Consider the following 110,686-nt stretch of genomic DNA (forward strand, 5'->3'; position numbering starts at 1 on the left):
GCCCTCGCGCAGGCCGGGCTGGTCGAGCGCGGCACCGCGCCGCTGTGGGACAGCTCCGCCTGGCTGGCGTCCGATTCGGCGCTGGGCGCGCTACTGCACGCACTGGTTGGCTACGACGCGCGGCCGTCGGCGATGCAGATCGGCTTCTATGTCGCCGTGCTGGCCAGCATCTACATCGGCACGCGCATGGTGATGCGCCAGCTGGGCGTCAGCCCGCCGCATCGCCGCGCCGGCCCGGCCTGACGGCGCGCCCGCCCAGCCCCCTCGCCGGCGCCCTGCGAGGTCGCCCGTCGCATCTCTTCTTCTTGCCACTCCCGAGGCCTTCCGATGCATAACGTCAAATATGGACGGGCGCTTGTCGCCCTTGCCCTGTCCTGCCTTGCCTACACCGTTCCGGCGGCAGCCGGACCTTCCGACTATGTCGTCACGCCTATCGTCGAGGAGGGCGAGCGCGAGATCGACTTCAAAGCCGGCACGCGCAAGTTGCGCGATGGCACCCGCGAGAGCGCCTGGTCGATCGGGCTCGGCTACGGCGCCACCAGTTGGTGGTTCACCGAGCTGTATGCGAAGTGGCACCACGAGCCGGGCGCGCCGAGTGCCTTCGACGCCTGGGAGTGGGAGAACAAGTTCCAGCTCACAGAGACCGGGAAGTACCCGGTCGACGTTGGCTTCCTGCTCGAGATCGAGCGACCGAAGGACCGCAGCGAAGGCTATGAATACAAATGGGGCCCGCTGCTGCAGTCGGAGTTCGGCCTGTGGCAGGCCAATCTCAATCTGTTGATCTAGAAGCACATCCGCATCGCGGAGCCGGAGAAGGCCGAGCTCGGCTACCAGTGGCAGCTGAAGTACCGTTGGACACCAGCTCTCGAGGCCGGTGTGCAGGGTTTCGGCAACATGGGCCCGTGGAATGACTGGGCGCCGTCGAGAGAGCAGTCGCACATCGCAGGACCGGCCCTGTTCGGCCGAGTCAAAGTCGGCGATCACCAGACGATCAAGTACAACGCTGGTGTGCTGTTCGGCATCAACCATGCGTCGCCGAAGCACACGCTGCGAGCGCAGGCGGAGTTTGAGTTCTGAGCCGATGACCAGCGGCGATTCGACAGACGCGGGCGACGTCATCGCCGCCTGAAAGGTACCGCTGCTCCTGGTGCGCTGAGACCGCCCGATATACTTGCCCCTCACCCGTCATTGGGGAGTAGCCGCCCTGCGCTCGCAGGGGTCCGCGTCAACACACTTGACCCTCATGGTCATGGCGCGGACAGCTTCAAGCCTGGCAAGACCTTTGACTGCACTGCCTCCGGATGGGCCGGGGATGCCGTGCAGTCTTCGTCTTCGCTGGCCCTTGGAGTTTTCATGGAAGCATTCCTCGTCTCGACCGGCGTCGTCGCCCTGGGTGAAATGGGCGACAAGACACAGCTGCTGGCCATCGTTCTGGCCGCAGCCTTTCGCAAGCCCATCCCCATCATCCTTGGAATCCTGGTTGCGACCCTCGTGAACCACGCGGCCGCCGGCGCCGTGGGCGGCTGGGTGGCCCAGGCCATGGGTCCGAACATCCTGCGCTGGGTGATCGGTGTGTCGTTCCTGGCCATGGCGGGCTGGATGCTGATCCCCGACAAGATCGACGACGACGCAGCGGGTGGCAAGCAGCGCTTCGGCGTGTTCGGCACGACGGTGGTCGCCTTCTTCCTGGCGGAGATGGGCGACAAGACGCAAATCGCCACCGTGGCCCTGGCCGCGCGCTACACCGACATCGTCCAGGTGGTGCTGGGCACGACCTTCGGCATGATGCTGGCCAACGTGCCGGCGGTCTTCCTGGGCGACAAGATCGCCAAGAAGGTGTCGATGAAACTGGTCCACGGCATCGCGGCCGTCATCTTCGCCATCCTCGGCGTGCTGACGCTCCTGAACGTCGGCAAGCTGTTCTGAAGGGCTGACCATGCACGCTGACGATCTTGCCAAGTGGCAGCACGACCACGTCTTTGATTCAGGAAACGCGGCTGGAGAACGCGGAACGCGCGTGGTGATGTGGATCACCGCTGCGATGATGGTCGTCGAGATCGCCGCGGGTTGGTTCTACAACTCGATGGCACTGCTGGCCGACGGCTTCCACATGAGCAGCCATGCCGTGGCGATCGGACTGAGTGCGTTCGCGTACTCGGCGGCGCGCAAGCACGCGAAGGACACCCGGTTCGCCTTTGGAACCTGGAAGATGGAGGTGCTCGGCGGGTTCGCGAGCGCCATCTTCCTACTGGTGGTCGTGGGCCTCATGGTGTACGGCTCGGTAGAGCGACTGATCACCCCCGAGCCGATCCACTACAAGGAGGCCATGCTCATCGCGGTGCTCGGCCTGGTGGTCAATCTCGTCTCGGCACGCATCCTGGACGCGGCGCATCACCACGACCACGGGCACGATCACCATGGTCATTCGCACGAAACGAGTCACCACCACGACCTGAACCTCAAGTCAGCCTACGTCCACGTCATCGCCGACGCGGCGACTTCCGTGGCGGCGATCGCGGCACTCGCCGGCGGTTGGTGGCTGGGTTGGTCATGGCTTGATCCGGTCATGGGCATCGTTGGCGCTTTGGTCGTCGCGCTGTGGGCCAAGGGGCTCATCGTTGAAACCAGCAAGGTGCTGCTGGACCGGGAGATGGACCATCCGGTGGTCGACGAGATCCGGGCGGTCATTGCCGAGCGCGGCGCCGAGAGTGAAACCCTCGTCGCCGACCTGCATGTCTGGCGAGTGGGCAGGGCGACCTACTCGTGCGCTCTCAGTCTCGTGACCCACGACGAGCGACTGGTGCCGAACCAGGTGCGGGAGTGGCTGTCGATTCACGAGGAGATCGTGCACTCGACCATCGAGGTTCAGATGTGCCATCGCAGTTAGTTGCGGCGGCAGGCAAGTGGCGACGGGCCTTTCTACGATGTCTTGGCCTTCGGTCCGCCGAGCGGTTCGCGACCTGCCGAAGCAGTTGCCCCGCCGCGAATATTCTGCGGTCGTCGTGCCGCAGGAGCACATGATCCCTCCTGTCGCCGGTCTGCAATCTGCTCATCGGGGTCAGCGAAGGTCAAGTTCGAGGGTAGACCTGTCGCTCACAGAGAAAAGCGCCGACGGCTTCTATGGGCCCGTTGCTGCCCTTCGTCGAGCACCGTTGTACGTCGGTAGTGCAGCGATGGACTAAACCGCTTTCTACAAGGACTTCCTCCATAGTCAATCAGCTTGTTGGCTGACTTCCTGATCAACGGCTGTTCTGCATTGGCTGTTGTTTGACTACTCGTCCGAGGCCGCGCGGCAAGTGAAGGTGCGGAGCGACAGAGAACAGACTGCACATCTACAAACGGCCTTGGTGCGCATCGCGGCGCGGGCCCAGATACGAACCGCTCAGCCGGACTCCATTCGCGGTACGGGGTTGGGCGCGATTGCCGCCCCGCACGGTTTACCGAGTTCGCCAGCTGCCGGTCTGACCTGTCAAATGCATCTTCGATTGCACGTCTTGGCTGGAAGAAGTAACCGTGTTGGACTTGTTGCGGAGTTGATCGGTTGTCGTGACCTACATTTTTCAGGCCACGCCGGCGGCGCAGATCGATGCGGGGTCTACGACCGCTTTCCCTTCCTGCTGCTTGGCGTGTGGCTTGATGCTGATGTGCTCGGAATTGAAGCCTTCTTCGCGGGTCATGACCGCCCACAGGATGCGCGCGTTCTTGTTGGCCATGGCCACGCAGGCCTTTTGCCAGCCCACGCGCACCGTCAGCTGAGCCAACCATCGCGAGATCGGGTCGTCGCGTTTGTCGGCGCTCATGACTGCGGCCTTGGCACCCTGGATCAGGAGCGTGCGTAGGTAGTCGTCGCCGCGCTTCGTGATGCGCCCAAGGCGGATCGTGCCGCCGCTGGAAGCCTGGCGTGGCACCACGCCCAGCCAAGCGCCGAACTGATGGCCACTCTTGAACTGGGTGAAGTCACCCACGCCGGCCGTCAGCGCTGACGCGCCGAGTTCGCCGATTCCGATGACCTTGGCCGCGCGCTTGGCTGCCGGGCTGGAACGCACGTGCAGCCCGACCTGTCGGTCGCACCAGCGCATGTGCTCGTCCAGCTCGCGCCAGTGCTCGAACGCGCGCTGTAGCACCAGGCGCGCCATCGTGCTGAGCTCGTTGCTCGCGTCTTCGATGATGTCGGTCAGTACGGCGCGCAAGACCTTGGGGCTTTTTCCGAACACCAGACCGAACTCGGTCAGGACACCGCGGATCTGGTTGATGCAGGCAGTGCGCTCTTCCTTCAGACCTTCGCGTACCCGGTGCAGGCTCATCACGCCCTGCTGCTCGCACGTCTTGATCGGCACGAAGCGCATGCTCGGTCGCGAGGCCGCCTCGCAGATCGCCGCAGCGTCGGTGGCGTCGTTCTTACCGCCTTTTCCTTCCATGCGGTAGGGGGTGACGAAGTGGGCCGCGATAAGCCGCGGCTCCAACCCCTGCGCGCGCAGCTTGCGAGCCCAGTAGTGCGCGCTCGAGCATGCCTCCATTGCCACTACGCAGCCCGTGGGCAATTGCGTGCACCAGGCGAAGAACTGCTCGCGCTTGATCGCCCGCGCTGCCACTCGCTGGCCCGATGCATCCACCGCGTGGACTTGAATCACTTGCTTGGCAAGGTCAACACCGACCCGCGTAATCCGTACTCCTGTAATCTCGTTCATGGGGTTCTCCTTTGCGGTTTCAGTTTGAGAGTCGCAACGCAATCATGGTGCTTCGACACCACTGCTGGAAGGTGGGAAGTCCCTTCGTATTCGCGGTAATCGCTCCGGCAGCATCGTGGTTATTCGTTCCGGCGCTGGTTCTGCCATGTTGACGGGTGAGGCAATCCGCCTCGCTCTTCGACAGGAGTTGAACCATGAACTCATTGACGCCCTCCGTCTCCCCGTTGCGCCAGCGCATGATCGACGACATGCGGATGCGCAAGTTCAACGGCAAGACCCAGATCCACTACATCCGCGCCGTTCGCAGGCTCGCCGCCTATCTCAAGCGATCGCCGGACACCGCCACCGCCGAGGACCTTCGGGCCTTCCAGCTGCACATGGTCGAGACCGGCACGGCACCGCCGACCATCAACTCCACGCTCAGTGGCCTGAAGTTCTTCTTCGATGTGACGCTGGGCCACGCCGAGCTGCTGGTCAAGGTGCAACCTGTGCACCAGCCACGCCCGCTGCCTGTGGTGCTGAGCTGCGACGAGGTCGCCCGTCTGATCGCAGCTGCACCGAACCCCAAGTACCAGGCGGCGCTGTCCGTGGCCTATGGGGCCGGGCTGCGCGCCAGCGAAGTCTGCGCGTTGAAGGTCACCGATATCGACAGTGAGCGCATGACGCTGCGTGTGGAGCAAGGCAAAGGCCGCAAGGACCGCTATGCCTTGCTCTCGCCCGTGCTGCTCGAGCGGCTGCGGGCATGGTGGCGGGTGGGTCACGCGCAAGGCAAGATCCTGCCCAATGGCTGGCTGTTTCCGGGGCTCAACCCCTTGGACTCGCTGTCCACCCGGCAGCTCAACCGCGCGATTCACCTGGCCGCCGACGCCGCCCAGATCGACAAGCGCGTGTCGATGCACACGCTGCGCCACAGCTTTGCAACGCACCTGCTGGAGCAGAAGGTCGATATCCGCGTGATCCAGGTGCTGCTGGGCCACAAGCGACTGGAGACCACCGCGCTGTACACGCACGTGGCCACCGAAGTGCTGCGCGCGGTGATCAGCCCACTGGAGACGCTGCCTTCGTCGTAAGCCTGCGGTCGTGGGGCGCGCAGCCCTGGAAGTCGCCGACATCTTCCGCATTCATGGACCCGCCTGGCGTCAGGCTCAGCGTGGCCACCTGAGCCTGGCCCAACTCAAGGTCATGTCGGCCATCGAGCAGTGCCGCAGCGCGGCATTGGGTGGGCATGTCTTGCGCTGCGAGGGGTGTGGCACCGACCAGATCGCCTACAACTCCTGCCGCAACCGGCACTGCCCCAAGTGCCAGGCCAGCGCGGCCCGGCGTTGGCTGCAGGCGCGCAACGCCGACCTGTTGCCGGTGGAGTACTTCCACGTGGTCTTCACGTTGCCAGCACCCATCGCCGAGATCGCGTACTGCAACAAGGCGGTGGTCTATGGCTTGCTGTTCGACATCGCCGCTGAGACTCTTTTGACCATCGGAGGTGATCCGAAGCACCTGGGCGCTCGACTGGGTGTGACGCTGGTGCTGCACACCTGGGGCTCGGCGCTCACACACCACCCGCACGTGCACGGCATCGTCCCCGGTGGCGGCTTGGCGAGCGACGGCGAACACTGGATCGCCTGCCGGCGCGGGTTCTTCCTGCCGGTGCGCGTGCTCTCCCGGTTGTTCCGCCGGCGTTTCCTCGAAGCGCTGCAACAGGCACACCGGGATGCCCGGCTGCAGTTCTTTGGTGAACACGCAACGCTGGCGGACGCTGCCGCGTTCGCCCGCTGGCTGGCACCGCTGCGCCAATGCGAGTGGGTGGTCTACGCCAAGCGCCCGTTCGCCGGACCCCAGGCGGTGCTGGCGTACCTGTCGCGCTACACGCACCGGGTGGCCATCTCCAACAGCCGACTCGTGGCACTTGATGAGCGCGGCGTGACCTTCCGGTGGAAGGACTACCGTGACAAGGGCCGAGTCCAAGGCAAGACACGCCACAAGACGATGACGCTCGATACCGGCGAGTTCATGCGCCGCTTTCTGTTGCACGTGCTGCCTGGTGGCTTCCACCGCATCCGCCACTACGGGCTGCTGGCCAACTGCAACCGAGCAGCCTGCCTGGCCCTCGCACGCCCGCTGCTGCAAGTGCCTCTGCAGGATCCACAGGTTCCGCCACCCTGCGACGATCCGCAGGACACCGTGCGCCCCACCTTCGTCTGCCCGCACTGCGGCCACGCGATGACCATCGTGCTGACCTTCACGCGCGGCGAGACGATCCGTGCGCCACCTCTTCAGGCGCCGCCATGAACGTTCCTCGCTGCCTCGGCAACTCATGTTTGTTGACGCTTCAAACGTCGGCACGGTCAGCTCGTGTTCGGCGCTCCACACGCTCACGTCCGCGCTCGCAAAAGGCCTCGTCGATGACGACGTTGCGCCTCCTTGCCCGTATGAGCCCGGTCGTTGGGAGGCAGCGCGCCATCCAAAAGCACCATCACCGCGCCACCGCACGCATGCAATCGCCATAGCGTGAGCGGGCACCGTCGCGTTCGCCGCGGTTTCCTCCCTCGAGGCTTGTTCAACACCCGCCCTTCATCCTGGCGCATCGTGGTGTGTGAGGCTCGCGGGCAGGTGTCGAACAAACCTAAACGTAAGCAGCCCCTGGAGTGACAACTGTCGGATGCCCACGCCCTTGCGCAGCCCGATGAAGCTGCTCATCTCCGTCGGGTACACTGGTTAGTAACTGCAGATCGCCGAGAACGCGACGATGCTGCCCTGCGGCGCGATCCCGGCCGGCGAGGCGTCGAACGGGGTAGTTGAACAGCCAGGCCTCGCCGGGCTGCAGCGTCTCCGCCTGGAGCGGGTCGCCGCGGTCGTCCATCAGCAGCGAGGGCGCGAAGCTGCGCGGCGTGCCAGCCACGGCCGGCAGCGTGCCGGCGGCGGCCCAGGCGCCGGCCATGCAGGGGGCGTTGTGCATCAGGTCGCGACGCTCGAGATCAGTCCGGACACCCGGTGGCACGGGAATGGACGGTACTTCAGCCATACTCTGGCCGCAACCTGCGCCCCGCCTTCCGGGTGGACCGTGATGCACGGGCCCGCTCGTTTGGGCCCCCATCAGGCTCGAAAGCGCCGCCCGCAGATCAGCCCGCGGCGCGCTTCCGAGCGAGACCCAGCCCCGCCAGGGCGATGCCCAACAGCGCAAGCGATCCCGGTTCGGGCACGCCGTTGACGACAACCTTCTCGAAGTCCATGAACGCCATGTAGTCTTGGGAGTCGCCGTACGCCTTGAAGACCGTGTAATTTGCGCTCCCCAGATAGTCGATGCTGGACGTATTCACGAACCAGGCCGATGTGGCGTTGCCATTGCCCGCATCCAGATAGGGGATCCACATCTCGCAAAAGCCGCCCCGGTCGCAGCTGTTGACCAGTTCGGGCCGGGTGTCGAAGTTGTAGGTGGTGCCGTCCACCACCACATTGTCGACGAGCACCTGGGCGAACACGGCATTCATCGCGACCATCGCGTCGGCCGACGTCGTGAAGTCGAACAGGCTTTGATCGCAGCCGGCAAACATCGACGCGCATGAGTTTCCGAACGTCACGCGGTACTGTTCGCTGTTGATGATCAAGCCGGTAGCACTTTGCAACTTGCCGTTCTGGATCTGGTACACGACATCGGCCTGGGCGGCACCGCCCAGTGCCAGCGCGCAGGACAAGCCAATCTTCAATAATGTCTTCGACACGGAGTGAACCTTTCCGGTAATGAATTGAATCTGAAGCCGATACCGGGCGAGCGACACTGCCACACTTGCGGCCCGTGCACGGTCACCTTGGATCAACAAAGCACAATTTGTGCCGATCCAAATAACATCAACAATAACAATGACTTAACAGGGATTTCTTCGGCGTGACTGACGATCTGTAAGAAAAGTCGACACATTTATTTACATCGCCGGGCCGCGTCGGGACCCGTTGTCCCGACGCGGCCGGTTCAGACGCCGCGGACCGAACGTCGCTTCACGGCCGTTGCCATGGCCCCGGCCTAGTACCAGCCCCGGAAGCGGTTGACCACGCGCACCACCAGCAGCATCACCGGCACCTCGATCTGCACGCCGACCACGGCGCCCGACGACAGGCCGAGCAGCAGCTCGACGATCGGCGCGAAGGCGAGCACCATGATCGTGTCGTTCAGCGCCACCTGGCTGGGCGTGAAGAGTGGATCCGCGTTCGTCGGCCGGCTCCAGAGGAAGACCATCGCCGTGCAGTGCGCGGCGGCCAGCAGGATCAGGCCGGCGACACGGCTGTCGAGTTGGTGCGCCAGCAGGTGGCGCACGAAGAGCCAGCCCAGCAGCGCCATCGAGATGGGCTTGACGGCCCAGTTGACGAACAGCTTGACCCCGATGCCGCGCCAGTGGCGGCGCACCCCATGAAGGTCGCCGAAGTCCACCTTTATCAGCACCGGGATGATCACCACTCAGATCAGCAGGTTGACCTGCGCGATCTCCATCTGCCCGAGCGCCTGTACGGGTCTCACGCGGCCGGCGCTCTCCGACGACGGGTGCAGCTCAACGCCGCCGGTCAGGTGGAGCTCAAGCTCAAGACGCCCTAGCGCGAAGGGACGACGCACCTGGTTATGAGCTCGCTGGGGTTCATGCAGCATGCAGCAGCTGGCCGCGCTGTTGCGGCGGCCGCGGCTGTACAGAGCCGCCCGACCCGAACGACTCCTGATGGCCGATTGCAGAAGTCTAGCCGGCCTCGCACCCGCCTGGCCAACCTACATCGCAACTGGGAGCCGCAGGATCGACGCCTAGCTGCATCAAATTGCGCGTGTCCAAGAGAGCCGATCCGGCTGTCCAGGTCCTAACGCTCCCGCTGTCCACAAGTAGCCGAACTGAGTGTCCAGCAGCGACCGAAATACGCAACTCACACCGCACAAAAGATGAAAGCGAGATTGCGCAGGCCTTGATCACCGTGATGCGGTCCTGCACGAACAGCGAGTCCGAACTGCACATATTGCCAACGGCCTGCGGCGTGAGCCACTTCAAGGCCAAGGGGCTCAAGCACGCCAGCGCGCTCTACAGTCCCCTGGGCATTGCCCTCTCACGCCGCCGGCGCACCATGCGGCTTAACTTCATTCAGCAGTGCCTGGAAGGCGCCATCCACACCGATGGCTCGCTCGATCCCAAAACCCTGCTCAAGCCCGAATTCACGGCCGTGATGATCACCCCCTACTGGCTGGGGGACTACTGCGTGAAGATCATCAACATGGATGAGGTGCTCAAGCGGTTTGACATCGTCCGCCTGCTGGAGCATGAGATCGCGCTGCAGCAAACACTGCCCCTGATCGAAGCGAAGGGCTACCGCGATGTGCACATTGCCCTCCCAGTGCTGCAAGGATCGGCCGCCGAGCTCAACCTGCATGTGGTGATCTCGTGCAATGACCGTGGTGAGTGGCTGACAACGATCCACAGCAACGGCCTGTGGCAGCAGCAGTTTCCCGGGACCAAGGCGGCGCAAGCTGCGGCGGCGTTCGCCCACCTGTGCTATGCCCGTGGCCACCAATGCGTCGTTGACGTTCGCACCGAAGTTCATCTCCAGGCTGTGTATGCCACCGCGATTGCGCGAACCTCTCCCACCAAGTTCGAGATTATCGAAACCTCAGGCAGAAACACGCTGAGCCCGATGGAAAGGGAACACACAGACCCAATGAGCGAGTTGTGCACCATGCTCAGCGCCCAGTACGACTCTCTCACGCTGCAGCGCTCCAACACCGACCCAGACGTGCACAAGGCCATGGTCGGGCTGTTCGAAACCCAGATGGTGGTCTACACCGGCGTCATGTGCTCACGGGTTGGCACGCAGTCGCAGCCGCCCAGCGACCCGGGCCTGCAGGTGTGGATGGAGCGACAGACACGCAGCCCCGGGAGCATCGAATTCTTCTGGCGCTGACCCAGTCTTGGTGATCGTTGACCGGAGAAATACGAACAGAACAGATGCCTCGGAGTGAGTAACTCAAACCAACGCATGGTTTTCGGTCATTTGGCTCGCACCGCTGGGGCTTTGTGGGACCTATCTTTGAATGCTTTCGTGCAGAAGGTCACGCCTCCCAAAAGGCATGCCGCCTGCAGGTTTCCATTTGAAGGCACAGTGGCATGACATCTCCTCACGGCAAGAACCTGCAGTCGCAACCGAACGTACCGGCCGATGAACTCACGGGTCAGATTGACAAGCGCACGCGCGCAGCGCGGATCGAAAGCGGTGGCTACGCTTCACCGGTTTTCGCGACAGCTTCTGAGTTCATTGAACAAAGCCTCTCGCGCCGCGCACATGTCGAGCCAAATGCGCGTTGGAATGCCCCAGGCAGCAGCCTTTTCCCAATGGCAATTCAGGGCTACTGCCTGCAGGCCACCCAGCACCTGCGCCCGCGCCACGCCACCGAACCTGACACCGGCACCCCCGGTCCACACTCACTTCGCCGTGAGATGATCATCTACGGCAACCTGCTCAGCCGACTGGCGCAACTACATGCCCAAGTGCCCGGCCGGCGCACGACTGAGCGACCAGCGCCAGTGATGGGTTTTCTGCTGGTGCCCACCTGGGTCAAAGAGTTCGAGATCCACCAGGTTGATCTGACGCGGGCGATGGACTGGACCGAGGGGCTGCACGACCTCATGTCCAGCTCACTGCGGCAGGTTGTCGAGATGCGCGCCAACTACTGTGGCCCGGCCAACCCATTTGTCGACACGGCCGCCGCTGTGCACCTCGCGTTCGTCGTGCCACACCACAACGGGCAGGGATTGGCCACCACGGTGGTGTGCAGTCTCAACGAAGGGGGCTTGAGCTCCTGCACCGTCGACGGCCAGCCGCTGGGCACGTTGCAAGCCGCGCAGATCGCGCTCAAGTTGAGCTGGATGCTCAGCACTCAAGCGCATGTGCCCTGTGACCCCGCCCGGCTGGAATGCTTCTTCGAAGCCGCGCGCAAGGGCGCAGACCACACAGGCAGCGGCCCAGCCAGCGGGCAGTTGGTCCGCACGCTCACCTACGCAGACCTTCGTCCGATGGCCAGCGACCCCTTCATGGAGATGGCGCTGCAGATACTCGACTTGCACGAGACAGAGGTCATCGCAAGGCTCGTGGCTCGCGAAAAAACGCTGGTCACGCGTCTGGCCAAAGAATCCGGCGTGCGCGCATGGGCGCTGGCCTACTTCCGCCGCCATGGTGTGGACCTCACTCACCTGGCGCGCGTGGCCCGCACCAAGCTAGCCGAAATCAACCCCTCCGCCGCTGGATGAGCACAGACCGCTTTGCAATCCTTGACCGGGGGGATGAGACGTCCACCGAGCAAGGCGAAGTGCATCAGCAACTCGTCTCAGCCCGCATGAGCAGCGCTCCGCGCGGCGATGCACCGCCCGTGTCCATCGGCATGGTGGTTCACCTTTGGCCCAAGCACTTGGGCGCCACAGCCAAGGCCTTGTGCGGGGGCTCCCCTCGGGGGGTGTTCAGCAGCTGGAGCGAGACAGACGACGCTACAGATTGCGCAGCTTGCATGCGCGTGCGTAGCGGTCTCGGCGAAGACATGGCACTGCCGGAGAACCTCACCAGAATGCGCGATCTCCCCTGAACCACAGGCTTGAGCGCTCCCCAGCAGCAGACCAACTGGCTTCGGGTCAGTGGGGCATTGAGCACAAGGACGGCATGCAACAGGGCTCCAACGCATGCGTTTGGGTGCGATGTCCAGGGCTCACCCGGGCGGGCGGGCCTTAGATTCAAAGGCGACATCCAGCACGGATGCCAGAAGCCAAGAAGTCCCACCCATCTGTCCTTCATGCAAGAGATCAACACGACCCTGTTGAGTGAGGTTTTCGAGTGGAGCGCCACGGTGGTGAGTCTGCTCGGCGCAGCCCTGCTGTGTGTGAACACGCGCATCTCGCCCTGGGGCTTCCTGATCTACCTCTTTGCCAACGGGCTGACGATTGTTTTCGCACTTCTCAATGGGCACCACGGCCTGATCGTGCAGCAGATCGGCTTCGCCATCACCAGCTTCGTCGGCGTCTACCGAACCGGGCTGCTCGCCCACCTGCTACGAGCGCCACATCTCGCGCCGCGCGCCGGCGCATCGTCCCTCTCGATCAGGACCAGCAAACGATGACTCCAACCTTCATGCACGTGGACGAAGGCAGTCACGCCATCTTGCTGACCTTCACGTCAGGCGAGCACCGAGCGTTCACCGGCTATCACGGTTGCTTCGTGGATGACGGGGCATTCGTGCTGATGCACGGCAACGATGTTCAGGAGATTTTTGCCGCCGGCGCATGGAAGCACGTTTGCAAGGTGCCGCTCTCCGAGCTGGCCTCTCCGTCCATCAAAAAGGCTGCTCCATGAAGCCCTCAACCCCATTCGCCCGATTTCTGGAACTGGACTCGTTCGCGAAGGCCATGACCACCGTGGTGCCGGCCGCCTACATCCTGGTGGCCACCGGCTACATGTCGCTGGCCGCGCTGAGCGGTGAGGACACGCCCGGACTGAGGGCGGTGACCACTGCCTGCCTGTGGACCCTCATCCCAGGTTCTGCCATGCTGAAGAAAGCGCTGGCGGGGTGGCGTGAAGCCTACCTGGTGCGCAAGGGTGCGGAAAAGTCACCCATCCCCGGCCTGAATCGCGAGCACTGGGCCCTGATCGAGCCCGCGGGCAGCACCAGCAATCTGGAGTTGGGCCAAGTGGTGCAGCGCCGCAACGCCACCTTTGAGGGCTTGCATGTGATCACCCATGGCGAGGCCAGTGAGTCCCGCCCCGGTTTGGCCACGCTGACCCGACAGGCTGGCACGGTCATCGGCGATGAGCAATTCATCATGGGCGAGCTTCTGCCGCGCACAGCAGGCTCCACCATTCGGGTGAGTTCGAGCCAGGCAAGCGTTTGGTTCATCGGCTTCACCACGCTGCAGGTCCTGTTCAACGAACACCCCGGCCTCGAGGCTGCGATGCGCAAGGCCCTTCTCCAGAACATGGGGCAGCGGCTCCACACGCAGTCCGAGCAGCTCGTTGCGCACCAGCCCAGCACGAGCACGCGCGCACTGGCACGCCTGCACTCGCTCTGATCACCACCCCGCCAAACGACGCAGGCCCAGAACCATGCATGCCCGTTCCCTTCACCCAGCGAACAATCGCCGGCGACCGAGAACTCCACCAGAACTGACCATCGCAGAGATTTACGAAGCCGCTCTGCGTGATGGCACGCAGGACCTGGATTGCGCAAACGACGAACCCCTGCAGGTGGGGGCACAAGTCGAAAGCATCAAATCGTTCGCAAAATCAGCGCCCGGGCGCACAGGGGGGCGAGCCACATTGGGTGCAGCTGCGCGGCTGACATTGCGCATCGAGCACATCCTGGTGCAAGACTTCCAAGCGCGCGGACGCGGCATGCACTCCAAGGTCGACAGCGTGCGCCCACCACTGCCCCGCAAACTGGCCGCCAACCTGCGCTACCTGGGCGCCGTGGTCAACACGGCCGTGGCAGAAAACGCCCTCGACCCGGCCAAGCTGCCCGACATACTGGATCGCACCACCAAGGCCGTCCACGAGCTGAGGCGCCTGGCCATCCGACGCAACCGATTCAAGTCCATCCGCCAACGCTTGCGCAGCGCGTTCGGTCGCATCGGCAAGCACCTCGCGTGGGACTGACGGCGCGGGAGGTGGCAACAACAGGAGAGGCCTGTGCCGCACAGCACAACTGACCCCGATCACGCGACAAAACCCCCTCGCTGAACGAACAATGGTCATCCCTCAGGAGTTGACCGATGATTCGCACAAGACCACAAGAAGAGAAGCCACATCCCATGAACAAGCCAGCTTTCGGTCAGACCCTTTCGCAAGGCATGTTGTTACATGACATGCGTCGCCTGCAGGATGTGCTGTTTCAAGGCTACGGCCTTCCGCCCGAGGGCGCCACGAGCGAGCAGACCAACGCCTGGTGGCAGCAGACCTATGAGCGGGCTCCGCTGGGCTGCAAGCAGTACTGGGAAATCCGTGAGTACCTGCAGCGCACCTACGTGGACGTGATGCAGCTGCGCATGTTCGGTGCACTCAGGAGCAACGACCGATTCGAGGATGCCCTGCTGAGCATGGCCACGCCTGAGGATCGCTGGGCATTCAGCAACATGGTCACCGACAGGGGCTGGCGCGATCAGATGCTTGCCGCATGTGTGGCCCACAACCCCGACCCGGGTGGCCTGGGGAATGCGCGAATCACCACGACCGAACGGCAGACGCATCACCTTTTGCGAAAGAACCCCAACGGCGCGCGGCAGGAACTGCAGGGGGTGTTGGCCATGTTCCGGGGCAGTGGCGACGCACAACTGGTGCAGGATCTCCACGACATGGCCAGCGAGTCGGAGGTGGGCTTCTACGAGTGCGAGTGGGGCTACATCCTCGACAGCCCCAACCACAAAGTCGTCTTGTGCAGCGCCCTGTCTCAGGCCGACAGCCCCAGCGTGCGCACGCGCATCTACAACGACTGGAAAACCTACGTGCATCCTCTCTCGGTCGCGCCATTCGAAAAGCGCCTTGGGCAGAGCCTGGGCGTGAACCTCACACCCTTTGAGTCCCGCACCCTGGTGCTGCAGGTGGAGTCTCAAGCGGAGATGAAGCACATGGACCTGTTCCACGAGTGGTTCACGAACGACTTCATCGGCCGGATGCTCCCGCGCATGTGCGCTCGCGTGCTCGATGCGGATTTCGAATACCCGCTTCAATGCTTCCCGGACAAGCCCTGACCACAGGCCCCCAGCAAAAAGGCCCGCATTTGCGGGCCTTTCTTCTTCACGCGGCGCCCGGGAGCCCCTACGTTGCCTCGAACTATTGAACGCTGAGGGCAGAGTGGTTCTGCACCACGCCGGAGAGGCCTTGTGCGATGCCCGAGGACACAGCACCAGTCAGCTGCCCCACCAGGCCCTTGCGCTCGCGGGGGCTGAAGTCCACCACCTTCAGATCGGGGTGAGCGGCAGCAACGCTCTCCAGCGTGCCGGTGGCGTCGACCAGCCCCAGTGCCAGCGCCTGCTCCCCGTTCCAGACCTCTCCGCTGGTGTAGGTGCCGATGTCACGCTTGAGTTTGTCGCCGCGGCGGTCCTTGACCAGTTGCGCGAACTGACCGCCCAGCGTGTCGACCAGTTCTTGCGCTTTGGCAGCAGCTTTGGCGCTGGGGGGCTCGTAGGGGTTCAGCAGGGTCTTGAGCTCGCCAGATGCAAAGCTCTTGGCGCGCACGTCCAGCTTGTCCAGCAGACCAGTCAACTGCCAGGACTGGATGACCGCACCGATGGAGCCCACCAACGAGTAGCGCCCGCTCACGATCTCATCGGCCGACAGCGCGACCATGTAGCCAGCTGAGGCACCGAGGTTGCCGATCACGGCCGTGATGGGCTTCTTGTAGGTGGCGCGGGCGTTGTCCACCGCCTGCATGATGCGCTCGGCCTCGACCGGCGCACCGCCCGGCGACTCAACATACAGCACGATGCGCTTCACGTTGGGATCCTTGGCCGCCTTGGTAATGGCCGCTCCAACAACCTCGCCAGATGCGAGCGCGCTGTCCGGCATGATCGCGCCGCGCACGTCGACAACAGCCATGGTGGGGCCGTCGGTCTTGCCAGCACCTGGACCCACCAGACCCTTGAAGAAGCTGTAGTAGCCCACCAAGCTTGCGCCCACCAGGAGACCAATGGACACGCGACGAAACCACACGTCGCGGCGCAAGGACTTTTCGCGGCGGCGGCTGTCGTCGACCAGTAGGCCAAGGATGTTGTGCAACACAGCGGTGGAGTCCTTCTCCTGATGGTTGTGGGCGCCGGTGCGGGTGAGCGTTTCGCTGTCTGGTGGTTGGATGTCGGTGGTGCTCATAGGGTGCTCTTGGATGCTGTGGTTTCAGGGTTCATCGGATGCATGCGGGCCGTCAAAGGGCCGCTTCAAACAATCGACTGCGCAAGCGGGACATTGGTGTCGGGAAACCCGCTCGCGCGCGTTGAAGGCTCGTGGGTCTGCGCTGCCCTCGCTGCCTCGACAAGGGGAGCGCGGTCATCGCATCGATCAGCGAGCAGACCGTGCTTGAAACTTGCGGAGCGCACGAAGCCGTCCTTCAGGGCAATGGCCAGCCGGTCGTTGCCTTTGCACAGCGCATCGAGAGTCGTGTATGGCCACTCCCAGACCTCGGCAACGTCTGCAGTGACCACCACATCACACGGCGAGGCGTTGAACATCTCTTCACCCAGCACCCAGGTGAGTTCGCCCCACAGCGCGCCCATGCGCCGCCGCAGAGGCAACTGGTCCTTGCGCTGCTCGCGCGCGGTACCGAACACCAGCATTTGCAGACTGTCGGTGGCTGCGCCGGTGGCCAACAGCACGTGGCCTTTGGGGAAGGTCTTCTTGGTGGCAGATTCGCTCAAAGCCGCCCAATCCCGGGAATGCATGCGCGGGAAGGCGCTGGCCTGGATGAGTCGTTCATGGGCCGGGATCGTGATTTCCAACGAGCGGTTGACCTCGCGCACGCTGTTGATCACGTTCTGAACCAGGAAAACGCCCATCCAGAGCAGCACCGGCCAGAGGTTCTGACCCTCGGCCATGTTCATGTGCACATAGGTGTTGTAGACCAGGCCCACGACCAAGCTGGCCACAGCGATCAGACGAAGGCGAATCAGGTTGCTTTGGGCATAGGCCAGAAAGGTGATGGCGAAGGACAGGTGACCGAGCAGGTAGAAGAAGTCCTGCTGAGGCAGCGTCAAGGCCGTCATGCACAGCAAAAACACGCCGGCCCCGGCGTACATCCCGTTGCGCATCGCAGGGGAGAGGGTGGAGAACGGGGCTTTCACTGCGCACCTCCGGTGGAGGATGGGCAAATGTGGGTGGTGATCGTCTCCTTCCAGTAGCGCCTCCAGGCACCGGCGGCAATCACCTCGTTCAGGCTTCCGTATGTGGAGATATTCAGCGCGCCATCCACAACGCAGCAGCTGGTAGCTCCTACCCGTGAGTCAGTACGGCCCTGGCCATCTTCAATGCGCAGGCGTTCCTTTTGCGAGTCGATCTGCAGAAATAGCGGTCGTTGATGCTGGTCCAAGAAAACCTCCAGATTGATGTACGCGTGCGCGTTCGCAGCAGCGAATGAAGCAGCAAAGGAATTTTCGAGGGCGCATGCAGCGATGCGCCTCGGCCAACAGGGGCAAAACCTGTCGATAGCGCCCAAAACCAGCCCGAGTGAGCGCGATCGGCCCGCACCAAGGGTCATCAGGGGCCGCAGGGCGATGGCACGCGTGAGATTTGTCGCACTGCACGCGCGACGGCGTAACCGGCTGTGCCCAGCGGCTGCACAAAAAACCAACTTTTGATGCGGGGTGTAGGGCGAATGGCTGCATCAACCGACCCAGATGGCCAGACAAAAACCGACACCCTGAAATCCAATACAGACAGCAACAAAGCGGCCCGCGGAGCGACTTGTTTTGAGAAACGCAATGTGGGCCGAACCCATCGCTTGAGTCGAGAAAAGTTGCTTTTGGGGGCTTGAATGTCCGCGCTTGTTCGGTAGCTTGTATTGGGCGGAACGCTGCAAAGCGCCAACCGCGTGTCCTGAAAACCCATCGATTGAAAACATGACCATCACCATGAACCACCGGCAAGCCCAGGAGCTTGTGGACTTCTTTGGCGGCGAGGAGGCCCATGTGACCCTGGCCGACCACGAGGGCGGGCTGCGCGCCTGGTGCACGGACTACCCGGAAGAGGGTGCCGTCGACCTCGGCAGTCTGGATGACGAACTCAAACCGGGGCAAGACACCAACCTGCGGGTCAGCACGGCGTCCGGCCCCGATGACCTCGAAGCGATGAACGACGACGCCGCGGTGCGCAGTTTCGCCCACGCCATGGCCGTGAAGCTTCAAGCCACCCGTGCCAAGGGCCGCAGCGGCTGGCGCGAGTGCTCGGGGGAAGACCTCAGCAGGATGCTTCGCGATCTGATCGAGCGCGGCGACCCGCTGGACGTGGCCAACCTTTGCATGTTCCTGTGGTCGCTGCGCAAACCCATCTCTCCGGTGACCCCTCAGGCCTCCGTTGCGGACAAGCCAGCGCCGCGCGCGGAAAAGCCCCAGCCCGCCGATGTCGCATCGCCCGGCCCCATGGAGCCCCTGACGGTGCAAGTCGCTCGCGTCGAGTCCCAAGGCATGACGCTCACCATTCCCGCGAACTGGATGACGCGCGCGGGGCTGGAGTATGACGAGGCGGCGAGCTACACGATCACCTTCAAGACCATGCCGGCCGCCGCGTTCGAGGCGATGGAGGAATTCGATGGCTTCTGAGCACACCCAGGTCAAAACCATCACCACCAGCTACGGCGCGGTGGTCGAACTGCACTTGATCGCAGGTGACGTCTACAGCTTCAACGAGTCCAACGGTGTCGTGATCGATCGGGGCTACGGCCCGCGCGTGCACCTGCAGACCGATGCCCTGGGAACACAGCCGAAGATGGGGGATTTTCTGAGTCTCATCTACAGCCTGCACCGAGACGGCTCCACGTTGGTCCTGTGCGCGGTGAACGCGAGCAACGGACTGGTGGGCTTTGACCGAGAAAGCGCCATCGCAACACTGCAGCATGGCGCAACGGTCGAGCACAGCCGCGTGGCCATCGGGTACACGGGCGCTGGCCTCTTGACCGGCTTGCTGGGCGTCATGCTGACTGGGCTGGCAGCCGCCCTGCATCCGCCCGCCGCACTTCCATTGGCCATCTGCATGGGACTCACCTGCGCTGCCAGCCTTACCTGGGGCTGGATCAAGCGCAAACGCGACGTGCAGGACGCAGCGCGCGACGAACTGCTGCCCCTTGTGCGCTCGATGATCGCGCGCGCTTGCCCGCGGCCCCACGTGGCCCCCTATGGCGCCACATGCGCCGGAAACTCGCCGTCCCACGCCTGAGCAGCCCAAGCCAGCCCCGAACCACCCTGAGACCACCACAATGACCAACAAGAAAACCAACACCGCCACCACCACAACCAACACCGTCGGCGAAACCGAACTGAGCGCCGCGCCTGCAGCAACTGACCCCACCGAGGGCATGAGCGAGGAACAAAAGCAGGCACTGGCCTTGTCGCAGATGCCCGGCGTGACGCTGGTTGCGGGCTCCATTGAAAAAGCTATGGCCGACTCCGGCGCGACCCCCAGCCCACTGTGGATGGTGCCGCGCCGTCACATCCGCGTGATCGAGGGATTCAATGTGCGCATTCAGAACGCAGCACTGCAAGCCCACATCGCAAGCCTTGCCGACAGCATGCTCAGCGAGGGCTTCAAGCTCGAACACCCACTCTCGGGCTACGTGGCCCGCGAGGGCGACGAATCGATCATCTACATCTCCGATGGGCACTGCCGCCTTCAAGGGTTCGACAAGGCCGTGGCCGAGGGCGCCGACCTTGACCGGCTGCCGGTCGTGGTCAACACACAGCAGCACGACATCGCAGAACTCTCGGTGGTGGTGGTGCGCAGCGCCACGAGCAAGCCTCTTGAGGCACTGGAGAAGGCGGCGCTGGTCAAGCGCCTGAAGCTCTACGGTTGGGACGAGAAACGCATTTCGGCGCGCTGCGGCTTCACCACCACCTACGTGCGCGACCTCCTGGCGCTGATCGAGGCCCCGGTGCAGGTGCGCGAGCTGGTCCAGGACAACAAGATCTCCGCGACCGCCGCGCTGCAGGCCATGGCCAAGCACGGCGAGAAGGCAGCCGAGAAGATCACCGAAGGGCTGCAGGCGGCGGAGGCCCGGGGCAAGACCCGCGTGACCTCCAAGTTCATGCAGGACCCCGGCGAGAAGATCATCGAGCGCTCGGGCACCGCGCTGTATGGCGTGGCGCAGGAAATCAAGGCCGACCCGGCGTTCGCCTCGTTGGAAGGCGGCCTGCGCAAGAAGCTCGAAGACCTGATCGCACAGATCGAGGACAAGCGCCAGCGTGCCCTGCAGCGCGCGAAAGACAAGGAAGATGCCACGGCCAAGGGGGCACAAACCCCAGCTGGGCAACGAAGAGGAACTGAGGGTGAGGGCGAGGGCGCCCAGGAGCAGGCGGGTGAGCCGCAAAGCGTCACGCCATCGGTGGCCACTGGCACAGAAACGGCGGACAACATGGTGGCGATTGAAGACGCGGACAAGCCAACCGACACTGGCGATCAGCCAACCGCAGAAAACACGTCAACAGAAGGTCGTGGTGCTTCCGATGACGATGGTGAACCAGACAGCGCGTGGGTCCGGGTGCGCGGCGATGAAGAGATCGTCGAGTCGCCCTTCTGAGCCGCGTCCAGGTTGCTGACTTTCGGCATCAATCGGATAGCATCTCTTCAATCAGAATCTCTTGCAAACGAGTCCCATGAACTACCTTCGCATCGCCATTACAGTTGCTCTATCCGCCTGCGTCCTTGTTTTCTTCCAGCGCTGGTACTTGACGGATTTCGATACGAGTTGGATCTCGGAGCCGTTTTTCAATTGGCCCTGGTGGGCGATGCTCATAGTGATTTCGCCGGTCATCACTGGCGTAGTTTCGAGCGTGGCAATGTGGGTCACGCGCGAGTCTCCCAGCCCATCGCTTGAAAAGTGATTACCAGCACATCGACCGCCTTGTTGGAGGTTGAGGCAGAAGATCAGATCCAGGTGTCTGAGGACGGTGGGACCGTCTGGATCCACGCGCTAGACGGGAGCACGGTGGGTCGGTTCTCCAAGAGATTCGGGGTCGATGTGCATCGCACGATGACAGCACAAATGTCGGGAGAGGAGCAGTGCCTGAGTTGCACCCACGAGCCCGCGTGCCCTGAAGACTGGCGAAGCTTTGTTGATCTCATGAAGCAGCATCATGACATCACGGTTCCACTCGATCTCATCAGTTTTCCTGCGGTGACATCGCCCATTTGACGAAGTGCTCGGGGTGGAGCCCGTTGTCATCGCATTGATGGCAGCCAGGAAAGGCGATCTGCCATCTAAGGCCCGCGGGTTTGACTCTGGTTGTTGAACCAAAGCCATCACGAACTGGTGTGGATGCGAGGTTCGGACCCCGCGCTAACAGTGGCCCGATTCGCTTGCCCACCTCCGCGTCCACCCTGAGAATCACAACCTGATTTCGCACCACCGCGAATCCGGCATGCCCGTTCAGACCTCACGGTCTGGGCGTGCATAGCATTCAACACCACCCCTGAGCCCGGGCAAGCATTTTCCCGATCAGGGGGAAGGCTTGTCCGGGCTTTGTCCTTTTAAAGGCAATACCCATGACAACCAGAGCCTTCATCCCCGCCTACTTCGAGTCACGCCTGCACCAGATGGTCCAGGTTCAAGAAGACCCGGCCTTCAACGCCCAGAACATGCGCAACCTGCAGGACCTCCTGCACAGCAAGTTCGACGCTCAGCCGGATTTCGCCGGCATCAACGGCCCCGAGAACGCCACACTGGTTCTGATCCGCTCGCCCCACCTGGCGGGCCATGTCGGTACCGAGGTGATGGAACTCGTGCAGTTGCCCCTGTACTTTCAGGAGGTGCGCAACTACACGCCTCTCAGCAGCCAAGCAATGGCACAGCGCCTGCAGTTCGCCCGCGAGAGCGGGTTCCTGCTCTTTGGGCGCGACGAGACGGTTGCCGTGATCCACGGCGCACCACTGGGGCACCTGTTCTGCGCCGCCTACGAGGTCAACACCGATGGCGTGCCGCGCGAACTGTCAGGCGTCTATGCCGACAGCATCAGCTACCACGCACGCCTGCGTCACATCGACAAACTCAATGTGACCGAGACGGAAAAGGCCATCTCCGAAACCCTGGGCACCATGTACTGGTGGTCTGGGCAACAACTGGCCTTCAACCCCGTGCAGATCGAGCGCATGCGCGCCACGATCGCCATGCTCGAGCAACACCGCAAGGTGGCGCCACCCGAGCGCACGGCCAGCGGCGCAGTGATCGAACGGTCGTTCATCGAGAACGGTTCGACAGCATCGCTCAACCCCATCCTGCGCGCAAACGCGGGCTGGAAGCGCTACAGCACGCCGCAAGATGCGTGGTACTACGGCACGTTTTTCAACGAAGACCTGATGCAGACCATCACCTACTGCGAGCAGGATGTGAGTCATGTCAAATGCGACAACCGGGAACAGTTCATGGCCGAACTCAAGGGCATGGCCACGTTCCACGGCAACTCTCGCATGCCCAGCGCCATGGGCTACGGCGAGGACGGCACCACAGCTTTCTTCGAGTCGCTCTACCTCATGAAGGGAGAGGCTCGCACCATGCGTTTCGACACCGGAAAGCCGGTGAAAGACGCAGACGGCAACTGGAACGCCCCGCTGTTTGCGGCCCTGAGCATTGAGCACCCTGCGGTGCTGGCGCTGACCAAAGATGCCTACAGCGTGCTGCCGGAGGGGACGGTGGAGATCGACCGCCTGAACCCCTTGGCGTTTGAGCTCAACCAGGCGCTGGCCAAGCTCACCGATCGCGGCTACCTGGTCAAGATCGCGCTGCACGATGGCACGGTCTACGAGACCGAGCTGGAGCTGCAGCCCGAGGAAGCCTGACGAGACAAGCGTGCGCCTTCACCGGGACGCCTAGAAACACAGACCAGCCCTTCGCCACAAGCGGAGGGCTTTTCTGCTTTCATGGCCCCGCGAAGCAAGCGAGTCCAGGGGTGTGCGAGTTTCGGGGCCATAACTCGCACACTATTTCTTTGGGGTTCCTGCTCCGGCAGGCATGTTGAGCAATAGGGTTGGGGCTTTTTTCGGATCAAGAGAGGTACCCTGCATGAACACGCTCGAAGAATTCCAACAATCGTTTGGCCCACTGATGGCCTCGCGAGACGTACAGCAGGTGCTGCGATTTCGCACGCCAGAAGGACTGCGGGCCGCGCGCAGCCATGGAAGGTTGAATCTTGAGATGTTCAGGGTCAAGGGTCGCCGGGGCGTTTTTGCTCGAACTCCCGACGTAGTTCGCCTCGTAGAGGGTTTAGTCGGCATCCAAGGGAATGCGGGCCATGTCGATCAAGTTGCAAAGGCACGCAGAGGCTGTATCGTGATGGGCATGAACACAGAACCCAAACCGACCCCTCCCACGTCGTCTGCACATTCCGCCGCCGGCGCGCCTGCGGATCTGACCGAGTTTGAAGCCGAGTTGCAGAAGTGGAACGACAACCCTGAAGACGTGTATCTGGAGAACGAGGTGCACGCGCACTTTGAGCGCGCCAACTACACCAGCTACCCGCCTGCCAGCAGGGATGGGCTGCACATGTTCAACCGGGTGATGGATTGGAAGGGAGCCGAGGAAGCTCAAGAATCGTCTGCCATAGGGGCGGTGATCGGCGGCGTGGCCGCTGCTGGCTTTGGGGCCGCCCTGCGCGCGCTGTCGCTTGCCCTCAATGTGAATGAGCACTCTATCGCTGAAGTGCTGGAGGATTACACCGAGGGTGGGGAGACACTTCCCATGGGCATGGACGAATTCGCTCGCCGGCTCACTGAGGCAGACGACAAGAGAAAGCACCGGGTCTTGTAGACCATTGCCCCACGTGACTCCATATCCCATTTCTTCGTCCACGCAGACGGCCACATGAACCTTCCCTCCGTCCCGGAGCACGCACCAACCATCGTCGTCGATTCGCGCGAGACCAACAGCCGCATCCCGACGCACCTGCGCGACCTCGGTGTGGACTTCGTCATGCAGGAGATGCCTGCGGGAGACTACCGCGTGGGGGCCTTCTTGATCGAGCGCAAGAGCATTGCCGACTTGGCCAACTCCATCCTGGACGCGCGCCTCTTCGCCCAGGCCGAAGCCATCGCTCTGGCCTCCGAGCGACCGGCGTTGCTGATCGAAGGAAATATCCAGGATTTGCCCAACGACATGCACCCCGACTCGCTGCCTGGCGCGCTCTCCGCGCTCTCGGTCTTTTGGGGGCTCTCGGTCTTCACCGCACCCAACCAGATGGGCACCGCCCGCCTGCTGGCGCGTCTGCACCACCACCAGGTCAACGGACTGGGCTACGAGGTCGCAACGCGTGTGGCCAAGCCCAGGGACAACCCCGACGGAGCACTGGCCCAATACCTCGTTTGTGGACTTCCAGGCGTGGGGCCCGAGGTGGCCAGAAAACTCATCGCTCACTTTGGAAGCGCCCGCGCGGTGTTTACCGCGTCCGCCGCTGAGCTCGTGCTGTGCAAGGGGATCGGGCCCAAGACGGCCGCTGCGATCGTCGCATCGCTCGACCAGAAGCCGACCAGCTTTCGCTCTACAAAAATCGGAACGCTGTAGCCAGCCCTGCGCTTTCACGTGACCTGCCGCCCACTCTTTGAGCCGGAAAGACCAAAACATGAACATCACAACGAAACGCGCGGCTGTGCTGGCCGCCTTCCTTGGGCTTGAGGTCATCGGTCTGGTGGCGTGGTCTGCCACGGCCAGTACGCTGGTGAATGTGATCGCCGGTGCTGCTCTGGGGCTCGTATGCATGATGGGGGGCTTCATCTTGCTGGTGGCCAGCCTCATCAAAATCAACACGCCGGCGTTTTCTGAGAGTTCAAACGGGTAGGGTGGCCACGGAAGGAAAGTACGCGCTGCTGCGCGGACCCGCGCGTTTCAAGGATCCAAGCAAAGGGAGCATTCGATGGCGAAGAACTGGGGTGTCGCAAGGTTCTACGGTGGAGGCTCGATGGAGTACCAGCTGGAGTCAGGGCGGTGGTTGACCGACGGCAAGCTCTTCGATGGAGCGCCGATCCGCCTGTACGAAACCATGGCCGAAGCCGACCAGGCCGCCGGGCAGTTGCCGCAGGACGGGCAACCTCATGGCGTGCAGTTCACGCTCGATGCCCAAGGCAGGGTGGCCACAGCCCGTAAAACGGCGCCCAAGACACTGAAGCCACGCGCACGCGGCTAGGAGCCCCCGCCGTGGCCGAGCAACCGTGGGTGGGCAATCTACTCAGATCGCACTGCCAGCCCACCTACGAATGGTTGCACGCAGACGTCGCTGCGCTTCTTGATCTATCGGCATCTGCGCAACCATGTCGATGGCTCTCTTTGGATCCACGTGCCCGAACTCGATGAGTGCGGTACAGAACTCGCGGTCCTTGTCGCGCCCCGCCACAGCCTTCGACAGGAACAGATCGACGACGTCCAGGCAGTACCCGACGCGGTCGTTTGTGTTGCTGTTTTGGACGCGGTGAACCCGCGTGATCCAGTCCCGCGGAAGGACCGCTGTCTCTGGTGCTACGCCTTGCGCGTAGTAGCCGTTGGTCTCGTGAAACTGTGATCCCTCACCAATGGCACCGTCAATCTCGTCGGCCTTCTGCGGCGCCTGGTACGGATAGATGTCGGCCTCGGCCGACGCCTTGAACACATCTTCGGGGTAGGGGATCGGGCCCAGGATCGACTGGCTTCCAATGATGATGAACTCGTACTCATTCGTCACGTCGCTGCTGGCCCGAATGATGTGCTCCAGGTCTTCACGGTTCATCGCACGTCCTCTTCCACTGCATCTCTGATCACCACGCCCTTTTTGAGCGCCCCGATCTGTGCAAGGACGCTCTTGCGTGTGTCCTCCGGCAAGAGGGTGACCAACGGTGAACTCTGGCGAAGCTCCTGCGCGCGCCGGCTGCGGCCAAGGATCTTGCGCCACTGCCGTTTGCTGAGGACTTCCTCCCATTCGGTCCAAAGACTGGTTGATCGAGAAGGCCCAGACCCCAGCCATCGCGCGAGGGTTGCCTGTGCCCTTGCCAGCTGCGCTGGATCCACTTTGACAAGATCAACGGCCGCCTGGTGAAGGGCCAAGCTCTGCAAATCCTGAATCTCATGGCGAGAGGTGTCCGCCGTGACAGTCACCTGAATGCTTGGCTTCTCGCGCCGGGACCTTGCGCCTGCCGTTCCTTGCGGCGCTGGGATCATGCTGTCGCCAGCCAGAAGTGCAAGTTCTCCAACCACCCCCAGAGCCGACATGACTCGGAGGTAGGAGCCCATGGAGGGCGCTGGATCGCCGTTTTCGATGGCTCTGAGCGTATTGCGCGCAATGCCTACCCGCGCCGCCATATCGATCGTGCCGATCCCCTGTGACTTGCGCAGCTGCCGAAGCCGGTCACCCAGCTGAAGCAGCAGCTGTCGCTCGAGCACAGCGGACATAGGGGCGTTGGTCATTTGGTCATTATAGTGACCAATAAAGAACGCGTGGTCAAGATAGCGACCAATTTGCCAGGGGCCTGTACACCGCTGAAGCGTCGAAATGCTGTGTCGATGAGGAAAACCCGCCCGCGAAGGGGACTGGCCGGATCGGTTTGACGGCATTGTCCGGCGCTTCTACTCTTCAGGGGCACTCTGGTCACCATGACCTTTGCGTCGGCCCCTGCCGACATTCACCCCACCGGGACGTCCTCACTCCCGGTTCGGGATGTGGGCGTTCCTCACCCTCCTTTGGAGAGAGAACATGACCACTTCCCAACTTGACATCAGCCCCGTCCCCCCCGGCGTGAGCATCAACCCCAAACAGCGCCTGTTCGTCATCAACCACGGTGATGGCGTCACCTGCATGGGCTTTGACCACTGCTTCGAGACGGCCACCCAGATCGCACGTGCCCTCAGAGTGCAGGGCCCGAGCGAGACCAAGCGCGGCACCATCGACTGCTACCAGCAGTACCTGTCACTCGTGGGCCAGTACGGCAAAAGCCCGGTTTCCAAAATGACCTGGTACCCCGATGGCACAGCCCCGAAAGTGCGCTCGGTTCTCGAAGCCGCGCGGGCCAGCTATACCGACTACCACGCCCAAGGCACTGTGCTTCGCCTGTTCTACGGCGATCCAGAAACTGGCCGCGACTGGGCCGAGCAAAACGATGTGATCGGCTTCATCGGTCGCAGCAGCGGCATGATGAAAGTGCCTCTGGTGCTGGAGCCTTTGCTCGACGAAGAACGCAACATCGTCTCAAGCGGCTTTGGCGGCTCGATCATGACCCGTTCCATTGTGCGCATCATCAACGTGACCAGCGGCTACGAGGTGTACCGCCACAAGAACTACGTCATGCCCGAGCTGCACGTTGAAGAGCGCGATTGCCCGGACGGTTATCGGTTCGTGGTCCAGCGTGTCGGCGAAGGCATCGTGGCCACGGCAAAAACGCGTGAAGAAGCTGAAAGCCACGTGGCCTTCCTGAAGGGCTACCGCTTGGTCAACGCCTACAAGACGGTGCGCGAGCACAACGAAGAGCTGCAGGTCGCCTGAGGCTCACAACAAAGCAGGGTGCACTCTCCACTGGTGCACCCTGTGTGGACATGAAAAAGGCCCTTATGCAGTTTGAGAACTGCATAAGGGCCTTTTTTTGTTTCACGATGACTCCAGCCCGGTAGTTCGCTGGACTGCGCCGTAGCTAGATACAGCAGGTTTATCAATAACTTACGCGCGTCCATCATATGCCGGTGCTTTCTGAAACTTGACCCGGTTTTCCCTCGCGCCGCTCCTATCTGGCTCCTGGAATCCGGGTTGTTCCGAGGAGTCATCATGGCAAAGATCAAGCTCACCAAGACCGCCGTGGAGTCGGCCCAACCCCAGGCCAAGGATGTTGAACTGCGGGATACCGTGGTGCCCGGCTTCCTGTGCAAGATTACCCCGACCGGCCGCCGGGTGTTCATGCTCCAGTACCGCACGAACTCCGGCCAGCCCCGCAAGCCCTCGCTGGGGCTGTACGGGGAGCTGACCGTCGAACAGGCACGAGTCAAGGCACAGGACTGGCTGGCCGAGGTTCGCCGGGGCGGCGACCCCGGCGGCGCCAAGGCCGAGGCGCGCAAGGCGCCCACGATGGCCGAGTTGTGCAAGAAGTTCATGGAGGACTACTCCAAGAAGCGCAACAAGCCCAGCACGCAGGACGGCTATCAGGGCGTCATAGACCGCAACATCATCCCGCTGCTGGGCCGCAAGAAGGTGCATGACGTGAAGCGGCCCGACATTGCCGGGCTGATGGAGAAACTGGCCTACAAGCCGACCGAGGCGAACAAGACCTTCGGCGTGCTGCGCAAGATGTTCAACCTGGCCGAAGTGTGGGGCTACCGCCCGGACGGCACGAACCCGTGCCGCCACGTCCCCATGTACCCGCCGGGCAAGGAAACCCGGCTCATCGTGGACGAGGAAATGGTGCGGATCTTCCGCCAGTTGGAGAAGCTGGAGGCGGAGGGGCTGGAGAACTACGTCATCCCGCTGGCGATCCGGCTGCAATTCGAGTTCGCCGCCCGGCGCTCCGAAATCTGCCCGCTCGAATGGAGCTGGCTGGACTTCGAGAACCGGCGCGTGGTGTGGCCCGACAGCAAGGTCGGCGGCATTTCCAAGCCCATGAGCGAGGAAGCCTATCGGCTGCTTTCGACGGCGCCGCGCCGGGAGGGCTGCCCCTACGTCCTGCCATCGCCGAACGACCCGGCCAAGCACCTGACCTTTGGCGAGCACTATGGCGGCTGGTGCCGGGTGCTCAAGGCCGCCGGCGTCCCGCACGTCGGCACGCACGGCATCCGCCATCGCTCGACGACCGACATTGCCAATTCGGGCGTGCCGACCAAAGTGGGCATGAAGCTGACGGGCCACAAGACCGTAGCGATGTTCATGCACTACGTCCACACCGAGGACAAGCCGGTGCGCGATGCGGCCGAACTGGTGGCCAGCCGGCGCCAGGCCATCACGGGCGCACGCCAGCTTGCGGAGGCGGCGGCATGAACACGCGCCGGTCATCCGCAGCATCGTCCACAGCGCCTTCGGCGCTGCTGGGCGACATTCGGGCACTGATCGAGGCGGCGCGCAAGCGCGCCGCCTCGACGGTGAATAGCGAGCTGACGATGCTCTATTGGCGCATCGGCCAGCGCATCCGCACGCAGGTCTTGGACGGGCGCCGGGGCGCTTATGGCAAGGAAGTCCTGCCCACCCTGGCGGCGCAGTTGGTGAAGGAGTACGGCGGCAGCTTTGCCGAGCAGAACCTGCGCCGCATGGTGCAGTTCGCGGCCACCTTCCCCGACGAGCAGATTCTCGTATCACTGATACGAGAATTGAGCTGGACGCACTTCATCGCCCTGATCCCGCTGAAAGACCCGCTCCAGCGGGACTACTACGCACAGATGGCGAGCACCGAACGCTGGAGCGTGCGGACGCTGCGCGAGCGCATCGACTCGATGTTGTACGAGCGCACGGCGCTGTCTCAAAAGCCGGGCGAGACGATCGCACAGGAGTTGGCGAAGATGCGCGATGCGCAGCGAATGTCGCCCGCCCTGGTCATGCGCGACCCCTACATCCTCGACTTCCTGGGGCTGCGGGACACTTGGCAAGAAGGCGACTTGGAGGCGGCGATCATCCGCGAAATGGAGTCGTTCTTGTTGGAGCTGGGCGCGGGTTTCAGCTTCGTGGCCCGGCAGAAGCGCATCCAGATCGACGGCGAGGATTTCCACCTCGACCTGCTGTTTTACAACCGCAAGCTGCGGCGGCTGGTGGCAGTGGAGTTGAAGGTCGGCGAGTTCAAGGCAGCTTTCAAGGGACAGATGGAGCTTTATCTTCGCTGGCTGGACAAGCACGAACGGGAGCCGGAGGAAGCCTCGCCGCTGGGGATCATCCTTTGCACCGGCAAGAAGCGCGAGCAGATCGAATTGCTGGAGTTGGACAAGTCGGGCATCCACGTCGCCGAGTACCTGACCGCCTTGCCGCCGAGGGGCGTGCTGGTGGAGCGGCTGCAACAAGCAACGCAACGGGCGCGGTTGCAGATCGAGCAGCGCAAGACCGACAACGAGTAGTCCTGTCTCAAGCAGTCGGGCGTCCCGGCGTGCCGCCGTCGCGCTGTCGTGCTGCGCATCGAGCCTCGCTGCGCGAGTCTCGCCCCTGTCGGGCTTCCATCACTGACGCCTCCGGCCCGGCTCGCTGATCCGCGCCTGCGCGCTTCGCTTGCCAAAAACCCGCGTGCGTGGGGTGGTGTGAGGGGGCGGTCTTGCTGTGTCCCTTCACCGTATCACGGCGTTCTCGCCGTGCAAGGGCTGCGCGCGCCTTGCGCGCTTGCGTCCTGGCGGCCGTCTGCGACCCCTGACTGCTGCGCTGCGCCGTGAGGGCGACGGTTCCGGGCAATTCCGCCCTTGCAACAGGAGAACTGTCATGAACGACAAATCACACGTTTCCCTCGAACAGCACGTTTGCCTGGTCTGCGGCACGGCGTTCGACACCGGCGCGATCCTGCTGGACAAGCGCCTGCGCGCGAGCATGGAGCGCCACACGGCGACCGGCTGGGGCCTGTGCCCCGAGCATCAGAAGCTGGCCGACGATGGCTTTGTCGCGCTGGTCGAATGCGATCCGCAGCGCAGCGGGTCGCAGGCTGGCGGGCGCATGAAGCCCGAGCAGGCATACCGGACCGGCCGGCTGGCCCATCTGCGGCGCACGGTGTTCGCGCAGGTGTTCAACGTGCCGATCGCGGACGAGCAGGCTTGCGTGTTCGTTGAGCCTGGCGTGATCGAGCAGTTGCAGTCGATGACAGCGCCGGCGGCGGGCTGATTGCGTCGTGCGGCCTTCGGTGCGTCGCTCCTTCGCGGGCGGCGCACATTTTCATATCCCCCCAGGGGGGATACAATTGCCACATGAACGCGACACACAAGCACTCAACCCATCCCGATCTCGTGAAGCGGCTGAAACGCGCCGATGGTCATCTTCGGCACGTCATAGGGATGATCGAAAGTGGCGAATCCTGTCTCGACATCGCCCGCCAGCTCGCGGCGGTGGAAAGCGCGGTGACGGCCGCAAAGCGCGTCCTGATCCACGACCACATCGACCATTGCCTGGCCCATGACGAAGACTCCGTTTTGACCGAAATGAAGGCACTGACCAAACTGCTCTGAGGCCCGCCGATGCTCTCCGTCCTGAAGAACCGTACCTATCGTCACCTGTTCGCCGCTCAGGTGATTGCGCTTGTCGGCACCGGCCTGATGACGGTGGCCCTTGGCCTGCTTGCCTACGATCTGGCCGGGGCGAATGCCGGCGCGGTACTCGGGACGGCACTCGCAATCAAGATGCTGGCCTATGTCGGAGTCGCCCCGGTCGCGCAGGCGTTCGCCGACCGGCTGCCGCGACGGTCGTTGCTCGTTGCCCTTGACCTAGTACGAGCATCCGTTGCGCTCTGCCTGCCCTTTGTCAGCGAAATCTGGCAAATCTATCTGCTGATCTTCGTCTTGCAGGCGGCGTCCGCAGGCTTCACGCCGACCTTTCAAGCCACTATCCCGGACATCCTTCCCGACGAAGACGAGTACACGAAAGCACTGTCGCTTTCCCGGCTGGCCTACGATTTGGAAAGCCTGATTTCCCCGATGCTGGCCGCCGCGCTACTGACGGTCATCAGCTTCCACAACCTGTTTGCCGGAACGGTTCTCGGCTTCCTCGTGTCAGCCGCGCTTGTGGTCAGCGTGAGGCTTCCCACAACCGTTCCCGGCCCGCGTCGTGGCATATGGGATCGCACTACGCGGGGCACGCGCATTTACCTCGCCACGCCGCGCCTTCGGGGTCTGCTGGCGATCAGCCTCGCGGTGGCAGCAGCGGGGTCAATGGTGATCGTGAACACGGTGGTCATCGTGAAGGCACGCTTCGGCCTGGGCGAATCCGAGGTAGCGTGGGCGCTGGCGGCCTTCGGAGGCGGGTCGATGGTTGCGGCCTTCGCGCTGCCTCGCCTGCTCGACAAGATTGCTGATCGGCCTGTCATGATTGCGGGAGCGACGATGCTGGTTGTGGGAACGGCAGCCGGGGCAATGATTCCGACATATGCCGTTCTGGTGGTGATCTGGTTGGTGGTCGGCTTCGGCTACAGCGTGGCGCAAACACCTTCCGGCCGGCTGTTGCGCCGCTCCGCTCACCCCGAGGATCGCCCCGCGGTCTTTGCCGCGCAATTCGCCCTCTCCCATGCGTGTTGGCTCATTTGCTATCCCTTGGCCGGTCGCTTCGGCGCTGCCTTTGGGCTGCAATCGACCTTCATCATCATGTCGCTGATTGGTCTTGTCGGAGTGGGACTGGCGCTGTGGCTCTGGCCCGCTAGTGATTCTTCCGACATCGCCCACGATCACCCTGATCTACCGCCAGATCATCCTCACTTGCGCGAACATGCAGACCGAGGCGGGCACCGTCATCCCATGATCGTTGACGATCTGCACCGGGACTGGGCGCGCATTTAAGAACTGCCCGCCTTTCACATCGCTGATGCCTCCGGCCCGGATTGCTATTCGGGCCTGCGCGCTTCGCTTGCCAAAAACCGCGTGCGTGGAGGTGCGAGGGAGGCGGTCTTGCTGTCCCCTTCATCGTGCCACGGCGTTCTCGCCGTCAAGGGCTGCGCGCCGATGGCGCTTGCGTTCTGGCGGCCGTCGTTGACCCCTGACTGCTTGCGCTGCGCCGTGCCCCGGAAGGGTCGGGCAATTCCGCCCGGCAACCTTTCAGGAGTTCACCATGAACAACGCACTCATCACTGACGAGCAGCGCATCGTGCTGCTGGCCAACGGCCGCGAATCCTTGGAGAACCCGGACTTCGATCCGGCACCCGTCGTCAAGCTGTTCACGCCGGATGCCGGCGCGACCTGGCTGCTGACCGAGATTGATCCCGATGACCACGACCACGCCTTTGGTCTTTGCGACCTGGGCCTGGGGATGCCGGAAATCGGCTGGGTCAGCCTGGGCGAGCTGGCGACCGTGCGCGGCAGGCTGGGCCTGCCGATCGAGCGCGACCTGTCTTTCCGCGCCGAGAAGCGGTTGAGCGCCTACGCGCGCGATGCCCGGTTGGTCGGGCGTGTCGTCGTCTGAACCAGCCCTTGGAGCGCCGCAAGGCGCTCCTTGCGCTTTCCCAACCTTCGCAGGAGATCAATGCCATGAGCAGCCATCACGACTACATCATCGAAATCACGGCGCAACACGATGCGCTCAAGCCGTTCGCGCCGGAGAACGGTCAGCCCTTGCGCTTCAAGATCGGCGACGCGGTGATCTACACCAACGAGTTTGGCGCGCAGTTCCGGCGCCGCGTCACCGGGTTCTACCAGCCTACCGAGCCTTCGGGGCTGTATGCGCGTGGCAGGCGCTACTACCTGAACTCGACTTCGCCTTGGATGCCGGTTGCGGAATCCAGCCTGCGTCCTGACGACTCGGCGTGATGCCTAAGTGCCCCTGACGGGGCGTTGCGCGCTGCGCTTGCCTCCAGGGGAAAGCCCTGCGGGCTATCCCCGCCGCGCGATGCTTGGCGCCCCTCAAAGACCGCCGAACCGGCTGCGCCGGATCGGCCAGACCACGGCAGTCGCTGTCGAACCTGTTTCCCGATGACTGGCGCATGAGCTTGTGCATCGAGCCTTGAAGGCTGTGCGTCCCCGGCCAAGAAACGTGGCCGGTCGCGCTGTCGTGCGCGTTGCGCATCGAGCCGCCTGCGGCGTCTCGCCCCTGATGGGCTTCCATCGTTCCCTCGCTCCGCTCGGCTGACGCCTCCGGCCCGGATTCCTAGATCCGGGCCTGCGCGCTTCGCTTGCCGTGCGGTCGGCGTGTTGAGGGGCCGTTGCCATGTCCAGCCGTCTCCCCTGACTTCATCACCTTCACCGCGACTGTAGCCCGCGCCCGTGTGCCGTCAAGGCGCGCAGGGCCGTGTCCTCGGCTGCGCCTGCGGGCCGCACCAACCCTGCGCTTGCCTCCTTGACGGCACCCGTTCGCGCGCTCCTGACCGTCGCGGGCGATGAACTCAGGAAAGACGGTGGCAACAGGGCCAACCGGGTTCCTCGTGCCGACCGCACCGAACAGCCGAAAGGCTGGGCTTCCGAATCTAGGAATCCGGTGTGCGGTGAACAGCAAACCCTTTTTTCTTTGTCAGGAGAAATGCCATGCAACTCGCATCCCGCTTCGCTTCCCGTTCCCCGGTGCTGCGTTCGGAACGTCCCTTGTCCGATGACCAAATCCGGGCCGTGGCCCCGTCCATCTTCGCGGACGCCCCGCACGAAAGCCGCTCGCAGCGGTACAGCTACATCCCCACCGCGACCGTGCTGCAAGAACTGCGCGGGGAAGGCTTCGAGCCTTTCATGGTGACGCAAACCCGCGTGCGCCACGACGACCGCCGCGACTACACGAAGCACATGATCCGGCTGCGCCACGCCAGCCAGATCAACGGCCGCGAGGCCAACGAAATCATCCTGCTGAACTCCCATGACGGCACTAGCAGCTATCAGATGCTGGCCGGGATGTTCCGCTTCGTTTGCAGCAATGGCCTTGTCTGCGGCGACACCGTGGCCAACGTGCGCGTTCCCCACAAGGGCGACGTAGCGGGGCACGTCATCGAAGGCGCTTACGAAGTCCTGCACGGCTTCGACCGGGCGCAGGAATCCCGCGATGCCATGCGCGCCATCACGCTCGACGCCGGGGAATCGGAAGTGTTCGCCCGCGCTGCGCTGGCATTGAAGTACGACGAGGACAAGCCCGCGCCCATCACGGAATCGCAAATCCTGATGCCGCGCCGCCACGACGACGACCGCCGCGACCTGTGGAGCGTGTTCAACCGCACGCAGGAGAACTTGACCAAAGGCGGCCTGTCCGCCCGCGCCGCGAATGGCCGCCGCCAGACCACCCGGCCCGTGCAGGGCATCGACCAAAGCGTGCGCCTCAATCGCGCCCTGTGGCTGCTGGCCGATGGCCTGCGCCAGTTGAAAGCCTGAATCCCCACGCGGCAGGGGCAGGCAGCAGCCCTTGCCGCTTCTCTCGCTGCTGCATCCCAACCGCAAGGAGTCATCACCATGAACGCCGTACTCAAAACCGAAGCCGTCGCCATCGAAGCCGCCGCCCCGCTGGAAATGGCCGACCCGTCCAAGAACCTGATTCTGGTTCCGCTCTCGCAGTTGCTGCCGCGCCGCTCCAAGCGCAACGCCCGCAAGATGCCGCGCCTGTCCATCCCCGAACTGGCCGCGAGCATTGCCCGCATCGGCTTGCTGCAAAACCTCATCGTCATCCTTTCCGCCGATGGCGAGACTTACGAGGTGGTGGCCGGCGATCGCCGCCTGACCGCCTTGAAGCTGCTGGCGAAGAAGAAGCGCATTCCCGCCGACTACGAAGTGCCGTGCCTGCTGGTGGCCGACGCTTCCGCCCGCACCGTCAGCCTTGCGGAGAACGTGCAGCGCGAGAACATGCACCCCGCCGACCAGTTCGCGGCCTTCGCCGCGCTGGTCAAGGAAGGACGCCCCATCGAGGACATTGCTGCCGACTTCGGCGTGTCCCCGCTGGTGGTGCAGCGCCGCTTGAAGCTGGCGAATGTCTCGCCGCGCCTCATGGCCGACTATCGCGCCAGTGGCGTGACGCTGGAACAGTTGATGGCCCTGACCATCACCGACGACCACGCCGCGCAGGAAGCCGCGTTCTATGGTGCGCCGGAATGGCAGCGCAGCCCGTCCAAGCTGCGCGAGCGCCTGACCGAGCGCGAAATCGACGCCGCGCACGCGCTGGTGCGCTTCGTCGGACTGAACACCTACCGGCAGGCAGGCGGCGGCATCCGCCGCGACCTGTTCGCGGAAGGCGATGCCGGAACCTACCTGACCGATACCGCAGTGCTGGAAACGCTGGTGCGCGACAAGCTGGCAACGCTGGCCGAGGACGTGCGCGCCGAGGGTTGGGCATGGGTGGAGGCCGTGCCGCATCTGGCCTACGAGGAACGGCAGGCGTTCCAGAACGCCCCGCGCCACCGCCGTGAGCCGACCAGCCGCGAGGCCCGCCGCATCGCCTCGCTGGAAAGCCGCCTCGAAAAGATCGACGCCGAGCTGGAAGAAGCCTGCGACGCCGAGGACGAGGCCAAGGCCGAGAAACTGGAACAGCGGCGCGATCAGGTGGTCGGCGAACTACAAGACGCGGAGGACGCCTTGCAAGGTTACGCTCCCGAGGTGCGCGAGGTGGCCGGTGCCATCGTCACCATCGACCGCAACGGCGAGGCCGTTATTCATCGCGGCCTGCTGCGCGAAGCCGAGGCCAAGGCGCTGCGCACGCTGGAAAAGCTGCGGCGCGGTTTCGGCAACACCGAAGGCGAAGCCGCCAACGACGAGCACGAGGACGCCGACGACGCACCCAAGGCCGCGAGCCTGTCCGATCGGCTGGCGCAGCGGTTGAGTGCCCACCGCACGGCGGCGCTGCAAATCGAAGTCGCGCGGCATCCGCACGTCGCGCTGGCCGCGCTGGTGCATGGCATGGTGCAGACTGTCTTGCAGCCCGACGCCTACGGCGATGGCCTGCCGCTCGGCGTGCGCCTCACGGTGCAAGACCGGCTGGAAGGCATGGCCCCGGACTGGCCGGAATCGCCCGCTGCCGTGGCGCTGCGCGAACTGCAACAGGTGGCAGGTGAAGCCTTGCCGGAGGACAGCGCCGAACTGTTCGCCGCGCTGCTGGCGAAGTCGCAAGATGAACTGGTGCGGCTGCTGGCCGTGTGCGTGGCTTCCACGGTGGACGTGGTGACGCCCCGCGCCACGGTGCAGCAACCCGGCGAGGAACTGGCGCAGGCCGTGGGCCTCGACATGGCCGCATGGTGGAAGCCGACCGCAGAAGGCTACTTCAAGCACGTTTCCAAGGCCGTGATTCTGGATGCCGTGGGCGAGTACGCACCCGAGCAGGCCAACCGGCTGGCGAAGTTGAAGAAGGCCGACATTGCCAGCGAAGCCGAGCGGCTGGCCGATGGCACGGGCTGGATGCCCGCCATCTTCGAGGCCGCAGGCCCGCAGGACGCCGCGCAAGAGGCAGGCCCGGAGCAGAACGCCCCGGAGGATGCCGAGGCAATAGCGGATGAACCCGCCGAGGCGCTGGCCGCTTGACCCGCGCCGAAGGCAAGCGCCCCGGCCTCGACCGGGGCGCTTCGCTGGAAGGAGAAGCCCCATGACCCGCACCACCATTAGCCGCCCGCGCATGGCGGCGATCTACGCCGCTGGCACGGTACGCGCCCGCCGTTGGAACGGCGATGGCGACGTGCGCGGCTACCGCCCGCCCTCGGGCTGGACGGCCTGCGCCGACCTCACCGACATTCACCCCATCACGGGCCGCGCCTTGCCGCGTGCCGTGTGGTGGCTCATCGAGACGAAGGAATAACCGCGATCAGCACCGCGCCCAGGCCGTTCCGTCCTGGGCACGGTGGACGCAAAAATCCGGGCGCGGCAGTGGCCGCGCCCGGTGTTCAAGGCCACCAGCCGAATCGGCACGCCGCCGCCCTCGCGGCAGCTCAGACGGCGGCGTTGACGTGACCGGGCTTCCCGCCCGGTAATGGCAGGCCCGTATGGGCCTGCAAGCCGTAGCGCCCGCCGTGCGCGGGAATCACCAGCGGTTTTCGGCTTGCCGCGTGCATACCTCGCAGCGTAGGGCCGCGCCCATTTCATCAGAGGCATGTCCGCGTTTCCTGCTTAGAAATCTGGAACGGCCTGGGCGTGTCGGCGCATAGCGCCGCCGGGCTTTCGGGCTACGCCCCGTGCCGTCTTTGCCGTCACGGCCATTCGGCTTCAATCCCTCACGCCTTCGCGCCTGCGGCGCTGCGCGCTTCGCTTGCCTCCAGGGGAAAGCCCTGCGAGCTATCCCCGCCGCGCGATGCTTGGCGCCCCTCGATGCTGCCGAACCGGCTGCGCCGGATCGGCCCGCCCAACGTCCCGCCGCGATGGACGGGACGCTGGCGAACACGCTGGCGCTTGCTGCGGCAGGTTGTGCAGGTGCGTGCCGTCCTCAACGCTGGCGGTTCCTGCCCATCACGTCACGAAGGACGGTTCACGGACAACCCGCCCGGTATCGCTATGGAGCTTCCACGCCACGCCTCAAGACCGGCGCCGCAAGGTATGGCGGGGGCGTTCTCGCCTGTCGTTGCGGGGTTGACCTGGCCCGCGTCAGCGGGCGAGCCGGAGAAGCCTTCGGGCGGGGATGCCGAGTCGGCCCCATCTCCTTTCGGAGCGGTTCGGCCCAAGGCGTCCTTGTCTCGTTGTGAATCCTGGCGGGGGCGCGGCTGCGCCTCGGGCTTCATGGCTGCAACCGTCCGGCGAAAACAATTTCCCCGCCGCTGCGCGGCTTCCTCGCGCAGCAAATTCTTTTCGCCTCCCGGCTCTCCACTGCGTTTCGACCGCAAGCGGTGCAGCCAGCCCGTCCCCCGCCGGCCGGATCACAACAAGGACGCGATGGGCGCGAACCTTGTTCAACCGAAAGGAGAAATCATCATGGCCAACATCGGCACCTTCACCGCAGACAAAGACGGCTTCACCGGCACGCTGCGCACCCTGACGCTCAACGTCAAGGTCAAGCTGGTTCCCAACGACAAGGGCAGCAGCGAGAACGCCCCCGACTTCCGCCTCCAGGCCGCCGGCCACGACATCGGCGCGGCGTGGAACAAGACCAGCGAGGCCGGGCGGGAATACAAGTCCGTGACCCTCGACGATCCTTCGTTCCCGGCTCCGGTCTATGCCCGCCTGATCGAAGGCGAGGACGGTACGCACGACCTGATCTGGTCGCGCAGCAAGCCCCAGGCGGCGTGACCGCCGCAGCGCCCCGCCCATCGCGGCGGGGCGCTGTGCTGCTGTTCGCAGCACATCACCACGTCACGCGCGCGGCTTCGCCGCGCCGCGCTCCTTCAGCACCGCCTCCAGCTCCCGGCGCACCTGCGCCAGCAGCTCGTCGGCCTTGTGCGTGCTGTCGCCCGCGTAGGCCAGCGTCAGCAGCGTGAGCGGGTGGATCTCCATCACCTCGCACAGCTCGGCCAGCTTATGCAGGGTCGGGCTTTTCAGGTCGCGTTCGAGGGTGCTCATATAGGTGCGGCTGGACACGTCAGAGAAGGCTTCCTGGCTCAAGCCACGCGCCTTCCTGACTGTCTTCAACGCCTTCGCCAATGAGTTCCCAGCCGCCACCTATGGTTTCCCTCGAAAAACCAAGATGACAGCCCATTGCGCCCTATAGGGCTACAATCTATAGTGTTCATTTGGTGTTCTACGTTTTCGTGCCTTTACGGAAATCCGCATTTGCTGGTTCCAGCAAAGCCACGCAAGCGCATCCGTGCTTGCACACGAAGGCGTAAATCCGGTTTGGCGGTTCTGCGCTTGGGCGTGAAACCGCATCCGTGCATCATTGGATTTGTGGGATTGCCAACCATGCCCCAGCCACTCGCCACCGTCCCGGAGCGCGCGCAACTGCTCGCCAACGGCGAGGCTCGTGCCGCTGGCCAGGCCATCGACCCGGTGCCCGTGGTGCGGCTGTTCACGCCGGACGCGCATGTGACCTGGCTGCTGGCCGCACTCGATCCCGCCGATGGCGACACCGCCTGGGGCCTCATCGACCTGGGAATCGGAATGCCGGCGCAAGGAACCGTCAAGCTGTCCGAGCTGGCTGGCATCGTCGGGCCGCATCAGCAGCCCGTGATGCGCGACCGCTACTTCCGGCCCACGCGCACGCTGTCGGAATACACCCGGCTGGCCGAGCGCGACGGGGCTATCCCGGACTGAACACAGCCTACTGTGACTTTTTCAGTCTGGTGTCATACCGGGCAGGTCTCAATCGAGATTCTTGCGGCGTAGCCGCGCCAGTCTGATCCAAACGGACATGATGCCTGACGCGGACTGCGGCAGGCTGGCCTGTACGGCGTCCCACGGGAGGGACGCTGCCGCCGCAGCATTGAGACGAATACCGCAACGCATCGGAGCCAGTCGGACTTGACAGCCCAACTATTCCCTTAACCCATTTCGTTCTGATGACACCGATGTAGCACGTAGTTCTTCCGTCGCGGCCAGTCCTGTTCGCAGGGAGGTTGCGTCATGGTCGATCGCAGCGCCGAGCACTGGTATCCGACTGCCGCGTATCTGTACGTGCTGCACTTGGACGACCTTGGGACGGCCTGGGAATATCTGCGCAGAAACCCCGATTACCGGCTCGACTGGCTGCGCCATCATCGCCGGCCGAAAGCCGCGCAGCAGGCGGCGCATCGCTGGGGCTTGCGCCTGCTGGAAGATCCGGCGTTGGATGCGCGCGACGCGCATCCAGCCTGGTTGCCCGGCCATGTGGCCGTGGTGCAGCTCTATCCCGACGCCGATCCGCCGCAGTATGCTCCCGCGTTCACGTTTTGGCGCATTGCCGGGCACAAGCAACTGCTCCATGACGGCAAAGGGCTGGCGCTGATGGCGCACAGCCCAGGTCATTGCCTGCGCTTCGCGCTGGCGCCCGGCCTGGAAGACGGGATGGCTGTCGCCTATGCCCGCCGCGGCGGCGCCGCCGCACCTGCGCGCAACCATGCGCTCGGCGCGGCCCTGGCTTCTGCGAAGCCCAGGCCGGCACCCGCCGCGCTGCTTGAGCTACACACCTTGCAGGCGCTCGACGCAACCCTAGCGGGTGCGTCCTTGCGCGAGGTGGCCGAAGGCTTGTTCGGCGGCGATGCCGCAGCCGATTGGTACAGCGACGGCGGCCTGCGCTCCAAGGTACGCCGCTTGATACGGCGCGGCGATGCGCTGATGCGCGGCGGCTATCGCCGCCTAGCACAGCTTCCGCCGCTTGAGAAGGGTCGTTTTGAGGACGACGCAAAACGGCCCTGAGCAGGACAGCTTGGTTTTCTGAGACTGCCTCCATCCGGTTGCGCTGTGTGGCCGGAGCTTTGAAAGCTATGGAGGTTCACACCATGCGTCCCGCTCCTTTGCGGCCTGCCGCCACTGTCTCGACCGCTGCCGCGCAGCCCCAACGCTATCTCACCAACGACGAAGCCGCCGAATACCTGCGCCTGTCGCCGCGCACGCTGGAAAAGCAGCGCGTGATCGGTGGTGGTCCGCGCTTTCGCAAGTTCGGCCGGCGCGTCATGTACGCCGTGGCCGACCTCGATGCCTGGGCCGCCGACCGCAGCTTCGAGACGACTTCCGATCCCGAGTACGCCGAGCACCACTCGGCCGACAGCCGTGCGCGCTGATCGGCGGCGCGCGGCAGGCCATCACCATGTCCAGCTCCGCGCTGCCGTTCCGGCAGCGGTCGTTGCAGGAGCGCGAACAGCTCGACCTGTTCCGCGCCTTGCCCGGCGACATGGCGCCGCGCGACAGCCAGGACTTGATGGCCTATCCGTTCTTCTCGCTCGGCAAGTCCAAGCGGGTCAAACCCATCGACTTCCGCGCGGGCAACGTGACGATCCGCGTAGAGGGCACGCAGGAGCACGGCATCGCCACGATTTGGGATGCGGACGTGCTGATATGGGCGGCCTCGCAGATCGTGGAAGCGAAGGACGCGGGCCTGCGCCCGTCGCGGCTGATGCGCGCGACGCCCTACGAGATCCTGCGCTTCATCGGGCGCGGCAAGTCGCTGCGCGACTACCAGCGCCTCAAGGCCGCGCTGGATCGCCTGCAATCGACCACGGTGGCCACGTCCATCCGCGAGACAACAGGCCGGCGCCTGCACCGCTTTTCGTGGATCAACGAATGGAAGGAACTGGCCGATGCCAGCGGCACGCCGCTGGGCATCGAGCTGATCCTGCCGGACTGGTTCTTTGCCGGCGTGCTCGACGCCGCGCTGGTGCTGACCATCGACCCGGCGTATTTCCGGCTCACCGGCGGCATCGAGCGGTGGCTGTACCGCCTGGTGCGCAAGCACGGCGGCAAGCAGGCATACGGCTGGCAGTTCGACTTTCGCTATCTGCACCAGAAGTCCGGCAGCACCGCGAAGCCCTACGACTTCGCCTGCGATCTGCGCGCGCTCGTCGCGCGGCAGTCGCTGCCCGGTTACGTCCTGGGCATCGAGCGGATGCCCGACAACGGCATGGAACTGCTGACGTTCCGGCCCGTGCCGCAGACGGCACGGGGATAACTCCGGGAAAGCCTGTGAATGGTGTCGTGCTATCAGGCGTGCGGGGTATCGTGCTATCAGGCGTGGGACTATCGTGCTATCAGGCGTGCCGATCGGCCGCAAACCCGCGCCAGCACTGGGTTTGCGCGTCCTCTAACTTCCCTAACTTAGTTTCTCTAACTTTTAGTAGGGAAACGCCGCTGCGGTGGACAACCACCCCGCGGCCACAAACGCAGCAGCAAAAGCCCGGCTTTCCAACACGGAGGGCCGCGCCATGATCGTCGCTCTGCTCAACCAGAAAGGCGGCGTGGGCAAGACCACGCTCGCCACGCACATCGCCGGCGAGCTGGCGATGCGCGGTCAGCACGTCGTCCTGCTGGACGCCGACCCGCAGGGTTCATCGCTGGACTGGACACAGCGCAGAAGCCAGCAAGGCTTGCCACGGCTGTTCAGCGCCGTGGGCCTTGCACGCGAAACGCTGCACCAAGAAGCGCCAGAACTCGCCAGGCGGGCCGATCACGTCGTCATCGACGGCCTGCCCAGGATCGCCGCCTTGGCGCGCTCCGCGCTGCTGGCGGCCGAGCGCGTGCTGATCCCCGTGCAGCCCAGCCCCTACGATCTGTGGGCCAGCGCCGAGATGGTGGCGCTGATCCGCGAGGCGCAAGTCTTTCGGCCCGCGCTGCGCGCGGCCTTCGTCATCAATCGGCGCGTCAGCACCACCATCATCGGGCGCGAAGCGCGCCAGGCGCTCGCCGACCAGCCACTTCCTGCGCTGCGCGCGGAAGTGCATCAGCGCATCGTGTTCGCCGACAGCGTAGCCGCTGGCCGGCTTGCACGCGAAACGGCGCCCGACAGCACCGCCGCCCGCGAAATGACCGCGCTGGTGGATGAACTGTTGCGGTGGCCGACATGACAGCGAAGCCGCCACCGAACAGCAAACGCACGGTCAAGCGCGTCGGCATCGGTGCGCGTCCGCCCGCGAATCCGCACGTCGAGGCGTGGATTCGCCAGGGCGACGCCGATGCGCTCAACAAGGGCGACCTCTACACCGCCCGCCTGACCCTCGACGTGACGCCCGCGCTACGCGCTCGCATCAAGATCGCCGCCTTCGGTCAAGGCGTGACGGTGGCCGATCTGCTGCGTGGCCTGTTGGAGCGCGAGTTTCCAGAGCAACGCAGGGAGAACACCCCATGACTGCATCCGCTTCGCCTGCCGCTGGTGCGGCCACGGCTGCGCTCGCAGCACCTTCCGGCCAGCCTGCCAGCGTACCGCTGACGCGCGTGGCGCTGGCCTATATCGAACCGCGCTTCAAGCTCTACCTGCGCTTTGGCGAACCCGCGCGCACGCTCCAGCTCGACCGCTGGAGGCGCTGCGCGGTGTTCCTGCCGGGCGCCATGTTCTGCCGCATCCGCTGGCAGGCCAACGACTACGGCACGATCCGCTGGCAGCTCATCGTCATGCAGGCTTGCACGCCGCTCGATGCGGCGCAGCGCATCCCCGGCGTGCAGCCGGGCGCACGCCTGCTGCTGCACGCCGAGGGAGAGAACCAAGTCCGCGCTGTGCTGGATCGCATCGACGCCATCGAGGCGCTGGGCATCGCACCTGTCGGTGCCTCGCCCGCGTACTGGCGCACGCTCGCCAACCGGCTCGCTGCGCGCTTGCCGCTGCCCGAATATACCGCCGAGCGGCACGCCGCCTGGCTGACCGGGAGGGCGTTGCCATGACGCTTCCATCCGCCGCTGCCGGTGCAACCGGCATTCCGCCGCATCCTCGCTCGCGCCTGCGCGCTCGCCTCGTGCTGGCGGGCCTGTCCGTCTGCGGCCTCGCTGCGCTCGCTTGGACGTTCCTCGTGCAGCCGCTGCCGCGCTTGATCTACAACCCATCCGACAGCGTGGCGGTTGGTTGGTATCGCGTCGATCCACTGGGCAACGGTACCGACTCGCTGCCACGTCCTTTGTCCGTGGACAGCATCGTCCTGACCGCGCTGCCGCCAGATGCCGCCGCGCTGGCTGCGCAGCGCGGCTACCTGCCGGCGCGTGTGCCGCTGCTCAAGCGCGTGGGCGCCGTCGCGCCGCAGGAGGTGTGCATCACTGGCCGCGTCGTCCGCATCGACGGCGTGCCTTCGGCCGCCGTGTTGCCGGCTGACCGCTGGGGCCGCCCGCTGCCATCCTGGCAGCAATGCCGTCACCTCGAACCCGGCGAACTGTTCCTGCTCAGTGCGACCAACCCGGCATCGTTCGACAGCAGGTATTTCGGGCCGGTCAGCGCATCCGCCGTGATCGGCGTCGCGCATCCGGTCTGGCTGGAGTCCCGTCCATGATGGCCGCCGACTTGCTGCACGTTGCCGTGCATCTTGTCGTGCCATCGGGCGTGTCGTTCTGTTGGTCGTCGCCGCGTCGTCGCGCGTGCAGTGCGGGTGCATTCGCACCGCACTTCGCGCTGCCTCGGGCACAGCCATCCCATGTGCAGGCGTCTTGCCTCGAACGCGCCCGGCCTGCGGCCGTGTCCGCGTTCGCCGGCGGGCTGGCTGCTCGCAGCACAGCGCCGCCGGGCCGCCGCTGCCCGGAGCGTCAGCGAGGGGCAAAGGCGGAAGGCAAGACAAAAGGACGCGGCACCGGGCCGCGTCGAAAGCCTGTCTGCACATGGGGGTGGCGCGGCACGCAGCGGCTTCGCCGCCGTGCCGCGTGGGGCGCGAAGCCCGCGCCAATCCAGGCATGTCCGCGTGCTTCGCACGACCGGACACGCTGGCGCTTGCAGGGAGCACAGCCATGACCGACCGCCGCGATGACGATTTCCGCATCCGCCCCAGCGCCCCGAAGAACCGGGGCCAGGGCTTCATCTCCAAGGTGCTCAAGCAGGCGGGCAAGGCCAGCAGCGGCAAGTCCTCGGTGCGCCGTCCCGCAGCCAGCGGCAGCGGCGCACGCGCTGGCCAGCGCCCCGGCTCGCGCCTGGGACGCGGCCACACGGCGGCGCGCTTCGCGGGCGCGAAGCTGACGCCCATGTCGCGGCGCGTGACCATCAAGACGCTGCTGGTCAACCAGCGCCAGGCCAGCCCGCAGTCGCTCGCCAAGCACCTGCGCTACATCGAGCGCGATGGCGTGGGCCGCGATGGCGAGCCGGGCCAAGCCTACGGGACGCAGACCGACGAAGCCGACCTCGATGCGTTCAAGGAACGCTGCGCCGACGATCGGCACCATTTTCGCTTCATCCTCTCGCCCGAGGATGGCGAGGAGCTGGAAGACCTGCGCACCTACACCCGGCACCTGATGGGCCGCATGGAGGCCGACCTGGGCACGCGCCTGGATTGGGTGGCGGTGGATCACTGGAACACCGATAACCCGCACACTCACCTGATCGTGCGCGGGCGTGACGACACCGGCAAAGACCTCATCATCGCCGGCGACTACATCGCGCACGGCTTTCGCCATCGCGCCGCCGAGCTGGCGACCGAATGGCTGGGGCCGCGCACCGAGTTGGAGATACAGCAGACCTTGCAGCGCGAGGTAGAGCAAGAGCGGTGGACGAGCTTGGATCGCACCCTGCAACGCGAGGCCGGCGAGGACGGCCGAGTGCAGATCGAACGCTTCAACGAACCGAAGCTGCAACGCCAACGCCTGCTATTGGTCGGCCGACTGCAACGCTTGCAGCGCATGGGCCTGGCCGACGAAATGCAGCCCGGAACCTGGGCCATTCATACAGATGCAGAGAAGACCTTGCGCGCCCTGGGCGAGCGCGGCGACATCATCCGCACGATGCAGCGGGCCATGCGCGGCGAGCTGCGCGAGCTGGCGGTGTTCGAGCCGAGCGACGATGGCCGTACCGTCATCGGCCGCGTGGCCGCGAAGGGGCTGGCCGACGAGCTGCGTGATCGGGGCTATCTGGTCATCGACGGGGTGGACGGCAAGGCCCACTACGTCGCGCTCAACGTCCGCGACGAGCTGGCGAACTACCAGACCGGCGCCGTGGTGGAGGTGAAGGGATCGGCCGACGTGCGCGCGGCCGACCGCAACATCGCTGCGCTGGCGAGCGATGGCCTGTACCGCACCGATCACCACCTCGCCATCGCGCAAGGTCAGGCCGTTCCCGGCCGAGATCCGCAGGAAGTCGTCGCGGCCCACGTCCGCCGGCTCGAAGCCCTGCGTCGGGCCGGCATCGTGGAGCGCGTGGCTGAGGGGCTATGGAAAGTGCCGGACAACCTGGCCGAGCGCGGTCGCCTGTACGACGCACAGCGCCTCGGCGGCGTGGCTGTGGAGCTGAAATCGCACCTGCCCATCGAGCGGCAGGCCCGCGTGATCGGCGCGACCTGGCTGGATCAGCAGTTGATCGGCGGCGGCAAGGGCCTGGGCGAGCTGGGCTTCGGCGGCGAAGCCCGACAGGCGCTGCAACAGCGCGCCGACTTCCTCGCCGAACAGGGATTGGCCGAGAAGCGCGGCCCGCGCGTGATCCTGGCGCGCAATCTGCTGGCGACTCTGCGCAATCGGGAACTGGCCCAGGCCGCAAAGGACATTGCCACGGAAACCGGGTTGGAGCATCGCCCCGTAGGCGACGGGCAGCGCGTGGCCGGCATCTACCGGCGCAACGTCATGCTCGCCAGCGGGCGCTACGCGATGCTCGATGACGGCAAGGGGTTCAGCCTGGTGCCGTGGAAGCCAGTGATCGAGCAACGGCTGGGGCAGCAGATTGCAGCGACTGTGCGCGGCGGCAGTGTTTCATGGGAGATCGGGCGACAACGAGGGCAATCCTTGAGCTGACAGTCGCATCCCTGCGGTAGACGAAGCACGCGCCGCCCACACTCACGTCTCGCTAGCCCTGCGTCGCTTCGAGGGTGATTTGCGCCCCTTCGGCGTACTCTCAGCATATTCCCGGCCAATCGCCTCCAGCCCTGCAAGAGCGAACTTGTGCAGGTGTGACGTCAGTTCTTGCCTTGGCATCCGTAGCACCTGCTGCGGGGGGCCTGGTAGTCCGCCGTTGCCTGCGACCAGCAGCATCAAGCAGGGAGCCGCAATGCTGATCATGCAGCGAAGCAATGCTGGGTCGCTTTCAGGAATGCCAGTGACCTCGCCGATGACGCGCCTGATGAAGGTGAACTTCGGTTCCAGATCCTCTTGGTATAGAACCTGAAGATTCGACGACGGCGCTAGCAACTCGCGTGCAAAGAGCCGTGCGTGCCAGCCGTCGTTTCCTATCGTGGCTTCGGTCAGTCTGTCGATGCACCATTTCAGCTTCTCACGCGCGGGCAGCGCGCCTTCGACGACTTGTTGCAGATCGTCGAAGCTGATGATCCGCCGGTGACCTTCGACAAGAACGGCCTGATAGAGGCCGCGGCGACTGCCAAAGTGATAGTTGATCGAAGCGAGGTCCACGCCGGCTTTCGCAGTGATGGCTTTGCTGGTGGTTTCAGCGTACCCGGTGGCCGCGAACAACGATCCTGCGGCTTCCATGATGCGGGTACGGGTCAGCTCGCCATCGGTACGGGGGCTGCGGCGCGGTTTGGTCATAGCTAGTTCTGTGATCGGGGTGGGCGGGCTGATTGTGCTTGAACTTAACGTTAAATTCAATTTAACTTTAGTGTATGCTCGCGCTCATACCAAGCGGGCGCAGGCCAGCGCGCCCTTACACGCCCCCTTTCGAGAGACACCATGTTTACGAAACGGCTGGTTCCACCCGACGGCAGCGCCATTGCCGACTTGGCCTTGGGTCGCCCTGGCGCTCCGGCGCGTGCTGGCCGTCGGCACCTCGCCTCACGCATGGCCGCTGTCGCCGCGTTGCTCGGATTGCTGTGCGTAGTGCCCAGTAGGGTGGCACAGGCGCAGTCGTGCCCTGACGGGAAGACACCTCTGTTGTCGTCCGGGACGATCAACCTGCGCATTGACAACGATCTGTTCGGAAGGCTGGGCCAGGATCAAGGCTACTCGAACGGCTTTTTGGTCAGTTGGGTATCGCCCAACCTGGTCGATTACTCCCATGATCCGTGTCTGCCATTCCTCGCCCGCCGGCTGAACCAACGCTTGGCCTGGCTACAGCCGGACGGGTTCGACGAGCAGAACATGACGATCGGGATCGGGCAGATGATGTATACCCCGACCGACAAGGTGCCTTCTCACCTCATCGAGGATGATCGTCCATTCGCCGGCGCGTTGATGCTGAGTTTTGGCTACAACGCCCGTCGCGGCGATTCTCTGCGTACTTCGCAAATCCGCGTTGGCGTCGTCGGGCCTGCTTCGCGGGCCGAGCAGGTGCAGAACTGGTGGCATGGTGTCATCGGCGTGGATCGCTTCAACGGCTGGGATCACCAGTTGCGTGATGAGCCAGTCGTGCAGTTGATCCATGAGCGCCGCAAGCGCGTAGCGCGGCACGTAGGCACAAGTGGCTGGGGTTGGGACTACACGCGCCACTGGGGCATGAGCCTGGGAAATTTTGCGACCTATGCCAATGCCGGCGGCGAGTTGCGCTTCGGCCTGCGCCTCCCGGATGATTTCGGCACCGCGCCGCTGCGGCCGGCTGGCGAGAACACCGCGCCGGTGAAGGTGGCCGCCGGCCAACCCTGGAACTGGCACTTGTTCGTGGCCGCAGACGCCCGCTGGGTACTGCACGACATCACACTCGACGGCAACACCTTCAAGTCCAGCCACAGCGTCGATAAGCGCCCGTTCGTGGCCGACCTCGGCTATGGCGCTGCGATCTACCGCGGCCACTGGCGATTCGCATTCGCGCGCTACTTCCGCACGCGCGAATTCCACGGCCAGAAGGAAACCCCGGTCTACGGCACGTTGACCATCGGCAGGCGATTCTGACCACGGATGGCGGGCGCCTGCGGATGTGCTTGCGCCTAAACATTAAATTGCATTTAATCTTAGAGTATGCTCACAGCCCGAGTTGCCACTAAGCCCACGGAACACCGTCCATGAAGAAGCCTCTCATCCTCCTTGCAGCCATCGCGGCAGTGGTTCTCGTAGCCTGGGCCTGGTGGCATTTCAGCCACCGTGATGGCGACGGCGCGCTGGTGCTGTACGGCAACGTGGACATTCGGCAGATTTCGCTGGCGTTCGACGGCAGCGGCCGGGTGGCGGAACTGCACGCCGAGGAAGGCGACCGCGTAACGTCGGGAACTGTGCTGGGTGTGCTGGATACCCGCACGCTGGCGTTGCAGGCCGAGCAAGCGCAAGCACAGATCGGCGTCCAGCAGCAGACGCTCCTGCGCCTGCGCAACGGCTCACGGCCGCAGGAGGTCGCGCAAGCCCGCAGCCGTGTGACCGCAGCACAGGCTGACGCCTCGCAAGCCGAACAAGACCTCAAGCGCCTGCAAGGCATTGCGGCCAATACCCAAGGGCGCGCCGTGAGCGCGCAGGATCTGGACCGCGCCCGAAGCCATCTACAGGTCGCGCAGGCGAAGGTCGCGGAGCAACGCGAAGCATTGCGCTTGACCGAACTTGGACCGCGTGCGGAAGACGTGGCGGGGGCGGAGGCACAGCTCAAGGCGGCGCAGGCGCAACTGGCCTTGTTGCAGCACCAGATCGCCCAGGGCGAACTCAAGGCGCCCGCCGACGCGATCGTGCGTTCGCGGCTTCTTGAGCCGGGCGACATGGCCACGCCCCAGCGGCCGGTTTTCGCCTTGGCGTTGACGCAGCCGAAGTGGGTTCGCGTCTATGTCGGCGAACCCGACCTGGGCCGGGTCAGGCCCGGCATGGAGGCCCGCGTCGTCACTGATGGCCGCCCCGGCCAGTCCATCACTGGCAAGGTCGGCTACATCTCATCGGTTGCCGAGTTCACGCCCAAGTCGGTCCAGACCGAGGAACTGCGCACCAGCCTGGTTTACGAGGTACGGGTGCTGGTCGATGACCCGCAGGACGTGCTGCGCCTTGGACAGCCGGCAACCGTTCACCTGACGACCGGCACCGCGCAATGAACGACAGCGACACAACGGTCATTGCCGAGGGCCTGCGCAAGACCTTCGAGGCGCCGGGCGGCGGCCCGTTGCTTGCGGTGAACGATGTGTCGATGACGATACGCGCGGGCGAGCTGACCGCCCTCGTCGGGCCGGACGGCGCAGGCAAGACAACCTTGCTGCGCATGATGGCCGGGCTGCTTAAGCCCGACGCCGGGCGCCTTGAGGTGCTGGGCATCGACGTGGCGGCCAATCCGCAGGCGGTGCAAGACCGCATCAGCTACATGCCACAGCGCTTCGGGCTGTACGAAGACCTGAGCGTGCAGGAAAACCTGGACTTGTACGCCGACCTGCACGGGGTGCCGCCTGCCGAGCGCAGCAGACGCTTCGCCCGGATGCTGGAGATGACCGACCTCGTGCGCTTCACCGCACGCCCGGCCGGCAAGCTGTCCGGCGGCATGAAACAGAAGCTGGGCCTGGCCTGCACGCTGGTGCGCTCACCCGATCTGCTGCTGCTCGACGAACCCAGCGTCGGTGTCGATCCGCTGTCGCGGCGCGACCTGTGGAAGATCGTGCAGCAATTGGTCGATGACGAGAACCTGAGCGTGATCGTCAGCACCGCGTACATGGACGAGGCCGAGCGATGCGCGCAGGTGTTCGTGATGAACGCGGGCCGGTTGCTGGACGAAGGCACGCCGGCCGCGTTGAGTGAGCGCGCTCGCGGCTTGACCTTCACCACGTCGCCTCCAGCGGGGATGCCTGCCCGCGATCTACAGGCGCGATTGATCGACGCCACCGAACTGATCGTCGATGCGGTTCCCCAGGGCGGCGCGGTTGACTTCATCCGCCAACCGCAGGCCACCACCGACGAGGTGAACAAGCTGCTTGGCGATGCCGGCTGCGAGCCACGCCCGGCGGAACTCGAAGACGCTTTCATGATGATGCTGCGCAAGCAGCAGCAGGACGAGGGCCAGGCGCCGGAACTGCGAGCAGCGTCGCACGCGCAGGTCATGAATGGCGATGCCGATGGGCCGGTGATCGTGGTCCGCGATCTGGTACGCAAGTTCGGCGACTTCACCGCCGTTGCCAGCACATCGTTCGAGGTGAGCCGCGGCGAGATATTCGGTTTGCTCGGCCCCAATGGCGCGGGCAAGACCACGACATTCCGCATGTTGTGCGGGTTGCTGCCAGCCACCAGCGGCCATCTGGAGGTCGCTGGACTCAACCTGCGCACGGCGCGCGCGCAGGCGCGTGGGCGCATCGGCTACGTGGCGCAGAAATTCGCGCTGTACGGCAACTTGACCGTGCGCGAGAACTTGGAGTTCTTCGGTGGCGCCTACGGGCTGCGCGGACAGGTGCTGCGCGAGCGCGTTAACGGCACTATCGAGGAATTCGGGCTGGAACCGATGGCGGTCAGCGGCCTGCTCCCCGGCGGCTACAAGCAACGCCTGGCAATGGCCGCTGGCCTGCTGCACCAGCCGGAAATCCTGTTCCTCGACGAACCGACCAGCGGCATCGACCCGCTGGCACGGCGTGCCTTCTGGCGGACGATCACCGCGCTGGCGCAGAGTGGCGTCACTGTCATCGTCACCACCCACTTCATGGAGGAAGCGGAATACTGCGACCGCATCGCTATCCAGGACGCCGGGAAGATGCTGGCACTGGGCACGCCGCAGGAGGTCCGCGAACAGGCCGGGGGCGACGGCAGCACTGACATGAACAGTGCGTTCATCGCCATCGTTGAACGCGGTCGCACCGAAAGCCAGCGCGCGATAGTGGGAGCCGCTGCATGAATACCTCGGGATTCATCAGGCGATTCTCCGCGCTGCTGCGCAAGGAAGTGCGCCAGATGCTGCGCGACAGGAGCACGCTGGCGGTCGGCCTGATGCTGCCGGCTGTGCTGATCCTGCTGTTCGGCTATGGCCTGTCATTCGACGTGAAAAACGCGCCGGTGGCCGTAGTGCTGGAGGACAGTTCGCCGTCCGCGCGCGAGGTGCTTGCCGGCCTGGAGGGATCGCCCTATCTGGCGCCCGTGTGGACGACCAATATGACGGAGGCCGAGCGCCGGATGCGCGACGGGGAAGTGCGCGCCATCGTGCGGGTTCCGGCGGACTTCTCGCGCAGACTAGCAGCGGGGCAAGCCCAGGTGCAGTTGCTGCTGAACGGTGTCGATTCCAACACGGCCGCTGCCGTTGACGGCTATGTCGGTGGAGCCATCGCAACCTGGGCGCAACAGAAGGCCGACCGCGCTGGCAGCAAATCCGGTGCCGGTGGCGTGGAGCTGGTGCAGCGCATGTGGTTCAACGAAGCCTCAACCAGCACCTGGTATCTGGTGCCGGGCTTGATTGCGCTGGTAATGACGCTGATCGGCGCCTTCCTGACTTCGCTGCTGATCGCGCGCGAGTGGGAACGCGGCACGCTGGAATCGCTGTTTGTCACGCCGGTACGGCCGCTGGAAATCGTGCTGGCCAAGCTCGCGCCCTACCTGTTGGTCGGTGCCATTGACCTGGCGCTGTGCCTGCTCGCGGCCAAGTTCCTGTTCCACGTGCCGATGCGCGGGTCGCTGTGGGTGATCGTGTTTGCCTCGCTCTTGTACCTGACGGTATCGCTGCTGCTGGGCCTGTTCATCTCCGGCAAGACGCGCAACCAGTTCCAGGCGAGTCAGGTAGCCCTGCTGGTCAGCTTCATGCCGGCATTGATGCTGTCGGGTTTCATCTTCGACTTGCGCAACGTGCCCGTGGTGGTTCAGGCGGTCAGCCAGCTACTACCGGCAACGCACTTCGTCGGGCTGATCAAAACGCTGTTTCTGGCCGGTGACAACTGGCCGATGATTCTGCGCGACTGCGCGATTCTGAGCCTTTACGCGCTCGTGCTGACCGGCGCCGTGCGCCGCACGTTGCGCAAGACGCTGGACTGACGCCATGCACGCATTTCTCACTCAACTGGCGTCGATCGGCTTCCTCTGCCGCAAGGAGTTTCTGGCGCTGTTCAAGGAGCGGTCCAGCCGGGCAATTCTGTTCGTACCCGTTCTGATGCAAGCCCTGCTGTACGGCTACGGCGCGACCTACGATCTCAGCTATGCACCCTATGCGGTGCTGGACCAGAGCCGGGGCGCGGCCTCGACCGAGTTGCTGGCGCGTGTGGATGGCACCGGCGTGTTCAAGCGCGAAGCCTCGCTGAATACGCCGCAGCAGATCGCTCAAGTCGTCGATCGGGGCCATGTGCTGCTGGTGCTGCACTTCCCCGCAGACTTCGACGCCCGGCTGGCTGGTGGTCAGCAAGCTCCGTTGCAGATGATCCTTGACGGCCGCAATTCCACGACCGCCGGGGCGGCGGCAGCCCAGGTCAGTGCCATCGTCGCCGCTTACAACCGATCGCGCACCGGCACGCCTGCGGTCAGCGTGGAGCGACGTGCTTGGTACAACCTCAACCTGGAGTCGCGCTGGAACTTGATGCCGGCACTGATTGCCGCGTTGAGCCTGATCCAGACTTTGCTGCTGTCGTCGCTGTCGGTCGCCCGCGAACGCGAGCAGGGCACCTTCGACCAGTTGCTGGTGACGCCGCTGACGCCCATGCAGATTCTGGTCGGCAAGGCCGTGCCGCCGATGCTCGTGGGCGTGGCGCAAGCGACCATCATTTTGCTGATCATCCGCTTCTGGTTCCAGATACCGATGAACGGCTCCCCGTGGCTGCTCTACCTGGGGCTGGTCGTTTTCACCTGTGCCACCGTGGGACTCGGCCTGTCGATTTCCGCGCTGTCGCTGAACATGCAGCAGGCCATGCTCTACACCTTCCTGCTGATCATGCCGATGATGCTGCTGTCGGGCTTGCTCACGCCGGTGAGCAACATGCCTGAACCCCTACAGATCGTCACCTATGCCAATCCGCTGCGCTTTGGCATGGACCTCGTGCGCCGCGTCTATCTCGAAGGCGCCGGGTTGCGCGAGGTCGCCTTCGACTTCGTTCCCATGCTGGTGATGGCAATCGTCACGCTGCCGCTGGCGGCCTGGCTGTTCCGCAACCGCCTCTCCTGATCCGGGGTATTGGCTATGTCCGACTTTCGCATTCTTCGTGGTCAACCGTCGCGCTTGGCGGTGTGCCTGCTCGCCCTCGCAATGGCTGGCTGCGCGGTGGGGCCGGATTTCGTCAAACCCACGCCGTCGGCCCCGGATGACTGGACAAGTTGGCGCAGCGCCGACGATGCGTTGCGTACCCCTGTCGGCAACGAGCAGGCGTTGCCGGCGGACTGGTGGCGGGCGTTCGGCGATCCGACGCTGGACCGCCTTGCGCAACGGGCTTTCGAGGCAAGCCCGGACTTGCAAACGGCCGCGCTGCACTTCGCCCAGGCGCGTGCGCAGCGCAGCACCGTCGAGGCTCAACGCGGGCCGCAGGTCAACGCCAACGGCGGCGCGATCCGCCAGCGCCAGAGTGAGTATGGCGCCAGCACACGCATGATCGACGCCATCGGCGGCGACCGATCGACGCTGGCACAAGTGCTGAGTGAGCCTTTCACGCTCTACCAGATCGGCTTCGACGCCTCCTGGGAGCTGGACCTGTGGGGCCGCGTGCGCCGCTCGATCGAGGCAGCCGACGCCGAAGTGTCCGGCCAGGCGGCGCTGCTGGATCTGGCCCGGTTGAGCCTCATCAGCGATGTGGTGCGCAACTACTTCGAGCTGCGCACCACACAGCGCCAGATCCGCCTGGCGCGCGAGGACATCGCCGCGCTGGAGGAGCGCGTGGGCCTGCTGGAAGCGCGCGTGCAGGGTGGCATCGTCGATCACCTGGACCTGGAGCGCCAGCGCGCCGAATTGGCGGCGGTGAAAGCGCAATTGCCGGGGCTGCTGGCGCAGGAAGGCGCCAGCGCCAACCAGATCGCGCTGCTCCTGGGCGAGCGGCCCGGTGCCTTGCGCAACGAGCTGGCTGCCGTCGCCGACGACGGCAGGACGGCGTTGCCGGACTTGGCGCTGGGGCTGCCGTCGGAAGTTGCCCTGCGCCGGCCCGACATTCGCGCCGCCGAGGCTCGCCTGCATCGGGCCACGGCCAGCATCGGCGTTGCGCAAGCCGAGCTGTACCCAAGCATCCGCCTGGGTGCGCGGTTCGGGTACGAGTCCTATCTGAGCGGCGAATTCTCAGCCTGGGGCAGCCGCACATGGTCGATAGGACCGACTCTGAGCCTGCCGCTGTTCGACCGTGGCCGCCGCAAGAGCGTGGTGCAGTTGCGCGAGCTGGAGCAGCAAGAAGCGGCAGTGAACTACCAGAGGACCGTGCTCAAAGCCTGGCAGGAGATCGACGACGCGCTCAGCGGATACACCGCAGAGCAGCAGCAGGAACGTGAACTGCAAGCCCGAATGCACAGCGCCGGCCAAGCCTACGAACTGGCCCAGGCACGCTACGACGGCGGCATGGCCGATTTCCTCTCCGTGCTCGACAGCCAGCGTAGCTATTTGCAGGCGCGCCGCGAATTGGCAGCGAGCGAAGGGCGCGTGGGCACCCGCTACGTGATGGTCAACAAGGCCATTGGCAATACACAACTATCGGAAGGCGGCGTGACGAAATGACGAGCTTCGTTAGCGCGTACTCCGAGCGCACAGATCAACTGTTGTTGGTTGTGGAATTGGTCTGCTCGCATGATCGGGAACACTGCGGCGATTCGTCCTACCGGATACGGGAGGGGTGAAATGGAACTTCGGCATCTGCGCTGTTTCCTGGCCGTGGCCGAAGAACTCCACTTCGCCCGCGCGGCGGAAAAGCTGCACATCGAACAATCGCCACTGTCGCGTGCGATCAAGGAGCTAGAAGAAGAACTTGGCGTTGTGCTGTTCGCCCGCACCACGCGCAGCACGCGACTGACCCGTGCTGGAAAGCTGTTCTTGGAACACGTGCGCCGCGTGTTCACAGTCTTGGAACAAGCACGCGATAGCGTGAAAGCGGCGGCCCACGGCTTCCACGGACAATTGCGCGTGGCGTTGTCGGACGGCATCACACCGTCGCGCTTACCGGCTTTACTGGCGCTATGCCGACAGGAAGAACCGGAAGTTGAACTCCGATTCTTCGAGGTGCCGCTGTCACAGCAGATCAAGGGGCTGCATGACGATCTGTACGACGTGGGGTTTGCGCAGTCCGATGAAGTGGGCGATGGCATCACCACCATGCCTGTCTGGAGAGACACGCTCATCGTGACGGTGCCAGCGCGACATCCGCTGCTGGCACACAAGCGCATCCCTTTGGAGGAACTGCTGCGCTATCCGCTGGTTCTATGCGATCCACAAGTGTGCGAAGGCCATGCCAAATTCGTCGATCGGGTGCTACGTCGGGCCGACATGGAGCCGCTGGTCGCAGAACGGGTCGCTACGTGTGATTTGATGATGGCCTTGGTATCGGCCGGTTTCGCACTTGGGTTTACGGGTGCCGCGCGCATTGCCGCGAACCCTGACTCCGGCGTAGTGGCCCGACCGCTGGCGTTGCGCGTGCCGCCGCTGACAACCTACCTGCTTTACCCCGCCGGCGAGCCGTCCGATGTGCTGGCGCGGTTCATTGAGCGCGTGCAGGCCATCGAGTCACCGGAACCCCCAAGGCCCAAGTCGGGCCGTCATTCCGATTCCCTGGAGGAACCTGAGCCATGAAAAAGATCATCCCGTTCTTACTGGCGGCCGCGTTGACTGCTTGCGGCCAGTCCGAAACGCCTCCGAAGGCCAACACGTCGGAAGCGAATATCCCGACGGTGGAAGAACTGGCGTCCAACCCCGAACGGTTGAAGGAACTGCGCCAGCAATGCAAGACGGATCGCCCCAAGCTAGGCGACGTGCTGTGCAACCGGGTGGCCGAAGCCACGCGCAAGCGATTCTATGGCGACGGCGAGACGCCCTACACGCCGCCGAAAGAATCGCCGAAGTTCTGACCGTTGGCGGCTCGCCGCCTCGCCTTCATATTTCTGTTCGACACGCCGCAATGCGCCTTCGCTTGCGGCATTTTTCTTTGGCCTGCCGCTGCATTCATTCTGTCTTTTTGCTCGACCTTTCTGCTTGAAACGGTCTTTGACCAGCACTGATCCGGCACCGATCCTGACGCTTGCGGCACGTCCCTGTGCCGCGCTTTCCATGAGGAACCAGCGCAGGAGAAAGCGGAGGCCAGGTCATGCAAGGGACGAACGTGCTGTTCGGTCAGATCGCCGTGGTATTCGGCATCGTGATCGCCGGTGTGTGGGGTGCCACACAATGGACAGCGGCGGCCCTTGGCTATCAAGTACGCCTTGGCTCGCCCTGGTTCGACTTTCTTGGCACGTCGATCTACCACCCGTGGAAGCTGTTTGAGTGGTGGTTCTTCTTCGGCGCCTATGCGCCGGAGGTCTTCGACACCGGCGGTGCCATTGCCGGCGCCAGCGGCATGGTCGCCGTGGTCGTTGCCATCGCCATGTCGGTCTGGCGCTCGCGCCAGGCACGCATGGTCACGACCTACGGCTCGGCGCGATGGGCGAATGCGCACGACATTCGCAAGGCCGGCCTCACACAGCCTGCCGGCGTGTTCCTCGGTCAGCACGATCACCAGTACCTACGTCATGAAGGACCGGAACACGTCCTGACCTTCGCGCCCACGCGCTCGGGTAAAGGCGTGGGCCTAGTCATTCCCACACTCTTGAGTTGGCCGGCATCCGCCGTCATCCATGACATCAAGGGCGAGAACTGGAGCATCACCGCCGGCTGGCGTTCGCGTTTCTCGCACTGCCTGCTGTTCAACCCGACCGATGCGAAGTCGGCAGCCTACAACCCACTGCTGGAGGTGCGGCGCGGCGCGCATGAAGTGCGCGACGTTCAGAACATCGCGGACATTCTGGTCGATCCCGAAGGCGCGCTGGAGAAGCGCAACCATTGGGAAAAGACTTCGCACGCGCTGCTGGTCGGGGCCATCCTGCATGTGCTCTACGCGGGCGAAGACAAGACGCTGCGCGGCGTTGCCAACTTCCTGTCCGATCCGGCCAGCCCTTTCGAGCTGACCTTGCACCGGATGATGACCACGCCCCACCTGGGCGATGGCCCGCATCCGGTAGTCGCATCGGCTGCGCGCGAAGTGCTCAACAAGTCGGATAACGAGCGCTCCGGCGTGTTGAGCACCGCCATGTCGTTCCTCGGCCTGTACCGCGATCCCACGGTGGCCGAAGTCACTTCGCGCTGCGACTGGCGCATTGCCGACCTGATCGCGGCCGAACATCCGGTGTCGCTGTATCTGGTGGTGCCGCCTTCGGACATTTCGCGGACGAAACCGCTGATTCGCCTGATCCTCAACCAGATCGGGCGGCGCCTAACCGAATCGCTTGATGGCTCCGACGGCATCGCGCGCCGCCACAAGCTGCTGCTGATGCTCGACGAGTTCCCGGCGCTGGGCAGGCTCGATTTTTTCGAGACGGCGCTGGCCTTCATGGCGGGCTACGGCATCCGCAGCTTCCTCATCGCGCAGTCGCTCAACCAGATCGACAAAGCCTACGGCCAGAACCATTCGATTCTGGATAACTGCCATGTGCGCGTGACGTTCGCCACGAACGACGAACGCACGGCGAAGCGCATTTCCGAGACGCTGGGCACGGCCACCGAGCTGCGCGCGCAGCGCAACTACGCGGGCCACCGGCTCGCGCCGTGGCTGGGCCACTTGATGGTGTCGCGCCAGGAGACGGCCCGGCCGCTGCTGACGCCGGGCGAAGTCATGCAGCTTCCGCCCGACGAGGCGGTGGTCATGGTGTCCAGCGTGGCGCCGATCAAGGCGAAGAAGCTGCGCTACTACGCGGACGCCAATTTCAAGCGCCGCGTGCTGCCGCCGCCTGCACTGGCGAACGGGCAGTACGCGGACGCGCCGCCGTCGCGCTCGGATGATTGGAGCGGCCTGGCTATTCCCGCCATGCCCGTCGCGCCTGCGTCCGATACCGCTGAGGGCTTCGCTGCCTCTGCCGATGACGGTGGCCCACGCCGTCAACCCGAACTCTCCGAAACCGTCGCCTACGCCCCCGAGCTGGCCGTGCCGGCTGCCGACCTCGCGCTGCTCGATGACGACGACGACCTGCCGCTTCCCCTTCCTCGCCAGCTTGACCCGGCCATGCAGCGCACGGCGCGGCTGGCTTCCCTCGACCCCAACGACGGAATCGAGCTATGAGCCACTACCGCCTCAACCTGTTCATCCAGCCGGAGCACGCCAAGCGCCTGGACGAGCTGGCCGCCAAGAAAGGCGTGTCCAAGTCGTCCATCGTCGCGGCGGCGCTCGCATCGTGGTTGTCGCCTGATGCCGCCGACCAGCGCGAGGCGGCCATCGCCAAGCGGCTTGATCGCCTGTCGCGGCAGGCGGAGCGCATGGAGCGCGACCAGAACATCGCCATCGAAACGCTGGCGCTGTTCATCCGCTACTACCTGACCGTGAGCACGCCCGTTCCCGAGGCGCACCAAGACGCGGCTCGCGCCCAGGGCAAAGCACGCTTCGAGCAGTTCGTGGAGCAGCTTGGGCGCCACCTGCTACGCGGACGCAGCCTGGTGCGCGACGTGGTGGAGGAACTGCACCCCGATCCGATGCGGATGGAGGACGCGGCGGCAGTCGCCCAAGCACAGGAGCGTGCGTCATGAGCGCCGTTCCGCAATCCATGACCGCCACGTCGCTCGACCGGCGCATCCAGATGTTGCGCACGGCGATGGGGCCGCTGATCGCCGCCGCGCTCGAAGACCCGGACGTGGTGGAAGTCATGCTGAATCCCGACCGCACCCTTTGGGTGGATCGGCTTTCATCGGGGCGTGCGCCGATGGGCGTGGAGCTGTCCGAAGCGGACGGCGAGCGAATCATCCGTCTTGTGGCGGCCCACGTCGGCGCGGAAGTGCATCGCGGCCAGCCGCTGCTGTCGGCCGAGCTGCCCGAGACCGGCGAACGCTTCGAGGGCATCTTGCCGCCCGCCGCGCCGGGGCCAGCCTTCGCGCTGCGTAAGCGCGCCATCGGCGTGATCCCGCTGGAGCGGTACGTCATCGACGGGATGATGACCAGCGCGCAGGCGGGCTTTCTGGTACGGGCCGTGCGCGAGCGGCAGAACATCCTGATCGCCGGTGCCACCAGCAGCGGCAAGACGACCTTGGCCAATGCTCTCCTGGCCGAGATCGCCGCCACGGGCGACCGCGTTCTCGTGCTCGAAGACACGGTGGAACTGCAATGCGCGGCCCGCGACCACGTTCCGCTGCGCACGCGCGCAGGCGTGGTGTCCATGACCGAGCTGGTGCGTTCATCCATGCGCCTGCGACCTGATCGCGTCGTCGTCGGCGAGGTGCGCGGCGCCGAAGCACTGGATCTCATCAAGGTGTGGGGAACGGGCCACCCCGGCGGCATCGCCACGATCCACGCCGGTTCCGCGCTCGGCGCGCTGCTGCGCTTGGAGCAACTGATTCTCGAAGTGGCCGTGAACCCGCCGCGTGCGCTGATCGCTGAGGCGGTCAACGTGGTGATCTACATCGCCGGGCGTGGGCGCAAGCGCCGCATCGAGAGCATCGCCCGCGTCGTCGGCTTCGACGGCGTGGGCTACCAACTGGCGGACGCGATGGATGCGCCATTTCCCGAGCTGCCATCGCAGTCCGACCTTTCTTCCCCGTCCCTCAACCACCCTGGAGAACTGCCATGACGCAGATGCACGTTCCTGCTTTCCGTATTTTCGTAGATCCGCTTCCTCACCTGACCGGCTTGGCACGGCTGCGCAGCCTGGCACGCCCTGCGGGGCAAGGACTGCTGCTGGCCGCGCTGCTGCTGTTCATGGCCGGAACCGCGCAGGCCGCCGGTTCCTCGATGCCGTGGGAAGGCCCGCTGCAATCCATCCTCGAATCCATCCAGGGGCCGGTGGCGCGCATCGTCGCGGTCATCATCATCATCGCCACGGGCCTCGCGCTCGCCTTCGGCGACACGTCGGGCGGCTTTCGCAAGCTGATCCAGATCGTCTTCGGCCTGACCATCGCCTTCGCGGCTTCGAGCTTCTTCCTGTCGTTCTTCAGCTTCTCCGGCGGGGCCGTCGTATGAGTGCCCCGGATGCCTTTGCGGCCGGGTTTGAAGTGCCGCTGCATCGCTCGCTGACCGAGCCGATCCTGCTGGGCGGTGCGCCGCGCACGGTGGCGATCGCCAACGGCACGCTGGCCGCCGCTGTCGGCCTGGGCCTGCAACTGTGGATTCCGGGCGTGGTGCTCTGGGTTGTCGGCCATTCGCTGGCGGTATGGGGCGCGCGCGTCGATCCGCAGTTCATGCAGGTCTTCGCCCGGCACATCAAGCACCGCCCGCTACTGGACGTGTGAGGGGAGGACGCCGCGATGCTGAACCTCGCCGAATACCGCCAGCGCCCGGCCTTGCTTGCCGACTGGCTGCCCTGGGCCGGGCTGGTCGCACCGGGCGTCGTCTTGAACAAGGACGGCAGTTTCCAGCGCACGGCCCGGTTTCGCGGGCCTGACCTCGACAGCGCGACGCAAGGCGAGCTAATCGCCACGTCGGCGCGGTTGAACAACGCGCTGCGTCGCATGGGATCGGGCTGGGCGCTGTTCATCGAGGCCGAGCGCCGCGCCGCCGCCGACTATCCGCGCTCGGAGTTTCCCGAGCCGCTTTCGTGGCTGGTGGAGGAAGAACGCCGGGCCGCCTTCGAGGAATCGGGCAATCACTTCGAGAGCGGCTATCACCTGACGCTGCTTTACCTGCCGCCGGAAGAATCCCGCGCCCGTGCAGCCAAGATGCTCTACGAGAACACGCCGACGACCGGCGTGGACTGGCGCGAGCGGCTGCAAGCCTTCGTCGCGGAAACGGATCGCGTCTTTGACCTGCTCGACGGCGTGATGCCGGAGATCGCCTGGCTCGATGACAGCCAGACGCTGACCTACCTGCACGCGACCATCTCGACGCGGCGCTATCGCGTGGGCGTGCCCGAAGTGCCGTTCCACATCGACGCGCTGCTGACCGACTCGCCGCTGGTCGGTGGCCTGGCGCCCATGCTGGGCAACCAGCACCTGCGCGTGGTGTCGGTGCGAGGTTTCCCGACCTCGACCTGGCCGGGGATTCTGGATGACCTCAACCGCCTTGGCTTTGCGTACCGCTGGAGCACGCGCTTTCTCTGCCTCGACAAAGCCGAGGCGGAGAAAGAACTTTCCCGCCTGCGCCGCCAGTGGTTCGCCAAGCGCAAGAACGTCATCGCGCTGCTGCGCGAAACGATCTTCCAGCAGGAAAGCCCGCTGGTCGATACCGACGCCAACAACAAGGCCGCCGATGCGGACGCTGCCTTGCAGGAGTTGGGCAGCGATCAAGTCGCCTTCGGCTACCTGACGGCGACCGTCACCGTCATGGACGAGGACGCCGCCGTGGCGGACGAGAAGCTGCGCATGGTGGAGCGCGTCATCCAGGGCCGGGGCTTCGTGACCATTCCCGAAGCGCTCAACGCCGTGGATGCGTGGCTGTCGTCCATTCCGGGCAACGCCTACGCCAACGTGCGCCAGCCCATCGTCTCGACGCTGAATCTTGCGCACCTGATGCCGGTGTCGGCGGTGTGGGCAGGGCCGGAGAAGAACTACCACCTCGACGGCCCGCCGCTGATCGTCACGCGCACCGAGGGCGCGACGCCGTTCCGGCTGGTGACGCACATCGGCGATGTGGGGCATACGCTGGTGGCTGGCCCGACCGGCATGGGCAAGTCGGTTCTGCTCGCCACGCTGGCGATGCAGTTCCGCCGCTATCGCGGTTCGCGCATCTTCGCCTTCGACATGGGCCGCTCGATGCGGGCCACGATCCTGGGCCTGGGCGGCGAGCACTACGACCTGGGCACGGATGGCGAAATCGCCTTCCAGCCACTGGCACGCATCGACCGCGAGGGCTACCGCACCTGGGCCGCCGAATGGATCGAAGGCCGCTTGCTGCACGAAGGCGTGGCGGTCGGCCCCGACGAGAAGGCGGCTATCTGGTCGGCGCTGGGAAGTCTCGCCGGGGCGCCGGTGGAGCAGCGCACGATGACGGGGCTTTCCGTGCTGTTGCAATCGAACACGCTGCGGCAGGCGCTGTCGCCTTATGTGCTCGGCGGTGCCCACGGCAAGCTGCTGGACGCCGACCACGACCGGCTGGGCACGGCCGACGTGCAGTGCTTCGAGATGGAGGAGCTGATGCACAGCAAGGCCGCCGTCATGGCCGTGCTGCATTACCTCTTTGCGCGTTTTGATGAACGCTTCGACGGGGCGCCCACGCTGCTGATCCTCGACGAAGCATGGCTGTTCCTCGATGACCCGGTGTTTGCCGCGCGTATCCGCCAGTGGCTCAAGACACTGCGCAAGAAGAACGTCAGCGTCATATTCGCCACGCAGAGCCTTGCCGACATCAAGGATTCGAGCATCGCACCCGCGATCATCGAAAGCTGCGCGAGTCGGATTTTCTTGCCCAACCCGCAGGCGACCGAGCCGCAGATTCGCACGATCTACGAGGGCTTCGGCCTCAACAGGCGGCAGATCGAAATCGTCGCCACCGCGCAGCCCAAGCGCGACTACTACTACCAATCCCGCCTCGGCAACCGCCTGTTCGACCTCGACCTGGGGCCGGCGGCGCTGGCCTTCGCGGGCGCTTCCACGCCGCAAGACCAGCGCGACATAGACCGCGTGCTGCTGGACGCCGGCGTGCCCGGTTTCGCGGGTGCCTGGCTTCGCCACCGCGGCCTCGATTGGGCGGCCGACCTGCTGCCCTCGTTCCCCGGCCTCGCGCCGGGTTCCCTCGCTGACCAACCCCTGGAGAACCTGCCATGAAAAAGCGTCTTATTGCCGCCGCCATCGCGGCCATGCTTTGCACCGCCACCGCCCATGCGCAATGGGTCGTGGTCGATCCCACGAACCTCGTGCAGAACACGCTGACCGCGATCCGCACGCTGGAGCAGATCAACAACCAAATCCAGCAGCTTCAGAACGAAGCGCAGATGCTGATGAACCAGGCGCGCAACCTCGCCAGCCTGCCGTCCAGCGTGGTGAACCAGTTGCGCGCCAATCTGGCGACCACCGAGCGGCTGATCGCCCAGGCCAGGGGCTTGGCCTACGACGTGACGAATCTGGATCGGGAGTTCGCGCGCCTGTATCCCGAGCAGTACGCCGCCACCGTCAGCGGCGACCAGATGTACCGCGACGCGCAGGAGCGTTGGCGGAACACGCTCAACGGCTTGCAGACCACCATGCAGATGCAGGCGCAGGTGTCGCAGAACCTGGGCGAAGACGAAAGCGTGCTGGCCGATCTTGTGGGCAAGAGCCAGTCGGCCGAAGGTGCGTTGCAGGCGATGCAGGCCATGAATCAATTGCTGGCCTTGCAGGCCAAGCAGTCGATCCAGTCGCAGCGACTCCAGATCACGCAAGACCGGGCGGCATCGCTGGAGCTGGCGCGGCAGGCGGCAGCCACGGAGCGCGCCCGCGAGGTGCGGCGGCGCTTCCTCGGCGACGGCACGCCGTACACGCCGCAGTCCGTGAACTTCTACGGCAACTGACGGGAGGCCGCCATGCGATGCGTCCTCGCCCTTGGTGTCGTGCTGCTGGCCGCTTGCGGCGAGCAGCCGGCCGACGACCTTGCCGATGCCTTGGCCGCCGATCCCGTGCGGCTGAAGGCATTGCGCGCGCAATGCGCGGCCGACCGGCAGGCCACGGGCGAGGACGCTTGCCGCGCCGCCGCCGAAGCCTTCCGGCGGCGTTTCTTCTCCGGCCAGGCCGGGCCGGATGAATACCAGACGCTGGCCGACCTGCCGCCGATCCCGCCGAGCTTCGAGGAGCCGGCCGATGGCATGGCGCCGGCCGATCCCGCCGAACCGGAGGACACGCCATGAATGACGTGACCATCATCGACCAGTTCCTCAACACCTTTGCCGCTTATATCGACTCGGGTTTCGGGCTGCTGCGGGGCGAAGTGGCGTTCCTCACGGCCACGCTGATCGTCATCGACATGACGATCGCCGGCCTGTATTGGGCCATGAGCCACGCCACCGGCCAGGGCGAGGACGTGATCGCCAAGCTGCTGCGCAAGGTGCTCTACGTCGGTGCCTTCGCCTACATCATCAATAACTTCAACTGGCTGGCCAGCATCGTGTTCCGCTCGTTTGCGGGATTGGGCATCACCGCCACCGGCTCGGCCATCACGATGGAGAACTTCTTGCAGCCGGGCCGGCTGGCGAAAACCGGCATCGACGCCGGGGCGCCGATTCTGGAGCAGATCGGCGAGATGGCGGGCTTTCCCGAAGTGTTCGTGAACCTCGACCCCATCGTGGTGATGTTCCTCGCGTGGCTGGTCGTGGTCTTGTGCTTCTTCGTGCTGGCGATCCAACTGTTCATCACGCTGATCGAGTTCAAGCTGACCACGCTCGCCGGATTCGTGCTGGTGCCATTCGCGCTCTGGAACAAGACCGCGTTCCTCGCCGAAAAGGTCTTGGGCAACGTGGTGGCCTCCGGCGTCAAGGTTCTGGTGCTGGCCGTGATCGTCGGTATCGGCTCGGGCTTGTTCGCTCAGTTCCAAGTCCATCCCGCCGAGCCGTCTATTGACCACGCGCTGGTCATCATGCTGGCCTCGCTCACCTTGCTGGCGCTCGGGATTTTCGGCCCTGGCATCGCCACGGGCCTCGTCTCCGGTGCGCCGCAGCTCGGCGCTGGCGCAATGGCCGGTGCTGCTGTCGGCGCTGCCGGCACGGCCGTCGCCATCGGCGCCGCCGCGACGGGCGTGGGTGGCGCCGTGGCTGCTGGTGCGCGCATGGCCCCGGCTGCCGCCAAGCTGGCCGGTAGCGGTGCGCGCGCCGCCACGTCGGCGGCCAGCAGTGCGAAGTCGGCGTTCCAGGCCGGTTCCGCCGCCGCTGGCGGCGGCGCAAAGGGCGCGATGGCGGGCCTGGGCAACGTCGCCAAGACCGGCGCGCAGGCAGCCGGGCGAGGTGCTGCATCCCGCGCTTCCGCTGCCGGGCAACGCATGGCCGCTCCCTTCCGCGCTGGCTGGAATGGCGCTGCTGCCGATGGCGGCGCGGGTGCGGCATCCGGTCAGGGTGCCGCAGGCGAGGCCGCATCCGGCGCCGCTACGGCGCAGACACAGGAACAGCCCGCTTGGGCCAAGCGCCTGCATCGCCGCCAGCAACTCACCCACGCCGCGACCACCACCGCCCACGCGCTGCGCGGTGGCGATGGCGGCGGCTCCGGCCAGGGGCCGAGCCTGCGCGATTCCGATTCATAAGGAGAACTGACCATGCGATTCAAGAAACCGCAGGTGCGCTACGCCGACACGCCGCAGCCTGCCACGCCGTACCAAGCTGCCGGCCAGGTGTGGGACAAGCGCATCGGCTCGCCGCGCGTCCAGGCGAAGAACTGGCGCCTGATGGCCTTCGGCTGCCTGACGCTTGCACTGCTGATGGCCGGCGGCTTGGTGTGGCGCTCGGCGCAATCCATCGTGACGCCCTACGTCGTGGAGGTGGACAACACGGGCCAGGTACGCGCCGTGGGCGAAGCCGCCACGCCATACCGGCCCAACGATGCGCAGACCGCGCACCACATCGCGCGCTTCGTGACGCTGGTGCGCTCGCTGTCCATCGACCCCATCGTCGTCCGCCAGAACTGGCTGGACGCCTACGACTACACGACCGACAAGGGCGCGGCCGTGCTCAACGACTACGCACGGGTCAACGACCCGTTCGCGCGCATCGGCAAGGAGTCGGTGACGGTGCAGATCACCAGCGTCGTGCGCGCCAGCGACACGTCTTTCAACGTGCGCTGGACGGAACGCCGCTACGTCAACGGCGCCGCGGCGGGCTTGGAGCGGTGGACGGCCGTGGTGTCCATCGTGCTCCAGCCGCCGCGCACCGAAGAACGCCTGCGCAAGAACCCCCTGGGCATCTACGTCAACGGCCTGTCGTGGAGCCGCGAACTGGATTCTTCCGAAGGAGCCAAGCCATGAATGATCTTTTCCGTAAATCCGCCTTGCCGGTGATCTTGCTTGCCCTGGCGGGCTGCGCCACGCAGGGCAAGCCACCGCCGACCATCTCGCTCGATGAGCCGGTGCAGGCCCAGCCGCTGCCCGAACCGCCCGCGCCGGTGGAGGTGGTGGCCGTGCCCGAGGTGCTGCCGATGCCGGCGCAGTTGAAGCCATTGCCCGAAGCCGAGGACGCCAAGCCCACGCCGGAGCCGGCCGACGAGACGGTGCGCGTCTCGCGCGCCAATGCCGAGGCCCGCGTCGCGCCCACGCGCGAGGGCTACGTCAACGCGATTCAGGTGTGGCCCTTCACCGATGGCGCGCTGTATCAGGTCTATGCGGCCGTGGGCCGCGTGACCGTCGTTTCGCTCCAGCCGGGCGAGGAACTGGTGACGGTGGCCGCCGGCGATACCGTGCGCTGGATCGTGGGCGACACGTCCAGCGGCAGCGGTGCCGATCTGCGCGTGAACGTGCTGGTCAAGCCGATTCGCTCGGGCCTCAAGACCAATCTCGTCATCACCACCAGCCGCAGGACGTACCTGCTGGAGCTGGCTTCGACGGAAAAGACGTGGATGGCATCGGTGTCCTGGGAGTACCCGCGCGACCGGATGCTGGCCTTGCAGCGCCAGGCACAGGCCGCTAGCGCCGCTGCGCCGGTGGACTCCGGCTTGTCGCTGGAGAACCTGCGCTTCCGCTACGCGATCAGCGGCAGCAATCCGCCGTGGAAGCCGTTGCGCGCCTTCGACGACGGGCAGAAGGTCTATATCCAGTTCCCCGCCGGCATCGCGCAAGGCGAGCTGCCGCCGCTTTTTGTCATCGGTGCGCAGGGCGATGGGCAACTGGTGAACTACCGCTTCCGCTCGCCGTACTACATCGTGGATCGGCTGTTCGGCGCGGCCGAACTGCGCTTGGGCGGTGACAAGGGCGACGTGGTGCGAATCGAGCGCACGGACGGCGTGGCGCGGAGGGACTGACCATGAGCCAGGACGACACCCCCGACCTCGACACGCCACAGGCGGGCAAGGTCGCGCCCGAGTCGGTGACGCTGCGCGCCCAGCCGCGTCCGGTCACGCGCCTGAACCGGCGCACGCTGGCCGTCCTTGTCGGCGGCCTGTCGGTCGCCGTGCTCGGGGCCACGATCTGGTCGCTGCAACCGCAGCGGCGCAGCGCAGGCGAACAGACCGAGCTATACAACGTCGATCGCGTCTCGAAGTCCGAAGGGCTGGACGGTCTGCCGGCCGACTACTCGAAGCTGCCGCCGAAGGTGCCCGAGCTGGGGCCGCCGCTGCCGGGCGACCTCGGCCCTGCCATCGTGAACTCGCAGCAGCCGGCCGTGGCCGCTTACGCGGCCCCCGGCCACGACCCCAACGATGCCTTGCGCAAAGAGGCGGAAGCCGCTGCGGCTTCGTCGGTGTTCTTCCGCTCGGGCGGCCAAGGCCAAGCCGCCGCGACCGTGGCGCAGGCGACACCGGGTGCGCCTGGTGGTGCAAGCGCGCTCGCGGCCTTCGACCCACTCGCGGCCGGGCCGGCATCGGTGGCGACGCAGCCTGCCGACCCGACCGCCGTACAGAACCGGCAAGACCAGAAAGAGGCGTTCCTGAAAGCCGGCTCTACGGAAACCCGCAATTCCGGCAATCTGGCGCTGCCGGCGTCGCCCTATCAGGTGATGGCCGGAACCGTGATCGCGGGCGCGCTGGTGACTGGCATGAAGTCGGACTTGCCGGGCGACGTGATCGCCACTGTCACGGAGCCGGTCTATGACACGGCCACGGGCAAGTTCCTGCTGATCCCGCAGGGCTCGCGCATCCTGGGCAAGTACAACAGCCAGGTCAGCTATGGGCAGAGCCGCGTGCAGATAGTGTGGAACCGGGTCATCCTGCCGGATACCTCATCGCTGACGCTCGACAACCTTGTGGGCACCGATTCAGCGGGCTACGCCGGCCTGGAGGACGACGTGGACTGGCATTGGAAGCGCATCGTCTCGGGCGCGGTGCTGACGACGCTGCTGGGCGTAGGCGCCGAGCTGGCCGCGCCGGAGAATCGCCAGGATGGCAACCGCATCGTGATCGCCGGGCGCGATAGCGCGCAAGACAGCATCAACCAGGTCGGCCAGGAGATCACCCGCCGCAACATGAACATCCAGCCGACACTGACGGCGCGGCCAGGGTTGCCGGTGCGGATCATCGTCAACCGGGATCTGGTGCTGCGGCCGTACCAGCCCCTGTTCTTTAACCGGGGAGCTTCGCAATGACCACGACCAAGAAGCTGCGGCTCGGGCCTCTGCCCAAGACCGAGAGTGTCAAGCTGACCTTCGCCTGCCCGGCAAGCCTGAAAGCCGACCTCGACCGCTACGCCTCGCTGCACGCGCAGGCGTATGGCGAGGCGGTCGATGCAGAGAAATTGATCCCGCACATGCTGGAGGCGTTCATGGCGGGGGATCGGGGATTCAGGAAGGGCACGGCGACCCGGAGCGCGCCATCGAAGCCGACATGATGGCGTCACATACCAACGGCATCCATCGAACGCGCAGCCACCGGCTGCGCGTTCTTCATTCTGGATGCCGCCAAGCCTCTTGGGCTATGATGACGCGACAGGCCCGCCGTTCCTCGGCAATCCAGCACGACACGGTGCGATGCGGCTTTCTCTCCCGACGCTCTTATGTGGCTCCTAGCCGACGAAGCCGCGGTTCTGCAAAGCGGCCCCGAAAAGAGCTAACCTACTGTCCCATATACGGTTTCAAGCCCTGCGTGATTTGCGCGAAAGACTTGACACCGGCACTTTTTTGTCTGTTGGCTCAGCACAGCAGGGCCGACGAAGCCTCAGCGATCAAGCCAGTTGCAGCGGCTAATTTCCCCGGGGAAACTTTCCCGACCTGTTGGTAAGCGTTAAATGGTTGCCTGCTTGAAGAACTCGTACTCGGGAATACCGCGCGACACCTTCAGCCAAAAATCCGAACGGGTCTCCTTCGTCAGCGCAGTGAGGGGCACGCCGGCGAAACGCCGGGCGGCAGCCTCCGGACTCAAACCGGCGGTGAAGCCCGCAACCCCTTGCGTGAAGTAGACGCTGCCCATCTGAACTGCAACATCCAGAATGTCACGGACTTCGCTGCCGCGAGGGTAGCGCGCGGCGCTGAGCAACGTCGAGTCGAAGATGTGGACATTGTCACCAACGCGAATGGCGGCCGAGAAGTAGGGCCAATTGGTCTCGGGGCCGTCTGCAGGCTTCTCCGTGCCATCGGCGCTGTCCGGCGATGTTGAGAAAACCGCGAACTTGAAATCGTCATGCTGGAGCAAAGCGATGGCTTGGGAACTAGCTTGGGTGGTGTTGCCTTCAAAACGGGCATAGTCAATGAAAAACATGGAAGCTCCTGAGATGGGTTGTGGAACGTTTAAACGATGAGACGACATGTGTAGCAACCTGCATCTCGCTCACGCCACACTGATAGATGCGGCGAACCAGAGTTATTCAACTCTGTGTTTATATACAGCTTAGCCTCTGACCGGGCGGCTGTCCAATCCTGACTTGAGCGCAGATGAAACTGACCCAGATGGCCTGACAGGTCCATGAAGCCCCCCTATCCTCGGAACCACTGAAGTCACCCTGCGTGACCTCTGGTGCTGTCCGCCGCCCCCACCGGGCACCCTGCGGGCGCATTGCACCCATCAACGACTGCAAAGTCACTTTTCACCTTCAGCCCTCGGGACTTCGCGCCCGTGGGGTGTGCGGTCCTGAACTCACTTTCAGGAACGACATATGAACGGCTCATTTATGGGTTTGCCCATCGGGCAGATCAACGCCCATCTCAGCGATGAGATGGTCATGCGCGTGGGTATCCCCCACCGGGGCGGCAAGCTCGCCTTCAACGCATGCACCAAGGAATATGCGGCAATGGTCTCGGCCAACGCCTTCTGGTCTCAGACCAAACAGGAATTCAGCTTCCCCGAGTACACCGACCTCAGCGAGCTCGACTTCGCCATGGACTCAGCCGGGTACGTGGCGATGCTCATGTTCAAGAAGAAGGGCAAGCAAGCTGGCATGGCCGGCATCTTCCCGTGGTCGATGTCGCAGTACGTTGAGTTCGCCACCTCTTGTGGGTCGTCCTGGTGGTCACAACCGGACCTCTGCGTCGAGCCCGAACTGGCGGGCAGCGAAGACGAAATCCAGTTCCGCATCAAGGCCACGGCCACGCTGCTGGAAGGCGCTCTGCAGACCCTCTATGCCTGGCAAAACGAGTTGGTGAAAACCTGCTCGGCCAGAACAATCGCCAACATGCTCAAACCACCGGTACCGGTGATTCAGGGCTGGGACGCTGCTCACTACGAGCAGAGCTTGGAACTGATGACACGTGTGTGGGAACGATGGGAGCCCTGGCTGGGCGCTCCCGCACTCATCGGGGTGGGCTCGGTATGCAGGCGCTCTCTCAAACACCCCACACACGGCCTGTACGCGGTCCTGGAGCGCTTGCGCCCGCTGATCCCTCAGACGTCACGCCTGCACCTGTTCGGGGTCAAAGGCGACTGCCTTGGAGAGATGGCGTCCAACAGCTGGATGGCATCTGCCGACAGCATGGCGTTTGACCTTGGCGCCCGCATCAAGGCGCACCAGCGCGGTCACTCTAACAGCATGGTTCATCGTTGCGCCGAGATGGATCGCTGGATGGGTGCCGCGCTCGCGCGGATCGCCACCGGCACTGACGCACGGATCGCCCGGCCGGTGACCATCTGAGGATTGCATCGACAGGAGAGGGGCTTGCCCCACGCCTGTCTGCCCCGTGGGGCACACCTAGAAAGAAGCGCACGCGTCGAAAGACCGTGCGCTATTTTGTTTGCGGCCACTGAAACGTCAGGCCTCTAGCTTGAGTTACATCGGCATGGTTGCCAGCTCGGCGCCTTCACTGCTCAAGCATCTCTTCAAGAATTGGCGCTGGCCCAACAGGGTCGGTCTCATCTGCGCGGTCGTCGTCATCGTCTCCCCCGTCGCCTGAGTAGTCTTGATCAAGTGGCAACAGGCACAAGCGCTCAAACATCGTCGTGTATTCATCGCTGTGCATTGGTGTTTGTTTGAACGGATAGCTGTACAGAGGCAGTGAAGGCTGGTGCTTGTGAGCATGCGAAAACACGGGCAGGGAACAAGCATTGGAGAAGTTCCAATCGCCACCGAAAAAAGCAGCTTGGAGGGCATCAACGTCCCGATACCAGACGACTTTTGAGACGTCGATGACCCCCTTCGCGCGAAGGAAGGCTGCAAAATCTCGGCCCCGCAAGCAGGCGAGTGCACAAAGGTCGGGATCGGATCTGCCATTCAGGTCGGGTTGCGTCCGTTGAGAAATGACCACCATGGCCTCGGGGGAAGACATGGCGGCAGACTCAAGTGCTGATAGCAGCGATACGCTCGAACTGGGGTGTTTCTTCCCCAGGTGCCACTCATACTGGAACTTGTCGAGGTGCTGAATGAACGAGTCGGCTGGATACCCTTCTTCCTCGAAGCCCGCAACCGACATGGCAAGAACGTCGTAGTCGTCTTCAATGTGGTAAAGGCTTGAAGGGCCTCGAAGGTAAATCGGAATGCGCGCGTTGATCTCAGGATGCACAGCGTAGTGCGGGTACCGGCCCAGGGGGCCCAAGATCACGCCAGGACAGACACGCACAGGCATGTCGACACCCGGGTACTTGGAATCGTGGGCCCACCACATTGCCTTCACATCTTCTTCGCTGAGTTCACCGCGCTCAAGGCGTTCCAAGGTGTCATTCCAGCGAAAGTACATGGGGATGCCTGACTCTGGGGCCAAGGTCGGATTGCCCGTCAGCCCCCACGCGCGCACCCACAGATCTGCTTCGAGTGGCGCAATGCCCAGACCCATGACAACGCCAGCCTGGTGGTAGTACCGACCGACACGAACGGGGAGTCCAGCCTGTTGGTCCGACAAGCTGGCTTCTCCGCTTGACCCACGATGGATGCATTCGTACCACGACGAATAGCCCAAGGCGCGAGCAGTGGCCTCCTGCGCGACAGAGAGTTTCAGATGTGGGAAGGCCTTGTAAAGCTGCTTGGCCTTGTGCCGCGGCAGGTTTTCAGACGAAAAAACAAAGGGGGAAATTGCCATGCGATTCTCCTGTGTTGCTCGTAGTGATGCTGGCTCTCACCGCGAGGAAGGATGAATCGTTGAGACTAGGATTGACTCAAGCTGTCCGGGTTCTTGTCGAGATTCTGCACGCCAGCGCAACGGCCCCTTGAGTCCGCAGCGACCCTTTGAGGCCGCTGGATTTATCGTAGCGACAAATTCCTAGAACTGCAAGATGGGGCGAATCCACGCCCCTTGATCGGCCTCAAGCAACCGATACGGGCTGAGCGAAGCGCCATGCCCTGGCCGGATTGGTTTGCACCAGGTGCGCGGCCTTCATATGATCGCGCTGACTCTGGCTTTTGCCTGTCGACTCGGCGTATGCAAAAACATCACGCTCAAGTCATTCAACTAAACCCTCGGGAACCACATTCCCTGAGGGGGTGTGGCTCCTTCGATCCATTCGGAGCATTCACACATGACAAACAAAAACGCAAAGCGCACTGGCATGGCCAGCAGCGTGGTCAGCTATCCCGACCGAGGCCCATGGGGCAACAGCAAGTGGAGAGGCAACGCCTCTGGCCATCTCTACCGCGAGCTGTTCGAACAGGTCAAACCCAAGGTGTTCGTCGATCCCATGGTGGGCGGCGGCACCAGCATCGAAGTGGCCCAAGAGATGGGGATCGAGGCGTACGGACTGGACCTGTTCGAGGGCTTCGACGCGGTCTCGGATGACATCCTCACGAAGGTGGGCAAGCACGCCGATCTGATCGTGTCACACGCCCCTTACTCGGGCATGATTAAGTATGCTGGGCCAGGTGGAATGTGGGGCGACAAGAACGACCCCGCTGACCTCAGCCAGTGCATTGACGATGCAGACTTCCACGAGAAGATGCAAATGGTCTTGCTCAATCAGCGTAGAGCAACACGACCCGGTGGCTACTACGGGACCCTCATCGGTGATTGGAGGCGGGGCGGAAAATACACCTGCTACATGGCCGAGATGTTGGCGCGCATGCCGTCAAACGAACTGGCTGCGGTCATCATCAAAACGCAGCACAACTGCGTGTCGGACTTCAAGTCCTACGGAGCAATGAAAATGCCCCGGATTCAACATGAGTATCTTTGCCTCTGGGAGAAGCGCTCCGTCTCAGCGGTCGTGCTTCTCTCCACGATCGTGAAGGAAGGACAGCAGCGCGTGAGTGGCACCTGGAAAAACATCGTGCGACTGGTGCTGCAAGCCCTTGGCGGTGTGGCACCTCTGGAAAAGCTGTACGCAGCCATCGCAGCGGCCGCACCCGAGCAGCTCAAAACCAACCAGCACTGGCGCGCCAAGGTTCGCCAGACACTGCAACTGCACGCAGACATCTTCCAGCGCAAGCAAGAGGGCGTCTGGGCTGTTGCCTGACAACGAAGATCCATTCAACCCACCGGGGCCACCTGCCCCAGTGGGGCAGGTGGCTCTGGCAACAGAGACACATCATGATCAAAACCAAAACGATCCAGGTCACCACGAACATCCTCGTCCCCATGCGGGTCGTGATGGACGTGGAAGTGCCCGACGACATCAAGAGCGAGGGCGTGACCCAGTTCGCCAAGTGGGTGCTCAACAACACCAACCTGGAAGACCTCGATGAGGTGCGGGAGCGCATCCTTGACGACGTGATCTACGAGACGGTGCCCCACAGCAAGCAGACTCGTCCGATCACCGCCTACATGGACGAAGACGACTTCCGACCGATCCCGGTCTACTCGGACTCGCTCAAGCAGGTGCACAGCACGGACTGGCCGCTGGGCAAGTCACTGGTCTACGAGGTCATCCTCGCGGGCCTGCACCCAACGCCGGCAGACACCTGGCTCTTCGAGATCCGAAACCCAAGTGGCGACATCCTTGCCCAGCGCATCGTGCATGGGCGCAAAGGCATGAACGACCTCTACGTGGACATCGTCGGCTATCGGCCTGACGAAGATGAGTTCCAGCCGGACATCCTCAAGTTGCGCGATGGCGTGCTGGAGATGTTCTACAGGTTCGTCACCAACGATCCCAACTGAAGACTGCGCGTCTGACACCCTCAATCCCCCGTGGCCACAAGCTTCGGGGGATTTTTTTGTCATCTGTTGTTGGGTCAACGCCCGGTAAGCGACCCATTGCCGCCCCCTCGAAGGGGATTTAGAGCGCTAGATTGGCATGTTGAGCCATTGACCCACGCCCTGCACCATAGGACCACACCATGTACCGCCAAATGGACTTCCGTCTGTTCGCACTCACGTTGAAGACTGTTTTTCCTGGTGCGCAACCCAATGGCACCAACGTGCGAAAACTGTTCTCGCGGTTGAACCAACAACACAACATTGGATTGCCACCTCGGTCCATCGGTCAACGCGACGTCAGCAAGCCTGAACAGTTGCGCATTGCCACATGGTTCTCTGAGGGCCGATCCTTGCGCCTTCTGGCCAGGGGCCCTGCCGCTTGCGCATTGCTCGCTCAGCACGCCACGGCTATCCAGGCTGCACTGAATGCTGAAGCAGGCTTTGAGTTGCCACTCACCGTTGAGCACGGCGATCACGGAGTGGAACCGGTACTGATTCCGCGCGCCTATGTCATTCCTCGCATGTTGATGGGCCACGCATCGCCCAACAGCACATGGGGTGCATTTGCCAATCAAGTGGACGCGGGCGCGAAGTGGATGGAGCTTGCGGGCGAACAAGTGGCGAAGAAAATTGCCGAGGGCATCGTCACACAATGCTTCGATCTGCTGGACGCTGGCGACACGGTCAAAGGGGAACATGCCAAGCTGGTGCAAGTGCACTGGGATCGAATCACGAACAAGCTAGATACGAAAGAACGCGGTGAGAAGCGACGTGCAGCGTGTGAAGAAATCCTGGAGGCGATGGACCTGCGCGTGACCGCCATTGCCAAGCACTCCACCTACCTGTCGTCTGGTCCGAAGGGCCTTTGTGTGATGCTTCGAGACATCCGCATCACCACTCCATCGATGTTCCTCGGCGAATGGATGGTGGGGCACGAGCGCGACGCTGGAATCGGGTCGATCCTAGAGGATGACCCTACCGCGTCCAACCGGAGCCACCAGCAATCCACGCGCAAGACCGCACGCGCGTCGGTTGGTTGAAAGCGAACATCTTGGGCACCGCTTTGAGTTCGGATGATCAGAGGCTGTTGGGTGAGGCTCGCAACATTCAGCAATACCTCGACGGTCTGGCGATACCGTCCCGGGGCGAGGATGGGGAGCCGTTGAGCTTGTTGGCGCGACTCAACGTGATGGCGGCGCGTGGCGTTCAGTCAAAGAAGGAACTGATCGATCCCCAAAACAGGTCTGCCATCGTGCTCGAAACGAGATTGAACGCAGCCGAGGCTCAGCTGGAAAGGCTGCGCGCGCGCACCATCAACGTTGAAGAGGTGATGCAACGCATTCCCACCGTGGCCAGGCTCTACTACACAGGCCTGGCGCCCCGACGCTACCGCCGTGCCAGCACGATGTCCGGACCGGGTGATCCGCTGGTGCACCGCAGTCATGTCGAGCGTGAGTTGCTCCGCATCTGGTCAGGATCGTAAGAAACTCGCACTGGCCCGATTCAGTGGCGCGATCGGCCGATCACCCAGACAATCTTCTTCACACGGCCATGCCATGTAGGCGTTGCGCGCAAGCGCCATCGCCCATTCCCTTCCGGTAACTCCTCCCTCCCTCTGCAGGTGGACCAACTCCGGCAGGGGTAGGTGCATCTGCGGACCCATCCTTTTCCCATAGGACTCCCCAATGCATCTTCTCCTGACACTTCCCATCACCCTGCGCAGCCTGGTCAAGCCCAAAAAGCTGGAATTCAATCCGGTGGTCATGAACGGTCCGCTGCCCAGCAAGAGCCCCGATCTCTGGCGCCGCTTCCTGAAGCCCGGCGGCAAGACCGTGGCGATTTCCGCGTCCGACAGCGCCAAGGTACGCGCCTACATGCAGGAACACAGCACCGAAGCCATCAGCGAGGATGGTTTGGTTGCTTTCACCCTGCAAGACGACGGCTTCCTGGTGGAATGCTTGCCCGACCAGCTGGTCGAAGCTGACGCCATGGCTCTGTAAGGGGCTGTGATGCAAAAAGCACGCAAAGCGATCTACCTGATGCTCCGCGAGCATGGTCTGGATTCACGCCGCGCCGGTCACAAGGCACGCCTGATCTGCACCGAACGCCTGTCCAAGCAAATCGGCGAGTTGTTTCACCACTCGACGCTCCTCGGCAGGGCCCGGTTTCTTGGCCTGCAGATGGAGGAATCGCTGGCCAAGGCCCGCAACAACCGCCGTGAAGCGCTCCGCTTCGCTCGCTATGCCCACGATGGCCTCACTCCACATCCCAGGCAGTTCCCGCAACTGCGCGAAGGGGTCGACGGGCGTCAGGTCGCCGCAGGGTTTGGCGATCTGGCGCGCAACTACGGCGCCTGGGCGCGCGTTCATCTGATGTTCGCCCACCGCTGCAGTCGCAACCTCAACGACCTGAAAAGCCGCAACGGCCTTCGCGTCATTCCTTGAACCAAGTGCAGAGGCCGCCTCCTTGAGAGGCGCTCTGCTCATCCATGAGATTCATTTCATGAACACCACAGTTACCACCCATCCCAACGCCCGCCGCCTGATCGTGGACTTCCAGCCCCAGGAGTGGATTCGCGACATGGCCATCCCTTGCGGGGCGGTCGAACGCGTTGACGCCACGGACTACCTGCACACGCTCAACCTGCTGGAAATCCACAGCCTGCGCGACCGCCCTGGCAGCAACGACGATTTCGTCGACGCTGTCGAGCGTGGCCACTACGGTCCTTTCGAGGTCCGCGCCACTGACGCAGTGCTTGAGTACTTCGGCGTCGAGATCCTGAGCGACATCACCCAGCAGATGTTGGACGATGCCAAGGCAGGCAAGCCGCTTTTCGTGGACTTCCCAGCCCTCGAAGAAGCCACCGCGCCACGGAAGGCAGCGGTCGAACTCCTCGATGCAGGCTACGCAGCTGGTGATCCCAGCTTGCAAGACTGGATCGTGATGTACGGGTTTGCCGACGGCGCGATGTACTTCAGCTGCAGGGCCGAAGACATCCACCACGCGATCGAACAGTGCTCGGATGCCAATCCTGACATGAAGATCTTCTCGGCCTTCGAGCTGCCCCAGGGCACTGGAGCCACCGAGAACCTCAACGAGTTGACCTCGGGGCCCATGTCCGGTGCGTCGCACTCCTTGCTGACGATGATCGATCTGATGAGCCTGAACTCACCGACGATGCATGCCGCCTGAGCGGTGTTGTCCTCTGGGACTCAAAGCAACTTTGCAAAGCCCGCGCGCCACATTGGTTCGCGGGCTTTTCTCATTGGTTTGTCGTGGTCTCGAAAATTGAGAAAATTGCCACAGACAGTGAGAATGCCTACGCGAGGAATGATTCCCAGTGCCCTCCAGCCCACTGGCGCCCCCCATGAAGGCCCAGTTCGCGCATGCTGCCACGGCACATCCATTCTCAGAACATCTGGCAAATTCTCACGGGCCTGACAAGATTCTCAACATGCGTGCCACCAACTCTCTGTGGCAACGCCCGCAAGAGTCGCAAGCGTGTCCAACGTCTTTCAAGCCGCGGGCGTCAGAAGGTGGGTAGGAGAGCAGACGACGATCTGGCGGGCGCCGCGCGTGAGTGCCACGTAGAGATGCTGCGCGTTCATGCTCTGGGGCTCCAGGACGACCACAACCTCAGCCTCCAGCCCCTTGAGCAGCAGGGTGCTGCCGACAGCGCGCCGCGACAGTGGCCTGCACAGCAAGCGCTGCCGTTCGCGCGCCTTCAAGGCCGCCGCATGCAGCGTGCAGGCACCGCCGGCAGCCGCCTGCAGGGCAGTAAGGCAACATCGAAGCACTTCGGGGCGGTAGATGTGCGCACCCGACTGGCGACTGAAAGCATGCAGTAGGCGAGCTGCCGCTTCCAAGCCGGGGGCATTGGCGAAGGCCACCGCCAGCGCTTCAATCGGTGTGGCCGGATTGCGGGGACGGCCCTCGCGCAGGATGCGCACACGGCCCAACAACGCCGCCGCGCCCACCCCGGTCATGATGGTCGCCGCAAACTCCACCAAGAGGACCAACGAATTGGGGCCAACAGGCTCGAAGGCCTTGGCGAACTGCACCAGCTCCACAAGGTCCACCCGCTCCACGACAGTGGCCCCGGGCGTCTGGCTGGTCAGCTGGTGCCGGCCACGGACGTTCAATGCGTCCCCAATGATCAGCACGCTGTCCTGGGCGTTGCGTCCCCGCGTTCTGGCCGCCTGTCTGCGCTGCTCATCAGCCGTGGCGGCCTGCAGCTGCACCCATTGAACCTCGGCAGGCGCGGCCAGCAAGTCAATGGGCTGGCCATCCTGAAGCAGCGCCCTCGCGCGAAGCAGCCATTGGCCGAGGTCTTCAGTACCGGCGCGCCTCCAACGCCATGGAGTCTGCAGTGATCCAACCGCAGGAAACTGGGTCTCGACATCAGTTGACCAATCCACCAGCCGGTTCGCCCCGAATCCAAAGATGGCCTGCATGGGGTCTCCGAGCACGCACGTGGGCAGGACCACGGCTGCCCAGGCCACGATGCGGTGTTGCACCGCATTGCAGTCCTGGTACTCGTCCACCAACAATCGCGCATAGGTCGCACGCAGCGCGTCGGTGATGTGGCCAGCTTGCAGCAGGGTCGCCGCGGCTTCTCGGATCGCCGGATAGTCCTGTGCAGCGTTGTTGAGTTCGAGCACGTGGGCGGGCAGACCACTGCGAAGCGGAAACTTGCCCACCAGCCGCATGGCAAAGCCGTCAATTGTCGAGAGTCGGTAAGCCGAACTGGGGATGGCAGCGCGTGTCAGGCGCGCGCGCAACGCAGCGACCCCCGCGTTGGTGTGTGTGAGGACCAGGATGGGCTTGGAGCCTTTGTGCGCGGCCAGCGTGTCCGCGATCAGTTGTGTCTTGCCGCAGCCCGCAGGCGCCGTCACCGAGCCGCGCGCCACCGCCAGGAGATCGAGTTCAGGCGGCATGCATCCAGGCCCACAGGCTGTTCAGAAGGGTGAGAAATCCAGCTTCGCTGGTCTGGGCGTGCGGTCCGACGATGGTGCGGCCGATGTGCTGGTAGGCGGACACGTTCTTGAACCAGCCGTTCCTGCTGACACGGGCAGCGCGGCCCAAAAGTTCGCGCGTCGGCACGAGGTAGGCGCCCATGGCGGCCCGTTCTGTTTCAATCGATTCCAGGGTTCGCTTTCCCTCGGACTTCGACTTGATGTGTTCTTCCACCACCTCGCGCCCCATGCGTTCGATGGCGTACATCACGAGGGTGTCCACAGCCGCGACTGGCAGGCTCATGAACAACTCGTCCTCCAGTGCGCGACCGGTGCGCCAGGTGAGGAGGTCGCCACCCGCAGCAGTCAGCTTTGCCACAAGTGCGGGCGACGGGGGCTTGTCCGCATCAATGAGCACCATCACACGGTAGCCCAGACCTCGCAGAACAAGCCCGCGCTCAAGACAGAGGTCCGCTGTGCTGCCGCCGGCGTTCACATAAGCGCCGCCAAGCGCAAAAAACGATGGGTGTTTGAGTTCGACACCGTACTGGTCCAGCCCACGGGCCAGGCCGACCTCGCTGGCTCCCTCGCAGACGAGAATGGACTTTGCGAGGAACGCCTCTGGATCGTTTCGAAGGGTGCTCTGGACATCAGCGGCGGTTCCCGCACTCAGGATCTCGTGCCGAGCGCCCTGTCCCCGGACGATGAACAATTGATGACCCGACAACTCGCGCAGTGCCACGGGTGAATGCGTGGTCATGAAGACCTGCAGCGGGATGACCGGATCTTTCGCGCCCAGAGAGTCCAGAAGGCGTTTGAGGCGATGGGGCTCCAGCCCGTATTCGACTTCATCGACCAAGGCGATGGTCGCTGCCTGCGCGGCTTGGCGCTGCAGCCCTGCCACGAGCAGCCGTGAAGAGCCAGTGCCCAGCGATCTCAGCGGTATGCCGGCCGCGTTGTGAAGCGCTATGGCACCGTCACCGATCGACACGACGTGCGCGTCCAGCAGGGCTTGAGCCTGGCCAACAGGAACGCCCAGATCAGCGGCGGTGTTCGTGACAACTCGCAGGGCATCGGCGAGTTGGGCGCCCGCCTGGTTGCCGAATCCAGTTCGAGCGTCGCGCGCAGCGCTGGCCAGCTCCGCCCCCAATTCAGGCCGCTCCTCTGTGAGGCGGTTGAGAACTGAAGAGCGACTCCAGGAGAGGTGCATGCTCGCGTAGCTGCCGATTCGTGCGGGTGCCAGTGATCCACGGTGCTTCCAGGAGAGCCCGCGCTCAATGCGTTGTTCGACGGCACGTTCAGAATACAAAAGCCATGTGGGCTCAAGATCTGATGCCACCTCCATCCGCAGAGTCAGCACCGTCTCGATGTCTGCGCGCGGCTCGGGCTCTATCTGCCCAGTTGCTGCGTCATACCCACGCAGGAAATCGCTGTAGGCGTCCAGGCTCAGAAGCTCGTCGGGCAAGCCCCCCAATGTCACCGCGATGACGATGGGAGCCGTGACGTTCAGGCCAAAGAAATCCGTGTCGGAGATCCCTGCGCTTCGCCTTGCACCCAGACACAGATCAATGGCGTCAAGGATGCTGGATTTGCCGCTGTCGCCGGGCCCGATCAAGCAGTTGATGCCGGCACTGGGTGCCCAGTCAAGCGTTTTGATCGAACGGAAATTCCGAATTTCTAACCGACGGATATAGGCCACATTTCCTCCCCAGGTGAAGCGCTATTCGAATGCATCGCTGAAACCCGAGCCTAACCGACGAAGCTGCGACCCAAGGCAAAGCAATGGGCCTTCAAATTCCGATAGTAAACATCGTTTACGATCAAAGTCCTGACCAATAGCTGAATGGACGAATCGCGATGACAAGTTTTGCCGATACCTGGAAGAAGGAAGTTGCCAGAGTTGCGAAGAAGGAAATGCGAAATGAGATCGTCTCGCTACGCAAGGCAGTTGCGGCTCATCGCACCGAACTCGCCGCCGTCAAGCGCCAGCTGCATGACCTTCAGGTCGGCTTGCGCACGGCAAAACGGGCGGTTGCAAAAGCTGCCCCCGCGCTTGAGCCGCAGATGAAGACAGCCCGCGAAAAGAAGGTCAATTTGTTCGACGCCAAGGAATTCGCAGCCACCCGCCAGCGTCTGGGTCTCACGCAGGCTGAGATGGCAACCGTACTGGGTTCGTCCTCTCTGTCGGTGTACAAGTGGGAAAAGGGCAACGTCACCCCGCGCGCCAAGCAACTTGAGACCATCGCCCGCGTATCGAAGATGAGCAAATTGGCGGCGAAAAGGGCATTGGAAGCCGCCTCCTGAGGGTGCCCTCGGCAGCCGGTGATAAACCGCACCGGGCGTCCGTGATGGATTCCCACCTCCTTTGCGGCAACAAGCCCAAAGGGGGCTGTTGAGCACCACTGAGGCCCTGCAGCCAGCGGCAAACTGCAGTGCATGACAAAGACCGCAACCCCTTCTAAAAAAGCCGCCGCCGCCCTCGTGCTGCCCCAATTCGGAATGGCGCGCTTCGCCACTGCCCGAAGCAACGTGGCGCACATCGCGCCCTACGCAATCGCCCTGCGACCAGATCAGTACGGGCTTGATGGGGGACAGCTGATGGCTGTGTTGTCAACGGCTGATCTGCAGGAACTCATTGCACAGTGGCGTCAGGGTCAAGCGGTTGGGCGCACCTGGCAGGCCATCGACAACCTGCTGCGATCTGGCTCCATCGATTTGGCTGCAGCATGCGAGGCTCACCGTGAGGCCATGCAGGTGTGGGAGCGCGACTGGCAGGACATGCTGGAATACGCCAGCGTCACGGTCGACCGCATGCCCACGCCGGACAAGGAGCGCATGCTCGAAGAGTTGCGCGCTGACTCGGTGTGCCCACCCTCGGTACGGATCAACAAGTGGGCGCACGAATTCACGACCACGTCGCGCAAAGAGGTTCGTCGAGGCTACAAGGCGAACTGGGACACGGAGGTGCTGGCGAGCGTCCTGGGCCTGCAGCTTGAGCTGGAGCTGGGATCGCGCTGCGAGCGGATCCAGAAGCGCCTGGACAAGGGCGACTTCGGTCATCAGGCGGCCACCGCCCCGTCCACCACCTCAAGCGCCGAATCGGAAATGATGACCGCCTGAAGGCCAAACGCCACGTTGCGGCGCCGCTGCAGCGCCAAAAACAAAATGCCTCCGAGCGGTCATGCAGGAGGCATTTTTCGTTGTGCCCACGAAGGGGCGGACCTTCAAGCGCTCAAGGCTGCGCGTTGGGCGCCGCGGCTTCGGAACTCAGTCGCTTGTTCGAGTCAAAAAAGGCCTGTGCAGCTGCATCGCTGTCGTGTGCGAACTGCGACACGATGCAGCGGGTGAGTTTGATCAGCATGCTCGTCTGCAGCGACAGGTTGGCGGCTTCTTGCAGGCTCATGCCCACAGCCTTGATGTCGCCATCCTCATCCATCGCCTTGTTGATGTTGCCGATCATGTCCAGCACTTCCTGGGTGTTGATCATCATGGCGGCCGGTTCGTAGTTCGGAGCGCTCACCAGCACATCGCCGTTCGGATAGGTCTTCAGGAGCCAGCCATGGTAGAACGCGTCGCCCACGCGCCTGGGCACCGGTGCCGTCGCTGCTAACCGCTCACGCAAGGCCTGCACCTCGCCCGGGAGCATCAAGATCGACCCGTCATCCAGTGCTGGCAACGCCAGGATGTCTTCGATGACCTCCCGGTCCGTCTTGAGGGAAGCACGCTGTTCAGGAGTGAGTTCGTCGGTGGGCATGGTGTACGGCATGTGGTTCGGTGGATTGAGCGAAGCCCTGCAAGGGCCAACGGTGAGTGCCAGGATTTGCTCTGCAGCCCCGGGCGGGACGCCCGTCCATGGCCAATGTAGGGCTCCAGGCTCCGCGCGCCTGCGTGCTATCGAGCCCCTTTGCGCACGTTGCCGCTGCTCATCCCTTCACCGAGGGAAAGACGAGCTTGAAAAAGTTGCTTTTTCGAGGGGTGAGGCCTTGACGAAAGCAACTTCGCGCGTAGCTTGGTCTGCATGCAACTCGAACTCTTCCATGGCGTCCTGAAAACCTACCTGGACACGCCCAACCTGAGCAACGCGGCCCTGTACGAGCAGCTGGTCGACGGCGGTCTGCTCATCCGCCACGAACTCACCGAGCGCGCGCCCATCGGACGAAGCGCGCAGCACCATAGCCCGGCCAAGCGCAGAGTTCGATGGATACAGCAGACGCTCCGGTCTATGGGGCTTCTGGAGCGCATGCCGGAGCACCGGGGCGTCTGGAAGGCCACGACAAAGGCAAAGACCGAACTCACACCAGCCGCGCCCAAGGTGGTGATGCTGGGCTTCAGCACCGAGTGGGGCATTGGACTGTGGGGCAATGCCGAAGATGTGTTCGCGCGCATCGATGAGCCCATCTCGCTGGCCATCTCATCACCTCCCTACCCACTGAATCAGCCTCGTGCGTATGGTGGACCCACCGCAGATCAATACTCAGACTGGATCTGCAAGCTGCTGGAACCGATTGTGAAGAACCTGGTGCCGGGTGGCGTCGTAGCGCTCAACGTGAGCAACGACATCTTCGTGCAGGGTTCGCCAGAGCGCAGCACCTACAGGGAGGAAATGGTCATTGCCCTGAACAAGCGATTGGGTCTGAAGCTCATGGACCAAATCATTTGGCACAACAAAAACAAGCCTCCAGGCCCGGTGGCGTGGGCATCAAAAGAGCGCATGCAACTCGGCGTCGCATGGGAGCCTGTGTATTGGTTTTGCAACGAACCACGCCTGTGCATCGCGGATAACCGCCGCGTGCTGCAGCCGCACACCGAAGCCCACAAGAAGCTGCTCGCACGTGGTGGTGAATCGCGCACGGCTTCCAACGCCGACGGCGCGTACCGCATCAAGCCCGGCAGCTACGGCAAACAGACCGATGGCCGCATCCTGCGCAACCTGATTGATGTCTCCCACAACTGCCCTTCGCAGCGCGACTTGCGCAAGGTGACGGATGAACTGGGCCTGCCTCGCCACGGCGCGGTGATGCCGCTGAAGCTGGCGCAGATGCTCGTGGAATTTTTCTGCCCACCAGGCGGCCTGATCGCCATTCCCTGCGCTGGCACCTTCACGCTCCCGTTGGCGGCCGAACTCAGCCAGCGGCGCTGGGTGGGCACCGACAAGCACCTCGAATACGTCCACGTCGGCTCACACCGCTTCCCCGACCGTGTCATGACCGCCTGAGGCGGTTGCAGGGCGTCAGAAAGCAAATTTCTCCACACAAGGAACACCCCATGGCCATCGACCACCCCCCTCGCCGAAGCCAAACCGTCGACGTCAAACCCAAAGACAGCTACGGCTGGTGGGAGATGACGGTGCACTCCAAGGACACCTGTGACGAACTCGCCAGCATCACGCGCATCAAGTCCCGGGACGGTGCTGCCTTTGTGGATCTCTCGATTGAGGAATACACAGGCTTGAGCCGCCGAGCGAAGTACACCAGCGTGCGCCTGGACGAAGAGGCCGCGCGCGAGTTGCACGCGATCCTGAGTGCGAAGTTCGCAAAGCCAGCCTGATTGGCGTTTTCCACTCAGCGCAGCGGTTGCTCAGCGCTTCCACACGCCGCGCTTGCTTTTTGGGTTTGAAAGGACCTTGACCGTATCCTTGCCATTTTTTGCAAGTGCTTCCGGGCCCGCGACGACGAAGTCATCACGAGGGTAGGCATACATAAACTCGTATAAAAACGAGGTTCGCATCTCCTTCACCTTCATCGCTGTCAAGGCATCCAGATTGATGCCGGACATGAGGGCCTGAGTGAATTGCTGGGCAAACAGGTACGCAGTCCCCAGCCCCATCATGAAGTCGATCGTATGAGCGTAGTGAACGTTGAGCGTTCCCCAGTAACGTGCGAACCCAAGGATGCTCGTTGCTCGGTCTTTGTCCCAAGGGTGGCTCTCGATGGAGTCGGCAACCTCCGCCTGATGTGGAACGTTTACCCGCCACCACTGCGCCAGACGCTGCGGCAACGTCGACATGAACTCCTGAGTCGCAATTTGACCATCGGCATCCTCAACGGAAAACGATGGTCTGCGTTCGCTGTGGGTCGGAGACTGCTCGAAGACAAACCATTGACAGCGCAGCTTGTCTAGCCGATTGAGGGCATTCTGCATTCGCACAAGCGAATGGAGTTCTGAACTGCGTACATATGTTTCGAACTCTGAACCGGTTGTGCCTTTGAATCTGTTGTCCTCAGGCGCCTCGTAGTCATTTTCGGGATCGAGCCCCATGACTTCATACACGATGACTGCCGTCTGTGCGTCTTCGCGGGCGATTGAATCCTCCACATCCATTTCGTTGTCGAAAGGTGCGCCTGGAGACTGGGCACTGCAGGCCTTCTGAAGTCCATGCCAATCTTGATGCCCATAGACATGAGATGTGGCCGTCTGACACTGTGCAAGCGTTAGGCGCGGGCTCAGCTTTTGGAGTTCTTTGGCAAAGCGCTTTGGACGCTCCATGTTCGTTGGAACCACGCAGCCGATAGCCGCGAGATAAGACGCGAGAGCGGGGTACATACCGATTCCTTGTAGGTTGAGCACAGCTATCCCGCTTCACCGTGCAAACCAAAAGGATGGTGGGGCACAAGGTGCTTTCACTGCTGACGTCCGATGCTTGGGGCTTCACCACGCGGGAGGTGCGGAGTCGGTACACCGCGCGGGAATTCTGCCCGATGAACGCCGTTTTTGGCAAGCTACCTGACGCTGAAAAACAGAACTTAGCTACAGGACTTACTCGTGTCACTGTCTGCTGCCGTGCTCTCCTGGTGGATGCGTCCGCCGCCGAGCAAGGTCCCAACGTTGCACACCACAACGCGCGCCACTGTGCGCCAGCCCTCAGACGCGTAACCGCGTTCCCGCCTATCGTGTGGGAATGCCTGCCGCCCAAAGTGCCCGAGCTAAGGCTGTCGACGCTCCCTCGCCAGACACCGACGCCATCGACCCCCTTGCCCGGTACTGGTCGAAGCGCAACTTCGCCATCACCTCCGAGCCTCGCGGTGAGCGGGCCGCACCTGGTGAAAACCTGAGCTTCGTCGTTCAGAAGCACGCTGCCTCCCACCTTCACTACGACTTCCGCCTTGAGCTCGACGGGGTCCTCCTCTCATGGGCGGTGCCCAAAGGCCCCAGCTTTGATCCCAAGGACAGGCGAATAGCCATCCACGTCGAGGACCACCCCCTGACTTACGGAAGCTTCGAAGGCACGATCCCTCCGAAGCAATACGGAGCCGGCACAGTGATCGTGTGGGACAACGGATGGTGGGAGCCTGTGGGGGATCCTCGCGATGGACTCAAGCGCGGGAAGCTGCTCTTTCACCTGCACGGCCAGAAACTGGAAGGGCTGTGGGAACTCGTGAATATCGCCAAGGGCGGTGAAAAGCAGGAACCTTGGATCCTCTTCAAAAAGCGTGACAGTTTTGCCCGGCCCAAGGCTGAATTTGATGTCGTCTCCGCGCTGCCGGACAGCGTAATCGCCAAGCCCCTGAAAACGCCCGCCACGCCACCAGTGTCCAAGAGCAAGCGCAGCGCTGCAGCGCGCGGCAAGGCAAGCCAGCAAACGGTTGAAGCTGCGCAGCCAGGGATGCCTGGAGCCGTGAAGGCGGCGCTCCCATCCAAGCTCGCCCCTCAGCTTGCCACCCTGGCCACCGGCGTGCCTGAAGGCCAGTGGGTGTACGAAATCAAATTCGACGGCTATCGCATCATGGCGCGAGTCGAGAGCGGCTCTGCCCGGCTGCTCACTCGCAACGGACACGACTGGACCGAGCGCATGCCCCACATGGCCGCGGCGGTGAACGCGCTGGGTATCCAGTCTGGGTGGCTGGATGGGGAGTTGGTGGTGATGGGGGCCAACGGCAAACCCGACTTCAACGCGCTGCAAAAAGCCTTCGACAAGCGCGCTCGGGTCGAAATGGTTCTGTTCCTGTTCGACGTGCCATTCTTTGAGGGGTACGACCTGCGAGCGGTGGAGTTGATGCACCGTCGCACGTTACTCAAGAGCGTGCTGGAAGAAAGGGGGAGCAACGCTGTGCGTTTCAGCGAAGACTTTCCAGCCTCGCCGCAGGCCCTGCTGGAGACAGCGTGCAAGATGCAGCTGGAAGGGGTGATGGCCAAGCGCAGCGACTCCACCTACATCTCCAAGCGCAGTGATGCATGGCTCAAGCTCAAGTGCAAGCAACGCCAGGAGTTCGTGGTGTGTGGCTTCACCACGCGTACCACCGGAGCCACCTCGATTGGCAGCCTTCTTCTAGGTGTGCACAACGACCAGGGCGATCTGGTGTCAGTGGGCAGCGTTGGTACCGGCTGGAAAGCGGCTGAAGCGGCAGCGCTCTACAAGCAGCTTGCCCCGCTGGATACCCCGAAACCCGCCTTCGTCGCCGGCGTCGCCAAACCCGGGCGGTGGTCGAAGCGCGCGCCCGGAACCGAGCACTGGGTGCAGCCAAAACTGGTTGCCGAGGTCGAATTTGGGGAGTGGACCTCAGATGGACAGATCCGCCACGCGTCGTTTGTCGCTCTGCGTACCGACAAGCCCGCCACCGCCATCGTGCGCGAAGTTGCCAAAGTGGTTGACGGCCCCACCATGCAAAAAGGCGTGAGGCAGAGCACGGCGGGCAAGCCTGCCGCCGCAGGCGTCAAAGTCAGCAACGCAGAACGAGTTATCGATCCAAGCACGGGAATCACCAAGCTCGACCTGGTCCGTTACTACGAGAGCGTGGCGGAATGGATGCTTCCCCACTTGCGTGCACGCCCGGTCGCCCTGGTCAGAGCGCCGACCGGCATCACGGGGCATCAGTTCTTTCAGAAGCACGACGACAAGATGTCGATCCCAGGTATCCGCGAGTTCGCCTCCGATATCTGGCCCGGCCATGCCAATCTCCTGGAGGTACCCAACGCCAAGGCACTGGCCAGTGCCGCGCAGATGAACGTAATCGAGTTCCACACGTGGAATTCGACGGCCAGGAAGATCGATTTGCCCGATCGTGTGGTATTCGACCTGGACCCAGGTGAGGGCACCACGTGGCAGCACATCCAAGAAGCTGCAGTGCTGATACGCGCCCTCCTGAGCGAGCTCCAGTTGGAGGCGTGGCTCAAGACATCGGGTGGCAAGGGGCTACATGTGGTCGTGCCAATCACCCCGAAGCTGGACTACGACCAGGTGAAGGCGTTCTCCAAAGAGGTGGTCGAGCACGTCACCAAAACGATCCCCAGCCGCTTCGTGGCCAAGAGTGGCCCCTCCAACCGGGTTGGCAAGCTGTTTGTTGACTATCTCAGGAACGGCAAGGGTGCTACCACCGCGGCAGCGTACTCAGCTCGAGCGCGCCCAGGGCTGGGAGTGTCGATGCCGGTGAGCTGGGAGGAACTCGGGCAGTTGCGCAGTGGTGCTCACTGGACGATTCGCTCGGCGCGCGAACATCTTTCGTTCCAGAAGGTTGACCCGTGGGTCGGCTACTGGAGTAAGCGCCAGTCGCTCTCCACAGCACTACAACTCTTGGGGGGTGGAGTTTGATAGCGCAGCAAAGAATGGTGACATCGAACTGGTACAGATGCGTTGAATTGCTAGACAAGCAATCAAAGCGGGTCAGACTGCCAACATGCAATTTAAACGTAATTTACTGAACTACGGTACAAGTAAGAAATTCATTAAATGTTGCTGAAAGGCCAGTTTGTATGGTTTGCTGAATGTTTGTGGGGACGAGCACAGATCTCGAATAAGGTATTTGCGCCGCAGCCCCGATTGCATTTATGTTATACCAAGTCGCCGTACAACGTAATTGCTTCTCTGAGCGACTTTTTATCAAAAGGCCAACATGGCCATCATTGGCCATTACTCGAGACATGGTTGCAAGTTCAGTTTCAACAAGAAGCACAGCCCCCAATGCCGACGATGGAAAGCTCACTAGGCCGAGAACTAGATTCAACACCAAGGTGTGGCGAGAAAGCTGCATATGGAAGATCAAAAATGAAGCCTATAACCTCGAACACCACGCCTCAGGTCCCTAGCCATTTCATTGCACTTCCAAGGCTTAAAGTTAAGCGGTGGAGCGTCATACCATTTTGCACCAGTTGGATTAAAAAAACGAGAAATGCACGCAGGTGAATCGCACCTCAAAATTATGTAGGGGTTGTAGCCTGTTGTGTGATCTGAATTCAGATCCGTCAAATCGAACTCGTACTTGGTCGTATATTCATGCACGGTAAAAATAGTGTCGTCCCGCGTGACCTTGCTGACATCTTCGCAAGTACGTAGGCCCTTCTCGATAAAGTCCAGCAGCTGTTCAGCTGTTATTTCTTGAGCTGACACTTTGGAGAGATTTGAAGCAATAAATATACATATCACTGCAAGCCGTATTTGACCTGATAGCCCAATTCCAGCCCCCCTAAAAGGCATTCTTAAGCTCATGTTATGACACCGAGCTTTAACTTTTCTTTGGTGCATTTGAGGGCGGTTCATTGCAAAGCGGGGCATTGCAGTTGATGCGGCATGCGGAGTGCGCCTTGCTAGGAATTGCGAAGGCTGAATCGCATGCTGCAACGCATACCTTCAAAGTTTTCATACATTGTTCGAACTGTGCACGTTCCCCAGTACCGGTCGTATTCTGAGCGTGGAGTATGGCCACATGGAATGTCTCAACAGAAACAGGGGATGGCTCCCGGGCATTGGTAGAAACAACCGTGATAGTTGTCAAAAATATAGCCAAGGCAAGTTTTTTCATTTCCTGATCCTTTCCCAACACAAACCTAGCTGGAGCAGAACATTCCGATATGAAAACGAAACCTTTTTTACTGTAAACGGACTTTAAGGTCTATGCAAGGCTAAATCGCATCACCGAGGGCAAAAACTGGCCGTTTCAGTTTGTCAGGCGAGAGGCTGACCGGCACACTTGGGGAGTCTGTCGTTCGACACTCGCTCTGCGCTTGCTGCGCAGCTGCATTCATCAACCCACTGGGGCTCCGTTGCCCTGTGGGGTGGGGGCTCCTTCAAAAGTGACCCCCATGAAACAACAACTCAATCTGATCTCCAGAATCAGAGACATCACGTCCATCCTCATCCTGCGCACGCTGCTGCCTTTCGAGGTGGCCGCGCTTGAATTCGATGACGGCTCGCGCATCGAGGAAGATGGCACCAAGCGCCATGTTTTCGACGGCACCGGCGCTTCCCTCATCAGCAGTGAGGCCCTCGGTGACAACCTGGTGCTCACGGCCCACGAAGCCTTGCTGCAGGACGCAACCAGCGACTTGAACCTGTGTCTGCAGGTGCTCGGCGTGAACAAGGCCATCTGGTCGGTGGACGCTGAAGCTCTGTTCGACAGGATTTGCGCCGTGGATGCGGCCTGGTCGTTGTTGCGCGTGCTGCGTCTGGCACAGCCCGAAGGGGATGTGCTGGCGCTGGCTGAAAAGCTCGGAACCATCGCACACCAGTGGGCACACCTGCGCCAGCTGCAGTTCGACGGTCAACACATCAGCCCGGCCCAGATAAAGCTCATCGAGCAGATCGAGGGCTACGCGGCCAAGCCCACAACACTCAGCGACCTGGTGGTCAAGCTGGTGCTGCAGCCGGACCCACGGGGATCGGCCATGTCTGTTCGCTTCAAAGGCGGCGACTACGACCGGGAGATGCCCAGCTTGGACCTGTCCTGGCGAGTTGCCTCCCCGATGCGCGCAGCGCTGCCTGAGAAGGCGACAGCGAAGAAGACCAGCCGTACCGTGCTCGGCGTCAAGGTGACCGGCAGCATGCTGCCAAAACCAACGAAGCTGCCGCAGGACGTGCTGGACGCCCTGGCCGGTGCCCAGATTGATGGCCGCGAGGTCAAGCTGATCAAGCGCATGAAGCCCGCGCTCTACCAAAAGGTCTCGGACGTGTTGGTGGAGCTCGGCGGGCTCTGGCACACGGCTCAGCAGGCGCATGTCTTCCCGGACGGCGTTGAAGAGCACCAGGTGCGCCAGTCCATCGACGATGTGCTGGCCACCGGTGAGATCTACACCGCGCAGGACTTCGAGTTCTTCGCCACGCAACGACCTGAGGTCAACCGCATGGTGATGCTTGCGGATCTGCGCCCGGGCATGAAAGTGCTGGAGCCGTCTGCCGGTACAGGTGCCATCGCGTTGGCTGCGGCCGAAGTGGTGGGCAAGAGCAACGTGACCTGCTTCGAGCTGATGCAACGCAACGTGCAGACGCTGCAGGCGCTGGGCTTCGCAGTTGACGGTCCAAGGGACTTTCTGGAAGTGCCGGCGCAAGCGTCGTTCGATGTGGTCCTCGCCAACCCTCCATTTTCCGGGAGCAAGGACGTTGCCCACATCGAGCACGCCATGCGTTTCCTGAAGCCTGGGGGCCGTCTGGTGGCCATCTGCTCAACGTCCTGGACCCATGCCAACAGCGCCATCGCTCGGGCATTCCAGAACTGGGTGGATGACCACAGCATCGCGGTGGAGGACATCGAGGCCGGGGCTTTCAGAGCATCCGGTACCGATGTGGCCACCAAGCTGCTGGTGCTGCAGGCACCGCGCGCGGCGGCCGCCGCGAAAACCGAAGAACCGACTGAAGCCGCGTACGCGTCGACGGCATTGGAAGTCGACACGCCGCGGATCACCGGGAAGCCCGCCCCGGACACCGTGATGGAGGATTTGGCCAACGCCTTCTTCTGATGTCCTGGCAACGGGTATCGAGACCCTGAAATGATGAACCCCCTGACCGATCAAACGGTGCAGGGGGTTTTTCTTTGGGCGCTCGGAGGCTGGTCGAGGATCTGACTCAGGCCGCCAGGCGCACGGGTTCGTGGAACTCGGGCAAATCGGGGCGGTGCTTTGCAGTTTCGCTCTCCACGGCACGTGGCATTGCCATCGCTTCCGCGTTCGACTGTAGGAATGCGCCCTCGAACTCACTCTTGCCCAGTTGGCTGAGTTGGAAGATGTGCACTCTGGCCAGCTCGGTAAGCCGTTCTCGGTCAGCGCCGCTGATTTGGTTCGTGCGCCAGACGCCGCTGGCCATGTTTCGTTTGTAAATGTCGTCCAACGCGTCGGTGGCGTCCGAGATAGCGATGCTCAGACCTCGGACCACGCCTTTGCGCTCCAGGCGCCGCGCGAGAATGCAGGCCAGGCGGATATCGTTCCATGCCCGTGCCGAGTCACCCATTACCCCCAACTGGCTGACTGACACCAGCAGCTGACGTTGGAGTTCTTCGATGATGGCGGGGCTGAGCTTGGCGGCTCCGTTGGCAGCAATACCAAGGGTGTCGAGAGCGATGCGTCGCTCTCTGGGTTTCTTCGTGGTCTTGCGAGTCTTGGACTTGGCCATGTGTGGGGTGGGTCAGTGGCAGACAGCGCAGGCCGAGCGCATGGGGCGCTACGGCTTGCTCCCAAAGTAGGGCTCAGTGATCGCTTTCGAGCCTCCGCCCCACGTTGGAGGATTCTGCCAGTAGGCCTTGTCGCCCAGGTCGACCAAAGCCCTTGCCGCATTGCCGGGTTTTTGTTGCGCGGCGTTGTTGGCACTCTCGACGGCTGATGAGATGGCCCCAGAGAACGCGGCCCGCCCTTCAGCCTTCTTGAGGCCGCGCAGACACTCAGCTGAGGCGATCAGCGTCAGTTCGCCACCAGAAGAGCCGAAACAGCGCGAGCGCACCTCGCCAGTCTCACCAGCCCAGGTACCCACGGCCGGGGTTCCCGAGAGTGATATCCAGAGCAGTCCCTTGAGCACCGGGTGGCGGGGCGGGGTGGCAGAGCCGCTTGGTTCAGTCGAGAGTTTCACGCTTCGGCGCCGGCGGTGGAGCCCATGAAGGGGCGCACTTGGTCCAGTACGCTGGCGGCCGCGCGCATCAGGGCTGGCATCTGGTCCAGCGTTTCGTTGATGAAGGTGCGTGCTGCTTCGCTGGGGGAGACAGACCCGGAACGCAAAGCCAGTTCCTCGGCCGCGTCACGCAAGCTGTGGTCGAAAACCTCACCCACCACGTGCTCGATCACCAACTCGTTGATCTGCAGGCTGGGGATCAGCATGGGGCTTGCGCGGTGAATGAAGGCAATGCGCTGCTCCGCGCTGAGCGAGCACAGTTCCTTGCCGCGCAGGGCGTCCAAAATCGCATCAATGCGCTCCTGGTCGCGCTCCAGCCGTTCGGCCTTCAGGTGAGCCGCTTTGTCCATGCGTTCAGCCATTTCCTCAGCCAGACCCCCGCAGCGGAAGAACGCCGCGGATTCCTCTGGGCTCAGGATCTCGCTCTTGGCCGTCTCGCGAAGCTGGGAAGCCAACTGCTTGAGGCCGGTGATTCGGCTTCTGTGGTCCAACGCCCGGGTGAGGGTGTGAACGATTTCCTGTGCTGATTTCATATCGTGGTCCTTGCTGGAGTCCTGTTGTGCAGGCAAGCCGTGGGGGTTTCGTGACGTCATTCTGGGTCGGTGTTTGGCCATGGGGGATGGGGTATTGGCCCGGAAACCACGTGTAGAAGCATCAGGCGGGCACAAGCGTGTGTTTTTTCCACCGCGCGCAGCCCTTGCGGATGAGCGGTAGAGCCGCGCCTCGGACTTGCCGCCAGGACACTTCCAGCTCGAAGGCGGCGTCCATTTCGGAGATGGGCAGCAGGCGCTGCAGCCTCTGGGAGAGGGAGGGCACTGGAACCGTGCCGATGGAGCGCACGTGGTACTTCACGCCCATCTCATCGGCCCGGGCCATGAGTTCGTTTGCGTCGTAGCCCGCATGCCGGCTCAACAGTCCGATCAGGATGCCAACGAAACGGGGGCCATGGGCCTCGTACCCCACATTGAGTCGGTGAGCAGCCTCGTGCAGGATGACCCAGCGGTTGCGGGACCACTTGGGCAAGCTCAGCTCATGGGAGTGCTTAGCAAGTGCCCGGCGCTGCCCACGGTGGGGGCGGATCACAGCTGGAGGTGGTGTTCTGGCATGGCCATATCTCCCACGCTCGCTGGTCCAGACGGGTTTGAGGAAGTCCGCGCACTCCTGCAGGGTCTCGAACTCAGACGAATAGTGGCAGTGCGTGGTGCTCAGTGCTTCGCCACTGTCCTCGGCAAGGCGGACAAGGCGGCGGCTGCATGTCGCTTCCCAGCGGTAGACCACGGTGCGCTGGTTGTCGCGCATCTCAGCGCGCCCGAACATGCTGTGAAGATTCTTCTGAAGGATGCGCATGGTGCTGTGCCTCAACGGATGGGGGCAGGGCGCATCAATGGCTGGAGCGGCGGAAGTCCCATGGGGCAACAGGGCTCTGGTCGCCCCAAAGGCCCCTGCTGGCTGCGCGGGCGTCATCCTCAGCGCGGGCATAGTCGCGGCGCTCAGCGGCGCTCTGGTCGCGCTGGTAGTGCTTGTAGTGCCAAGCCATGCCACGGTTTACCTGGATGAGGTTCACGTCGCTACCACCCGACAACACCACCCCCAGCACGCGCCCATAGCGGTCCTCGGCGTCATAACGCACCTGAACCATCTTGCCGTAGACCAGTTCACTCAGCGAGCGCTTGGACACTTGCCCAAAGGCCTGTTTGGACTCGGGAGCGTCGATGCCCCTGAGGCGCACCTTGGTGGTCCGCTTGTTGGCATCAAGAACGGTGATGGTGTCCCCGTCGGAGACACCCACCACGCGACCTTCAATCTGCGCCGACCATGCGTGGTTCAGACCTCCCGCTAGGATGAGCACCATGACGATCTGCGCGATCCAGCGTGGCATTCCGAGCATGCGCAGGGTGAAGAGGATTACAAGTTTGCTCATGCAGATATGGGTGGTTGGATAGTAGAAAAGGGCCTCGATTCATAGTTGCATAGCTTCACTCGTTGTCAAGGGCGCGCGCCACGCCATGCAAGCGAAAAAGGTTGCCATCACGGTCGCGCATCACCATTGGGAAAGCCCATGGGTCGAACGGGCCGGGTTCTTGTTCACGCACATCCAGGGTGATTGTGGTGTGACGCTGCACGCCGGACCCTTTGGGCTTGTTCGTGTCCGCCTGCCAGAACGAGACTTCCAATGTGTCGTCACTGATCGCAGTTGCGGTACGAAAGTGCCCGCCAACTGAAGCATCACCCACTCGTGAGAGCTTGGGGCGCAGACGCAGGTTGGACATTGCCACCGCGCGCCCAAGGATGTTCCAGGCGCGCGAGTCAGCAAGACTGAAGGGCTCGTCGGCAGCCTCACCACGGGGAGAGGGCACGAAGTCGCCGTGCGGAGGCATGTTCACGATGTCACAGGGGCGCATGCGGTCGCGGCCCCACGTGAAGTCAAGCTGGCACAGGCGCTCGACGTGCGACGGGGGAAGCGCATGGACAAGTGCCTTCACGCGCATGTGTTCCACAAACTTGAAAAGCGTCATGGTCCGGCCCCATGCGATGTGAACATCACTGTTGCCCGCGTCCCTGCGGGCATCCAGTTCCGCGTTCAACTGCGCCATGTTGTCGTTGAAGGTGGCGTTGGCCGTGGTGTGCAATGAGCCGGGCTTGCCGGGAAAGGACTCGACGTTGCACCATGCAGACCAGTCGATCGGCAACGCCAGTTCGGCTGAAGCGTCGAGAAAACGTTGCTTTCCTGCTCGTGGGCTAGCACCAATGAACAACTGGTCAGCAAGGCACACGTCGTAGTCGAGCACCACGCGCTCGGCACCGGGTCCGGCCAGGGTGAGCTCATACCGGGAGAAGTCGTCACTGAAGCCTGCGCTGAGCCCCTCAAGGTGGAGATGAATGCCGTTGGTAAGAGTGCCGGCCGCCTTGGGATCAAAGCCGACGCGCGCACAGTCGGGATCAAACCCGAGTTCGAGACGCACCGAGTTCTTGGCCAGGGGTTCGTTGATGCGACTGCGGTCGATCTTCGCCAGCGTGCTGAAGGATCCATCGAACCGGTTCACCTGCCGCAGGAACCACGTCTTTCCAGCGGCGGGGTGATGCTTGGAGAAGACGTGTACGCGTACTGCTTGCTGAAAGAAGGCGGCACGCTGAAAGAAATCGAGGTACACAGACCCGGGATCACCAACAAACGCAACGCGCTGCAGGTCGAGTGGCAGATCGCGGCTGTGCTTGGCTCGAAGCATCACCTCCTGCGCGCGCTCGCCGGGGATGGAGACCGCCTCCGCCTTCGACAACCCGTTGTGCGACAGCCCACGGGACAGATTGAGTTTCGCCTTCTGAGTGCCCTCCCACGTGAAGTTCGGGATCAGTGCGCGCAGCAGCATGTCCGCGTGGACGGCGGTCTTGCTGCCTTCGTTCTTCAATCCGCTGGTGCCGTTGCTGGCACGCATGAGGCGCGCCCACCGCGTGAGGCCTGCGCCTCCGTAAGTGATGCTTGGAGCGTAGTGCCCATTGGCCAGGTAGAAGGCGTACAGATCGAACGCATAGGACTTGTTCGTGTTGACCTCAGGCGCGTCGTGTCCACCGTGCGGCTGCGCCGTTGACGTTGCAGACGGGGCCGCGCTGTGCGAGTGCAGGGCGGGGGTGGAGCTCAAAAGATGGGTCATGGCGACTCGCTTGGATTGGGGATGGGTGGATTGAAAATCCCCGCAGCGGATGCCGCAACTCAATCCGGCCAGTTCTGGTTCGGAGAGAAAGAATCACCCGCCGCTCCGCCAAAACAGGCCTGATCGACTTGCAGTCCTGCGCCCTCGCATCGACACTCGCCACCGAAACCGTCTTTGACGATTCCGCTACCGCACCACCTGGTCGGACAGCCTTCAACGGGCAATCGCCCAATCAAACCAACCCGCGAGGACGCAATGCCCTCGGGGTGTGGCGACTCGCTTTAAACGGAGCATTCGCCAATGGAAATCATCAAGAAACCCAAGTTCGTCATGCCGCCCACCAAGGGTGCGACACATGAGCTGCGGGAGTGGCTGCTGAACACGGTCTACGACCGGAGCCATCTCAAAGACCAGCCCGGCTACAAGCTGCTCGAGGCCTCCAACAAGTTCAACCAGGGCATCTACATCGTGGAAGGCAACTTCGCACGAGACGGCTACAAGCTTGCATTGCAGGAAGCGTCCGCTGCAGGCCTGTCCACCAAACGGGTCATCGTGTATGGCGTGACCAGCACCTACTCGGGCCACGGCATCTTCTTCACCAAATTCGAAGAGTTGGGGGTCATGGTGCCGGCGTTCGCCTACGCGTCCGGACCTAGCCAATCCATCGAACCCGCGTGCGCCGCGGCATAAAGCAAGCCCACCACCCCTGCGCCTCTGGACCTTCACGGTTCAGGGGCGTTTTTCCGTTTGAGTTCCAGGACGAGTGTCGAGCACAGGAACCCCGCGACGGGCGTGGTGGTGGACGGGGGCCGCAGGATCGGATCGGTGGAGAGCTTGGCATTGAAAGGCAACCGTCGGCCTTCGGCCTCACTAGGCATGGTGGCCTCTCGAGGGGCACCCCCTGGCCAAGATGTGACTACACGGAGAACCACAGGACTTCAGAGGAGATGCCTTCTTGCATCTCCTTTAGGGGTGGAAACCTTGCAAAGTTTGGAAACACCGTGCAAATGGAAACGCTGCCTCCTTGCTCAAGGGGGACAACAATGGAGCCATGCCCATGCGGGGGGGAGAGCTTGAGTTCAAAGCGGCTGCTGCTGTGGCCAGCGTCGTGATGATGGCTGCACGATTCAGCAGATCCCACAGACCCTGCCTCTGCGCCGGGGCGACTACCTCGCGGCTATCACTCAAGCCACGAATTCGCCCCCGCAGTTCAACCAAGCGCTCACGGGCTACTTGCACGGATGGCGTGTTGCCCTTGGCCACCGACTTCAGGTGCTTTCGAAGCTCATCCGCCAAATCCTCCGGTGAGGGAGGAGGTGGAAACTTCATCCCCAACTGGCGCAGCAAACTGGGCAGATACAACGTGATGGTTCGGGCTACGTCCGAATTAGAACGAGCCCCTGCGAAAGAAGTCACCCCGCCCCAGAAGGTGGTGTCTTCGACCAGCATGCTCAAAGCTTCTATTGCGTCACGAGAAGCATCGTGAAGCGCCAACTCATAGGCGCTCGAGTTCCCTCGAGATTTGGCTTGAGATCCCACATCGAGATGCGACCGAATTCGATTGCTGTACCCAAGGTACACGTCCGCAGCTGCCATATCGCTCCTCCTCCTCCTTCAAAGTACGAGCAATACTAGCGAGACCTGTGGTGATGCACAACGCCAACAGGCGCGTCCCCAGCCGCTTGCTCGGCTTCTTCAAGAACTATGCCGCCGAAAAACTCCAGCTGAAGCGCCTTGTGCACTATGGGTGGCCGGATCGGGTTGCGCGCCCAGCACGGCGACTCGACACTCAGACCTGTAACCGTCTCCGACGATTTCGCATCCCTGTGCACGCGCAGCGGATCGCATTCAACTCACTGTTTCGGCCAGCCCGAACCATTTCCCAACCCCGCGAGGACTCAGCTGCCTCATGGCGGTTGGGTGCTCGCTCGCATGGAGCATTCACATGCAGAACGAGTTATTCAGCGAGGCTTCATCCGAGGTCCAGGGCGTGCAAAGCCGCTCCCTGGGCATCGAGATTCCTCAAAACAAAGAAAGCCCTGTGGCACGCGCAATGCGCAGAATCAGGACCATCATGCTCAAGAAGCTGGCCCCCGTCCTCGCGTACAGCGGGGGGAAAGATTCTTCGATTTTGGTGGCACTGGTGCTCACCACCGCCCGTGAGATGAAGGAGCGCGGTGAGATAGTGATGCCTCTGACGATCGTCCACAGCAACACAGGTGTGGAAAATCCAGAAATCACAGAACTGGCTCGTAGTGAGATGGTGAAGATGAAGGCCTATGCAGAAAAGCACGGCCTGAAGCTGACCATCAACGTGGGCAAACCAACGCTCTCGGCTTCGTGGGCCGTGAAGGTGATCGGCGGCAGGGGCATCCCCAGCTTCCCCGACGGGCAGGCCTCCTGCTCTGTGGACTGGAAGGTGGCGGTCAACACCCGCCTGCTGACTGCGGCATACAAGCAATTGCGCAAGACCGAGGACATCGCTGATGTTGTGGTGATGACTGGTGTGCGTGAAGATGAGTCGATCATCCGAGACATGCGCATCAAGAAGCGCGGCGAGGTAGCTGAAGGCTTGTGGGAAAACGAGGATGGCCAGCTGCGCGCCTCACCCATACTGGACTGGACTGTCGATGACGTGTGGCTCCACATAGGCTATTGCAACGCAGGTGTCGAGGACAGCTTTTCGGACTTCTCCGACGTCATGAGGGTGTATGCCGGCGCGGGCGGTAGCTCGTGTGTCGTGGTGGCAGACATGCGCACTGCAAACAACAAGACAGCATGCGGTGCTCGCTTTGGTTGCTGGGCATGCGTCAAAACGCAGAATGACCGGTCCATGGACACGCTGATCGCTTCTGATGAGCAACGCTACGGGCACATGAAGCCTCTGGCAGCGCTCAGGAACTACATCAGCAACACACAGTACGACTGGAGCAAGCGCCAGTTCGTGACCAGAACCATCGACGCAGAGGGCTTCATCACCATTGGCGCGGACACCTACTCACCGAACATGCTCGCTGACCTGTTGGCGTACACGCTGACAGCGCAAGTCGAGTCCGGTGTGTCGATCATCGACTACGCAACGCTTGTCGGGATTGATGCCAGGTGGAGCATGTACGGGCTGTTACCCCCTTTTGCGTGCCTGAAGATCTACTTCGACGTGATGGATGGGAACCTCAAGCGCGCGCCTGTCGTGGAGCGACACCCGAAGACGCCAACGCCGAGCATTGGCAAGATCTACGTGGGGCGCCAGTGGGAGCACATCGAGGGGCCCAACAGCTTGTCGGGCCTGCGCGACACCTCGCGGGAGTTTCACGGTGAGGCATGCGGCCTGGACCTGAGGGTTCTATCCAACGGCAACATGGTGATCGACGATGAACGCGATGACGGCATCGAAGTGGATCCGGAAGGGGCCATGGACTTCGTGGAGTTCTTCGGGAGAGAGATGGTGCAGCAGCATTGCCGCATGGATCACCCCGACTGGGCCGCTGGGTACATGACCTATCTGGGCTACGGCACGCTGGCCATCGCCAAGGGCCGCTCGGCACAGGCCGACGGCATCCTGCGCCGTACGCGCTGGCGCCAGGCCAACAACCTGCACGGCCAGCGAAGCGTGGAGGAACTGCGTGCACGTTGCGTGTCGCTCAACGAAGAACAGCTGGAGTTGCTGGCGGCCTGATAGGTCCGCGAAAACCACCACCCCGAAGCCCCGCCCGTCACAAGGCGGGGTTTCTTTTTTGGGCGCCGACTGCGAAAAAAAGCAACTTTTTGCAGTTTGGCCCGATTTGGGGGCGACAACGCACCCAAACCACCCAGTTGTCCGGGGGCCGCGCGGGAACACCAGTCGAACAATTCACCTTGGAAGCAGTGCCGTGGGCGCTGCCTGCGCATTCAATGCGCGCTCAGACCGAGGAACGACAGATGAATGCAGCTTGCGTGGGTGGTGATGAAGACAGGGCCACCGGTCCAGAACTGAGCCTACAGGAGCTCATGGAGCACCCGTATTGGCAACCGTTGGACCCGGCGCTTCACGCACTGGTGGAACAGGTGCCCACGATCATTGAAAAGTACGAGCGCACCACCATCCTGTCGTGGATCTACCTGGCCCAAGGCGTGATGCCGTTCGTGGAGGTCTCGGATCGCATCCACGGGCCTGAAAGCGTCACGCTGCGCAAGAAGTCGCTGCGCCGCATCCTGCGCTCCATGGAACGTCTGTGCTTGATCAGCATCGTGAACTTTCCCGATGAAGACGGCGGCACCGTGGATGACGGCGAAGACCTGATCGGTCGAACCTCCATGATCAGCCTGAACTGGACGGGCATGGTCTGGATGCGCCGCGCTTGGGGTGCGCGCTCCAAGATGGTCAAGGGCAACAACGTGCGCGCCGTGCATGACCTGTTCACCGAGGAAGAGGATGAAGGCAAGGGCAACGACCCGTGCTGGGTGGAAAACCTCGAAGGTGCAGATCCGGAGGCCGCGCGCGAGCAGATTCGCCAGCAGCACACCCGGTCCTCACCGATCACTTCGGTCTTCGATCTGGCGTTGCCGCGCCGCTGAGGCCGTCATTTCGGGGGTCAAACGTGACATTTTCACGGGCGGGTTCGAGGCTTTGACCCCAAACACGTTCGTTGGCACCCATCTCTTGTGCGACCTGCGCTTGCACACTGAGGGCTCTGATGAACAGACCGCCGTGGCCGGTGCCACAACCTATGACACACACAGAGAAACCTCCGCGCAGCGCCAACCGACTCATGGTCGGTGGACAGGTATTTGACTACCTGGATTTGTCAAAGCCATCGCTGGCGGAGCCGTTTCAAGCGGCCATGGAGATTGCCCGCGAGAAGTTCGGGCATGCGCTCTGCCTTTGCCGCCGCCAACCCCTCAAGCTGCAGCTGCGCCTGCGCATGGGTAAGTTCCACCTCGCCGTCTGGCCCAACGAAGGGCCACACCACGACACCGAGTGCGCATTCTTCCGCGATGACCTGTGGGTCAACCCCAACATCCTGCCCGCTGAGCGCCAAGACCCTGCGCGCCCAGCCGTTCAGCCGACGCCCGCCCACCCGCGCGTTGTGGCCTCCAACACTCAGAAGGCGACCCAGGCCTCAACCGGTGCCGCTTCAGCGCCTGCAGCGCCAGCTGAGCATGTCAAACCGCCTCGCCGGCAGATCATGCTGGCCGTCCCGGGGCAGCGCGACACCGAGCCTCGTTCCCCCGGGGCGCCAGTCCAACGCCCGCTGAACCTGCGCGCGCTGGCCATGGGTCTGTGGGAAGAGGCTGCGCTGTGCCGCTGGCACACCAGCTGGACCCGTGACTGGGGCCGAGCACGCTACGAGCTGCAGCGCGTTGCCGGCACCCTCGACCTCAACGGCCAGCCTCTGGACGAAATGCTGTTCGTGCCACGCCCGTTCCGCGAGGGCGCCAAAGAAAAGCTCAACAACGAGTGGGAAGAGTTCGTCCGACGCCTCGGCAATCGCACGCGCGGCACCCCCCTGTACCTGCTGATTGCCCCGGTGCGCAGTTTTGCGAACCCGGGCAACGGCTCTCCTGCGGTCATGCACCTGCGCCATCTGCGCCATCCCGTAGGCCTGTCCGATGCGAGCCTCGACTTCATCCAGAAGGATTGCAAGACCGCATTGCGTCAGGTGAGCACCAATCTGGCCGACATCCGTGCCGCACGCCAAGGGGATGCACGCGCAGACGATCCACGCAACCCGGAGGTAATCGGCTTCTTCCTGGCCGAAGCCAACAGCCGCGGCGGTGTATTCGCACGCGCCGCCTGGCTCATGAACGTGCATCCGCGCACCTTTATTCCGGCCAACAGCCGCAACGCCGTGATGCTCGTGGACGCCCTCATCGACCGGGGCTACTCCTTCCAGCGCCTTCAAAGCGATGTGCAGCCCATGCGCCGCACCAGCCCTGACTGGCTTGTGCGCCATGTGATCGGCCCGGACGGCAAGCCCATGGCGCGCGCCGCCATCGACATGCTCGACCGGGGAAGTTCCTCCGAATACCTGCAATCGCGGCACCGGTTGGCGCAGGAGATGGGGAAGCAGGGCTTGCCAACCTGGACCTGGGTGCCCAGTGGGCCGTTCTCCAACCGAACGGTACCGATGTTGCCCCCGCGCGATGAGATGACCCCAGCAGAGATTCAAAGGGCCTTGGCGACCATCGCCTTGTCCCCCGATGCCGATTTCCAGTACGGGCCCAGCCCACGTTTTTCAACCTAAAGGAGAGTTCCCATGTCCAACTTCGATACCAACGCCAGCGCGGTCCTTGCCACTGAGGAGCGCTCCAATTTTGTGAACCCTCCATCGGCCACCTGGCTCCGCAACATGGCCCCCATCGCTTCGGCGGAAGCTGACAGCGTCGGCAGTGCACAGACCACCGATGCCGCACGCGGCGAGCCAGCACCGCAGAGCCCAGTTTTCACCGCCGCCCCGGCCGCAGTACCCGCCGACGCACCGCGCACGCTGTCGCTGCACGCCGGTGCAGTGTCTGGCCTCGCCGCGTCGCCGGTGGCCACCCAGGGCGACACCACCTTTTCCGGCGCAATGGTGAAAACGGCACCGGACGCAGCTGCTCGCACCATCTGCTCGTTCCCTCACGGACTGAGCTTCGAGGGAACCGCCGAGTTTCCCTGCGACATCAGCGTGAATGGATCCATCAAAGGTTCGGTCATCTTGAAAGAGCAGTCGCAACTGGTGATCAGCGAATCCGGCGCCATTGACGGCACCATCCGCGCCAGGAACGTGGTGGTGCAGGGCAGCGTCAAGGGTGAACTTGACGCCAGCGGCGGCACGGTGGCCTTTGGCGAAGCGGCAACTTGTACCGGTTCGATCAAGTACGCGCGCATGTCCATGGCCGAAGGCGCTGAAGTCGAAGCGACGATGAAGAAAGTCGCCTGAGCGCGCGCCCCATTCACACACTCACTCATCACGAAAGCACACCATGAACAACACCGTCAGCATCGCCACCGCCACCGCCCCTGCAACCGTGGGCGCCGCCATGCGCATGATCAAACCCGCCTCCTTTGCCGATGCCACAACCGTGGTACCCAAGGGTGCGAAGCTTGACGGCGCCATGACGGCCGACACCGATCTGGCGCTGCGCTTTGAGGGCACCTTCAAGGGCAAGGTCGTGCTCAACGAAAAAGGAGCCATCCACGTGGGTGAGGGCGCAGTGATCGAGGTCGAAGCGCTGCAGGCAGACGTGATCTACATCCAGGGCACGGTCAAGGGCAACGTCCATGCGCGCAAGTCGCTGGAGATCGGCGCCGGCGCGCGCATCAAGGGCGACATCCGCTACGACGAACATTTCGACGTGCACAACGGCGCGCGCATCAACGGCAGCATCAATGGTCCCGAGGGCGACGCGAACTGATGGGGCACAACGAACTCACAGTTCCCCTCGCGACCGGGCTGACCACGGGCGCGATGATCTATGTGTTCGACACGCAAAGTGGTGCGTGTCACGCTTCAATGGACGGCGAGATGATGCTGATGAAGGCCTCGGCTCACCACGTTGAAAACCGGTGCGACGTGCTGATGCCAGCACCGGGCGAATGGCCGGCGCGCATCACCGAGACGATGCATCCGGACATGGAACTGTTCAGCTTGGCGGCAAGGCAGATCTCGGCATCGCAGGTCTATGCCGATGTCTACACTGCGAGTGGGGCACTGCGCGGGCACTGGATGGTCATGGCCTACCACCACCAGGACCAACCCATCCTTCTGCGGGTAGCCTACCTGGCGCACCCCCAAGCACGGCTTGAAAAGGTGCAGCTTCAGGACTGGGCGAACGTTCTCCTAAGACATGACCTGTATGAATCTGGAAGCCGTTGCACGCGGCTCAATAGGGAAACACTGCTGTTGGCACACAACATGCGCTGAAGTCTGCTCAAGACCGTTGACGACTCAGCCGTGTTCTGGTGCAATGAAGTTGCTTTCAGACTTGTTCTGATTTCGTCGGCCTCTGCCGAACTTCACCAACCCGAATGGGAACCACGCGTTCCCTTCGGGACGTATGTGGCTCTCGTTCAATCCTTTAACGGAGATTGACATGTTGAACGCCGCTTACGACCAGACCTACGCCTCCACTCTTGACCACATCGACTACGTCGTGAAGTCGCTCGCAGAGAAGCCCGGACGCGCACTCAGCATCGCCATCTCCTCAGGTGGTGACGTTGCTGTGCAAGCCCTCTTCGACGCGGTGATGGACAAGGGCCACCGCATGGTCTTGGTTCAGGCTCTCGATGCCCCATCCCTCCCGGGTTGGGTTCGCGAAAAGCTCGAAATCTTCTTGTACGGAACCAGCCGTCAAACCGCTGCTCTGTTCAGCAAGAAGGTTCTGCACTGAGAACTGACCCCGAAAGGCCGCTCTACACATTGTGTGTAGGCGGCCTTTTTGCTTTTGTGGCCCCGCCCGCGCCACGCGGGACAGTAACCCTCCTCGAATCAAACCAGCCGCAGCCCCGGCTTGCCATCACCAGTTGCCGGCAACCCTTCGAATTCCTTGAGTTCTTCATCCGTGGGCCACGTGCCATGTACTGCGCAGTAGGCAAGTCGACGTTGGTCGGGCGGAAAGTTCATCTCGCCGTTGGGCCCGAAGCGCATGTCTTCACAGGCCATCGCATGCACAAAGCCCATGCCACCGGTGTTCTCAGCCACGTGGCGGGCGGCACCCAACTCCGCCATCGCATCGAACTCGCGCTGGGTACGGGGGCGCCAGGGCGCGAAGGTCATTCGCTGGAAAGCCTCCCACTCGTGGGGGCTCATGGTGAGGGTTCCGTCATTGATCAACATGTTCGTTTTCCTGTGTCAAAGAGGGCCATTGGCGCCCTCGTGTGTTGTCATGGTACGTGGGCCTGATCACTATTCAAGGTGTAGCTCGCATCGTGGATGAGTCCTTGTGCCTCTGGGGATCGGTGCTCAAGAAGGGGCCTCCCAGCTGGCCAGATTGGGTTGCCCACAAGGCCGCTCCAGGCTATCTTCGCCTTGACCTTGGCTCTTGCCAGTTCTTCGGCTTCTCGCCGAACTTCATCCACCCGCCCCGGGATGCCTGCCATCCCAGTACGGGAGTGCGTGCGTCCTGTGGCATCTCAACTGAGAATCCATGACGACATTCATCACCAAGCTGGCGTACCAGCTCATTCCAGGCGACCAGGTACAGCTGGCCAGTCACCCGGACCTTCAAGCCTCGGCAACCGAAGAGCGCACACATTCGCCAGTCGAGATCGCCGGCCGTGTGATCGACGGGCTCATCTCCATTCGACTCGTTGACATGGAGCCGGTCCTGCTCGGCGCAAACGACGTGCTGAAACTCAAGGTGCCAGCCATTCTTGAGTTTCCGCACAGGTTGCTTCTCACCGAGAACGATGCGGACGAACGATTGGAGGTGGGCTTTGCCTTCCGTGACTCCATCGTCCGCGACAACCTGGTCAGCGAAGGCAACACGTTTTCGCACCCGTTGGATATCTACGGCCTGACCCCTGAAAACCACAAGGCTTTGGTCGACTTCAACAAGGCCATTGACGATGCCGTGGAAGATGCAATCAACGCCTTCGCGCTGGGCATTCAGAACCACGTAGGTTGCACCGATGGCGGCTTCGCAGGTCAGATTTTCTCGCACGACGCCCGCGTGCACCAGGTGCGCAATGCGCTCATCGAGTACGCGGTCCTCGAGGTGGGCTTCACGAAGAACTCGGTGCAAACCGAATCGTCCTCATGAAAACCATCAACAGCGCTGACGCCACGGGCGTAGAACTTGACTGGCTGGTCGAAGAAGCCCTTGGGGGAGACCACATCAACCCGCCCCGCAACTACTCTTCCGACCTGCACCTAGGCGGGCTGGTCCTCCAGCGAGAGAAGATCGAGATCAACTACTTCAACAAGCGCCGCACAGACGGCGGCACTGACTCGGTATGCAGGGCAAGCTTGCAGCCCACGTTCACCTTCCAAAACTACACCAGCAACATGGCGGCAAAGATCACGGCAGACGGGCCTGATTTACTCATTGCAGGGATGCGCTGCTTTGTGATTTTTAAGCAGGGCCAGACCGTGGAGGTTCCGTGTGACCTCGTCACGCAATGACTCAGCTTTCGGTGCTGAGTCAGGTTGAAGCAACCTGAAGTCAACCCGATACCCGCACTCTCCAAGGCCACCCCTCTACCGGGTGGCCTTTCTCTTTGGCATGGGCACAAAACAGGGTGCACTGGCCGGATCGACTTGCCATGGGTGCACGCACGGGCTATCTTCCCGTCGACATTGGCTTTGCCAGTTCTTCGGCTTCCTGCCGAACATCAACCACCCCCGCCTCGGGATGCCTGCCATCCCATCCGGGGAAGGCGTGTCTCTCGGGGCTTTTCTACTGAAAAACCCATGTACCTCCCACCATTCACCAAGCTTGCACAGTTTCTCGTGCCTGGCGACGTGGTCATCCTCGACGACCCCGTTCTAGGCCCAGGCGATCAAACCGAAGCAACCGTTCGCAAAGTGTCCTTTGAGCAGAGCGACTTCGTCACGATCGGATTCACTCTCAATCCGACTCTCGAAACGGTTGTCCTCCCCGCAACACGTGTGGTCAAACTCAAGGTGCCCCCCATCATGGAGTTCCCCCACGAACTCACATCGGCCGAGCACCCCCAGACATCGCGCTACATCCTTGGCTTCGAATTCGAAGGCACGGCCATCGCCGATCCATCGATGAGCCAGTGCAGCCGCTTCGAAGTCTCGCCAGAGGCCTACGGCCTCACTGAAGACAACCTGCAGGCGCTCGCCGACTTCAACAACGCCTTTGACGACGCCGTCTTGGCTGCCATCAGAACGTTCGAGCAGGCCATCGAGAAAGAAGTTGGCATCGTGGAAGACGTCGGAACCGCCGCGATCTACGCCAATCCGGTGTGTGTGGTCGACGTCCGCAACGCGCTCATCGAGCACGCAGCGAAGCACGTGGCCCACGCCAAGAGCGTCGTGGCGTTCTTCAACGGTACCCAGGGCAAGGCAAAGGAAGGCGATAAGTCATGATCAAGATCCTGTTGCACAAGCGAGTCACTCACCACTTTGACGGAGGCTGGGTGGGATTGGATGAAAGCAGCTTCCTGACCAGCGCGAAGTTGACTGCTCCGCGCATCACAAGCAAGGGCAACGGCCATGACGTTGGACGCACCCACACCCAGCGAGCACGAGTGCCCAAGGGCTTCAACCGCGAAGACATCATGGCTGCATTGCAGTTCGCGATGGGGGGCACCAACTGCCGTCATGAACACGACTGCTGTGGCTGCTCCACCCGATATGTCGATGTGAAGCCGATGGGAGCGCGCGATTTCTTCGTGCACACGTCGGTCCACTTCAACTACTGACCCTCAACCAAAACCGCGAAAGCCCATCTCTGAAAAGAGGTGGGCTTTTTGCTTGGTGCGGCCGTCTAGCGCTGGCTGCGATGCAGCGCTCGCCAATCAGTCACCCACACCAGCGGGGCTTTGACCGGAAAGCGGCTCGTTGGGCGAGGCTACACCGCCGCGCGCGCGCCCATGATTGCGGGCAGGCCCGCCACCAGCGTGCGGCCACATTCGCCGATGCGGGGCACTTGCGGCTCCACCTCACTTCCGCACCCTCAATCCAAACCTCACACCATGTTCAAAAACGTCGTCATCTACAAGATCGCACCGGGCTGGAGTCTGTCGCTGGCCGCCGCCAAAGAGGCACTGAACGCAAATCGCTTCAAGCCGTGCGGCGCCACTCAGGACAAGTCCACTGGCTGGGTCGAGCCGCGGGGAGAGGACAATGGCCCACTGATGGAATCCGTCGCTGGCCAGTGGATGTTGAAGCTGAAGATCCAGACCAAGGCAGTACCAGGCAGCGAGGTCAACAAGCTGGTGGATGCACAGTGCAAGACCATCGAGCAGACCACAGGACGCAAGCCAGGCAAGAAGGAAAAGAAGTCGCTCAAGGAAGAAGCGCTGCTCACACTGTTGCCTCAGGCGTTCTCTCGCGAGGGTGCGGTCATGGTTTGGATCGACCTCGCAAACCACTGGCTCGTGACCGACGCGTCCAGCCAGGGCAAGATCGACGAGGTCGTCACCGCGCTGGTGCGCGCCTTCGATGGGCTGTCTGTCTCGCTGTTGCAGACGCAAGTGACGCCCGAAACGGCCATGACCCAGTGGCTGTCGGCCGAGGACCCCCAAGACATCCCCGGTTGCTTTGACCTGGGCCGCAGCTGTGAGCTCAAGTCTAGCGACGAGGAAAAGTCCAGCGTCAAATTCGACCGACACAACATCAGCAACGATGAAGTGAAGAAGCACATCAGCGAGGGCAAGCTGCCGACCAAGGTGGCCATGACCTGGGAGGGGCGTATCTCGTTCGACATGACAGAGGCGCTGCAGCTGCGCAAGGTCAAATTCTTGGAGGGTGTCTTCGAGGGACGCCCCAGCGATGAAAGCGGCTTCGATGCGGACGTAGCGCTGTTCACGGGTGAGTTGAGCAAACTCATTCCCGAAATGATCGATGCCCTCGGCGGCGAGCTCGTGCATGGAGCACAAGGAAGCGAAGGGGAGGGGGCCTCAGTGGAGAAGCACCAGAGCGCCGAGTCCGAGATGGCCGCCGCCTGAAACACTGCTTTGCTGGCTCTACTGGCACCAGCATTGAGCCATTGCGGCTGCTGAGCCTTCAATGAGGGAAAGTACTTTATGCACTTCAGTCGTATCGTGACCGTCCCGGCCATCGTGCTGTGGTTCGCACTCACAGGCAGATCACTGTTCGGCTTGCTTTTCGGATGGCCGATGACGTTCGAGGTATCGGACGATCCACCCATGGAAACTGTGATCGCTGGCCTCCTTTTCGCGCTCACCGTAGGGGTGCTGGTGCTCCACTACGAGGCTATTTCTGAGCTAAAGCGTATCTGGTTCGAAGAGGCTTGCTATGTTT

At 63.2% G+C, this 110,686-nt stretch carries 119 protein-coding genes, 1 pseudogene and 1 riboswitch (2 of these 121 only partly in view); of the genes and pseudogenes, 94 read left to right on the top strand and 26 right to left on the bottom strand.

What is annotated here, in order from left to right; translation table 11 throughout:
• From F9Z44_RS21410 to dmeF, 5 genes are all read left to right on the top strand, one after another.
• On the top strand, nt 1-243 hold the final stretch of the coding sequence (locus F9Z44_RS21410) for an FTR1 family iron permease (protein WP_159608964.1). 603 nt of this gene lie to the left of the window's left edge; the window shows 243 of its 846 coding nt (coding positions 604-846); the start codon falls outside the window, past its left edge; its stop codon occupies nt 241-243.
• Nucleotides 244-327: 84 nt separating this feature from the next.
• The gene (locus tag F9Z44_RS23065; protein WP_216621500.1) at nt 328-786 is read left to right on the top strand and encodes a hypothetical protein; all 459 of its coding nucleotides are present in this window, start codon (nt 328-330) and stop codon (nt 784-786) included.
• Nucleotides 787-876: 90 nt separating this feature from the next.
• Nucleotides 877-1,077 (top strand): hypothetical protein, encoded by a 201-nt coding sequence (locus tag F9Z44_RS23070; protein ID WP_216621501.1) that lies wholly within the window; start codon nt 877-879, stop codon nt 1,075-1,077.
• Nucleotides 1,078-1,178: 101 nt separating this feature from the next.
• Nucleotides 1,179-1,351, top strand: a riboswitch (yybP-ykoY riboswitch).
• A gap of 2 nt (nt 1,352-1,353) precedes the next feature.
• Nucleotides 1,354-1,926: a TMEM165/GDT1 family protein gene (locus F9Z44_RS21420; protein ID WP_159608965.1), complete on the top strand. Its 573-nt coding sequence runs from the start codon at nt 1,354-1,356 to the stop codon at nt 1,924-1,926.
• Nucleotides 1,927-1,936: 10 nt separating this feature from the next.
• On the top strand, nt 1,937-2,887 hold the full coding sequence (dmeF, locus tag F9Z44_RS21425; protein ID WP_159608966.1) for a CDF family Co(II)/Ni(II) efflux transporter DmeF: 951 nt from the start codon (nt 1,937-1,939) through the stop codon (nt 2,885-2,887).
• A 673-nt stretch (nt 2,888-3,560) separates the two neighbouring features.
• On the opposite strand, the gene F9Z44_RS21430 is transcribed toward dmeF, so the two are convergent.
• On the bottom strand, nt 3,561-4,688 hold the full coding sequence (locus tag F9Z44_RS21430) for an IS110 family transposase (RefSeq protein ID WP_236574420.1): 1,128 nt from the start codon (nt 4,686-4,688) through the stop codon (nt 3,561-3,563).
• A 194-nt stretch (nt 4,689-4,882) separates the two neighbouring features.
• On the opposite strand from F9Z44_RS21430, the gene F9Z44_RS21435 reads away from it, so the two are divergent.
• Together F9Z44_RS21435 and F9Z44_RS21440 are read left to right on the top strand one after the other, a co-directional pair.
• Nucleotides 4,883-5,758 carry a tyrosine-type recombinase/integrase gene (locus tag F9Z44_RS21435; protein ID WP_159604191.1) on the top strand — a complete coding sequence of 292 codons (876 nt, stop codon included), beginning with the start codon at nt 4,883-4,885 and terminating at the stop codon, nt 5,756-5,758.
• 10 nt (nt 5,759-5,768) lie between these two features.
• A complete protein-coding gene (locus tag F9Z44_RS21440; RefSeq protein ID WP_159608980.1) occupies nt 5,769-6,974 on the top strand; it encodes an IS91 family transposase in 1,206 nt (401 codons plus the stop codon).
• Nucleotides 6,975-7,308: 334 nt separating this feature from the next.
• On the opposite strand, the gene F9Z44_RS21445 is transcribed toward F9Z44_RS21440, so the two are convergent.
• From F9Z44_RS21445 to F9Z44_RS21455, 3 genes and pseudogenes are all read right to left on the bottom strand, one after another.
• Nucleotides 7,309-7,641, bottom strand: a complete 333-nt coding sequence (locus tag F9Z44_RS21445; protein ID WP_159608981.1) for a hypothetical protein — start codon at nt 7,639-7,641, stop codon at nt 7,309-7,311.
• 163 nt (nt 7,642-7,804) lie between these two features.
• On the bottom strand, nt 7,805-8,404 hold the full coding sequence (locus F9Z44_RS21450) for a PEP-CTERM sorting domain-containing protein (protein ID WP_216621502.1): 600 nt from the start codon (nt 8,402-8,404) through the stop codon (nt 7,805-7,807).
• A 332-nt stretch (nt 8,405-8,736) separates the two neighbouring features.
• A pseudogene (locus F9Z44_RS21455) lies at nt 8,737-9,321 on the bottom strand (arsenic resistance protein); the annotation flags it as partial.
• A 314-nt stretch (nt 9,322-9,635) separates the two neighbouring features.
• Between F9Z44_RS21455 and F9Z44_RS21460 the strand changes: the two are divergent.
• From F9Z44_RS21460 to F9Z44_RS21490, 7 genes are all read left to right on the top strand, one after another.
• On the top strand, nt 9,636-10,610 hold the full coding sequence (locus F9Z44_RS21460) for a hypothetical protein (protein ID WP_159608982.1): 975 nt from the start codon (nt 9,636-9,638) through the stop codon (nt 10,608-10,610).
• Between the two features lie 428 nt (nt 10,611-11,038).
• Complete coding sequence (locus F9Z44_RS21465; protein ID WP_159608983.1) at nt 11,039-11,953, top strand: hypothetical protein; 915 nt, start codon at nt 11,039-11,041, stop codon at nt 11,951-11,953.
• A 533-nt stretch (nt 11,954-12,486) separates the two neighbouring features.
• The gene (locus F9Z44_RS21470; RefSeq protein WP_201450092.1) at nt 12,487-12,810 is read left to right on the top strand and encodes a hypothetical protein; all 324 of its coding nucleotides are present in this window, start codon (nt 12,487-12,489) and stop codon (nt 12,808-12,810) included.
• A gap of 11 nt (nt 12,811-12,821) precedes the next feature.
• Nucleotides 12,822-13,043: a hypothetical protein gene (locus F9Z44_RS21475; protein ID WP_159608984.1), complete on the top strand. Its 222-nt coding sequence runs from the start codon at nt 12,822-12,824 to the stop codon at nt 13,041-13,043.
• Complete coding sequence (locus F9Z44_RS21480) at nt 13,040-13,756, top strand: hypothetical protein (protein WP_159608985.1); 717 nt, start codon at nt 13,040-13,042, stop codon at nt 13,754-13,756. Before F9Z44_RS21475 ends, F9Z44_RS21480 begins: the two co-directional genes overlap by 4 nt.
• A gap of 292 nt (nt 13,757-14,048) precedes the next feature.
• Nucleotides 14,049-14,339 (top strand): hypothetical protein, encoded by a 291-nt coding sequence (locus tag F9Z44_RS21485; RefSeq protein ID WP_159608986.1) that lies wholly within the window; start codon nt 14,049-14,051, stop codon nt 14,337-14,339.
• A gap of 155 nt (nt 14,340-14,494) precedes the next feature.
• Nucleotides 14,495-15,430, top strand: coding sequence for a hypothetical protein (locus F9Z44_RS21490; RefSeq protein WP_159608987.1), 936 nt, complete (start codon nt 14,495-14,497; stop codon nt 15,428-15,430).
• An 82-nt stretch (nt 15,431-15,512) separates the two neighbouring features.
• Here the strand turns inward: F9Z44_RS21490 and F9Z44_RS21495 are convergent, their stop codons facing one another.
• From F9Z44_RS21495 to F9Z44_RS21510, 4 genes are all read right to left on the bottom strand, one after another.
• The gene (locus F9Z44_RS21495; protein ID WP_159608988.1) at nt 15,513-16,547 is read right to left on the bottom strand and encodes a S49 family peptidase; all 1,035 of its coding nucleotides are present in this window, start codon (nt 16,545-16,547) and stop codon (nt 15,513-15,515) included.
• Nucleotides 16,548-16,612: 65 nt separating this feature from the next.
• Nucleotides 16,613-17,512, bottom strand: coding sequence for a hypothetical protein (locus F9Z44_RS21500; protein WP_159608989.1), 900 nt, complete (start codon nt 17,510-17,512; stop codon nt 16,613-16,615).
• Nucleotides 17,509-17,757 carry a hypothetical protein gene (locus tag F9Z44_RS21505; protein WP_159608990.1) on the bottom strand — a complete coding sequence of 83 codons (249 nt, stop codon included), beginning with the start codon at nt 17,755-17,757 and terminating at the stop codon, nt 17,509-17,511. Before F9Z44_RS21505 ends, F9Z44_RS21500 begins: the two co-directional genes overlap by 4 nt.
• Before the next feature lie 294 nt (nt 17,758-18,051).
• On the bottom strand, nt 18,052-18,288 hold the full coding sequence (locus F9Z44_RS21510) for a hypothetical protein (RefSeq protein WP_159608991.1): 237 nt from the start codon (nt 18,286-18,288) through the stop codon (nt 18,052-18,054).
• On the opposite strand from F9Z44_RS21510, the gene F9Z44_RS22805 reads away from it, so the two are divergent.
• From F9Z44_RS22805 to F9Z44_RS21555, 9 genes are all read left to right on the top strand, one after another.
• Nucleotides 18,287-18,985: a hypothetical protein gene (locus F9Z44_RS22805; RefSeq protein ID WP_201450093.1), complete on the top strand. Its 699-nt coding sequence runs from the start codon at nt 18,287-18,289 to the stop codon at nt 18,983-18,985. The two genes, F9Z44_RS21510 and F9Z44_RS22805, sit on opposite strands and share 2 nt — an antisense overlap.
• The gene (locus tag F9Z44_RS21520; RefSeq protein WP_159608992.1) at nt 18,975-19,598 is read left to right on the top strand and encodes a hypothetical protein; all 624 of its coding nucleotides are present in this window, start codon (nt 18,975-18,977) and stop codon (nt 19,596-19,598) included. The genes F9Z44_RS22805 and F9Z44_RS21520 overlap by 11 nt, the downstream gene beginning before the upstream one ends.
• A 40-nt stretch (nt 19,599-19,638) precedes the next feature.
• Nucleotides 19,639-20,955, top strand: coding sequence for a hypothetical protein (locus F9Z44_RS21525; protein ID WP_159608993.1), 1,317 nt, complete (start codon nt 19,639-19,641; stop codon nt 20,953-20,955).
• Nucleotides 20,956-21,031: 76 nt separating this feature from the next.
• The gene (locus F9Z44_RS21530) at nt 21,032-21,259 is read left to right on the top strand and encodes a hypothetical protein (protein WP_159608994.1); all 228 of its coding nucleotides are present in this window, start codon (nt 21,032-21,034) and stop codon (nt 21,257-21,259) included.
• Nucleotides 21,260-21,920: 661 nt separating this feature from the next.
• A complete protein-coding gene (locus tag F9Z44_RS21535) occupies nt 21,921-23,210 on the top strand; it encodes a hypothetical protein (RefSeq protein ID WP_159608995.1) in 1,290 nt (429 codons plus the stop codon).
• Nucleotides 23,211-23,433: 223 nt separating this feature from the next.
• The gene (locus F9Z44_RS21540) at nt 23,434-24,177 is read left to right on the top strand and encodes a hypothetical protein (RefSeq protein WP_159608996.1); all 744 of its coding nucleotides are present in this window, start codon (nt 23,434-23,436) and stop codon (nt 24,175-24,177) included.
• 54 nt (nt 24,178-24,231) lie between these two features.
• A complete protein-coding gene (locus F9Z44_RS21545; RefSeq protein ID WP_159608997.1) occupies nt 24,232-24,927 on the top strand; it encodes an ERCC4 domain-containing protein in 696 nt (231 codons plus the stop codon).
• Nucleotides 24,928-24,985: 58 nt separating this feature from the next.
• Nucleotides 24,986-25,201, top strand: coding sequence for a hypothetical protein (locus tag F9Z44_RS21550; RefSeq protein WP_159608998.1), 216 nt, complete (start codon nt 24,986-24,988; stop codon nt 25,199-25,201).
• A 75-nt stretch (nt 25,202-25,276) separates the two neighbouring features.
• On the top strand, nt 25,277-25,546 hold the full coding sequence (locus F9Z44_RS21555; RefSeq protein WP_159608999.1) for a hypothetical protein: 270 nt from the start codon (nt 25,277-25,279) through the stop codon (nt 25,544-25,546).
• Nucleotides 25,547-25,588: 42 nt separating this feature from the next.
• On the opposite strand, the gene F9Z44_RS21560 is transcribed toward F9Z44_RS21555, so the two are convergent.
• Together F9Z44_RS21560 and F9Z44_RS21565 are read right to left on the bottom strand one after the other, a co-directional pair.
• Nucleotides 25,589-26,122: a DUF6036 family nucleotidyltransferase gene (locus F9Z44_RS21560; protein WP_159609000.1), complete on the bottom strand. Its 534-nt coding sequence runs from the start codon at nt 26,120-26,122 to the stop codon at nt 25,589-25,591.
• Nucleotides 26,119-26,796: a helix-turn-helix transcriptional regulator gene (locus F9Z44_RS21565; RefSeq protein WP_159609001.1), complete on the bottom strand. Its 678-nt coding sequence runs from the start codon at nt 26,794-26,796 to the stop codon at nt 26,119-26,121. Before F9Z44_RS21565 ends, F9Z44_RS21560 begins: the two co-directional genes overlap by 4 nt.
• A gap of 286 nt (nt 26,797-27,082) precedes the next feature.
• On the opposite strand from F9Z44_RS21565, the gene F9Z44_RS21570 reads away from it, so the two are divergent.
• From F9Z44_RS21570 to F9Z44_RS21625, 12 genes are all read left to right on the top strand, one after another.
• Nucleotides 27,083-27,868, top strand: a complete 786-nt coding sequence (locus F9Z44_RS21570; RefSeq protein WP_159609002.1) for a hypothetical protein — start codon at nt 27,083-27,085, stop codon at nt 27,866-27,868.
• 276 nt (nt 27,869-28,144) lie between these two features.
• On the top strand, nt 28,145-29,344 hold the full coding sequence (locus F9Z44_RS21575; RefSeq protein WP_023114164.1) for a tyrosine-type recombinase/integrase: 1,200 nt from the start codon (nt 28,145-28,147) through the stop codon (nt 29,342-29,344).
• Nucleotides 29,341-30,405: a PDDEXK nuclease domain-containing protein gene (locus tag F9Z44_RS21580; RefSeq protein ID WP_023125152.1), complete on the top strand. Its 1,065-nt coding sequence runs from the start codon at nt 29,341-29,343 to the stop codon at nt 30,403-30,405. The genes F9Z44_RS21575 and F9Z44_RS21580 overlap by 4 nt, the downstream gene beginning before the upstream one ends.
• A gap of 352 nt (nt 30,406-30,757) precedes the next feature.
• Nucleotides 30,758-31,150: a hypothetical protein gene (locus tag F9Z44_RS21585; protein ID WP_023114166.1), complete on the top strand. Its 393-nt coding sequence runs from the start codon at nt 30,758-30,760 to the stop codon at nt 31,148-31,150.
• A gap of 83 nt (nt 31,151-31,233) precedes the next feature.
• The gene (locus F9Z44_RS21590) at nt 31,234-31,491 is read left to right on the top strand and encodes a metal-sensing transcriptional repressor (RefSeq protein WP_003111693.1); all 258 of its coding nucleotides are present in this window, start codon (nt 31,234-31,236) and stop codon (nt 31,489-31,491) included.
• A 9-nt stretch (nt 31,492-31,500) separates the two neighbouring features.
• Nucleotides 31,501-32,811: an MFS transporter gene (locus F9Z44_RS21595; protein WP_023103967.1), complete on the top strand. Its 1,311-nt coding sequence runs from the start codon at nt 31,501-31,503 to the stop codon at nt 32,809-32,811.
• A 268-nt stretch (nt 32,812-33,079) separates the two neighbouring features.
• Nucleotides 33,080-33,430 (top strand): DUF2958 domain-containing protein, encoded by a 351-nt coding sequence (locus F9Z44_RS21600; RefSeq protein ID WP_023114168.1) that lies wholly within the window; start codon nt 33,080-33,082, stop codon nt 33,428-33,430.
• Between the two features lie 65 nt (nt 33,431-33,495).
• Entirely contained in the window at nt 33,496-33,774 is a 279-nt protein-coding gene (locus F9Z44_RS21605; protein ID WP_023114169.1) for a hypothetical protein, read from the top strand.
• 711 nt (nt 33,775-34,485) lie between these two features.
• Nucleotides 34,486-35,310 (top strand): DUF932 domain-containing protein, encoded by an 825-nt coding sequence (locus F9Z44_RS21610; RefSeq protein WP_023125153.1) that lies wholly within the window; start codon nt 34,486-34,488, stop codon nt 35,308-35,310.
• A gap of 78 nt (nt 35,311-35,388) precedes the next feature.
• Entirely contained in the window at nt 35,389-37,440 is a 2,052-nt protein-coding gene (locus tag F9Z44_RS21615) for a ParB/RepB/Spo0J family partition protein (protein ID WP_023103966.1), read from the top strand.
• Nucleotides 37,441-37,501: 61 nt separating this feature from the next.
• A complete protein-coding gene (locus F9Z44_RS21620) occupies nt 37,502-37,711 on the top strand; it encodes a hypothetical protein (RefSeq protein WP_023103965.1) in 210 nt (69 codons plus the stop codon).
• A gap of 1,103 nt (nt 37,712-38,814) precedes the next feature.
• On the top strand, nt 38,815-39,129 hold the full coding sequence (locus F9Z44_RS21625; protein ID WP_023103964.1) for a DUF736 domain-containing protein: 315 nt from the start codon (nt 38,815-38,817) through the stop codon (nt 39,127-39,129).
• Between the two features lie 63 nt (nt 39,130-39,192).
• Here F9Z44_RS21625 and F9Z44_RS21630 read toward each other — a convergent pair whose 3' ends face one another.
• Nucleotides 39,193-39,498 carry a helix-turn-helix domain-containing protein gene (locus F9Z44_RS21630; RefSeq protein ID WP_023125155.1) on the bottom strand — a complete coding sequence of 102 codons (306 nt, stop codon included), beginning with the start codon at nt 39,496-39,498 and terminating at the stop codon, nt 39,193-39,195.
• A gap of 240 nt (nt 39,499-39,738) precedes the next feature.
• Between F9Z44_RS21630 and F9Z44_RS21635 the strand changes: the two genes are divergently transcribed.
• The 10 genes from F9Z44_RS21635 to F9Z44_RS21675 all read left to right on the top strand — a co-directional run bounded on the left by F9Z44_RS21635 (nt 39,739) and on the right by F9Z44_RS21675 (nt 47,148).
• Nucleotides 39,739-40,089, top strand: coding sequence for a DUF2958 domain-containing protein (locus F9Z44_RS21635; RefSeq protein ID WP_023103962.1), 351 nt, complete (start codon nt 39,739-39,741; stop codon nt 40,087-40,089).
• 309 nt (nt 40,090-40,398) lie between these two features.
• A complete protein-coding gene (locus F9Z44_RS21640; RefSeq protein ID WP_159609003.1) occupies nt 40,399-41,169 on the top strand; it encodes a DUF2285 domain-containing protein in 771 nt (256 codons plus the stop codon).
• An 83-nt stretch (nt 41,170-41,252) separates the two neighbouring features.
• Entirely contained in the window at nt 41,253-41,534 is a 282-nt protein-coding gene (locus F9Z44_RS21645; RefSeq protein ID WP_003107109.1) for a helix-turn-helix transcriptional regulator, read from the top strand.
• A 26-nt stretch (nt 41,535-41,560) separates the two neighbouring features.
• Nucleotides 41,561-42,418 (top strand): replication initiator protein A, encoded by an 858-nt coding sequence (locus tag F9Z44_RS21650; RefSeq protein WP_023103960.1) that lies wholly within the window; start codon nt 41,561-41,563, stop codon nt 42,416-42,418.
• Nucleotides 42,419-42,671: 253 nt separating this feature from the next.
• A complete protein-coding gene (gene parA / locus F9Z44_RS21655) occupies nt 42,672-43,310 on the top strand; it encodes a ParA family partition ATPase (protein WP_159609004.1) in 639 nt (212 codons plus the stop codon).
• A complete protein-coding gene (locus tag F9Z44_RS21660; protein ID WP_159609005.1) occupies nt 43,307-43,591 on the top strand; it encodes a chromosome partitioning protein ParB in 285 nt (94 codons plus the stop codon). Before parA ends, F9Z44_RS21660 begins: the two co-directional genes overlap by 4 nt.
• Nucleotides 43,588-44,121 (top strand): DUF2840 domain-containing protein, encoded by a 534-nt coding sequence (locus F9Z44_RS21665; protein WP_031656924.1) that lies wholly within the window; start codon nt 43,588-43,590, stop codon nt 44,119-44,121. The genes F9Z44_RS21660 and F9Z44_RS21665 overlap by 4 nt, the downstream gene beginning before the upstream one ends.
• A complete protein-coding gene (locus F9Z44_RS21670) occupies nt 44,118-44,717 on the top strand; it encodes a S26 family signal peptidase (protein ID WP_031656923.1) in 600 nt (199 codons plus the stop codon). The genes F9Z44_RS21665 and F9Z44_RS21670 overlap by 4 nt, the downstream gene beginning before the upstream one ends.
• The gene (locus tag F9Z44_RS23295; protein ID WP_078465713.1) at nt 44,714-45,169 is read left to right on the top strand and encodes a hypothetical protein; all 456 of its coding nucleotides are present in this window, start codon (nt 44,714-44,716) and stop codon (nt 45,167-45,169) included. Before F9Z44_RS21670 ends, F9Z44_RS23295 begins: the two co-directional genes overlap by 4 nt.
• Nucleotides 45,166-47,148, top strand: a complete 1,983-nt coding sequence (locus F9Z44_RS21675) for a relaxase/mobilization nuclease domain-containing protein (protein WP_031656922.1) — start codon at nt 45,166-45,168, stop codon at nt 47,146-47,148. The genes F9Z44_RS23295 and F9Z44_RS21675 overlap by 4 nt, the downstream gene beginning before the upstream one ends.
• A 42-nt stretch (nt 47,149-47,190) precedes the next feature.
• On the opposite strand, the gene F9Z44_RS21680 is transcribed toward F9Z44_RS21675, so the two are convergent.
• Nucleotides 47,191-47,895, bottom strand: a complete 705-nt coding sequence (locus tag F9Z44_RS21680; RefSeq protein ID WP_159609006.1) for a TetR/AcrR family transcriptional regulator — start codon at nt 47,893-47,895, stop codon at nt 47,191-47,193.
• A 249-nt stretch (nt 47,896-48,144) separates the two neighbouring features.
• On the opposite strand from F9Z44_RS21680, the gene F9Z44_RS21685 reads away from it, so the two are divergent.
• The 21 genes from F9Z44_RS21685 (at nt 48,145) to F9Z44_RS21785 (ending at nt 69,704) form a co-directional block, all read left to right on the top strand.
• The gene (locus F9Z44_RS21685) at nt 48,145-49,191 is read left to right on the top strand and encodes a lipid A deacylase LpxR family protein (protein WP_031656920.1); all 1,047 of its coding nucleotides are present in this window, start codon (nt 48,145-48,147) and stop codon (nt 49,189-49,191) included.
• Between the two features lie 110 nt (nt 49,192-49,301).
• Nucleotides 49,302-50,303, top strand: a complete 1,002-nt coding sequence (locus tag F9Z44_RS21690; protein WP_033475074.1) for an HlyD family efflux transporter periplasmic adaptor subunit — start codon at nt 49,302-49,304, stop codon at nt 50,301-50,303.
• Nucleotides 50,300-52,075, top strand: coding sequence for an ATP-binding cassette domain-containing protein (locus F9Z44_RS21695; RefSeq protein ID WP_031656919.1), 1,776 nt, complete (start codon nt 50,300-50,302; stop codon nt 52,073-52,075). The genes F9Z44_RS21690 and F9Z44_RS21695 overlap by 4 nt, the downstream gene beginning before the upstream one ends.
• Nucleotides 52,072-53,199, top strand: a complete 1,128-nt coding sequence (locus tag F9Z44_RS21700) for an ABC transporter permease (protein WP_031656918.1) — start codon at nt 52,072-52,074, stop codon at nt 53,197-53,199. The genes F9Z44_RS21695 and F9Z44_RS21700 overlap by 4 nt, the downstream gene beginning before the upstream one ends.
• A 4-nt stretch (nt 53,200-53,203) precedes the next feature.
• Nucleotides 53,204-54,316 carry an ABC transporter permease gene (locus F9Z44_RS21705; protein ID WP_031656916.1) on the top strand — a complete coding sequence of 371 codons (1,113 nt, stop codon included), beginning with the start codon at nt 53,204-53,206 and terminating at the stop codon, nt 54,314-54,316.
• 15 nt (nt 54,317-54,331) lie between these two features.
• Nucleotides 54,332-55,840 (top strand): efflux transporter outer membrane subunit, encoded by a 1,509-nt coding sequence (locus F9Z44_RS21710; RefSeq protein WP_031656915.1) that lies wholly within the window; start codon nt 54,332-54,334, stop codon nt 55,838-55,840.
• A 120-nt stretch (nt 55,841-55,960) separates the two neighbouring features.
• Complete coding sequence (locus F9Z44_RS21715; RefSeq protein ID WP_033475075.1) at nt 55,961-56,905, top strand: LysR family transcriptional regulator; 945 nt, start codon at nt 55,961-55,963, stop codon at nt 56,903-56,905.
• Nucleotides 56,902-57,180, top strand: coding sequence for an EexN family lipoprotein (locus tag F9Z44_RS21720; RefSeq protein WP_031656913.1), 279 nt, complete (start codon nt 56,902-56,904; stop codon nt 57,178-57,180). Before F9Z44_RS21715 ends, F9Z44_RS21720 begins: the two co-directional genes overlap by 4 nt.
• A gap of 236 nt (nt 57,181-57,416) precedes the next feature.
• Nucleotides 57,417-59,420, top strand: coding sequence for a conjugal transfer protein TraG (locus tag F9Z44_RS21725; RefSeq protein WP_033475076.1), 2,004 nt, complete (start codon nt 57,417-57,419; stop codon nt 59,418-59,420).
• Nucleotides 59,417-59,881: a ribbon-helix-helix protein, CopG family gene (locus tag F9Z44_RS21730; RefSeq protein WP_033475077.1), complete on the top strand. Its 465-nt coding sequence runs from the start codon at nt 59,417-59,419 to the stop codon at nt 59,879-59,881. Before F9Z44_RS21725 ends, F9Z44_RS21730 begins: the two co-directional genes overlap by 4 nt.
• On the top strand, nt 59,878-60,915 hold the full coding sequence (gene trbB, locus F9Z44_RS21735) for a P-type conjugative transfer ATPase TrbB (RefSeq protein WP_159609007.1): 1,038 nt from the start codon (nt 59,878-59,880) through the stop codon (nt 60,913-60,915). Before F9Z44_RS21730 ends, trbB begins: the two co-directional genes overlap by 4 nt.
• On the top strand, nt 60,912-61,304 hold the full coding sequence (locus tag F9Z44_RS21740) for a TrbC/VirB2 family protein (RefSeq protein ID WP_031656904.1): 393 nt from the start codon (nt 60,912-60,914) through the stop codon (nt 61,302-61,304). Before trbB ends, F9Z44_RS21740 begins: the two co-directional genes overlap by 4 nt.
• Nucleotides 61,301-61,573 carry a VirB3 family type IV secretion system protein gene (locus F9Z44_RS21745; protein ID WP_159609008.1) on the top strand — a complete coding sequence of 91 codons (273 nt, stop codon included), beginning with the start codon at nt 61,301-61,303 and terminating at the stop codon, nt 61,571-61,573. Before F9Z44_RS21740 ends, F9Z44_RS21745 begins: the two co-directional genes overlap by 4 nt.
• A 15-nt stretch (nt 61,574-61,588) precedes the next feature.
• Nucleotides 61,589-64,042 carry a conjugal transfer protein TrbE gene (gene trbE / locus F9Z44_RS21750; protein WP_034011151.1) on the top strand — a complete coding sequence of 818 codons (2,454 nt, stop codon included), beginning with the start codon at nt 61,589-61,591 and terminating at the stop codon, nt 64,040-64,042.
• The gene (trbJ, locus tag F9Z44_RS21755) at nt 64,039-64,764 is read left to right on the top strand and encodes a P-type conjugative transfer protein TrbJ (protein ID WP_017677040.1); all 726 of its coding nucleotides are present in this window, start codon (nt 64,039-64,041) and stop codon (nt 64,762-64,764) included. Before trbE ends, trbJ begins: the two co-directional genes overlap by 4 nt.
• Before the next feature lie 12 nt (nt 64,765-64,776).
• On the top strand, nt 64,777-65,097 hold the full coding sequence (locus tag F9Z44_RS21760; RefSeq protein ID WP_034011152.1) for a hypothetical protein: 321 nt from the start codon (nt 64,777-64,779) through the stop codon (nt 65,095-65,097).
• Nucleotides 65,094-66,479, top strand: coding sequence for a P-type conjugative transfer protein TrbL (gene trbL, locus F9Z44_RS21765; RefSeq protein WP_034011154.1), 1,386 nt, complete (start codon nt 65,094-65,096; stop codon nt 66,477-66,479). The genes F9Z44_RS21760 and trbL overlap by 4 nt, the downstream gene beginning before the upstream one ends.
• A 12-nt stretch (nt 66,480-66,491) precedes the next feature.
• Entirely contained in the window at nt 66,492-67,196 is a 705-nt protein-coding gene (gene trbF, locus F9Z44_RS21770; protein WP_033990737.1) for a conjugal transfer protein TrbF, read from the top strand.
• A complete protein-coding gene (gene trbG, locus F9Z44_RS21775; RefSeq protein ID WP_033990735.1) occupies nt 67,193-68,185 on the top strand; it encodes a P-type conjugative transfer protein TrbG in 993 nt (330 codons plus the stop codon). Before trbF ends, trbG begins: the two co-directional genes overlap by 4 nt.
• Before the next feature lie 2 nt (nt 68,186-68,187).
• A complete protein-coding gene (locus F9Z44_RS21780; protein ID WP_033990734.1) occupies nt 68,188-69,462 on the top strand; it encodes a TrbI/VirB10 family protein in 1,275 nt (424 codons plus the stop codon).
• Nucleotides 69,459-69,704 carry a DUF2274 domain-containing protein gene (locus F9Z44_RS21785; RefSeq protein ID WP_033990732.1) on the top strand — a complete coding sequence of 82 codons (246 nt, stop codon included), beginning with the start codon at nt 69,459-69,461 and terminating at the stop codon, nt 69,702-69,704. The genes F9Z44_RS21780 and F9Z44_RS21785 overlap by 4 nt, the downstream gene beginning before the upstream one ends.
• A gap of 392 nt (nt 69,705-70,096) precedes the next feature.
• Here F9Z44_RS21785 and F9Z44_RS21790 read toward each other — a convergent pair whose 3' ends face one another.
• Nucleotides 70,097-70,570 (bottom strand): hypothetical protein, encoded by a 474-nt coding sequence (locus F9Z44_RS21790; RefSeq protein ID WP_159609009.1) that lies wholly within the window; start codon nt 70,568-70,570, stop codon nt 70,097-70,099.
• 394 nt (nt 70,571-70,964) lie between these two features.
• Between F9Z44_RS21790 and F9Z44_RS21795 the strand changes: the two genes are divergently transcribed.
• Nucleotides 70,965-71,936, top strand: a complete 972-nt coding sequence (locus F9Z44_RS21795) for a deazapurine DNA modification protein DpdA family protein (RefSeq protein ID WP_236574422.1) — start codon at nt 70,965-70,967, stop codon at nt 71,934-71,936.
• Between the two features lie 166 nt (nt 71,937-72,102).
• On the opposite strand, the gene F9Z44_RS21800 is transcribed toward F9Z44_RS21795, so the two are convergent.
• Nucleotides 72,103-73,314, bottom strand: coding sequence for a hypothetical protein (locus F9Z44_RS21800; protein WP_159609010.1), 1,212 nt, complete (start codon nt 73,312-73,314; stop codon nt 72,103-72,105).
• Between the two features lie 436 nt (nt 73,315-73,750).
• Between F9Z44_RS21800 and F9Z44_RS21805 the strand changes: the two genes are divergently transcribed.
• The 7 genes from F9Z44_RS21805 (at nt 73,751) to F9Z44_RS21835 (ending at nt 78,555) form a co-directional block, all read left to right on the top strand.
• Entirely contained in the window at nt 73,751-74,680 is a 930-nt protein-coding gene (locus F9Z44_RS21805; RefSeq protein WP_236574423.1) for a hypothetical protein, read from the top strand.
• A gap of 74 nt (nt 74,681-74,754) precedes the next feature.
• Entirely contained in the window at nt 74,755-75,324 is a 570-nt protein-coding gene (locus tag F9Z44_RS21810) for a hypothetical protein (RefSeq protein ID WP_159609011.1), read from the top strand.
• A 179-nt stretch (nt 75,325-75,503) separates the two neighbouring features.
• Complete coding sequence (locus F9Z44_RS21815; protein WP_159609012.1) at nt 75,504-76,403, top strand: hypothetical protein; 900 nt, start codon at nt 75,504-75,506, stop codon at nt 76,401-76,403.
• Nucleotides 76,400-76,846, top strand: a complete 447-nt coding sequence (locus F9Z44_RS21820) for a hypothetical protein (RefSeq protein WP_238407298.1) — start codon at nt 76,400-76,402, stop codon at nt 76,844-76,846. The genes F9Z44_RS21815 and F9Z44_RS21820 overlap by 4 nt, the downstream gene beginning before the upstream one ends.
• A 202-nt stretch (nt 76,847-77,048) precedes the next feature.
• Nucleotides 77,049-77,363, top strand: coding sequence for a hypothetical protein (locus tag F9Z44_RS21825; protein WP_159609014.1), 315 nt, complete (start codon nt 77,049-77,051; stop codon nt 77,361-77,363).
• Between the two features lie 9 nt (nt 77,364-77,372).
• Nucleotides 77,373-77,807, top strand: coding sequence for a hypothetical protein (locus F9Z44_RS21830; protein WP_159609015.1), 435 nt, complete (start codon nt 77,373-77,375; stop codon nt 77,805-77,807).
• A 58-nt stretch (nt 77,808-77,865) separates the two neighbouring features.
• Nucleotides 77,866-78,555: a hypothetical protein gene (locus F9Z44_RS21835; RefSeq protein ID WP_159609016.1), complete on the top strand. Its 690-nt coding sequence runs from the start codon at nt 77,866-77,868 to the stop codon at nt 78,553-78,555.
• Between the two features lie 323 nt (nt 78,556-78,878).
• On the opposite strand, the gene F9Z44_RS21840 is transcribed toward F9Z44_RS21835, so the two are convergent.
• Both F9Z44_RS21840 and F9Z44_RS21845 read right to left on the bottom strand, forming a co-directional pair.
• The gene (locus tag F9Z44_RS21840; RefSeq protein ID WP_159609017.1) at nt 78,879-80,300 is read right to left on the bottom strand and encodes a UvrD-helicase domain-containing protein; all 1,422 of its coding nucleotides are present in this window, start codon (nt 80,298-80,300) and stop codon (nt 78,879-78,881) included.
• On the bottom strand, nt 80,290-82,017 hold the full coding sequence (locus tag F9Z44_RS21845; protein ID WP_159609018.1) for an ATP-dependent nuclease: 1,728 nt from the start codon (nt 82,015-82,017) through the stop codon (nt 80,290-80,292). Before F9Z44_RS21845 ends, F9Z44_RS21840 begins: the two co-directional genes overlap by 11 nt.
• 158 nt (nt 82,018-82,175) lie before the next feature.
• Between F9Z44_RS21845 and F9Z44_RS21850 the strand changes: the two genes are divergently transcribed.
• Nucleotides 82,176-82,622 carry a helix-turn-helix domain-containing protein gene (locus F9Z44_RS21850; protein WP_159609019.1) on the top strand — a complete coding sequence of 149 codons (447 nt, stop codon included), beginning with the start codon at nt 82,176-82,178 and terminating at the stop codon, nt 82,620-82,622.
• Between the two features lie 132 nt (nt 82,623-82,754).
• Nucleotides 82,755-83,438, top strand: a complete 684-nt coding sequence (locus F9Z44_RS21855; RefSeq protein WP_159609020.1) for a hypothetical protein — start codon at nt 82,755-82,757, stop codon at nt 83,436-83,438.
• Nucleotides 83,439-83,550: 112 nt separating this feature from the next.
• Here the strand turns inward: F9Z44_RS21855 and F9Z44_RS21860 are convergent, their stop codons facing one another.
• The gene (locus F9Z44_RS21860) at nt 83,551-84,084 is read right to left on the bottom strand and encodes a hypothetical protein (protein WP_159609021.1); all 534 of its coding nucleotides are present in this window, start codon (nt 84,082-84,084) and stop codon (nt 83,551-83,553) included.
• 252 nt (nt 84,085-84,336) lie between these two features.
• On the opposite strand from F9Z44_RS21860, the gene F9Z44_RS21865 reads away from it, so the two are divergent.
• Entirely contained in the window at nt 84,337-85,533 is a 1,197-nt protein-coding gene (locus F9Z44_RS21865) for a site-specific DNA-methyltransferase (protein ID WP_159609022.1), read from the top strand.
• 50 nt (nt 85,534-85,583) lie between these two features.
• Nucleotides 85,584-85,865, top strand: a complete 282-nt coding sequence (locus F9Z44_RS21875) for a hypothetical protein (protein ID WP_162147765.1) — start codon at nt 85,584-85,586, stop codon at nt 85,863-85,865.
• Nucleotides 85,866-85,895: 30 nt separating this feature from the next.
• On the opposite strand, the gene F9Z44_RS21880 is transcribed toward F9Z44_RS21875, so the two are convergent.
• Nucleotides 85,896-86,861 (bottom strand): hypothetical protein, encoded by a 966-nt coding sequence (locus tag F9Z44_RS21880; protein WP_159609025.1) that lies wholly within the window; start codon nt 86,859-86,861, stop codon nt 85,896-85,898.
• 355 nt (nt 86,862-87,216) lie between these two features.
• Here F9Z44_RS21880 and ligD point away from each other — a divergent pair, with 355 nt between their 5' ends.
• Together ligD and F9Z44_RS21890 are read left to right on the top strand one after the other, a co-directional pair.
• Nucleotides 87,217-89,844: a DNA ligase D gene (ligD, locus tag F9Z44_RS21885; RefSeq protein ID WP_159609026.1), complete on the top strand. Its 2,628-nt coding sequence runs from the start codon at nt 87,217-87,219 to the stop codon at nt 89,842-89,844.
• 1,487 nt (nt 89,845-91,331) lie between these two features.
• Complete coding sequence (locus F9Z44_RS21890; RefSeq protein ID WP_159609027.1) at nt 91,332-92,981, top strand: methyltransferase; 1,650 nt, start codon at nt 91,332-91,334, stop codon at nt 92,979-92,981.
• 106 nt (nt 92,982-93,087) lie between these two features.
• Here the strand turns inward: F9Z44_RS21890 and F9Z44_RS21895 are convergent, their stop codons facing one another.
• The 6 genes from F9Z44_RS21895 to F9Z44_RS21920 form a co-directional block, all read right to left on the bottom strand.
• Complete coding sequence (locus F9Z44_RS21895; RefSeq protein WP_159609028.1) at nt 93,088-93,630, bottom strand: hypothetical protein; 543 nt, start codon at nt 93,628-93,630, stop codon at nt 93,088-93,090.
• Between the two features lie 48 nt (nt 93,631-93,678).
• A complete protein-coding gene (locus tag F9Z44_RS21900; RefSeq protein ID WP_159609029.1) occupies nt 93,679-94,080 on the bottom strand; it encodes a hypothetical protein in 402 nt (133 codons plus the stop codon).
• Entirely contained in the window at nt 94,077-94,652 is a 576-nt protein-coding gene (locus tag F9Z44_RS21905) for a hypothetical protein (protein WP_159609030.1), read from the bottom strand. Before F9Z44_RS21905 ends, F9Z44_RS21900 begins: the two co-directional genes overlap by 4 nt.
• A 121-nt stretch (nt 94,653-94,773) precedes the next feature.
• On the bottom strand, nt 94,774-95,466 hold the full coding sequence (locus tag F9Z44_RS21910; RefSeq protein WP_159609031.1) for a hypothetical protein: 693 nt from the start codon (nt 95,464-95,466) through the stop codon (nt 94,774-94,776).
• Between the two features lie 34 nt (nt 95,467-95,500).
• Nucleotides 95,501-96,040: a thermonuclease family protein gene (locus tag F9Z44_RS21915; RefSeq protein WP_236574424.1), complete on the bottom strand. Its 540-nt coding sequence runs from the start codon at nt 96,038-96,040 to the stop codon at nt 95,501-95,503.
• A gap of 55 nt (nt 96,041-96,095) precedes the next feature.
• Complete coding sequence (locus tag F9Z44_RS21920; RefSeq protein WP_159609032.1) at nt 96,096-97,769, bottom strand: hypothetical protein; 1,674 nt, start codon at nt 97,767-97,769, stop codon at nt 96,096-96,098.
• 300 nt (nt 97,770-98,069) lie between these two features.
• On the opposite strand from F9Z44_RS21920, the gene F9Z44_RS21925 reads away from it, so the two are divergent.
• Nucleotides 98,070-98,459 (top strand): hypothetical protein, encoded by a 390-nt coding sequence (locus F9Z44_RS21925; RefSeq protein WP_159609033.1) that lies wholly within the window; start codon nt 98,070-98,072, stop codon nt 98,457-98,459.
• A 276-nt stretch (nt 98,460-98,735) separates the two neighbouring features.
• Here the strand turns inward: F9Z44_RS21925 and F9Z44_RS21930 are convergent, their stop codons facing one another.
• Nucleotides 98,736-99,218: a hypothetical protein gene (locus F9Z44_RS21930; RefSeq protein WP_159609034.1), complete on the bottom strand. Its 483-nt coding sequence runs from the start codon at nt 99,216-99,218 to the stop codon at nt 98,736-98,738.
• A gap of 496 nt (nt 99,219-99,714) precedes the next feature.
• Between F9Z44_RS21930 and F9Z44_RS21935 the strand changes: the two genes are divergently transcribed.
• From F9Z44_RS21935 to F9Z44_RS21965, 7 genes are all read left to right on the top strand, one after another.
• The gene (locus F9Z44_RS21935; RefSeq protein ID WP_159609035.1) at nt 99,715-101,445 is read left to right on the top strand and encodes a phosphoadenosine phosphosulfate reductase domain-containing protein; all 1,731 of its coding nucleotides are present in this window, start codon (nt 99,715-99,717) and stop codon (nt 101,443-101,445) included.
• A 242-nt stretch (nt 101,446-101,687) separates the two neighbouring features.
• Entirely contained in the window at nt 101,688-102,323 is a 636-nt protein-coding gene (locus F9Z44_RS21940; protein WP_159609036.1) for a hypothetical protein, read from the top strand.
• Between the two features lie 152 nt (nt 102,324-102,475).
• Nucleotides 102,476-103,993, top strand: a complete 1,518-nt coding sequence (locus F9Z44_RS21945) for a DUF1173 family protein (RefSeq protein ID WP_159609037.1) — start codon at nt 102,476-102,478, stop codon at nt 103,991-103,993.
• Nucleotides 103,994-104,005: 12 nt separating this feature from the next.
• Nucleotides 104,006-104,671 (top strand): bactofilin family protein, encoded by a 666-nt coding sequence (locus F9Z44_RS21950; protein ID WP_159609038.1) that lies wholly within the window; start codon nt 104,006-104,008, stop codon nt 104,669-104,671.
• A gap of 43 nt (nt 104,672-104,714) precedes the next feature.
• Nucleotides 104,715-105,146 (top strand): bactofilin family protein, encoded by a 432-nt coding sequence (locus tag F9Z44_RS21955; protein WP_159609039.1) that lies wholly within the window; start codon nt 104,715-104,717, stop codon nt 105,144-105,146.
• Nucleotides 105,146-105,655, top strand: coding sequence for a hypothetical protein (locus F9Z44_RS21960; RefSeq protein WP_159609040.1), 510 nt, complete (start codon nt 105,146-105,148; stop codon nt 105,653-105,655). Before F9Z44_RS21955 ends, F9Z44_RS21960 begins: the two co-directional genes overlap by 1 nt.
• A 169-nt stretch (nt 105,656-105,824) precedes the next feature.
• A complete protein-coding gene (locus F9Z44_RS21965; RefSeq protein ID WP_159609041.1) occupies nt 105,825-106,121 on the top strand; it encodes a hypothetical protein in 297 nt (98 codons plus the stop codon).
• Between the two features lie 98 nt (nt 106,122-106,219).
• On the opposite strand, the gene F9Z44_RS21970 is transcribed toward F9Z44_RS21965, so the two are convergent.
• A complete protein-coding gene (locus tag F9Z44_RS21970; protein ID WP_159609042.1) occupies nt 106,220-106,567 on the bottom strand; it encodes a hypothetical protein in 348 nt (115 codons plus the stop codon).
• A 310-nt stretch (nt 106,568-106,877) separates the two neighbouring features.
• Here F9Z44_RS21970 and F9Z44_RS21975 point away from each other — a divergent pair, with 310 nt between their 5' ends.
• From F9Z44_RS21975 to F9Z44_RS22000, 6 genes are all read left to right on the top strand, one after another.
• Nucleotides 106,878-107,492 carry a hypothetical protein gene (locus F9Z44_RS21975; protein ID WP_159609043.1) on the top strand — a complete coding sequence of 205 codons (615 nt, stop codon included), beginning with the start codon at nt 106,878-106,880 and terminating at the stop codon, nt 107,490-107,492.
• Complete coding sequence (locus F9Z44_RS21980) at nt 107,489-107,854, top strand: DUF2591 family protein (RefSeq protein ID WP_159609044.1); 366 nt, start codon at nt 107,489-107,491, stop codon at nt 107,852-107,854. The genes F9Z44_RS21975 and F9Z44_RS21980 overlap by 4 nt, the downstream gene beginning before the upstream one ends.
• Nucleotides 107,855-108,142: 288 nt before the next feature.
• Nucleotides 108,143-108,787 carry a hypothetical protein gene (locus tag F9Z44_RS21985; protein ID WP_159609045.1) on the top strand — a complete coding sequence of 215 codons (645 nt, stop codon included), beginning with the start codon at nt 108,143-108,145 and terminating at the stop codon, nt 108,785-108,787.
• Nucleotides 108,784-109,122: a hypothetical protein gene (locus tag F9Z44_RS21990; protein ID WP_159609046.1), complete on the top strand. Its 339-nt coding sequence runs from the start codon at nt 108,784-108,786 to the stop codon at nt 109,120-109,122. The genes F9Z44_RS21985 and F9Z44_RS21990 overlap by 4 nt, the downstream gene beginning before the upstream one ends.
• Nucleotides 109,123-109,395: 273 nt before the next feature.
• Entirely contained in the window at nt 109,396-110,370 is a 975-nt protein-coding gene (locus F9Z44_RS21995; protein WP_159609047.1) for a recombination-associated protein RdgC, read from the top strand.
• Nucleotides 110,371-110,448: 78 nt separating this feature from the next.
• Nucleotides 110,449-110,686: the 5' portion of a hypothetical protein gene (locus tag F9Z44_RS22000; RefSeq protein ID WP_159609048.1), read on the top strand. The gene runs 155 nt beyond the window's last position; 238 of the gene's 393 nt are visible here — the first part of the coding sequence; it begins with the start codon at nt 110,449-110,451; its stop codon lies beyond the right edge, outside the window.

Origin of the sequence: Hydrogenophaga sp. PBL-H3 (assembly GCF_010104355.1) — a bacterium.
GTDB lineage: Bacteria > Pseudomonadota > Gammaproteobacteria > Burkholderiales > Burkholderiaceae_C > Hydrogenophaga.

Bases quoted from the DNA above. Each gene is read 5' to 3' on its own strand.
- F9Z44_RS21825 (WP_159609014.1), top strand. From the start codon at position 77,049: ATGCATCTTCTCCTGACACTTCCCATCACCCTGCGCAGCCTGGTCAAG.
- F9Z44_RS21605 (WP_023114169.1), top strand. From the start codon at position 33,496: ATGAGCAGCCATCACGACTACATCATCGAAATCACGGCGCAACACGAT.
- F9Z44_RS21905 (WP_159609030.1), bottom strand. From the start codon at position 94,652: ATGAAATCAGCACAGGAAATCGTTCACACCCTCACCCGGGCGTTGGAC.
- F9Z44_RS21600 (WP_023114168.1), top strand. From the start codon at position 33,080: ATGAACAACGCACTCATCACTGACGAGCAGCGCATCGTGCTGCTGGCC.
- F9Z44_RS21645 (WP_003107109.1), top strand. From the start codon at position 41,253: ATGCGTCCCGCTCCTTTGCGGCCTGCCGCCACTGTCTCGACCGCTGCC.
- F9Z44_RS21780 (WP_033990734.1), top strand. From the start codon at position 68,188: ATGAGCCAGGACGACACCCCCGACCTCGACACGCCACAGGCGGGCAAG.
- F9Z44_RS21575 (WP_023114164.1), top strand. From the start codon at position 28,145: ATGGCAAAGATCAAGCTCACCAAGACCGCCGTGGAGTCGGCCCAACCC.
- F9Z44_RS21545 (WP_159608997.1), top strand. From the start codon at position 24,232: ATGAACCTTCCCTCCGTCCCGGAGCACGCACCAACCATCGTCGTCGAT.
- F9Z44_RS21460 (WP_159608982.1), top strand. From the start codon at position 9,636: ATGCGGTCCTGCACGAACAGCGAGTCCGAACTGCACATATTGCCAACG.
- F9Z44_RS21585 (WP_023114166.1), top strand. From the start codon at position 30,758: ATGAACGACAAATCACACGTTTCCCTCGAACAGCACGTTTGCCTGGTC.
- F9Z44_RS21860 (WP_159609021.1), bottom strand. From the start codon at position 84,084: ATGCCGTACACCATGCCCACCGACGAACTCACTCCTGAACAGCGTGCT.
- F9Z44_RS21760 (WP_034011152.1), top strand. From the start codon at position 64,777: ATGCGATGCGTCCTCGCCCTTGGTGTCGTGCTGCTGGCCGCTTGCGGC.
- F9Z44_RS21635 (WP_023103962.1), top strand. From the start codon at position 39,739: ATGCCCCAGCCACTCGCCACCGTCCCGGAGCGCGCGCAACTGCTCGCC.
- trbL (WP_034011154.1), top strand. From the start codon at position 65,094: ATGAATGACGTGACCATCATCGACCAGTTCCTCAACACCTTTGCCGCT.
- F9Z44_RS21955 (WP_159609039.1), top strand. From the start codon at position 104,715: ATGAACAACACCGTCAGCATCGCCACCGCCACCGCCCCTGCAACCGTG.
- F9Z44_RS21915 (WP_236574424.1), bottom strand. From the start codon at position 96,040: ATGAGCAAACTTGTAATCCTCTTCACCCTGCGCATGCTCGGAATGCCA.
- F9Z44_RS21610 (WP_023125153.1), top strand. From the start codon at position 34,486: ATGCAACTCGCATCCCGCTTCGCTTCCCGTTCCCCGGTGCTGCGTTCG.
- F9Z44_RS21925 (WP_159609033.1), top strand. From the start codon at position 98,070: ATGGAAATCATCAAGAAACCCAAGTTCGTCATGCCGCCCACCAAGGGT.
- F9Z44_RS21705 (WP_031656916.1), top strand. From the start codon at position 53,204: ATGCACGCATTTCTCACTCAACTGGCGTCGATCGGCTTCCTCTGCCGC.
- F9Z44_RS21855 (WP_159609020.1), top strand. From the start codon at position 82,755: ATGACAAAGACCGCAACCCCTTCTAAAAAAGCCGCCGCCGCCCTCGTG.
- F9Z44_RS21685 (WP_031656920.1), top strand. From the start codon at position 48,145: ATGGCCGCTGTCGCCGCGTTGCTCGGATTGCTGTGCGTAGTGCCCAGT.
- F9Z44_RS21525 (WP_159608993.1), top strand. From the start codon at position 19,639: ATGACCAACAAGAAAACCAACACCGCCACCACCACAACCAACACCGTC.
- F9Z44_RS21840 (WP_159609017.1), bottom strand. From the start codon at position 80,300: ATGCCGCCTGAACTCGATCTCCTGGCGGTGGCGCGCGGCTCGGTGACG.
- trbG (WP_033990735.1), top strand. From the start codon at position 67,193: ATGAATGATCTTTTCCGTAAATCCGCCTTGCCGGTGATCTTGCTTGCC.
- F9Z44_RS21715 (WP_033475075.1), top strand. From the start codon at position 55,961: ATGGAACTTCGGCATCTGCGCTGTTTCCTGGCCGTGGCCGAAGAACTC.
- F9Z44_RS21590 (WP_003111693.1), top strand. From the start codon at position 31,234: ATGAACGCGACACACAAGCACTCAACCCATCCCGATCTCGTGAAGCGG.
- F9Z44_RS21960 (WP_159609040.1), top strand. From the start codon at position 105,146: ATGGGGCACAACGAACTCACAGTTCCCCTCGCGACCGGGCTGACCACG.
- F9Z44_RS21535 (WP_159608995.1), top strand. From the start codon at position 21,921: ATGACAACCAGAGCCTTCATCCCCGCCTACTTCGAGTCACGCCTGCAC.
- F9Z44_RS21680 (WP_159609006.1), bottom strand. From the start codon at position 47,895: ATGACCAAACCGCGCCGCAGCCCCCGTACCGATGGCGAGCTGACCCGT.
- F9Z44_RS21980 (WP_159609044.1), top strand. From the start codon at position 107,489: ATGAAAACCATCAACAGCGCTGACGCCACGGGCGTAGAACTTGACTGG.
- F9Z44_RS21810 (WP_159609011.1), top strand. From the start codon at position 74,755: ATGATCAAAACCAAAACGATCCAGGTCACCACGAACATCCTCGTCCCC.
- F9Z44_RS21850 (WP_159609019.1), top strand. From the start codon at position 82,176: ATGACAAGTTTTGCCGATACCTGGAAGAAGGAAGTTGCCAGAGTTGCG.
- F9Z44_RS21690 (WP_033475074.1), top strand. From the start codon at position 49,302: ATGAAGAAGCCTCTCATCCTCCTTGCAGCCATCGCGGCAGTGGTTCTC.
- F9Z44_RS21650 (WP_023103960.1), top strand. From the start codon at position 41,561: ATGTCCAGCTCCGCGCTGCCGTTCCGGCAGCGGTCGTTGCAGGAGCGC.
- trbB (WP_159609007.1), top strand. From the start codon at position 59,878: ATGAGCGCCGTTCCGCAATCCATGACCGCCACGTCGCTCGACCGGCGC.
- F9Z44_RS21910 (WP_159609031.1), bottom strand. From the start codon at position 95,466: ATGCGCATCCTTCAGAAGAATCTTCACAGCATGTTCGGGCGCGCTGAG.
- F9Z44_RS21970 (WP_159609042.1), bottom strand. From the start codon at position 106,567: ATGTTGATCAATGACGGAACCCTCACCATGAGCCCCCACGAGTGGGAG.
- F9Z44_RS21580 (WP_023125152.1), top strand. From the start codon at position 29,341: ATGAACACGCGCCGGTCATCCGCAGCATCGTCCACAGCGCCTTCGGCG.
- F9Z44_RS21930 (WP_159609034.1), bottom strand. From the start codon at position 99,218: ATGCTGGTCGAAGACACCACCTTCTGGGGCGGGGTGACTTCTTTCGCA.
- F9Z44_RS21700 (WP_031656918.1), top strand. From the start codon at position 52,072: ATGAATACCTCGGGATTCATCAGGCGATTCTCCGCGCTGCTGCGCAAG.
- F9Z44_RS21620 (WP_023103965.1), top strand. From the start codon at position 37,502: ATGACCCGCACCACCATTAGCCGCCCGCGCATGGCGGCGATCTACGCC.
- F9Z44_RS21490 (WP_159608987.1), top strand. From the start codon at position 14,495: ATGAACAAGCCAGCTTTCGGTCAGACCCTTTCGCAAGGCATGTTGTTA.
- F9Z44_RS21530 (WP_159608994.1), top strand. From the start codon at position 21,032: ATGAACTACCTTCGCATCGCCATTACAGTTGCTCTATCCGCCTGCGTC.
- F9Z44_RS21785 (WP_033990732.1), top strand. From the start codon at position 69,459: ATGACCACGACCAAGAAGCTGCGGCTCGGGCCTCTGCCCAAGACCGAG.
- F9Z44_RS21880 (WP_159609025.1), bottom strand. From the start codon at position 86,861: ATGTACCCCGCTCTCGCGTCTTATCTCGCGGCTATCGGCTGCGTGGTT.
- F9Z44_RS21445 (WP_159608981.1), bottom strand. From the start codon at position 7,641: ATGCACAACGCCCCCTGCATGGCCGGCGCCTGGGCCGCCGCCGGCACG.
- F9Z44_RS21995 (WP_159609047.1), top strand. From the start codon at position 109,396: ATGTTCAAAAACGTCGTCATCTACAAGATCGCACCGGGCTGGAGTCTG.
- F9Z44_RS21890 (WP_159609027.1), top strand. From the start codon at position 91,332: ATGAAACAACAACTCAATCTGATCTCCAGAATCAGAGACATCACGTCC.
- trbF (WP_033990737.1), top strand. From the start codon at position 66,492: ATGCGATTCAAGAAACCGCAGGTGCGCTACGCCGACACGCCGCAGCCT.
- F9Z44_RS21550 (WP_159608998.1), top strand. From the start codon at position 24,986: ATGAACATCACAACGAAACGCGCGGCTGTGCTGGCCGCCTTCCTTGGG.
- F9Z44_RS22805 (WP_201450093.1), top strand. From the start codon at position 18,287: ATGACCATCACCATGAACCACCGGCAAGCCCAGGAGCTTGTGGACTTC.
- F9Z44_RS21570 (WP_159609002.1), top strand. From the start codon at position 27,083: ATGACCACTTCCCAACTTGACATCAGCCCCGTCCCCCCCGGCGTGAGC.
- F9Z44_RS21935 (WP_159609035.1), top strand. From the start codon at position 99,715: ATGCAGAACGAGTTATTCAGCGAGGCTTCATCCGAGGTCCAGGGCGTG.
- F9Z44_RS21830 (WP_159609015.1), top strand. From the start codon at position 77,373: ATGCAAAAAGCACGCAAAGCGATCTACCTGATGCTCCGCGAGCATGGT.
- F9Z44_RS21475 (WP_159608984.1), top strand. From the start codon at position 12,822: ATGCACGTGGACGAAGGCAGTCACGCCATCTTGCTGACCTTCACGTCA.
- F9Z44_RS21800 (WP_159609010.1), bottom strand. From the start codon at position 73,314: ATGGCAATTTCCCCCTTTGTTTTTTCGTCTGAAAACCTGCCGCGGCAC.
- F9Z44_RS21480 (WP_159608985.1), top strand. From the start codon at position 13,040: ATGAAGCCCTCAACCCCATTCGCCCGATTTCTGGAACTGGACTCGTTC.
- F9Z44_RS21420 (WP_159608965.1), top strand. From the start codon at position 1,354: ATGGAAGCATTCCTCGTCTCGACCGGCGTCGTCGCCCTGGGTGAAATG.
- F9Z44_RS23065 (WP_216621500.1), top strand. From the start codon at position 328: ATGCATAACGTCAAATATGGACGGGCGCTTGTCGCCCTTGCCCTGTCC.
- F9Z44_RS21560 (WP_159609000.1), bottom strand. From the start codon at position 26,122: ATGAACCGTGAAGACCTGGAGCACATCATTCGGGCCAGCAGCGACGTG.
- F9Z44_RS21740 (WP_031656904.1), top strand. From the start codon at position 60,912: ATGACGCAGATGCACGTTCCTGCTTTCCGTATTTTCGTAGATCCGCTT.
- F9Z44_RS21990 (WP_159609046.1), top strand. From the start codon at position 108,784: ATGATCAAGATCCTGTTGCACAAGCGAGTCACTCACCACTTTGACGGA.
- F9Z44_RS21795 (WP_236574422.1), top strand. From the start codon at position 70,965: ATGAACGGCTCATTTATGGGTTTGCCCATCGGGCAGATCAACGCCCAT.
- F9Z44_RS23295 (WP_078465713.1), top strand. From the start codon at position 44,714: ATGATGGCCGCCGACTTGCTGCACGTTGCCGTGCATCTTGTCGTGCCA.
- F9Z44_RS21835 (WP_159609016.1), top strand. From the start codon at position 77,866: ATGAACACCACAGTTACCACCCATCCCAACGCCCGCCGCCTGATCGTG.
- F9Z44_RS21675 (WP_031656922.1), top strand. From the start codon at position 45,166: ATGACCGACCGCCGCGATGACGATTTCCGCATCCGCCCCAGCGCCCCG.
- F9Z44_RS21790 (WP_159609009.1), bottom strand. From the start codon at position 70,570: ATGTTTTTCATTGACTATGCCCGTTTTGAAGGCAACACCACCCAAGCT.
- F9Z44_RS21470 (WP_201450092.1), top strand. From the start codon at position 12,487: ATGCAAGAGATCAACACGACCCTGTTGAGTGAGGTTTTCGAGTGGAGC.
- F9Z44_RS21730 (WP_033475077.1), top strand. From the start codon at position 59,417: ATGAGCCACTACCGCCTCAACCTGTTCATCCAGCCGGAGCACGCCAAG.
- F9Z44_RS21520 (WP_159608992.1), top strand. From the start codon at position 18,975: ATGGCTTCTGAGCACACCCAGGTCAAAACCATCACCACCAGCTACGGC.
- F9Z44_RS21950 (WP_159609038.1), top strand. From the start codon at position 104,006: ATGTCCAACTTCGATACCAACGCCAGCGCGGTCCTTGCCACTGAGGAG.
- F9Z44_RS21945 (WP_159609037.1), top strand. From the start codon at position 102,476: ATGACACACACAGAGAAACCTCCGCGCAGCGCCAACCGACTCATGGTC.
- F9Z44_RS21745 (WP_159609008.1), top strand. From the start codon at position 61,301: ATGAGTGCCCCGGATGCCTTTGCGGCCGGGTTTGAAGTGCCGCTGCAT.
- F9Z44_RS21815 (WP_159609012.1), top strand. From the start codon at position 75,504: ATGTACCGCCAAATGGACTTCCGTCTGTTCGCACTCACGTTGAAGACT.
- F9Z44_RS21595 (WP_023103967.1), top strand. From the start codon at position 31,501: ATGCTCTCCGTCCTGAAGAACCGTACCTATCGTCACCTGTTCGCCGCT.
- F9Z44_RS21720 (WP_031656913.1), top strand. From the start codon at position 56,902: ATGAAAAAGATCATCCCGTTCTTACTGGCGGCCGCGTTGACTGCTTGC.
- F9Z44_RS21975 (WP_159609043.1), top strand. From the start codon at position 106,878: ATGACGACATTCATCACCAAGCTGGCGTACCAGCTCATTCCAGGCGAC.
- F9Z44_RS21985 (WP_159609045.1), top strand. From the start codon at position 108,143: ATGTACCTCCCACCATTCACCAAGCTTGCACAGTTTCTCGTGCCTGGC.
- parA (WP_159609004.1), top strand. From the start codon at position 42,672: ATGATCGTCGCTCTGCTCAACCAGAAAGGCGGCGTGGGCAAGACCACG.
- F9Z44_RS21965 (WP_159609041.1), top strand. From the start codon at position 105,825: ATGTTGAACGCCGCTTACGACCAGACCTACGCCTCCACTCTTGACCAC.
- ligD (WP_159609026.1), top strand. From the start codon at position 87,217: ATGCCTGCCGCCCAAAGTGCCCGAGCTAAGGCTGTCGACGCTCCCTCG.
- dmeF (WP_159608966.1), top strand. From the start codon at position 1,937: ATGCACGCTGACGATCTTGCCAAGTGGCAGCACGACCACGTCTTTGAT.
- F9Z44_RS21465 (WP_159608983.1), top strand. From the start codon at position 11,039: ATGGCAATTCAGGGCTACTGCCTGCAGGCCACCCAGCACCTGCGCCCG.
- F9Z44_RS21920 (WP_159609032.1), bottom strand. From the start codon at position 97,769: ATGACCCATCTTTTGAGCTCCACCCCCGCCCTGCACTCGCACAGCGCG.
- F9Z44_RS21625 (WP_023103964.1), top strand. From the start codon at position 38,815: ATGGCCAACATCGGCACCTTCACCGCAGACAAAGACGGCTTCACCGGC.
- F9Z44_RS21710 (WP_031656915.1), top strand. From the start codon at position 54,332: ATGTCCGACTTTCGCATTCTTCGTGGTCAACCGTCGCGCTTGGCGGTG.
- F9Z44_RS21670 (WP_031656923.1), top strand. From the start codon at position 44,118: ATGACGCTTCCATCCGCCGCTGCCGGTGCAACCGGCATTCCGCCGCAT.
- F9Z44_RS21540 (WP_159608996.1), top strand. From the start codon at position 23,434: ATGAACACGCTCGAAGAATTCCAACAATCGTTTGGCCCACTGATGGCC.
- F9Z44_RS21725 (WP_033475076.1), top strand. From the start codon at position 57,417: ATGCAAGGGACGAACGTGCTGTTCGGTCAGATCGCCGTGGTATTCGGC.
- F9Z44_RS21435 (WP_159604191.1), top strand. From the start codon at position 4,883: ATGAACTCATTGACGCCCTCCGTCTCCCCGTTGCGCCAGCGCATGATC.
- F9Z44_RS21805 (WP_236574423.1), top strand. From the start codon at position 73,751: ATGACAAACAAAAACGCAAAGCGCACTGGCATGGCCAGCAGCGTGGTC.
- F9Z44_RS21565 (WP_159609001.1), bottom strand. From the start codon at position 26,796: ATGACCAACGCCCCTATGTCCGCTGTGCTCGAGCGACAGCTGCTGCTT.
- F9Z44_RS21495 (WP_159608988.1), bottom strand. From the start codon at position 16,547: ATGAGCACCACCGACATCCAACCACCAGACAGCGAAACGCTCACCCGC.
- F9Z44_RS21865 (WP_159609022.1), top strand. From the start codon at position 84,337: ATGCAACTCGAACTCTTCCATGGCGTCCTGAAAACCTACCTGGACACG.
- F9Z44_RS21510 (WP_159608991.1), bottom strand. From the start codon at position 18,288: ATGTTTTCAATCGATGGGTTTTCAGGACACGCGGTTGGCGCTTTGCAG.
- F9Z44_RS21895 (WP_159609028.1), bottom strand. From the start codon at position 93,630: ATGGCCAAGTCCAAGACTCGCAAGACCACGAAGAAACCCAGAGAGCGA.
- F9Z44_RS21430 (WP_236574420.1), bottom strand. From the start codon at position 4,688: ATGAACGAGATTACAGGAGTACGGATTACGCGGGTCGGTGTTGACCTT.
- F9Z44_RS21665 (WP_031656924.1), top strand. From the start codon at position 43,588: ATGACTGCATCCGCTTCGCCTGCCGCTGGTGCGGCCACGGCTGCGCTC.
- trbJ (WP_017677040.1), top strand. From the start codon at position 64,039: ATGAAAAAGCGTCTTATTGCCGCCGCCATCGCGGCCATGCTTTGCACC.
- F9Z44_RS21640 (WP_159609003.1), top strand. From the start codon at position 40,399: ATGGTCGATCGCAGCGCCGAGCACTGGTATCCGACTGCCGCGTATCTG.
- F9Z44_RS21940 (WP_159609036.1), top strand. From the start codon at position 101,688: ATGAATGCAGCTTGCGTGGGTGGTGATGAAGACAGGGCCACCGGTCCA.
- F9Z44_RS21615 (WP_023103966.1), top strand. From the start codon at position 35,389: ATGAACGCCGTACTCAAAACCGAAGCCGTCGCCATCGAAGCCGCCGCC.
- F9Z44_RS21555 (WP_159608999.1), top strand. From the start codon at position 25,277: ATGGCGAAGAACTGGGGTGTCGCAAGGTTCTACGGTGGAGGCTCGATG.
- F9Z44_RS21660 (WP_159609005.1), top strand. From the start codon at position 43,307: ATGACAGCGAAGCCGCCACCGAACAGCAAACGCACGGTCAAGCGCGTC.
- F9Z44_RS21875 (WP_162147765.1), top strand. From the start codon at position 85,584: ATGGCCATCGACCACCCCCCTCGCCGAAGCCAAACCGTCGACGTCAAA.
- F9Z44_RS21695 (WP_031656919.1), top strand. From the start codon at position 50,300: ATGAACGACAGCGACACAACGGTCATTGCCGAGGGCCTGCGCAAGACC.
- trbE (WP_034011151.1), top strand. From the start codon at position 61,589: ATGCTGAACCTCGCCGAATACCGCCAGCGCCCGGCCTTGCTTGCCGAC.